Origin of the sequence: Sporosarcina sp. P7, from assembly GCF_002743425.1 — a bacterium.
GTDB lineage: Bacteria > Bacillota > Bacilli > Bacillales_A > Planococcaceae > Sporosarcina.
Genome location: NZ_PDZF01000008.1, coordinates 1 through 115343 on the forward strand (window position 1 = coordinate 1; position 115343 = coordinate 115343).

General features: G+C 40.4%; 122 protein-coding genes and 5 riboswitches (1 of these 127 running past the window's edge). Of the genes, 81 read left to right on the forward strand and 41 right to left on the reverse strand.

Features of this window, described 5'->3' with window-relative positions; all coding sequences use genetic code 11:
* Positions 1–187 precede the first annotated feature (187 nt).
* Genes CSV60_RS09115 through CSV60_RS09125 form a run of 3 tightly spaced genes read left to right on the forward strand, consistent with a single transcriptional unit; the run spans position 188 to position 1793 of the window.
* Positions 188–502 (forward strand): transposase, encoded by a 315-nt coding sequence (locus CSV60_RS09115; protein ID WP_233189588.1) that lies wholly within the window; start codon positions 188–190, stop codon positions 500–502.
* 48 nt (positions 503–550) lie between these two features.
* Positions 551–1018: an NUDIX hydrolase gene (locus tag CSV60_RS09120; protein WP_099636760.1), complete on the forward strand. Its 468-nt coding sequence runs from the start codon at positions 551–553 to the stop codon at positions 1016–1018.
* Positions 1002–1793 (forward strand): alpha/beta hydrolase family protein, encoded by a 792-nt coding sequence (locus CSV60_RS09125; protein ID WP_099636761.1) that lies wholly within the window; start codon positions 1002–1004, stop codon positions 1791–1793. Before CSV60_RS09120 ends, CSV60_RS09125 begins: the two co-directional genes overlap by 17 nt.
* Before the next feature lie 85 nt (positions 1794–1878).
* On the opposite strand, the gene pckA is transcribed toward CSV60_RS09125, so the two are convergent.
* A complete protein-coding gene (pckA, locus tag CSV60_RS09130; RefSeq protein WP_099631373.1) occupies positions 1879–3471 on the reverse strand; it encodes a phosphoenolpyruvate carboxykinase (ATP) in 1593 nt (530 codons plus the stop codon).
* A 177-nt stretch (positions 3472–3648) separates the two neighbouring features.
* Positions 3649–3768: riboswitch (SAM riboswitch) on the forward strand.
* Between the two features lie 176 nt (positions 3769–3944).
* On the opposite strand from pckA, the gene metK reads away from it, so the two are divergent.
* Positions 3945–5156 carry a methionine adenosyltransferase gene (metK, locus tag CSV60_RS09135; RefSeq protein ID WP_099631374.1) on the forward strand — a complete coding sequence of 404 codons (1212 nt, stop codon included), beginning with the start codon at positions 3945–3947 and terminating at the stop codon, positions 5154–5156.
* A gap of 46 nt (positions 5157–5202) precedes the next feature.
* Here metK and CSV60_RS09140 read toward each other — a convergent pair whose 3' ends face one another.
* Positions 5203–5976 carry a DUF3891 family protein gene (locus CSV60_RS09140; protein ID WP_099636762.1) on the reverse strand — a complete coding sequence of 258 codons (774 nt, stop codon included), beginning with the start codon at positions 5974–5976 and terminating at the stop codon, positions 5203–5205.
* A 6-nt stretch (positions 5977–5982) separates the two neighbouring features.
* The gene (locus tag CSV60_RS09145) at positions 5983–6600 is read right to left on the reverse strand and encodes a hypothetical protein (protein ID WP_099631376.1); all 618 of its coding nucleotides are present in this window, start codon (positions 6598–6600) and stop codon (positions 5983–5985) included.
* A 203-nt stretch (positions 6601–6803) separates the two neighbouring features.
* On the opposite strand from CSV60_RS09145, the gene CSV60_RS09150 reads away from it, so the two are divergent.
* Positions 6804–7037: a YkuS family protein gene (locus CSV60_RS09150; RefSeq protein ID WP_099636763.1), complete on the forward strand. Its 234-nt coding sequence runs from the start codon at positions 6804–6806 to the stop codon at positions 7035–7037.
* 358 nt (positions 7038–7395) lie between these two features.
* Here CSV60_RS09150 and CSV60_RS09155 read toward each other — a convergent pair whose 3' ends face one another.
* Positions 7396–7560, reverse strand: a complete 165-nt coding sequence (locus CSV60_RS09155; protein WP_099636764.1) for a Fur-regulated basic protein FbpA — start codon at positions 7558–7560, stop codon at positions 7396–7398.
* Positions 7561–7868: 308 nt separating this feature from the next.
* Between CSV60_RS09155 and CSV60_RS09160 the strand changes: the two genes are divergently transcribed.
* The 4 genes from CSV60_RS09160 (at position 7869) to CSV60_RS09175 (ending at position 12633) form a co-directional block, all read left to right on the forward strand.
* Positions 7869–8726, forward strand: coding sequence for a YitT family protein (locus CSV60_RS09160; RefSeq protein ID WP_099636765.1), 858 nt, complete (start codon positions 7869–7871; stop codon positions 8724–8726).
* A gap of 287 nt (positions 8727–9013) precedes the next feature.
* Positions 9014–10660, forward strand: a complete 1647-nt coding sequence (locus CSV60_RS09165; protein WP_099636766.1) for an ABC transporter permease — start codon at positions 9014–9016, stop codon at positions 10658–10660.
* 5 nt (positions 10661–10665) lie between these two features.
* Positions 10666–11343: an ABC transporter ATP-binding protein gene (locus tag CSV60_RS09170; RefSeq protein WP_099636767.1), complete on the forward strand. Its 678-nt coding sequence runs from the start codon at positions 10666–10668 to the stop codon at positions 11341–11343.
* Positions 11344–11523: 180 nt separating this feature from the next.
* On the forward strand, positions 11524–12633 hold the full coding sequence (locus tag CSV60_RS09175; RefSeq protein ID WP_233189589.1) for a Fe(3+) ABC transporter substrate-binding protein: 1110 nt from the start codon (positions 11524–11526) through the stop codon (positions 12631–12633).
* Positions 12634–12958: 325 nt separating this feature from the next.
* On the opposite strand, the gene CSV60_RS09180 is transcribed toward CSV60_RS09175, so the two are convergent.
* Entirely contained in the window at positions 12959–13477 is a 519-nt protein-coding gene (locus CSV60_RS09180; protein WP_099636768.1) for a gamma carbonic anhydrase, read from the reverse strand.
* Between the two features lie 107 nt (positions 13478–13584).
* Here CSV60_RS09180 and CSV60_RS09185 point away from each other — a divergent pair, with 107 nt between their 5' ends.
* From CSV60_RS09185 to CSV60_RS09200, 4 genes are read left to right on the forward strand one after another with little or no spacing between them, the layout of a single operon-like run.
* Positions 13585–14382, forward strand: a complete 798-nt coding sequence (locus CSV60_RS09185; protein ID WP_099631384.1) for an alpha/beta hydrolase — start codon at positions 13585–13587, stop codon at positions 14380–14382.
* Positions 14383–14399: 17 nt separating this feature from the next.
* Positions 14400–14774, forward strand: a complete 375-nt coding sequence (locus tag CSV60_RS09190; protein ID WP_099636769.1) for a fluoride efflux transporter FluC — start codon at positions 14400–14402, stop codon at positions 14772–14774.
* Positions 14771–15112, forward strand: a complete 342-nt coding sequence (locus CSV60_RS09195; protein WP_099631386.1) for a fluoride efflux transporter FluC — start codon at positions 14771–14773, stop codon at positions 15110–15112. Before CSV60_RS09190 ends, CSV60_RS09195 begins: the two co-directional genes overlap by 4 nt.
* A 13-nt stretch (positions 15113–15125) precedes the next feature.
* Positions 15126–15866, forward strand: coding sequence for a thermonuclease family protein (locus tag CSV60_RS09200; protein ID WP_099631387.1), 741 nt, complete (start codon positions 15126–15128; stop codon positions 15864–15866).
* Between the two features lie 147 nt (positions 15867–16013).
* On the opposite strand, the gene CSV60_RS09205 is transcribed toward CSV60_RS09200, so the two are convergent.
* Both CSV60_RS09205 and CSV60_RS09210 read right to left on the reverse strand, forming a co-directional pair.
* Positions 16014–16541, reverse strand: a complete 528-nt coding sequence (locus CSV60_RS09205; RefSeq protein WP_099636770.1) for an isoprenylcysteine carboxyl methyltransferase family protein — start codon at positions 16539–16541, stop codon at positions 16014–16016.
* Position 16542: 1 nt separating this feature from the next.
* A complete protein-coding gene (locus CSV60_RS09210) occupies positions 16543–17622 on the reverse strand; it encodes a type III polyketide synthase (protein ID WP_099631389.1) in 1080 nt (359 codons plus the stop codon).
* 344 nt (positions 17623–17966) lie between these two features.
* Here CSV60_RS09210 and CSV60_RS09215 point away from each other — a divergent pair, with 344 nt between their 5' ends.
* A complete protein-coding gene (locus CSV60_RS09215; RefSeq protein WP_099636771.1) occupies positions 17967–18266 on the forward strand; it encodes a cupin domain-containing protein in 300 nt (99 codons plus the stop codon).
* A gap of 59 nt (positions 18267–18325) precedes the next feature.
* Here the strand turns inward: CSV60_RS09215 and CSV60_RS09220 are convergent, their stop codons facing one another.
* Complete coding sequence (locus CSV60_RS09220) at positions 18326–18769, reverse strand: YaiI/YqxD family protein (RefSeq protein WP_099636772.1); 444 nt, start codon at positions 18767–18769, stop codon at positions 18326–18328.
* A gap of 88 nt (positions 18770–18857) precedes the next feature.
* On the opposite strand from CSV60_RS09220, the gene CSV60_RS09225 reads away from it, so the two are divergent.
* The 3 genes from CSV60_RS09225 (at position 18858) to CSV60_RS09230 (ending at position 20789) form a co-directional block, all read left to right on the forward strand.
* The gene (locus CSV60_RS09225; protein WP_099636773.1) at positions 18858–19094 is read left to right on the forward strand and encodes a hypothetical protein; all 237 of its coding nucleotides are present in this window, start codon (positions 18858–18860) and stop codon (positions 19092–19094) included.
* Positions 19095–19220: 126 nt separating this feature from the next.
* Positions 19221–19376: a hypothetical protein gene (locus CSV60_RS15960; protein ID WP_169535198.1), complete on the forward strand. Its 156-nt coding sequence runs from the start codon at positions 19221–19223 to the stop codon at positions 19374–19376.
* A 45-nt stretch (positions 19377–19421) separates the two neighbouring features.
* Positions 19422–20789: a leucyl aminopeptidase family protein gene (locus CSV60_RS09230; RefSeq protein WP_099636774.1), complete on the forward strand. Its 1368-nt coding sequence runs from the start codon at positions 19422–19424 to the stop codon at positions 20787–20789.
* 206 nt (positions 20790–20995) lie between these two features.
* On the opposite strand, the gene CSV60_RS09235 is transcribed toward CSV60_RS09230, so the two are convergent.
* The 4 genes from CSV60_RS09235 to CSV60_RS09250 form a co-directional block, all read right to left on the reverse strand.
* Positions 20996–21199, reverse strand: a complete 204-nt coding sequence (locus tag CSV60_RS09235; RefSeq protein ID WP_099636775.1) for a hypothetical protein — start codon at positions 21197–21199, stop codon at positions 20996–20998.
* A gap of 244 nt (positions 21200–21443) precedes the next feature.
* On the reverse strand, positions 21444–22379 hold the full coding sequence (locus tag CSV60_RS09240; RefSeq protein WP_099636776.1) for a TRM11 family SAM-dependent methyltransferase: 936 nt from the start codon (positions 22377–22379) through the stop codon (positions 21444–21446).
* Positions 22379–22831, reverse strand: coding sequence for a protoporphyrinogen oxidase (locus CSV60_RS09245; protein WP_099636777.1), 453 nt, complete (start codon positions 22829–22831; stop codon positions 22379–22381). The genes CSV60_RS09240 and CSV60_RS09245 overlap by 1 nt, the downstream gene beginning before the upstream one ends.
* A gap of 4 nt (positions 22832–22835) precedes the next feature.
* Positions 22836–23768, reverse strand: coding sequence for a cation diffusion facilitator family transporter (locus CSV60_RS09250; RefSeq protein ID WP_099636778.1), 933 nt, complete (start codon positions 23766–23768; stop codon positions 22836–22838).
* 309 nt (positions 23769–24077) lie between these two features.
* On the opposite strand from CSV60_RS09250, the gene argH reads away from it, so the two are divergent.
* The gene (gene argH / locus CSV60_RS09255; RefSeq protein WP_099636779.1) at positions 24078–25400 is read left to right on the forward strand and encodes an argininosuccinate lyase; all 1323 of its coding nucleotides are present in this window, start codon (positions 24078–24080) and stop codon (positions 25398–25400) included.
* Between the two features lie 108 nt (positions 25401–25508).
* Here the strand turns inward: argH and brnQ are convergent, their stop codons facing one another.
* Positions 25509–26828 carry a branched-chain amino acid transport system II carrier protein gene (gene brnQ / locus CSV60_RS09260; protein ID WP_099636780.1) on the reverse strand — a complete coding sequence of 440 codons (1320 nt, stop codon included), beginning with the start codon at positions 26826–26828 and terminating at the stop codon, positions 25509–25511.
* Positions 26829–26939: 111 nt separating this feature from the next.
* Entirely contained in the window at positions 26940–27719 is a 780-nt protein-coding gene (locus CSV60_RS09265; protein ID WP_099636781.1) for an enoyl-ACP reductase FabI, read from the reverse strand.
* Positions 27720–27912: 193 nt separating this feature from the next.
* Here CSV60_RS09265 and argC point away from each other — a divergent pair, with 193 nt between their 5' ends.
* The 6 genes from argC to CSV60_RS09295 all read left to right on the forward strand — a co-directional run bounded on the left by argC (position 27913) and on the right by CSV60_RS09295 (position 35830).
* Positions 27913–28953, forward strand: a complete 1041-nt coding sequence (argC, locus tag CSV60_RS09270; protein ID WP_233189590.1) for an N-acetyl-gamma-glutamyl-phosphate reductase — start codon at positions 27913–27915, stop codon at positions 28951–28953.
* Between the two features lie 39 nt (positions 28954–28992).
* The gene (gene argJ / locus CSV60_RS09275; protein ID WP_199171270.1) at positions 28993–30216 is read left to right on the forward strand and encodes a bifunctional ornithine acetyltransferase/N-acetylglutamate synthase; all 1224 of its coding nucleotides are present in this window, start codon (positions 28993–28995) and stop codon (positions 30214–30216) included.
* Positions 30179–30958, forward strand: coding sequence for an acetylglutamate kinase (argB, locus tag CSV60_RS09280; protein WP_099636782.1), 780 nt, complete (start codon positions 30179–30181; stop codon positions 30956–30958). The genes argJ and argB overlap by 38 nt, the downstream gene beginning before the upstream one ends.
* Entirely contained in the window at positions 30955–32085 is a 1131-nt protein-coding gene (locus tag CSV60_RS09285) for an acetylornithine transaminase (RefSeq protein ID WP_099636783.1), read from the forward strand. Before argB ends, CSV60_RS09285 begins: the two co-directional genes overlap by 4 nt.
* A gap of 320 nt (positions 32086–32405) precedes the next feature.
* A complete protein-coding gene (locus CSV60_RS09290) occupies positions 32406–33947 on the forward strand; it encodes an NlpC/P60 family protein (RefSeq protein ID WP_099636784.1) in 1542 nt (513 codons plus the stop codon).
* 266 nt (positions 33948–34213) lie between these two features.
* A complete protein-coding gene (locus CSV60_RS09295; RefSeq protein ID WP_099636785.1) occupies positions 34214–35830 on the forward strand; it encodes a methyl-accepting chemotaxis protein in 1617 nt (538 codons plus the stop codon).
* 119 nt (positions 35831–35949) lie between these two features.
* On the opposite strand, the gene CSV60_RS09300 is transcribed toward CSV60_RS09295, so the two are convergent.
* Positions 35950–36921 carry a DMT family transporter gene (locus CSV60_RS09300; protein ID WP_099636786.1) on the reverse strand — a complete coding sequence of 324 codons (972 nt, stop codon included), beginning with the start codon at positions 36919–36921 and terminating at the stop codon, positions 35950–35952.
* A 132-nt stretch (positions 36922–37053) separates the two neighbouring features.
* Here CSV60_RS09300 and CSV60_RS09305 point away from each other — a divergent pair, with 132 nt between their 5' ends.
* The 5 genes from CSV60_RS09305 to CSV60_RS09320 all read left to right on the forward strand — a co-directional run bounded on the left by CSV60_RS09305 (position 37054) and on the right by CSV60_RS09320 (position 40069).
* Positions 37054–37944 carry a LysR family transcriptional regulator gene (locus tag CSV60_RS09305; RefSeq protein ID WP_099636787.1) on the forward strand — a complete coding sequence of 297 codons (891 nt, stop codon included), beginning with the start codon at positions 37054–37056 and terminating at the stop codon, positions 37942–37944.
* Between the two features lie 68 nt (positions 37945–38012).
* Positions 38013–38570 (forward strand): DUF420 domain-containing protein, encoded by a 558-nt coding sequence (locus tag CSV60_RS09310; protein WP_099636788.1) that lies wholly within the window; start codon positions 38013–38015, stop codon positions 38568–38570.
* A gap of 110 nt (positions 38571–38680) precedes the next feature.
* A complete protein-coding gene (locus CSV60_RS09315) occupies positions 38681–39679 on the forward strand; it encodes a YcjF family protein (protein ID WP_099636789.1) in 999 nt (332 codons plus the stop codon).
* Between the two features lie 15 nt (positions 39680–39694).
* Entirely contained in the window at positions 39695–39844 is a 150-nt protein-coding gene (locus tag CSV60_RS15840; RefSeq protein ID WP_158231548.1) for a hypothetical protein, read from the forward strand.
* 12 nt (positions 39845–39856) lie between these two features.
* Positions 39857–40069 (forward strand): cysteine-rich CWC family protein, encoded by a 213-nt coding sequence (locus CSV60_RS09320; protein WP_099631410.1) that lies wholly within the window; start codon positions 39857–39859, stop codon positions 40067–40069.
* 12 nt (positions 40070–40081) lie between these two features.
* Here the strand turns inward: CSV60_RS09320 and CSV60_RS09325 are convergent, their stop codons facing one another.
* On the reverse strand, positions 40082–40582 hold the full coding sequence (locus CSV60_RS09325; RefSeq protein ID WP_099636790.1) for a ferritin: 501 nt from the start codon (positions 40580–40582) through the stop codon (positions 40082–40084).
* A gap of 187 nt (positions 40583–40769) precedes the next feature.
* Between CSV60_RS09325 and cobT the strand changes: the two genes are divergently transcribed.
* Positions 40770–41807 (forward strand): nicotinate-nucleotide--dimethylbenzimidazole phosphoribosyltransferase, encoded by a 1038-nt coding sequence (cobT, locus tag CSV60_RS09330; protein ID WP_099636791.1) that lies wholly within the window; start codon positions 40770–40772, stop codon positions 41805–41807.
* A 41-nt stretch (positions 41808–41848) separates the two neighbouring features.
* Here the strand turns inward: cobT and CSV60_RS09335 are convergent, their stop codons facing one another.
* The 3 genes from CSV60_RS09335 to CSV60_RS09345 form a co-directional block, all read right to left on the reverse strand.
* Positions 41849–43096 (reverse strand): quaternary amine ABC transporter ATP-binding protein, encoded by a 1248-nt coding sequence (locus CSV60_RS09335; protein WP_099636792.1) that lies wholly within the window; start codon positions 43094–43096, stop codon positions 41849–41851.
* Positions 43093–43953, reverse strand: coding sequence for an ABC transporter permease (locus CSV60_RS09340; protein ID WP_099636793.1), 861 nt, complete (start codon positions 43951–43953; stop codon positions 43093–43095). Before CSV60_RS09340 ends, CSV60_RS09335 begins: the two co-directional genes overlap by 4 nt.
* A 113-nt stretch (positions 43954–44066) precedes the next feature.
* Positions 44067–45059 (reverse strand): ABC transporter substrate-binding protein, encoded by a 993-nt coding sequence (locus CSV60_RS09345; RefSeq protein ID WP_233189591.1) that lies wholly within the window; start codon positions 45057–45059, stop codon positions 44067–44069.
* 538 nt (positions 45060–45597) lie between these two features.
* Between CSV60_RS09345 and cyoE the strand changes: the two genes are divergently transcribed.
* The 8 genes from cyoE to ribH all read left to right on the forward strand — a co-directional run bounded on the left by cyoE (position 45598) and on the right by ribH (position 53506).
* Positions 45598–46509 (forward strand): heme o synthase, encoded by a 912-nt coding sequence (cyoE, locus tag CSV60_RS09350; protein ID WP_099636795.1) that lies wholly within the window; start codon positions 45598–45600, stop codon positions 46507–46509.
* Positions 46510–46645: 136 nt separating this feature from the next.
* Positions 46646–47773 carry a M20 peptidase aminoacylase family protein gene (locus tag CSV60_RS09355; protein WP_099636796.1) on the forward strand — a complete coding sequence of 376 codons (1128 nt, stop codon included), beginning with the start codon at positions 46646–46648 and terminating at the stop codon, positions 47771–47773.
* A gap of 11 nt (positions 47774–47784) precedes the next feature.
* Complete coding sequence (locus CSV60_RS09360; RefSeq protein WP_099636797.1) at positions 47785–48603, forward strand: GNAT family N-acetyltransferase; 819 nt, start codon at positions 47785–47787, stop codon at positions 48601–48603.
* Between the two features lie 13 nt (positions 48604–48616).
* On the forward strand, positions 48617–49729 hold the full coding sequence (menC, locus tag CSV60_RS09365; RefSeq protein ID WP_099636798.1) for an o-succinylbenzoate synthase: 1113 nt from the start codon (positions 48617–48619) through the stop codon (positions 49727–49729).
* Between the two features lie 57 nt (positions 49730–49786).
* A riboswitch (FMN riboswitch) is annotated at positions 49787–49935 on the forward strand.
* Positions 49936–50080: 145 nt separating this feature from the next.
* Positions 50081–51169 (forward strand): bifunctional diaminohydroxyphosphoribosylaminopyrimidine deaminase/5-amino-6-(5-phosphoribosylamino)uracil reductase RibD, encoded by a 1089-nt coding sequence (gene ribD, locus CSV60_RS09370; protein ID WP_099636799.1) that lies wholly within the window; start codon positions 50081–50083, stop codon positions 51167–51169.
* A gap of 3 nt (positions 51170–51172) precedes the next feature.
* Complete coding sequence (ribE, locus tag CSV60_RS09375; RefSeq protein WP_099636800.1) at positions 51173–51817, forward strand: riboflavin synthase; 645 nt, start codon at positions 51173–51175, stop codon at positions 51815–51817.
* Between the two features lie 14 nt (positions 51818–51831).
* Positions 51832–53025 carry a bifunctional 3,4-dihydroxy-2-butanone-4-phosphate synthase/GTP cyclohydrolase II gene (locus CSV60_RS09380; RefSeq protein WP_099636801.1) on the forward strand — a complete coding sequence of 398 codons (1194 nt, stop codon included), beginning with the start codon at positions 51832–51834 and terminating at the stop codon, positions 53023–53025.
* A gap of 13 nt (positions 53026–53038) precedes the next feature.
* The gene (gene ribH, locus CSV60_RS09385) at positions 53039–53506 is read left to right on the forward strand and encodes a 6,7-dimethyl-8-ribityllumazine synthase (protein WP_099631423.1); all 468 of its coding nucleotides are present in this window, start codon (positions 53039–53041) and stop codon (positions 53504–53506) included.
* Between the two features lie 282 nt (positions 53507–53788).
* On the opposite strand, the gene metE is transcribed toward ribH, so the two are convergent.
* Positions 53789–56083: a 5-methyltetrahydropteroyltriglutamate--homocysteine S-methyltransferase gene (gene metE, locus CSV60_RS09390; RefSeq protein WP_099636802.1), complete on the reverse strand. Its 2295-nt coding sequence runs from the start codon at positions 56081–56083 to the stop codon at positions 53789–53791.
* A gap of 147 nt (positions 56084–56230) precedes the next feature.
* Positions 56231–56363: riboswitch (cobalamin riboswitch) on the reverse strand.
* A 401-nt stretch (positions 56364–56764) separates the two neighbouring features.
* Between metE and CSV60_RS09395 the strand changes: the two genes are divergently transcribed.
* The gene (locus CSV60_RS09395) at positions 56765–58954 is read left to right on the forward strand and encodes a malate synthase G (RefSeq protein ID WP_099636803.1); all 2190 of its coding nucleotides are present in this window, start codon (positions 56765–56767) and stop codon (positions 58952–58954) included.
* 138 nt (positions 58955–59092) lie between these two features.
* Positions 59093–59632 (forward strand): hydrolase, encoded by a 540-nt coding sequence (locus tag CSV60_RS09400; protein WP_099636804.1) that lies wholly within the window; start codon positions 59093–59095, stop codon positions 59630–59632.
* 55 nt (positions 59633–59687) lie between these two features.
* On the opposite strand, the gene CSV60_RS09405 is transcribed toward CSV60_RS09400, so the two are convergent.
* Positions 59688–60245, reverse strand: coding sequence for an SLOG family protein (locus tag CSV60_RS09405; RefSeq protein WP_099636805.1), 558 nt, complete (start codon positions 60243–60245; stop codon positions 59688–59690).
* A complete protein-coding gene (locus tag CSV60_RS09410) occupies positions 60242–61399 on the reverse strand; it encodes an acyl-CoA dehydrogenase family protein (RefSeq protein ID WP_199175265.1) in 1158 nt (385 codons plus the stop codon). Before CSV60_RS09410 ends, CSV60_RS09405 begins: the two co-directional genes overlap by 4 nt.
* A 557-nt stretch (positions 61400–61956) precedes the next feature.
* On the opposite strand from CSV60_RS09410, the gene CSV60_RS09415 reads away from it, so the two are divergent.
* Positions 61957–63645 (forward strand): methyl-accepting chemotaxis protein, encoded by a 1689-nt coding sequence (locus tag CSV60_RS09415; RefSeq protein ID WP_158233168.1) that lies wholly within the window; start codon positions 61957–61959, stop codon positions 63643–63645.
* Positions 63646–63679: 34 nt separating this feature from the next.
* Here CSV60_RS09415 and thpR read toward each other — a convergent pair whose 3' ends face one another.
* Complete coding sequence (gene thpR / locus CSV60_RS09420; protein WP_158231550.1) at positions 63680–64228, reverse strand: RNA 2',3'-cyclic phosphodiesterase; 549 nt, start codon at positions 64226–64228, stop codon at positions 63680–63682.
* A gap of 176 nt (positions 64229–64404) precedes the next feature.
* On the opposite strand from thpR, the gene CSV60_RS09425 reads away from it, so the two are divergent.
* Both CSV60_RS09425 and CSV60_RS09430 read left to right on the forward strand, forming a co-directional pair.
* Positions 64405–65199 (forward strand): HAD family hydrolase, encoded by a 795-nt coding sequence (locus CSV60_RS09425; RefSeq protein ID WP_099636809.1) that lies wholly within the window; start codon positions 64405–64407, stop codon positions 65197–65199.
* 67 nt (positions 65200–65266) lie between these two features.
* Entirely contained in the window at positions 65267–65713 is a 447-nt protein-coding gene (locus CSV60_RS09430; protein WP_099636810.1) for a small multi-drug export protein, read from the forward strand.
* Positions 65714–65757: 44 nt separating this feature from the next.
* Here the strand turns inward: CSV60_RS09430 and serA are convergent, their stop codons facing one another.
* A complete protein-coding gene (gene serA / locus CSV60_RS09435) occupies positions 65758–67344 on the reverse strand; it encodes a phosphoglycerate dehydrogenase (protein ID WP_099636811.1) in 1587 nt (528 codons plus the stop codon).
* A 618-nt stretch (positions 67345–67962) separates the two neighbouring features.
* Between serA and CSV60_RS09440 the strand changes: the two genes are divergently transcribed.
* Positions 67963–68265, forward strand: coding sequence for a thioredoxin family protein (locus CSV60_RS09440; protein ID WP_099636812.1), 303 nt, complete (start codon positions 67963–67965; stop codon positions 68263–68265).
* Positions 68266–68388: 123 nt separating this feature from the next.
* Here CSV60_RS09440 and CSV60_RS09445 read toward each other — a convergent pair whose 3' ends face one another.
* Positions 68389–68658: an AbrB/MazE/SpoVT family DNA-binding domain-containing protein gene (locus tag CSV60_RS09445; protein WP_099636813.1), complete on the reverse strand. Its 270-nt coding sequence runs from the start codon at positions 68656–68658 to the stop codon at positions 68389–68391.
* Between the two features lie 150 nt (positions 68659–68808).
* Positions 68809–68915: riboswitch (SAM riboswitch) on the forward strand.
* Positions 68916–69008: 93 nt separating this feature from the next.
* Between CSV60_RS09445 and metA the strand changes: the two genes are divergently transcribed.
* On the forward strand, positions 69009–69917 hold the full coding sequence (metA, locus tag CSV60_RS09450; protein ID WP_099636814.1) for a homoserine O-acetyltransferase MetA: 909 nt from the start codon (positions 69009–69011) through the stop codon (positions 69915–69917).
* A gap of 66 nt (positions 69918–69983) precedes the next feature.
* The gene (locus CSV60_RS09455; RefSeq protein WP_369823621.1) at positions 69984–70688 is read left to right on the forward strand and encodes a YetF domain-containing protein; all 705 of its coding nucleotides are present in this window, start codon (positions 69984–69986) and stop codon (positions 70686–70688) included.
* A 39-nt stretch (positions 70689–70727) separates the two neighbouring features.
* Here CSV60_RS09455 and CSV60_RS09460 read toward each other — a convergent pair whose 3' ends face one another.
* The gene (locus tag CSV60_RS09460; RefSeq protein WP_099636815.1) at positions 70728–71387 is read right to left on the reverse strand and encodes an HAD family hydrolase; all 660 of its coding nucleotides are present in this window, start codon (positions 71385–71387) and stop codon (positions 70728–70730) included.
* Positions 71388–71487: 100 nt separating this feature from the next.
* Positions 71488–72087 (reverse strand): spore coat protein, encoded by a 600-nt coding sequence (locus tag CSV60_RS09465; RefSeq protein ID WP_099636882.1) that lies wholly within the window; start codon positions 72085–72087, stop codon positions 71488–71490.
* Between the two features lie 183 nt (positions 72088–72270).
* Between CSV60_RS09465 and CSV60_RS09470 the strand changes: the two genes are divergently transcribed.
* Positions 72271–73554, forward strand: a complete 1284-nt coding sequence (locus CSV60_RS09470) for a LysM peptidoglycan-binding domain-containing protein (protein ID WP_099636816.1) — start codon at positions 72271–72273, stop codon at positions 73552–73554.
* A 50-nt stretch (positions 73555–73604) separates the two neighbouring features.
* Here the strand turns inward: CSV60_RS09470 and CSV60_RS15965 are convergent, their stop codons facing one another.
* Positions 73605–73748, reverse strand: a complete 144-nt coding sequence (locus CSV60_RS15965; RefSeq protein ID WP_199171272.1) for a hypothetical protein — start codon at positions 73746–73748, stop codon at positions 73605–73607.
* 381 nt (positions 73749–74129) lie between these two features.
* Here CSV60_RS15965 and gdhA point away from each other — a divergent pair, with 381 nt between their 5' ends.
* From gdhA to CSV60_RS09485, 3 genes are all read left to right on the forward strand, one after another.
* On the forward strand, positions 74130–75512 hold the full coding sequence (gene gdhA, locus CSV60_RS09475) for an NADP-specific glutamate dehydrogenase (RefSeq protein WP_099636817.1): 1383 nt from the start codon (positions 74130–74132) through the stop codon (positions 75510–75512).
* Positions 75513–75654: 142 nt separating this feature from the next.
* A complete protein-coding gene (locus CSV60_RS09480; protein WP_099636818.1) occupies positions 75655–76866 on the forward strand; it encodes an argininosuccinate synthase in 1212 nt (403 codons plus the stop codon).
* Between the two features lie 99 nt (positions 76867–76965).
* Complete coding sequence (locus CSV60_RS09485; protein WP_099636819.1) at positions 76966–77541, forward strand: YdcF family protein; 576 nt, start codon at positions 76966–76968, stop codon at positions 77539–77541.
* A gap of 57 nt (positions 77542–77598) precedes the next feature.
* Here CSV60_RS09485 and CSV60_RS09490 read toward each other — a convergent pair whose 3' ends face one another.
* Positions 77599–78393: a histidinol-phosphatase HisJ family protein gene (locus CSV60_RS09490; protein WP_099636820.1), complete on the reverse strand. Its 795-nt coding sequence runs from the start codon at positions 78391–78393 to the stop codon at positions 77599–77601.
* Positions 78394–78548: 155 nt separating this feature from the next.
* Here CSV60_RS09490 and hisZ point away from each other — a divergent pair, with 155 nt between their 5' ends.
* The 11 genes from hisZ (at position 78549) to rlmN (ending at position 88671) form a co-directional block, all read left to right on the forward strand.
* Positions 78549–79781, forward strand: a complete 1233-nt coding sequence (hisZ, locus tag CSV60_RS09495) for an ATP phosphoribosyltransferase regulatory subunit (protein WP_158233169.1) — start codon at positions 78549–78551, stop codon at positions 79779–79781.
* Entirely contained in the window at positions 79769–80404 is a 636-nt protein-coding gene (gene hisG, locus CSV60_RS09500; RefSeq protein ID WP_099631444.1) for an ATP phosphoribosyltransferase, read from the forward strand. The genes hisZ and hisG overlap by 13 nt, the downstream gene beginning before the upstream one ends.
* Positions 80401–81699: a histidinol dehydrogenase gene (gene hisD, locus CSV60_RS09505; protein WP_099636822.1), complete on the forward strand. Its 1299-nt coding sequence runs from the start codon at positions 80401–80403 to the stop codon at positions 81697–81699. Before hisG ends, hisD begins: the two co-directional genes overlap by 4 nt.
* The gene (gene hisB, locus CSV60_RS09510) at positions 81681–82265 is read left to right on the forward strand and encodes an imidazoleglycerol-phosphate dehydratase HisB (RefSeq protein ID WP_099636823.1); all 585 of its coding nucleotides are present in this window, start codon (positions 81681–81683) and stop codon (positions 82263–82265) included. Before hisD ends, hisB begins: the two co-directional genes overlap by 19 nt.
* 225 nt (positions 82266–82490) lie before the next feature.
* Positions 82491–83216: a 1-(5-phosphoribosyl)-5-[(5-phosphoribosylamino)methylideneamino]imidazole-4-carboxamide isomerase gene (hisA, locus tag CSV60_RS09515; RefSeq protein WP_099631447.1), complete on the forward strand. Its 726-nt coding sequence runs from the start codon at positions 82491–82493 to the stop codon at positions 83214–83216.
* Complete coding sequence (gene hisF / locus CSV60_RS09520) at positions 83203–83967, forward strand: imidazole glycerol phosphate synthase subunit HisF (RefSeq protein ID WP_099636824.1); 765 nt, start codon at positions 83203–83205, stop codon at positions 83965–83967. Before hisA ends, hisF begins: the two co-directional genes overlap by 14 nt.
* The gene (gene hisIE, locus CSV60_RS09525) at positions 83960–84610 is read left to right on the forward strand and encodes a bifunctional phosphoribosyl-AMP cyclohydrolase/phosphoribosyl-ATP diphosphatase HisIE (RefSeq protein ID WP_099636825.1); all 651 of its coding nucleotides are present in this window, start codon (positions 83960–83962) and stop codon (positions 84608–84610) included. Before hisF ends, hisIE begins: the two co-directional genes overlap by 8 nt.
* Positions 84603–85664 (forward strand): histidinol-phosphate transaminase, encoded by a 1062-nt coding sequence (gene hisC, locus CSV60_RS09530; RefSeq protein ID WP_099636826.1) that lies wholly within the window; start codon positions 84603–84605, stop codon positions 85662–85664. The genes hisIE and hisC overlap by 8 nt, the downstream gene beginning before the upstream one ends.
* Positions 85665–85882: 218 nt before the next feature.
* Entirely contained in the window at positions 85883–87235 is a 1353-nt protein-coding gene (locus tag CSV60_RS09535; RefSeq protein ID WP_099636827.1) for a cyclic 2,3-diphosphoglycerate synthase, read from the forward strand.
* A gap of 97 nt (positions 87236–87332) precedes the next feature.
* Positions 87333–87509 (forward strand): hypothetical protein, encoded by a 177-nt coding sequence (locus CSV60_RS15845; RefSeq protein WP_158231552.1) that lies wholly within the window; start codon positions 87333–87335, stop codon positions 87507–87509.
* An 85-nt stretch (positions 87510–87594) separates the two neighbouring features.
* Positions 87595–88671, forward strand: coding sequence for a dual-specificity RNA methyltransferase RlmN (gene rlmN, locus CSV60_RS09540; protein ID WP_099636828.1), 1077 nt, complete (start codon positions 87595–87597; stop codon positions 88669–88671).
* A gap of 15 nt (positions 88672–88686) precedes the next feature.
* Here rlmN and CSV60_RS09545 read toward each other — a convergent pair whose 3' ends face one another.
* The 4 genes from CSV60_RS09545 to CSV60_RS09560 form a co-directional block, all read right to left on the reverse strand.
* The gene (locus tag CSV60_RS09545) at positions 88687–89052 is read right to left on the reverse strand and encodes a hypothetical protein (protein ID WP_099695038.1); all 366 of its coding nucleotides are present in this window, start codon (positions 89050–89052) and stop codon (positions 88687–88689) included.
* Between the two features lie 65 nt (positions 89053–89117).
* Positions 89118–89678: an SCO family protein gene (locus CSV60_RS09550; protein ID WP_099674325.1), complete on the reverse strand. Its 561-nt coding sequence runs from the start codon at positions 89676–89678 to the stop codon at positions 89118–89120.
* Between the two features lie 6 nt (positions 89679–89684).
* Entirely contained in the window at positions 89685–91079 is a 1395-nt protein-coding gene (locus CSV60_RS09555; RefSeq protein ID WP_099636830.1) for a sensor histidine kinase, read from the reverse strand.
* On the reverse strand, positions 91076–91753 hold the full coding sequence (locus CSV60_RS09560) for a response regulator transcription factor (RefSeq protein WP_369823614.1): 678 nt from the start codon (positions 91751–91753) through the stop codon (positions 91076–91078). The genes CSV60_RS09555 and CSV60_RS09560 overlap by 4 nt, the downstream gene beginning before the upstream one ends.
* Positions 91754–91911: 158 nt before the next feature.
* On the opposite strand from CSV60_RS09560, the gene CSV60_RS09565 reads away from it, so the two are divergent.
* From CSV60_RS09565 to CSV60_RS09580, 4 genes are all read left to right on the forward strand, one after another.
* A complete protein-coding gene (locus CSV60_RS09565; protein WP_099636832.1) occupies positions 91912–92661 on the forward strand; it encodes a FixH family protein in 750 nt (249 codons plus the stop codon).
* Between the two features lie 122 nt (positions 92662–92783).
* On the forward strand, positions 92784–93116 hold the full coding sequence (locus tag CSV60_RS09570) for an ASCH domain-containing protein (protein ID WP_099631458.1): 333 nt from the start codon (positions 92784–92786) through the stop codon (positions 93114–93116).
* Between the two features lie 8 nt (positions 93117–93124).
* On the forward strand, positions 93125–93565 hold the full coding sequence (locus CSV60_RS09575) for a hypothetical protein (RefSeq protein WP_099636833.1): 441 nt from the start codon (positions 93125–93127) through the stop codon (positions 93563–93565).
* A 127-nt stretch (positions 93566–93692) separates the two neighbouring features.
* A complete protein-coding gene (locus CSV60_RS09580; RefSeq protein ID WP_099636834.1) occupies positions 93693–94478 on the forward strand; it encodes a MetQ/NlpA family ABC transporter substrate-binding protein in 786 nt (261 codons plus the stop codon).
* Between the two features lie 49 nt (positions 94479–94527).
* Here CSV60_RS09580 and yfkAB read toward each other — a convergent pair whose 3' ends face one another.
* Positions 94528–95631, reverse strand: a complete 1104-nt coding sequence (yfkAB, locus tag CSV60_RS09585) for a radical SAM/CxCxxxxC motif protein YfkAB (RefSeq protein ID WP_099636835.1) — start codon at positions 95629–95631, stop codon at positions 94528–94530.
* Positions 95632–95652: 21 nt separating this feature from the next.
* Positions 95653–96627 (reverse strand): SEC-C metal-binding domain-containing protein, encoded by a 975-nt coding sequence (locus CSV60_RS09590; RefSeq protein WP_099631462.1) that lies wholly within the window; start codon positions 96625–96627, stop codon positions 95653–95655.
* Between the two features lie 256 nt (positions 96628–96883).
* Here CSV60_RS09590 and CSV60_RS09595 point away from each other — a divergent pair, with 256 nt between their 5' ends.
* From CSV60_RS09595 to CSV60_RS09630, 8 genes are all read left to right on the forward strand, one after another.
* Positions 96884–97303 (forward strand): hypothetical protein, encoded by a 420-nt coding sequence (locus tag CSV60_RS09595; protein ID WP_099636836.1) that lies wholly within the window; start codon positions 96884–96886, stop codon positions 97301–97303.
* An 8-nt stretch (positions 97304–97311) separates the two neighbouring features.
* Positions 97312–97773: a hypothetical protein gene (locus tag CSV60_RS09600; protein WP_099636837.1), complete on the forward strand. Its 462-nt coding sequence runs from the start codon at positions 97312–97314 to the stop codon at positions 97771–97773.
* A gap of 30 nt (positions 97774–97803) precedes the next feature.
* Complete coding sequence (locus CSV60_RS09605; protein WP_233189592.1) at positions 97804–98382, forward strand: SCO family protein; 579 nt, start codon at positions 97804–97806, stop codon at positions 98380–98382.
* 111 nt (positions 98383–98493) lie between these two features.
* Positions 98494–99147: a hypothetical protein gene (locus tag CSV60_RS09610; RefSeq protein WP_233189593.1), complete on the forward strand. Its 654-nt coding sequence runs from the start codon at positions 98494–98496 to the stop codon at positions 99145–99147.
* Positions 99137–99427 (forward strand): hypothetical protein, encoded by a 291-nt coding sequence (locus tag CSV60_RS09615; protein WP_099636839.1) that lies wholly within the window; start codon positions 99137–99139, stop codon positions 99425–99427. The genes CSV60_RS09610 and CSV60_RS09615 overlap by 11 nt, the downstream gene beginning before the upstream one ends.
* 15 nt (positions 99428–99442) lie before the next feature.
* Positions 99443–99730, forward strand: coding sequence for a hypothetical protein (locus tag CSV60_RS09620; protein ID WP_099636840.1), 288 nt, complete (start codon positions 99443–99445; stop codon positions 99728–99730).
* A 17-nt stretch (positions 99731–99747) separates the two neighbouring features.
* Entirely contained in the window at positions 99748–103389 is a 3642-nt protein-coding gene (locus CSV60_RS09625) for a cupredoxin domain-containing protein (RefSeq protein ID WP_099636841.1), read from the forward strand.
* A 26-nt stretch (positions 103390–103415) separates the two neighbouring features.
* A complete protein-coding gene (locus tag CSV60_RS09630; protein ID WP_099636842.1) occupies positions 103416–104123 on the forward strand; it encodes a hypothetical protein in 708 nt (235 codons plus the stop codon).
* A 47-nt stretch (positions 104124–104170) separates the two neighbouring features.
* Here CSV60_RS09630 and CSV60_RS09635 read toward each other — a convergent pair whose 3' ends face one another.
* From CSV60_RS09635 to CSV60_RS09645, 3 genes are all read right to left on the reverse strand, one after another.
* A complete protein-coding gene (locus CSV60_RS09635) occupies positions 104171–104584 on the reverse strand; it encodes a hypothetical protein (protein WP_099636843.1) in 414 nt (137 codons plus the stop codon).
* A 283-nt stretch (positions 104585–104867) separates the two neighbouring features.
* On the reverse strand, positions 104868–106583 hold the full coding sequence (gene ptsP / locus CSV60_RS09640; protein ID WP_099636844.1) for a phosphoenolpyruvate--protein phosphotransferase: 1716 nt from the start codon (positions 106581–106583) through the stop codon (positions 104868–104870).
* Entirely contained in the window at positions 106583–106849 is a 267-nt protein-coding gene (locus tag CSV60_RS09645; RefSeq protein ID WP_099636845.1) for an HPr family phosphocarrier protein, read from the reverse strand. The genes ptsP and CSV60_RS09645 overlap by 1 nt, the downstream gene beginning before the upstream one ends.
* A gap of 117 nt (positions 106850–106966) precedes the next feature.
* On the opposite strand from CSV60_RS09645, the gene CSV60_RS09650 reads away from it, so the two are divergent.
* From CSV60_RS09650 to CSV60_RS09665, 4 genes are all read left to right on the forward strand, one after another.
* Complete coding sequence (locus CSV60_RS09650; RefSeq protein WP_099636846.1) at positions 106967–107719, forward strand: DeoR/GlpR family DNA-binding transcription regulator; 753 nt, start codon at positions 106967–106969, stop codon at positions 107717–107719.
* The gene (gene pfkB / locus CSV60_RS09655) at positions 107716–108630 is read left to right on the forward strand and encodes a 1-phosphofructokinase (protein ID WP_099636847.1); all 915 of its coding nucleotides are present in this window, start codon (positions 107716–107718) and stop codon (positions 108628–108630) included. The genes CSV60_RS09650 and pfkB overlap by 4 nt, the downstream gene beginning before the upstream one ends.
* Positions 108631–108646: 16 nt before the next feature.
* Entirely contained in the window at positions 108647–110554 is a 1908-nt protein-coding gene (locus tag CSV60_RS09660) for a PTS fructose transporter subunit IIABC (protein ID WP_099636848.1), read from the forward strand.
* A 224-nt stretch (positions 110555–110778) separates the two neighbouring features.
* Complete coding sequence (locus CSV60_RS09665; RefSeq protein WP_099636849.1) at positions 110779–111156, forward strand: PH domain-containing protein; 378 nt, start codon at positions 110779–110781, stop codon at positions 111154–111156.
* A gap of 56 nt (positions 111157–111212) precedes the next feature.
* On the opposite strand, the gene CSV60_RS16135 is transcribed toward CSV60_RS09665, so the two are convergent.
* Complete coding sequence (locus tag CSV60_RS16135; RefSeq protein WP_255397318.1) at positions 111213–111341, reverse strand: hypothetical protein; 129 nt, start codon at positions 111339–111341, stop codon at positions 111213–111215.
* A gap of 83 nt (positions 111342–111424) precedes the next feature.
* On the opposite strand from CSV60_RS16135, the gene CSV60_RS09670 reads away from it, so the two are divergent.
* Positions 111425–111949, forward strand: coding sequence for a hypothetical protein (locus CSV60_RS09670; RefSeq protein WP_233189594.1), 525 nt, complete (start codon positions 111425–111427; stop codon positions 111947–111949).
* A 15-nt stretch (positions 111950–111964) separates the two neighbouring features.
* On the opposite strand, the gene CSV60_RS09675 is transcribed toward CSV60_RS09670, so the two are convergent.
* Positions 111965–112282 (reverse strand): DUF3784 domain-containing protein, encoded by a 318-nt coding sequence (locus CSV60_RS09675; protein ID WP_233189595.1) that lies wholly within the window; start codon positions 112280–112282, stop codon positions 111965–111967.
* Between the two features lie 64 nt (positions 112283–112346).
* Complete coding sequence (locus CSV60_RS09680; RefSeq protein WP_099636852.1) at positions 112347–113510, reverse strand: MFS transporter; 1164 nt, start codon at positions 113508–113510, stop codon at positions 112347–112349.
* A 51-nt stretch (positions 113511–113561) separates the two neighbouring features.
* Positions 113562–113661: riboswitch (purine riboswitch) on the reverse strand.
* 191 nt (positions 113662–113852) lie between these two features.
* On the opposite strand from CSV60_RS09680, the gene CSV60_RS09685 reads away from it, so the two are divergent.
* The 3 genes from CSV60_RS09685 to CSV60_RS09695 all read left to right on the forward strand — a co-directional run.
* Positions 113853–114074 (forward strand): DUF2829 domain-containing protein, encoded by a 222-nt coding sequence (locus CSV60_RS09685; protein WP_029052786.1) that lies wholly within the window; start codon positions 113853–113855, stop codon positions 114072–114074.
* 55 nt (positions 114075–114129) lie between these two features.
* Positions 114130–114885 carry a 3-oxoacyl-ACP reductase gene (locus CSV60_RS09690; RefSeq protein ID WP_099636853.1) on the forward strand — a complete coding sequence of 252 codons (756 nt, stop codon included), beginning with the start codon at positions 114130–114132 and terminating at the stop codon, positions 114883–114885.
* A 154-nt stretch (positions 114886–115039) separates the two neighbouring features.
* Positions 115040–115343 carry the 5' portion of a QueT transporter family protein gene (locus CSV60_RS09695; protein ID WP_099636854.1) on the forward strand. Its footprint extends 212 nt past the window's final position, so only the first 304 of its 516 coding nucleotides appear in the window; its start codon is at positions 115040–115042; the stop codon falls past the right edge of the window.

The following is a 115343-nucleotide window of genomic DNA, read 5'->3' on the forward strand; positions in this document are numbered from 1 at the left end:
TAAAAGCGGAGCGTTAAGAGCATGTATTTGCACTTAGCGACGAGGAGGCTCAAGCGCGCCCCGCGGAAAGCGTGCCTTTTGTAGCGTAGGGGAACGGACTGTTTTTAAAAATTTTGTCGCAGCCTCTTTGTTGCAGAATATTTTTTCTTTATGAGGCATCCTACGTAAAAAAGAAAGTAGGATGATTATGATAGAAGAAAAATACCCGATGTATATATCACTTAATAACAAATTAGTACTCACAGATCCTCACTCTTCGACATGGGAATACAAAGTAGAAGTAACAAGAGAAGTATATCCTATATTTGAAAAATTATTTTCTCAAATGGAACAACTGGAATTCCAAAACTTTCTTCGCTCACATGTACCGTATGCGCAATATCACTATGATAAAGACAATGATAAATTGGATGTACGATTGAAAAAGGTCTTTGCTTTGATTCATGAATTTACCGATGATGAGTCAAAACGTTTTATCGAGAAACTGCCGCTATTTCGTTGATTCCTCGCTTACCTTTCCGCTACACTAAGGGAAAGGACGTGATTCATATTGCTAAAATTTGAAGATTTACAAGGAGCCCATGTTGAACTGACTTTTGGACCTAATCCACATCATATTGAATCCCGCCATGTGCTCATAATGATTAAGGACGACAATCGTTGGTTATTGACCAAACATAAAATACGTGGAATTGAGTTTCCCGGTGGAAAAGCGGAATCAGGAGAGACAATTGAACAAGCGGCTATTCGTGAAACGATGGAAGAAACAGGAGTCACTTTAGAAAATATTCATTCATTTGCAGAGTATGTTGTCTTTACTGAACCACCTTTTTGCAAGGCCGTTTTCACAGGAGATATAACACATGTAGAAAAAGACTTTACATTAATGGAAACAGAAGGCGCGGTATGGATGACAGACGCTGAACTAGATGCTTGTAATGAACTCAGCTTTCACATGAAAGACCGCGGAATGGGTGAACTTAGGAAGTGGGTAGAAGCGAATGATAGAACAATCTGATGGTAAAATCATACGGAGGAAAGACTATCCCTCCCCAAACCCCCATGTTAGATTGGAAGAAATCACGTATAGTTCTGACGGTTTGTTTGTAAAAGGACTTCTGGCAACACCAAAAGCAAAAGGACGGTATGATGGATTGCTTTATTTACGTGGCGGCATCCAACATGTAGGGATGGTTAGACCAGCGCGTATCGCACAATTCGCATCGCATGGACTGGTAGTATTCGCTCCTTATTACCGTGGCAATCGGGGCGGTGAAGGAAAGGATGAATTTGCTGGAGAGGATCGCAATGACGCAGTTACGGGAGTGGAAGTACTTAAACAGCAAAGTGCAGTCAATTCAGATCGCATTCATCTATTTTCTTTTTCCAGAGGCGGTATTATGGCATTATGGACAGCTATAATGCGCGATGATTTAACTTCTATGGTGACATGGGCTGGAGTTTCAGACGTGGTCTTCACGTACAAAGAGCGACAGGATATGCGGCGTATGATGAAACGTGTCATCGGTGGCACGCCGAATAATCAACCGGATGCGTATCGTGAAAGGTCGGCACTATTCCAGATAGAGAATATCGATATTCCGACACTGATTATCCACGGGACTCTTGACACGAATGTGTCTTTCCAACAGGCGATATTGTTGGAGAATGCATTACGTGATGCGGATAAAGAGTTTGAAACTTGGTACTTGGAAGGCTATACGCATTATATTCCTCCTGAAATGAATCGACAGCTTGTGAAAGAAGCAGTGAATTGGATGAAGCGGCAATGATGAACATTTGCTAGCTTTTATGTGATTACAATAAAAAAGACGCAAAAAGAGGCTGACCAGATTGGTCAGCCTCTTTCGTATGACATTATTTAATGACAGGTGGTCCGCCTTTGATTGCGATGTCTTCGGAAACATGAGAAAACTTCTTGAAGTTTTCACGGAAAGCATCAGCCAAACGGTTTGCTTCTTTATCGTATTCTTGTGGATCTTCCCAAGCATCACGAGGGTGTAGAACATCGCTTGGCACACCTTCGATTTCAAGGGGCATATTTAATCCAAAGATTTCGTTCTTCTTTGTTTCTATATTATCCAACTTACCAGCGATTGCTGCGCGTACCATCGTACGTGTATAGCCTAAGTTCATACGTGAACCTACACCATAGATTCCGCCAGTCCATCCTGTATTCACGAGGAATACTTTTGAACCATGCTCATCTATTTTCTTTCCAAGCATCTCTGCATAGGTTGCTGCAGGGAGTGGAAGGAACGGTGAACCGAAGCAAGTAGAGAATGTTGGTTCAGGAGCAGTGATTCCACGCTCAGTTCCAGCAAGTTTGGAAGTGAAACCGCTCAAGAAGTGATACATTGCCTGTTCTTTTGAAAGAATAGAAATCGGAGGCAATACGCCAGAAGCATCAGCTGTAAGGAAGATGATGTTCTTCGGATGACCAGCAACAGATGGTGTCACGATATTATCAATGTTTTCGATTGGATATGCAGCTCGTGTGTTTTCAGTTAATGATTTATCATCATAATCGGGAATGCGCGTTTCTTCATCTAGTACTACGTTTTCTAAAACAGCACCGAAACGAATGGCTCCGAAAATTTCAGGTTCTTTTTCAGCAGAAAGGTTAATACATTTTGCGTAACATCCACCTTCAATGTTAAACACGCCATTATCAGACCAGCCGTGCTCATCGTCACCAATAAGTTTACGGTCAGCATCTGCCGAAAGCGTAGTTTTACCTGTTCCAGATAGACCAAAGAACAAAGCAACATCGCCTTCTTCTCCAACGTTTGCTGAACAGTGCATGGATAGGATATCCTGCTCGGGTAGTAAGTAGTTCATAACAGAGAAAATAGATTTCTTCATTTCCCCAGCGTACTCTGTTCCACCAATTAAGACAATTCGCTTTTCAAGCGATAAAATGATGAACGTTTCAGAGTTTGTGCCATCCACTTTTGGATCCGCTTTAAATGAAGGGGCTGCCAAAATGGTGAATTGCGATTCATGTGCTTTCAATTCTTCTTCAGTTGGACGGATGAATAGTTGGTGAACAAACTGATTTTGCCAAGCTAATTCATTAATAACCTGGATAGACAATTGGGAGTCTTTATCTGCTCCTGCAAATCCTTTAAAAACAAACAATTCGTCTTTTTTCTTCAAATGTTCGATGACTTTTGTGTATAATGAATCAAAGATCTCCTCTGAAATCGGACTGTTTGTGCTACCCCAATCTACTTTATCCTTAGACACTGCATCTTCAACGATGAATTTGTCCTTAGGTGAGCGTCCTGTATATTTACCTGTACGAGCAGTGATCGCACCGTCAGCAGAAAGTTTAGCTTCGCCTCTTGCCACTGCTTTTTCCGTTAGTTCTGCCACAGACGCTTGGATCGTCACGTTGCTTCCACTAAGAAGACTTTTTAAACTATCATCAATTTTTGCAGATATCATGTTTACATACCGTCCTTTGCGTAGTCGATTTATTTTTATCTTACTGAGAATATCCTAATTCGTAAATAGTATAACACATTAAGAATATTAATCTATACTAATGGAAAACTCAAGTGATTTGGAAGAAATAATTTGACAAAATCCAAACTTTTTAATACGATGTGACATGAACGGATACTCTTATCCCGAGTTGGTGGAGGGTACAGGCCCTGTGAAACCCGGCAACCTGCAATAGACGTAAGTCTAACGCGAAGGTGCCAAACCTGAAGCAAGGTTTAATTCCTTGGACGATAAGAGTGAAAGGTGCTGCGCGTGAAATTTTGCCTTTTACTCATGGATTGAATATGAGTGGAGGGCTTTTTATATTGTCTAGCCCTGAATCCTTATGGTATATGCTTGACGTCTAGGCGTGGAACTTTACCAGGGACTTATGAGAGTACCGTATCATGATGCTTAATATAGGGGGAAATAACATGACAAACCGTCGACTGTTTACATCAGAATCAGTTACAGAAGGCCATCCTGACAAGATGTGCGACCAAATTTCAGATGCAATTTTAGATGCGATCCTAACGGAAGATCCAAATGCGCGTGTGGCATGTGAAACGAGTATAACGACTGGACTCGTATTAGTAATGGGAGAAATCACTACGACAACGTATGTGGATATTCCAAAAGTCGTTCGCGACACTGTTAAAGAAATTGGGTATGTTCGTGCGAAATACGGCTTCGATTACGAAACGTCCGCTGTACTTACTTCCATTGATGAGCAATCACCCGAAATCGCTGCAAGTGTCAATGTGGCACTCGAAGCACGTGAAGGCTCTATGTCTGATGAAGAATTAGAGGCAATCGGTGCAGGAGACCAAGGCCTGATGTTTGGATATGCATGTAATGAAACGCCAGAATTAATGCCTCTGCCAATCAGCCTGTCTCATAAATTGGCACAACGCCTGGCACAAGCTCGTAAAGAAGAACTTATTTCCTATTTACGTCCTGACGGTAAAACACAAGTAACGGTAGAATATGACCAAGATAATAATCCTGTGCGAATTGACACAATCGTTATTTCCACACAACATCACCCTGAAGCAACACTCGAGCAAATCGAGCAGGATATAAAGAATGTTGTTATTGATGCAGTCGTTCCAAAGAACTTATTGGACGAGCATACTAAATACTTCATTAATCCTACTGGCAGCTTTGTCGTTGGTGGCCCTCAAGGAGACTCTGGATTGACTGGACGTAAAATCATCGTTGATACGTATGGTGGATATGCCCGTCATGGTGGCGGGGCATTCTCGGGGAAAGATGCTACGAAAGTGGACCGTTCGGCTTCTTACGCAGCGCGTTATGTGGCAAAGAACATCGTTGCAGCTGGACTGGCTGAGCACTGTGAAGTTCAGTTGGCGTATGCTATTGGAGTAGCTAGCCCGGTTTCTATCTCGATCAATACATTTGATACCGGTATACTATCGGAGACTCAATTAGTAGAGTTCGTACGTGAATTATTTGACCTTCGACCGGCAGGAATTATTAAAATGCTTGACCTACGTCGTCCAATCTACAAACAAACGGCAGCATACGGTCACTTTGGCCGCACTGATATCGAATTGCCATGGGAGCAGACAGATAAAGTGGAAGCGTTGAAAGATCTTGCGAGTACAGTACGTGTGAAGCAATAAAGTAATGAGTGCAGAAAGAGGAATCATTTCCTTTTTTCTGCACTTTTTAATTCTTTGCCGGTGAAATACGAAAAGGAATCATTTCATAGTCTGCCTCTTCATAAGCCCTTTGCAATCCTTTATCCTCTATATCTTTTTTCAAGATTGTCTTCTGTTTTACTTCAATATCAAAAGAATAGCTAAATGGAAAACCCTCCACTTTAATAGTGTGCTGATCTGCAAAGTATATCCCAATTCGTCCTATCGGTAATGAAGGGAAAATACCAGTAGAAGGAATACCATCACGAAAGAATATATGTTCATTCGCTTTGTCGACACCTGGATCATTTACACAACAATATAAGGAAAAGTTGTCTCCAAGCTGAAGCAAAGCAAAATGCATTTCAAAAAGTTCCTTATCAAAACCTTCGACTTCTTTACATAATCGTTCACGACGATTCAGTTCACCCTCGATAAATTGCTTAGCTTCTTTTTTATCGTTACCCTGTATAAACTGTTCATAATGAAAACTACAAAGCATTGCTGCGTAGTGATCAAGCTTTTCTACCTCATCGATTCCTTGGCGATAAAGTACTGTTTTTGGAAGAAGTGGGTAATCTGTGAATCGAAAAGGTGCCGATTTCGCATCATTCCAAAAAGGTTGTTTATCAAAAGGAGCCCAGCCGATGTCGTGGTTACGAATGGCAGTTAATACGGAATGACGCCATTGATCATCAGGAAACATATCCTTTTTCCAGTGTTCCATTAATTCTCCAGCAAGTTGTCCATGATGATGTTGTTGGACGAAGCTGAATGACTTCTCGTGTTCACGTACAATCATTTTACTTCATCCTTTCTTGTCAGGTGAGGAACTATCGTTTTGTATGATTTCTTCTTTAATTTCTTCTTTTACCTTTTCAATTTTATCCATTTCTTCTTGATACATTTCTTCCGCCTCTGTCGTGCCGAGAATAAAGGGGTCTTCATTGAAGTCAATTCGTTTGCCATATCGTAGAAGTTCATAAATAATCATACCGTTATTCGGTTTCCCATTTACGGTTTTCATGGGAATGGAGTCAAATAAAACGAAATAGAAGGCGTAGAATATAAAACGGCTCCAAAATGTTTTGGACTCTTCAAAAAAACCATTTGCAATGAGCGCATTTATTGTGAGCGCCACGACAACGTTAATCAAAATCGGCCCAGCATATATGCATATATAAGCAAAATTACTTTTTCTCTTGACTGAGTCAAAAGTAAACCAGCTATTTATATGATAATATTTACGTATATCAAATACACCGAATTTAAAGAGCCTGGGTCCAGACCCAATGGTCAATCTGGCATTATTTACACCGAAAAGACCACTAATAATAAAATAGCCAGCTTCCCTTATAAATGTAACGACAGGTAAAATGATGAAACAAGAAATTACCAAGCTAAGGAGATCTGCTAAACCGAACATATCACGTCGACTCCTTCTATAAATTCTTCTATGTGTAATAATTCAATAGCTTAAACTGTAAAATACCCATTTACCACAAAAAAAATCGTTTTACTATTACTATTTTATAAACATATCACAAGAAGCCATGTTTAATTTAAGTAAGAGCGGGAAATTATAAAGTATTATCCAAATACATGTAGTATTTTGAGGAGGAATGGAATATGGCGAAAATAGCTGTAGAAGTACCATTTGACGATGTGAAACAAGCACTAGAGGAAAAAGGACATGAAGTGACGATGTTCGCAAGTGATGAACGTCTAAGCGGCTATGACATGGGCGTAATCCGTGCCTTGAGCGACGTCAACATCGACCAATTCGACTTTCCCGTGGTGAGCATTGAAGGCAATTCTGTACAAGACATCGTAGACGATGTGGAAAAAAGATTACATCGCTAATAATTGAATACAATTTATTTAGGACTGAAGAGCAAGCCAATAAAGGGGGTTCTTCAGTTTTTCTATTTGCCAGGTAGTAGTGGCGGGGGGTTACCAATGCAAATGGGATTTTACTAGCTATTCTATTTGTTTAAAGTGTTTCTGTCAGTTAGAAAGCTCCGTTTAATGTGACACATAGCATTAACGAGCAAGAGTGTAGAGAATAGTAAAATACCATTGACTCTTTTTGGATAAGAGATTTTGTTCCTGATGATTAACATTAAACCACTCGGCCCGGTAAATCCTATTCACAATGGTCGTGTGATTGCTTAGCGTAAATGAAAAGGAGACATGCCATATTTGGCACGTCTTCTTTTCATTACATTTGAATGTCAGCTTGACCGAATGCTTCATATTCTTGCATTAATAATTGAAGCGGTAATTCGTACAGTTGTTTCCCATCAATTTTAAATACCCCATTTGAAACGAGCTCTTCAATCATTTTGTCTCGCTTTGATTCACTTACTTTTTTGTTTGTTTTCATCGTGCATTTCCTCCTTGATTCCCCCTCTAAATATAGCCGTTATGATCTCGAATTAAACCGTATAAACCATAGTTGGAACTTTCGGACTGCTCTACTAAATGTGTATATCGTTTTGGCAGTGTAATAGGGACTTATGCTTTATAGTACATTCTTAATAACTTAATAGTGGAATGGCAAAATGAAAAAGTGAATAGTTCTATTCGTAACGGCTTTTTTAAAACCAATGATGCTTAGGGGTACCATTATGAGGTAAGAATAGATATAATCTAGTTCGTGCATTAAATTGTTATTTACCAGAGGAGGTCGCTATGTTTTTCATTGAAGCAAAACGAGTGACGGTAGTTATTTTTGGATCGCTACTTATGGCTCTATCATTAAATTTCTTTCTCATCAATGCAAATGTCTATGCGAGTGGATTTGCGGGTGCAGCCCAGTTAGTATCAAGTGTTTTAAAAGACCACTTAGGCATGACAATTAGTACAGGTATTTTATTATTACTGTTCAACATACCGGTCTTTATTCTGGGTTGGTTTAAAGTAGGAAAAGGTTTCACTATTTATAGTATATTATCCGTTGCGTTCACTACACTATTCCTTGAATTATTGCCACTGCGTTCTATGTCAGAAGATATTATGCTGAATGCGGTATTTGGCGGGGTACTGGCAGGTGTTGGTGTAGGGATATCCCTAAAGCTAGGTGCATCTACTGGCGGAATGGACATCGTGGCGATGATTCTTTCTCGCATGCAGGATAAACCAATCGGTGTATACTTTCTAGTGTTAAACGGTATTCTTATCGTATTCGCTGGGATTCTATATGAACCGGAAAACGCACTTTACACAATGGTTGCGTTATACGTTACTACGTCAGTGATTGACATGATTCATACGCGACATGAAAAAGTAACTGCGATGATTATCACGCACAAAGCAGACGATCTTCAACAAGCAATCCATCGTCAAATGGTGCGTGGAATTACTATACTCCCCGCTAAAGGTGCTTACTCTAAAGAAGATAAGAACATGCTTTATGTCGTGATCACAAGATATGAACTATATGACTTGGAACGGATTATCAATGAGACGGATCCGCAAGCATTTACCAATATCGTACAAACAGTAGGTATTTTCGGTTTCTTTAGAAAGGAAAATGAGAAACTGGCTTAGAACAGAAAATTGATCGTGTATTTTCACAGGAAGACGAACTCCGTTAAAAGAGTTTGTCTTCATTTTTATATACGAAGTCTCACTGTAAACATATTCACTGTGTAATCCTACTCGATAATCATGTATTATTTTGGCGAACGTCAACAGTAAAGATTTGTTGAATTCTTGTGAAAACATTGGAATGTACAGAGAGTTTGTATATACTTGAGTGTGACTTATATTATTTAAGTCATCATGAACGTACACCATAACCGCCATCGTGCGTAGTAAAGTTGGTATTATAGTATATGAAAACATCTATATGGCTAAGAGAGATTCGTCGTCGGGCAAATAGCTGGTTCATCATTACAATGCTTGGTGCACTCGTCATTATTATGCCGGTCGCCTATGTTGTACTGAGTTTCTTCCAGCCGACAGGCGAAAACTGGGAACATATTAAAGAATTTTTGCTTGCTGACTATGTAAAAGGGTCAGTGATTTTAGTTGGATCTGTCGGGTTCCTCTCGACGACCATCGGATTAGTACTGGCCTGGATTGTCGCGGCCTATGAATTTCCATTACGGAAACAGTTTAAATGGCTGTTGATTATACCTTTGGCTATACCGCCTTATATAGCGGCTTATACATACAGTACAATGACAAGCTATACTGGCGTCATTCAATCGTTGTTCCGTAATTATTTTGATTATCAATTCACACCGGGCACGATCGAGATCATGTCATTGCGTGGAGCGGTTTTTGTTCTCACATTATTCCTTTACCCGTATGTGTATATGATTGCGCTCAATTATTTTGAAAAACAAAGCGCATCGTATATTGAGAGTGCTAAAACTCTTGGATTGAATGGTTTCCAAATGTTCTTCCGTTTGGGATTACCTATTGCACGACCTGCCATCATCGCAGGATCGATGCTCGTCATCTTTGAAGTGTTAAGTGATTATGGCGTAGCCAGTTTCTTTGGCGTACGTACGATTTCCACGGCGATTTTCCAGACGTGGTTCGGGATGTATGATATCAATGCGGCTATGCGTTTAGCTGCTTGGTTGCTCGTCATTATATTAGGGATTTTCATGCTCGAACGCTTTTTACGAAAAGGTCGGAAGTATGATACAAACGTGACACAAAGCAGACCACTCGCACGTAAAAAATTACGTGGGTGGACTGCTTGGCTAGCATTCCTTTCTTGTTCTATTGTATTCTTCAGTGCCTTTTTAATTCCTTTTGTTCAACTGATCTATTGGTCACTAAAAACATATGAAAAAGTATGGCGCGCAGACTTCATCACTTTAATAACCAATAGTCTAGTGGCCGCCCTCATCGGTGCATTGATTATAAGCTTCTTTGCGATTTTGGCTGCCCGTACGATTAACTTGTATCCATCCGCTTCGTCAAATTTACTTGCGCGTATTATGACGTCCGGTTATGCGGTGCCAGGAGCAGTCGTCGCAATAGGCGTACTTGCTTTATTTATTACGCTAGATGAGAAACTGGCATTTATTTATCCGAAACTGTTAGGTGTAGAATCGGGCTCACTCGTATTAAGTATGTCGATCGCTATGCTGATCACAGGATACGTTATTCGGTTTATGGCGCAAGGATTCAACTCGGTTGAGTCAGGTTATACAAAAGTACCACCATCTTATCGTGAAGCTTCATTCTTACTAGGACGAAGTATGACATACACATTTTGGAAAGTAGAGTTTCCATTATTACGCGGTTCGATCTTAATTGGATTTGCGTTAGCATTCCTTGAAATTATGAAGGAACTACCGCTGACCTTACTGTTGCGACCTTTTAACTTTGATACGCTCGCGACACGGACCTATCAATATGCAATTGATGAAAGAATATATGAAGCTGCACCATCCTCTCTGTTATTAATTTGTCTAAGCATCTTGTCGGTGATTATAATTTTAAGATTTGAGGAGAAGTGAGAACAATGTTCGTAGACATTCAAAACTTATCATTTCGATATTCAAAAAAACAGCAGCCTGTCATTGATCGCTTTTCATTTACGATTAAAAAAGGGGAAATCGTAGGGATTGTAGGTGCGAGTGGTAGTGGAAAAAGTACTTTGCTACGGTTGCTTGCAGGTTTGGAAGATCCTACGGCAGGCAGTATCGAACTCGATGGCAGATTGATTGTAGGAGATAACACATATATCGAGGCAGAGAAGCGCGGTGTAGGCATGGTGTTTCAGAACTATGCACTATTTCCACATCTGACAGTCAGCGAAAACATTTGCTTTGGCTTACACAAGATGAAGCGTCCTGAGAAAAAGAAGCGTTTGGATGAAATGTTGGAACTTGTTCAATTGCAAGAGTTTGCCAAACGTTACCCCCATGAACTTAGCGGGGGACAACAGCAACGTGTGGCATTGGCAAGGGCTTTGGCGCCTTCACCTTCCATCCTGTTGATGGATGAGCCGTTTAGTAATCTGGATACGAATTTGAAGTCATTGATTCGAATGGAAGTTCGCGATATCTTGCAAAAGGCAAATATTACATGTCTGTTTGTCTCGCATGACCAAGCTGATGTGGACGCAATTTGTGATCGAACGATCTATATTGATTGTGCAACGTATATTGGATCGGACAAAGAATCAATACCTGTTTAACTTTGTACTAGAGAGTATCGGATATATTTCCGATACTCTCCTTTTATTTATAGAAATAAAAGAAAATGAATACTAGACTTATACTCGATATTGTATTACAATTTCTTTAGTACTGAAAATGATTCTCATTACCGTTTGGAGATATGCAACGTATATGAGAAAACAAGGAGAGAAATCAATGTGAAGAAATTTTTATGGGCATTCGCTCTATTAATGCTTGCAGCAGTTCTAGGGGCATGTAACTCAAGTTCCGATAAAGTGGAACAAAAGGACAAACCAGTAAAAGAAGAGACTCCTGCTGAAGATACAACTGATGCAACAGAAGATAAGAAAACGGGTGGAGAAGTAAACGTCTATACGGCTAGACACTATGACGTGGATGCAGTTCTTTATGAAGAGTTCACAGAAAAGACAGGCATTAAAGTAAATGTGATTGAAGCGAAAGCGCCAGAATTAATTGAGCGTCTTAAGCGTGAAGGACAAAATACACCTGCTGATTTATTTATTACGGTTGATGGCGGGATCTTGAACACAGCAAAAGAAGAAGGTCTTTTGCAGCCCATTGAATCTGAAGAAATTGATAAAGCAGTACCAGCAGAGCTTCGCGACACAGACAACGAATGGATTGGATTATCTACTCGTGCGCGTGTGATTGTCTATTCAAAAGATCGCGTGAAGCCTGAAGAATTATCAACTTATGAAGACCTTGCAACAGACAAATGGAAAGATAAATTACTTGTTCGTTCATCTGATAGCTTGTATAACCAGTCATTGATGGCATCATTGATTGCAATTGATGGCGAAGACAAAGCGAAAGAATGGGCTCAAGGTATTGTAAATAACTTGGCGCGCGAACCTGAAGGTGGAGACCGCGACCAAGCGCGTGCAATCGTTGCAGGTGTTGGTGATGTTGCGATTATGAATAGTTACTATGTAGGTCACATGTCTGTTTCAGACGAAGCAGAAGATGTGAAAGTGTTCGACCAGATTGGTGTGTTTTTCCCGAACCAGGAAACTACAGGAACACATATTAATATTAGTGGTGCTGGCTTGATTAAACACAGTAAAAACAAAGAAAATGCAGTAAAATTGATTGAGTACTTAACGACTGTGGAAGCTCAAGAACAATTCACTGCAGAAAACTTTGAGTTCCCAGTTAATAAAGAAGCGAAATTACCAGAAGTGATGGCTGAATGGGGTACATTCAAACCACAAGAAGTGGACTTCGCAGATTACGGTAAGTATAATCCGAAAGCTGTAGAATTAATGAATGAAGTAGGCTGGAAATAAGTTTAACAAAGAGCAGCTCTCGGGCTGCTTTTTTGTTTCTATAAATAAACGCCAACTACCGATTTTATAAGTAGATGAAACATTTCTGGTCTATCATAAGTCATAAGTAGTGTGAAAAATTTTAACTGGTCAGAATAAAGATAGTAAAACTCTTATCCTTTATAAAAACAGTCCAAACGAAAAGACATTCAATTTATGATATGTTAGTGGAGTGTAGAATTTATGTATATAGTGGAGAAGTAGATGTATAAGCAACAACATTCGAAATATCCGCGAAAATTTAGACGATATTAAAATAAGCACCCGCTAATTACGGGTGCTTCAATTAATTCTCTTCTTGCAAGGCTTTATATAATTGACCTTTACGTGCATAATCATTGACGATTCTTGTCATATCTGCGCGATCTTCATCAGTCAACTCACGAACAACACGAGCTGGAGAACCGATTGCTAATGTGTTAGGCGGAATCTTCTTGCCTGGAGTTACCAAGCTGCCAGCACCGATGAATGCCCCTTCACCAACCTCAGCCCCATCGAGAACGGTAGCGCCCATTCCGACAAGTGCACCGGTTTTAATTGTGCAACTATGGAGCATGACTTTGTGACCGATCGTCACATTATCTTCAAGAATTAATGGATACTTTGGGCTTTGATGTAGACAGCAGAAATCCTGTATATTTACTTTTCGTCCTATAATAGTAGGAGATACATCCCCACGTATAACGGTATTGAACCATATAGACGATTCAGGACCTATAGTTACATCTCCTGAAATCGTTACATAGTCCGCAATATAGACGGATGGGTCAATCTCTGGTAATTTACCTTCGTATGGATAAATCAATCAAATCTCCTCATTTCTAAATAATCATGTATAATTTATCGTAACAAACATTTAGTATTTGTGAAACATAAGAATGAAATGGATAGAATAAGCTAGTCAAATAAGGAGTGGTAACTTTGTGGAAGTGGGAAGCAGAAGGTAAGGCAAAAGGTGTTATCGTTCTTGTACATAACGCATATGAACATCATAGAAGATATGTATGGCTCATACAAAAATTTCGAAGTGACGGCTTTCATGTCGTAGCAGGAGATTTACCTGGTCACGGCAAAGAAAATGTTGAAGTGCATGCTGAGGCATTTAGAGACTACCGTAGATTTATCAAAAAAATGATCCGTAGCGGTTTAGATGATAATTTGCCTGTGTTTTTATTTGGACATGGATTGGGTGCTACGTTCTTACTACGTTTATTACAGATGGAACGAATTGATTGTGCAGGAGTCATTTGCACATCGCCTTGGCTACATCTAGAACATCATCCGCCGATCCGTGCGAAAATGTTTACAAAGTGGTCTCAAACGATGACATTGGATCATGAAATCACGCCTGAACTTCTATCACGCAACCCTGAATTCTTGGAGCAATATGCGGAAGATCCAATGTATGTATCCATTGTGACGGGCGGCTGGTACCGCGAGTTACAGACGCTTATGAAATCAGTTATGCAACCTGATCTAATTATCCAGGACGTACCATTATTACTGCATACGGGGGAAGCGGATCAAATCACCAATACCGATTACACACGCAAGTGGGCATTCGCACAAAATCTATCTGAACTGCAATGGAAACGATGGAAAGATGTTGAGCACGATGTCATCCAAGCACCTGAGCAAGAAGGGATCTATTTATATACACTATCATTCATCCATAATGTACTTCACTCGCTAGGATATATTATCGAATGAAATAAGGTCGTGAACATATGAGAGAACGTCTGTACATAGGTGTGGCTGGGGCTTTTGGAGCGAGCACAAGGCTGCTGATCGGTCACCTGTTGATCGTCAGTGCTTCTTTTCCTATCGCTACATTCTTAGTGAATATGATGGGTACGTTTATACTTTGCTACATAGTGGAACGTGCCCGTCTTTTGGGTAGTCTTAGCTCTCTAGCAGTGACAGTGATAACTTCAGGATTCCTTGGTGCATTTACGACGTTTTCAGCGGTCAGTGTAGAAACAGTTGAATTGCTAAGTGATGGATTTTTTGGACTTGCTGTTACCTACGTCTTTAGCAGTTTATTAGGTGGACTAGCTATGGCGGCGCTTGGCTTTTCATTGGCTAGGAGGTTAACGGTATGATCTGGCATTTCATAGCAGTTGGTTGTGGCGGATTTATAGGGGCGCTATTGCGTTTTGAGGTATCTTCTAAGCTCAATCGAAAACGTATGCCATATGGAACGCTACTTGTTAATTCAATTGGAAGCTTCTTCATTGGTTGGATTATAGGTTCAAATCTTTCACTCAGTTGGACGTTGTTCTCTGCAACGGGTGTGGCTGGCGCTTTAACGACCTATTCTACGTTAATGAAAGAGATTTGGACGTTCTGGGCTGGAGGTCAAAAGCTCCAAGCTATTTGTTATACACTTGTAACGTTCATAGTGGGGATAGGCTTGGCCTTTTTAGGTTTTAGCTTATAGAAAAGAGGTTCTGATGAGTAAGAAAACGACATCCAAAGTGAAACAAAATAAACGCAAGAAAATGATTACATCATTCTTGATTGCTTTAGGGGTTGCGATAGTTGCAATATATTTCCCAGAACTATTTGAGGATGAGGAAAAAGAACCGAGTCGTCAAGGTCTTATACCTGTTGAATTAGTCAAAACAATTGACGGTGATACGATCAAGATTATGTATGAAGGTAAAGAAGAAAATGTACGGTATTTATTAATTGATACACCAGAAACGAACCATCCCCGTCTTGGCAAGCAACCTTACGGGCAGCAAGCTAAAGTGCGTAACCAAGAGCTACTGCAAAAAGGACGTCTTGAAATCGAGTTTGATGTAGGCGGAAAATACGATAAATACGGTAGATTGTTAGCGTATATTTACATAGACGGCAAGAGTGTGCAAGAGCAGTTATTGAAAGAGGGATTAGCGAGAGTCGCTTATGTGTATCCACCTAACACACGGCATCTGGATGCATTTGAAAAAGCGGAGCAACAAGCCAAGAAATCTGGCATAGGGATCTGGACGTTGGAAGATTATACAACAGACCGAGGTTTTGATAGTGAGAAATATCCCGCTGATTCTGTGAAGATACCTGTCTATGGTGAAACACAGGATTTCAAGAATTGTACAGAACTGCGTAAGGTATATCCGAAGGGCGTTACGAAAGGACACCCTGCATATAAAGAACATCTAGATGGCAATAGTGACGGACAAGCTTGTTAGAATAGAAATACGAAGTAAGTACGAGGAACGCATTAGCGAACGCTTTCCATTTACGGGTAACGGGCGTAGCATTTTTGTATATAAATGCTAATAAAAAAATGAAGGCAAATCCTGTTTATTAAGGAATTGCCTTCATTCTTTTTTTTATCAAAACACTTCATTATAATTCGTAAACTCCCGCAATGCACGTTCTTCAGCGGGAATACGAACGGACAGCATCCAGATGTTTAGTATTAAAAATAGACCCGCTGTGAAGTATGCACTGAATAGTAAAGGTAAGACAATCAGTTCAGTTGTGACAATGACATAGTTCGGGTGGCGGATCCAGCGGTAAGGTCCTTTTTTCCGTACGTTCGCTCCTGGTAGTATGAGAATTTTAGTGTTCCAAAACTTCCCTAATGATAACAGACACCAGACACGCAGAACTTGCATCAATAGGAAGACTGCAACAAAGGCACCTGAGAATGGTGATAAGGGACGGTTGAATAACAGAACTTCGATTAGCAAGGAAATGAAAAATGCCGTATGCATCAGAACCATCCATTTATAATGGGATGCGCCGATTTCTATTGCGCCTTTACTGCGTATCCACTTTTCGTTACGATTAGCGATGACTAATTCTACTAATCGTTGCATAACGACGATGATAAAAACAAACAGGAAGAGCCTACCCATTTCACTGCCACTCCAACAACAGTAGTTCTCCACAGAAGCCTGGACCCAGTGCTGCCATTAACCCGTATTCCCCTTTAGCAGGCTGCTGCTCGATGAAATCTTTGAGTACGTAGAGCACAGTAGGAGACGACATATTCCCATGATATTGCAATACTTTTTTCGACGTAGCGGTTTGCTCTTGATTCATATCCAAGGCTTTTTGATAAGCATCCAATACTTTTTTACCGCCTGGATGGGCAACGAAATGCTGTACGTCTTCCATTGACAGATCATGATCTTCTACGAATTGATGCACGAAGGGTCCTAACCAACTCTTGATAACGTTTGGAATACTCTTTGAAAAGACCACATGCAAGCCATCATTTTTAATGTCCCAGCCCATCACGTCCTCTGAATTGGGCATGAAACGTGAAGATGTTGCACGGATATGCGGCATCGGACGAGTGCTTTTAACGGTAGACTGTTCTCCAGAAACAAGTGCGCAAGCAACACCATCGGAAAATAATGAAACACCGACCAAGTTACTTTTCGACACATCATCCCGTTGAAACGTTAAGCTGCAAAGTTCTATAGCCAGAACGAGAACATTCGATTCAGGATAAGCTTTACAGTAATCAAAAGCCCGACTCATACCCGAAGCCCCACCTGCGCAACCAAGACCCCAAATAGGGATACGTTTAATATCATGTCGAAATGGTAATTCATTAATAAGACGGGCATCGATACTTGGTGTGGCAATACCACTACTTGAAACAAAGAATATCGCGTCTATTTCAGCAGCATTCACCGGACGTTCAAGCGAAGTCGTATTGTTGAGACATTGTTCGACTGCTCGTTTGCCAAGAGTCACGGCGTGCTGAATGTATAAGTTGTTTTTTGTTTCAAAATCATGTGGCTCCGCATACCATTCCAACGGCATACATACTTGTCGTGAATCAATTTCACCGTTTTGGAACACTTTCAACAAGCGATCAATATCTTTAAATGAATCCGAAAATAAAGAGCGGGCAAATGTCATAGCCTCTTCCTGTGGTAAATCAACAGGCGGCCTAACGGTACTGACAGATTGAATAATTGGCATAGGGTTACCTCCGATAAAATTAATAGCGTGCGCGAGCAGTAAATTATGGCGTAGCTTCTCGTAAACTATATGCAATGGAAGTGAAGGACTTGTCTTAAAGATAGAATTAAGTATAGTAGATTAATTTCCTATTCCATCTTGCAGTACTTCGACCATGCAAAATGGATCGGGCGTTGTCATGCTATCCCACTATTCCCCTTTTAAGGTAGCAGAAAACTATAAAGTGTTAGATGCGTTGTGCAACCACTAAGGAATCATGCCCGTTTCTATTACGTATCACTTTTATGGTAAACAAAAATCGTATAAACTGATTATGCAAGAAATTTTGAAAGGGGAGATAAGTTATGAATGTAATCGATACTAAGAAGCAGCTAACTGAGAAGAAAAAACATATTGAAAAAGTGGCGGATGTCGACAATGCAATCTTGATGAATATTCAATTGCGTGCAGGTGAGGAAGTGGCAGAGCATGATGCGAATAAAGAAGTATTCATCATTGTGCGAAAAGGAAAAGTACGATTCACAGTGGAAGGCGAGCCGATTGATGTAACGCCAGATAATGTCTTGCATATGGTGCCGCTAGAAAGACATAGTTTGCATGCGGTAGAGGATTCAGACGTTTTAGTTATTCAAGTAAAGCCGTGAAGATAATAAACAGAGACCGCAAGTAGTACTTGTAGTCTCTGTTTATTATGTAGACTAATTTAAGGCTGAATTGTTTTACATAATTCACGCAAACTGGAAACGAATCCTTCATTCTGTTCAGCAGTTCGTTTTTTGGGGCCGCGTAAACGACCTCCTGCTCGGCGGATTTTCTGTGCTTTATGACGTGCTGCAAGTAATTGATCAATATTGTCATTTGTAAACCATCTACCGTTCTGATCAAGAGGCAAACCTTGTTTCGCTAACGCCATAGCAGCCAATCCATAGTCTTGAGTGACGACGATATCCCCCTTTTTTATACGGTTCACTAATACAAAATCGACTGCGTCGGCACCTTTGGAAACAGTAATCGTCTCAGCGCCTTCCCGATGCATTTCATGTGCAGTGTCACATATTAATACACAAGGTAGGCCGTATTCTTTCGCAATTCCGATCGTTTCATGAATTACCGGACAGCCATCTGCATCCACTAAAATCGTTGTCACGTTATCCCTCTCCTCCTACTTCTTCTAGTAGGTTTAGTATAGCAAATATCGGGAAAGATAAGTAAAAACATGAGGTTGAGGTGATGAAATGGCTGATTTATCAAAAGAACAACGAACTACTGCAGAACAACGTGAGCAATATGGACGCGAAATAGATGCAAAGAATGCTGCCATGGAGAACGTAGAAGTGCCACTTGAAACCAAAGCATTAGCAGATCACGAAATTCCACCACCGTTGACAGAAGAAGAAGTAAGAGCTAAAGTCGGTAATCAAAACTACCGAAATGCGACTGAGGATAACGCACCTACATCAATAGGTAGCTAATAAAGTCATGCAAAAAAAGGGACATCACGGATGTTCCTTTTTTTTTGCGTTAACCGTTATTAATGAAACCAACCTGTATAGCAAATCGTATGTATACGATACAACTACATAACGGAGTGATGAAAAATGAATGAAGGATATTTCGTGGGATGGGGTACATTAGCTTTAATTAATGCAGTATTGGCACAGGGAAAAAACAGAAGTGGATTGAACTGGTTTATCTTATCTTTGTTTTTAGGACCGCTAGCAACGCTCTTCTTAGCGCTATCAGGTAAAAAGTGATAAACTATTTAGGAAACCGAAATAGTGGAGGGAGCTATTATAACTATGCAAATCAATGTAGAAATTTTATTTTCAACAGATGGACAAATAACGAAGAATCTGTTGGTAAAGCAATTTGTCGACAATCAAGCCGAGGAATTTTCCACGTTTGTACATGAGGGAAAACAGCTAGTCGTTATAAAAAATAAAGAATGGAAAACAGTAGATGCAATTCGCAGTATTGCAGGTGAAATCTCTCGCAAGCTCGCGGCACAAAAGGTACATTCTGCTTCGATTCAAGCAGATCAGCTAGCGCAAAAATGGTCGTCTGTAGACGAAGCAGTCACGGCTTTCGTCGAAGGATGGCACCTTGGCGCCTATAACTTTGACCGCTACCAATCTAAAAAGGCGAATCCTGTCACTACATTAGATGTAAAAGGTGCAGATCAAGCAGCAGTCAAATCAGGAGAAATACGTGCTGCCGCTATGGCGTTTTCTCGGGATTTGATGAATGAACTCTCTGATGTATTGAACCCAGAGACGTATCCAGAAGTATTAAAAGACCATTTCAAAGGAACAAAAGTGAAAATCAATGTACTAGGTAAAAAAGAAATCGAAGAACACGAAATGAACGGCGTATTAACAGTTTGCCGTGGCAGTAAGTATGAGCCCTCATTTGTTGAGATGACTTTGCAGACAGATGCGTCAAAACCACTCGTGGCTCTTGTCGGAAAAGGCGTAACGTACGATTCAGGCGGTATTAGCTTGAAGGGCGGACGCGATGACAGTGACATGCGTATGGATATGGGCGGTTCAGCAGCTGTCAGCGGTGCATTATCACTACTAGCTCATTCAGATGCAAAAGTGAATGTAGTCGTGCTGATTCCAATGGTTGAAAATACACCTGGACCCGACGCTGTAATGCCGGGCGAAGTGATTCAATATAAGAACGGCATCAGTGTACAAGTCGGTAATACAGATGCAGAAGGGCGTTTGATTTTGGCTGATGGATTAATTCGGGCAGGAGAATTAAATGCTGATTACACAGTCGATATCGCTACATTGACCGGCGCGGTTGTAGCTGCTCTAGGTACAGAAGTCGGTGGAGTCTTTGGCGATGAAGAGTTGTGTTATAAACTGAAGAAAATCGGCGATCAAAACGGCGACTTTGTTTGGCCACTTCCACTAGTGGATGAGTATGAGGAATCACTTGACAGCGCCTATGCTGATTGCAATAATATAAGTTCTTTAACTGTGGCAGGTTCGATCACGGCTGGTCTCTTCTTGCGTAAGTTTGCTCCGAAGAATAACTGGTTGCATGTGGACATGGCAGGTGTCATGGATAAGCAGAAATCGAAGGGGTATTACACAAAATCTGCAACAGGTTACGGAGCACGTTTGCTTGCGGATTATGCAGTGTCGTTGACTAAATAATATCAAAAGAATGTCCTAGAAGTAACGATACTTCAACGGACATTCTTTTTTGTATGTTTGATTACAGGGAGTTAGCATTGAAGAGTTACTACTATTTGTAAAGAAATTGATGCTCTAACTGGAGATATTTTCCTGAGGGCGCGGCTTGAGCCTTCTCATCATAAGTGCAACGAAATGCTCTACCGCTTTGACTTCGATTTAATCTCTCATAAAAACAACGAAGGGGAGGCGAGTCCTGCTAGAATGATTAACAAAGATACCGATGCGATAATTGCAGGTTTCATAAATGCTGGTTCTTCCTTCACTAGCTCCTTGATTGCATAAATTATTGATATAACAAAAACGAATGGCCATACGAACCATGTCCATAGATAGAGAATACTTAAAAGCTTCATGATGCTAATAAACATAGATATCACTCCTTACTTAAGAATAATTGTTCACTGGAAAAAACGAATAGTGTAAAAGATAATATGCTCATTACTTCTGTTTCCCCTAATTTACAAAATTCACACTTCTTGTAATGAAACATTTAACAATTATTACGATTTATCAAGTTAACAAATAAAGGGAAGTATGTACTTGTGAATAAAATTGCTGCTGCCCCAAAATGGAAAAAAGATGCGTGAGGAAAAAATCCCCACGCATCTTTCATTATTTACATAGAACTACTTCACGCGAAAAAGTACCTTTGCGAGCAAGACAACGATCTACTATCTCAAATCCAGCATTTTCGAGCATTTCGTCCATATTCTCAATTGTGATGATTAAACAGCTTTTTGAAAAACGACGAGCTTCTTTCAAAATCTCGAGTTGACCTTCTGCAGTAATATGTGTAAATAAATTATACGGCATGTCAATGATCGCCACATCGTATGCTTCGTCGACATCGGCAATTGGACCTATTGTGACATTGCCTTTCAGACCGAAGTAGTCGATATTTTTTCGCGAACCATAGACGACGAGTGGATTAATATCACGACCTTCAATAGGTATCCCCATAGATAGTGCTTCAACAAGGACAGTTCCAATTCCACAGCAAGGATCGATGACGCGTTTCCCTTCAGGGTGTGGCACTGCGATATTGACGGCGGCTCTAGCTAAACGGGTACCCAGCGCAGTAGAGTACATGTGCGGCTTCTGTTGGTGCACATGCCAGTCAGAAGAACTATAAAGTAATTTCCCTGCGTACCAGTGATTATCCAATTTCATAATGCCAATGAACACTTCCGGATGATCGAGTTCTGGTTCACCGTTAATCTGTAATCCTATGGTGCGCTCAATGTCACGACGAGTATCATGACTAATTTTAGCTGTTTCCGCAAGCGTTATATCGTTCAAGCAGACTGTTTTAAATAATTGATCGATCTCCAATTCAGAAGCTTTGTCAGCTAGCAATTCCAAGCTGTCCGCATCCAGTAAGACTTCGAGTCGTGTTTGTATGAACGGACTTCGTGACGGGTCAACCGCAATATCACTTACGATCACGTTATCCTTTACGTCCTGGCCGAAAAAAGCCCGCATTTCCATCCGACATAATTCTTTTTCATCACGGTGTCGAATATACGTGTAGATAAACTGCAATGCCATCAGCTATTTGCTCTCATTTTATGCAAATCATCCAGTACTACATATAGAAGTTGTAATGCATCTTTTATGGACATCGCCTCATCAAATCCATTAAGAGAATCAAACGGAACATTCAATTCCCAGAAACCTTCGTTATCCGAAAACGAAATACTAAAACCATTTAAGTTGTGCTGAAGTTTTTCCTCAATAAATGTACGAATTAGTTCGCCTTCTTTTTTCTTGCCTTGTAAACCAAATAACGCCATATACGTTTTGAAAATATCGTCCACTTCAAGTGCTAGCGAATCAACTTGGATTTCATCAAATTCAGGTGACTCGACAAAAAGAAACTCAGCTATATTAGATTTCAAATACGAGATGGGTTCGTGTGAAAAACGTTCATCCGCAATACGTACTGCTTCTTCTGTTTCTTTTCCACATACTTCTATTGTTTTAATTGTTAATGTCCTCATTTTTTCACTCCTCATTAGTAAGTATACCGGATTGTTTTTCGGGATACCACGGATTTAAGTGAATTAACACTTCGTCGACATCTTCATTTTTTGCCATGATCAAATTACGTAATCTACTCGAAATAACATGACCTTCTTGTATAGTTAAATCACCACTGACACCGATACGAATATCCACCAATACGTAATGACCATGTTCTCTTGCACGCAAGCGATCAATTCGTTTCACTTCTGGAATGGAGTGAATCAATTCTTCAAAAGCGACTAATCGTTCATCGCCTACACTTTTCTCCATTAATATATCAATACTTTCCTTACCGATATCGATAGCAATTTTTAAGACAAGAATCGAGACGATAATACCTGCAATGGGATCACCGTATGTGAGTAGCGGCAATGCGTAAGCATCTCCAACTAAAGCAAGTCCAATTCCTACCACTGCGGCAAGTGAGGCATAGACATCTGCCAAGTGATCATAGGCCGTTGCGATCAGGCCTTTACTGTTCTCTGCGGTACCGATTCGAATGGTGTAGACATAGAGTATATATTTCCAAATTAGAGACACAATCGCAGTGATTAAGGCAATTTTACTCGCTTTAGCAGGATCTTCGAATAAAGCCATTATAGCTTCGAAAGCAATATAGATTGCGGCTAACCCCAAAATAATAGCGACTATGCTTGAACCAATAACTTCCGCTTTGCCGTGTCCATACGGATGATCTTCATCTGCGGGACGTTTTGAAATTTGCATGGATGTCAGTGCAGCGGCAGAAGCTACCACATCACCTGCGTTGTGGAAACCGTCTGCGAGTAAAACAGGACTTCTGAAAACAAATCCGACTACTAGTTTTAATACAGTCAAAATCACATTACTCAATAAACTAATCCAGATAGCTAAAATGGCAGAAGTAGAATGTTCGCGTATATGAATTGTCATAAAAGTTTCCCTCCTCTAAGAGTGTTTCCTACAAGCAACAAAAAAACCTCGCTTAGCTTAGGCGAGGTCATACGTAATTTTAATTGTTGGATTGGGACAAAGTTTCTCATTGTCATCACTCATTCATTTATAGTTCAATTATTATCCCATAAATATACGGTTTATGCAAGCAGACACAACATTACTCAAAGTAGAAAAAATTCGTCCACTGTGTCAAAATAAAAGAATAGATCTGATGCAAGTTGGCAATAGGGATAATCAGTATACAGAAATACGAATAAAAATACACGTTGAGAGGAATGATGAATAATGAAACTTTGGGGCGGTCGTTTTAGTAGCAAAGCAGATAAGATTATGGAGAAATTCAACAGCTCTTTGCCTGTTGATTATCGTCTATTCAGAGAAGACATCGCAGGTAGTATTGCACACGTAACGATGCAAGTACATTCAGATTTACTGTCACCCGAGGAAGGCGAATTACTTGTAAACGGCTTACAGTCGATTTTGGCAGATATCGAATCGGGCGAATTACAAATTGAAGGTAATTATGAAGATATTCATTCATTCGTTGAAATGAATCTAACAGAGCGAGTAGGAGAGACAGGCAAGAAATTACATACAGCGCGTAGTCGAAACGATCAAGTAGCTGTCGATATGAGGCAATATGCGAGAAATCAAACTTCTGTCGTCATAGACGCGCTTCAGGTCCTAATCGATTCACTTGAGTCAAAGGGAAAAGCTAACAACGTTATTATGCCAGGCTATACGCATTTGCAACGCGCACAAGTTGTCACTTTTGGACATCATTTGGGCGCTTATGCACAAATGTTCAAACGCGATAAGAAACGTGTGCAAAATGCTGCCGAGATTTTGAATGAAAATCCACTTGGCTGTGGTGCACTAGCTGGGACGACACATGATATTGATCGTCAAGTGACGACTGCATTACTAGGGTTCGATAAACCGGTTGATAACTTCCTTGACGGGGTCAGTGATCGCGACTACTTAGTAGAATTGATGTCCGATTTCTCCATCATAATGATGCATATGAGCCGTTTAAGTGAAGAACTGATTCTCTGGAGCAGCCAAGAGTTCCGTTTCATCACCATCTCAGATGCCTATTCAACAGGAAGTAGCATCATGCCACAGAAGAAAAATCCGGATGCAGCAGAACTGATCCGTGGAAAAACAGGACGTGTATATGGCTCTCTATTCGCTTTACTCACGACGTTGAAAGGATTGCCATTAACCTATAATAAAGACATGCAAGAAGACAAAGAACAATTCTTTGACGCACTTGATACAGTTCTGGATTGTTTGGAAATCATGTCTAAAATGATCGATACTCTACAGGTAAATGCAGATCAAATGAAAGCAGCGATTAAAGGTGGTTTCCTAAATGCAACAGAAGTGGCAGACTATTTAGTCGCAAAAGGTATGCCATTCCGTGATGCTCATGAAGTGGTCGGAAAAATTATTCTTTATTGTGAACAGGAAAACAAAGCGATTGAAGATCTAACAGTGGGGGAACTCAAAAAGTACAGCGATCATATCGATGAGGATATCTACGAATACATCGATTATGAAGCAATTATTTCAAGAGGTAACAAAGGATTGATGAAAGAACAGTAATTCTAGCAAGGAAGCCATTTTTTTACTGGACACTAGAGAGTACTTCCTAAGTAAAACTAAACATTAATTAGCATGTAAAAAGCCTACGGAATATCCGCAGGCTTTTTATTATTCAACACGGGGCTTACCTTGAGCAGAAGCGACTATAAATCCTACCGCGCCAAACACGATTGCAGGCAAAATCCAGCCAATACCTTGTTCATATAATGGTAGGAATTCCAAAATATATGTAACCGGTACCAGATTGACATTGAATGCACGTAACACATCGAAGAATCCAATAAGACCAGCCGCTAGTAAACCGTAATTATACACTTCATGATAGCCTTTAAATAACGGATGTAACAATCTGAAAGTTATGAGGACAATGGCTAGAGGATACACTCCAACTAGTACAGGAATGGAGACTGCAAGCAATTGCGTGAGGCCGACATTCGCAAGTATCATAGAAAACGAACAAATAATAAACACGAATGCTTGATAGGAAATCCTAGGTACGACTTTGGAGAGGTATGTAGCACTAGCGGTTGTCAATCCAACAGATGTTGTTAAGCAAGCTAGTGTTACTGCAAGTCCAAGTAGGTATAATCCGTTATTACCCATCAAAGCATATGCAAGTTTTGCTAAAATATCTCCACCGTTCGTTGCACCTTCTGCTACAGAGCGGCTCGTCATCCCTAAATATGCTAATCCGGCATAGACAAAACTCAGCCCGAGTACTGCGATGGATCCTGCTTTCATCGTAATGGAAGTGATTGCTTTTCTGTCGGTAATACCTTTTGCCTTCACGGCATTAATTACGATAATAGCGAAGACGAGCGCTGCCATTGCGTCCATTGTTCCGTAACCTTCAATAAATCCTTTGTAAAAGTAATCTTCTACATAAGATCCTTGTGGCGCGCCTGCTTCACCCACTGGGTTGATCATTCCAATCACGACAATAATCGTTACGATAGCTAGCAATATTGGAGTTAAAATACTTCCGAATCGATCGACAATTTTATTCGGCTTACAGGAGAGCCAAATCGTCACTGCAAAAAATAAAATCGAAAATAGCGCCAATGCCAACCTAGAATACGAATCCGGCATAAATGGGGAAACCGCAATTTCAAATGAAACAGTCGCTGTACGAGGAACTCCGAAGAACGGTCCAAGTGCTAAATATATAACGAATGGGAAAATCATGGCGAATAAAGGCGATGCTCTTCTGGCTAAATCATTTAATTGATTGCCACTCATAGTTACTGCAATTATGCCTAGATAGGGAAGACCGACTCCCGTTATTAAAAAACCAGCCAGTGTAATCCAGGTTTGCGTTCCAGCTTGTTGACCAAGTAACGGTGGAAAAATCATATTTCCCGCACCGAAAAAGAGAGCGAACATCGTCAGCCCCAGTTTGAACGTATCGAATTTTGTAAATCTATTCATTTGGAATTCCTCCTGAGGTACTTTGAAAAGTGTATGTATTTCGATTATTAATGGCATTTTAATGAAAGGTGCCCATAAAAAAGGATTCTCCTAAGAGAATCCTTTATAAGATTACCCCATAATGTGGTAGCCAGCATCTACATAGATGACTTCACCTGTCACACCACTCGATAAATTACTTAGCATCGCCACGGTCATATCCGAAACTTCTTCAGGTTTAACGTTACGTTTTAATGGCGCACGTTCCTCAATTTGACTGAGGATTGTATTAAAGGAAGGAACACCTTTTGCGGACAATGTACGAACCGCTCCGGCAGAGATCGCATTTACACGAATGTCTTGTTCACCTAGCTCGGATGCTAAATAGCGTACTGATGCTTCAAGTGCGGCTTTTGCAACACCCATTACATTATAGCCTTCAAGAACGCGTTCTGCGCCTAAATAACTCATCGTAATGATCGCTCCACCTTCTGTCATATAATGACGGGCTTCACGTGCTGTTGCCACCAATGAATAGGCACTGGAATCTTGCGCGAACGCATATCCATCACGGGTCGTTTCCACGAATGGATTATGCAAGTCTTGTTGATGTGCAAATGCAATGGAGTGAACTACCCCGTGGATCACACCAACTTGTTCGCCAATCGTTTTGAAAGCCTGCTCTATACTTTCATCACTATTCACATCACATTGAACAATTTGCGTGGCTGTAAATTCGCTTTTAGCCAATGCTTTTTCTAATTTATCACGAGAGCGATCTTTACGGTATGTGAAAATGACATTCGCACCAACTGAGAATAATGCTTTTGCTACTCCCCAACCAATACTACGTTCATTCGCAACACCCATAATCACAATGTTTTTACCGGATAATTTTAATAAATCTACCATAATAGCCTCCTGAAATCTTATTATTCATTTGATCATATTATACTCTCCATAATAATAACATATAGTGAGGAAGAAGTTATAGATTTTCTAAAAGAAGGGAAATAGAATCGGTAAATTAACTGTTAATAAATAAAAATACAGTTGACTTTATAATTATACATACGTATACTTGTCTGTAATGAATAAAGAGGTGATGACGTTGAAGGTTGGAATCGTAGGAGCGTCTGGATACGGTGGCCTAGAGTTAATACGGTTACTACAAAACCATCCGGAAATTGAACAAATTGATTTATTCACTTCCTCAGAAGTGGGGACAGTCTTTTCCCAAAAATATCCACATCTCGTGAATATTCACGATCAATCGATGAAAGCTATAGAACCTGAACATATTAGCAAGTTAGATACGGTGTTTTTCAGTACACCAGCTGGCGTAACAACTAAGTTACTTCCACCATTGGTGGGTGCAGGTGCTAAATTAATTGACCTATCGGGAGATTTTAGACTGAAAGATCAAGCGGCTTTTGAGCAATGGTATCAAAAAGATGCACCGCCACTTGAACACTTGGAGAAAAGTGTATATGGACTTCCTGAATGGAATAAACATCATATTGCCGATGCGGAAATCATTGCGAATCCAGGGTGCTACCCGACAGCAGTTCTACTATCTTTACTTCCGTTATTGAAAAATAAACTAATTGATGGTAGCCGATTAATAATCGATGCGAAAAGTGGTGTATCTGGTGCGGGGAATAAGCCAAGCCAAGCTACACATTTCAGTGAAACGAATGAAAATTTCTCTATATATAAGATTCATCAGCATCAGCATATACCAGAAATTGAGCAAGCAATGAATACATTTGCTGATCAGCCGGAACCCATTATGTTCACTACGCATCTGGTTCCTATGACAAGAGGTATCATGACGACGAGCTATGCAAAAGTAAATGGACAAGTAACGCAAGAACAGCTTATAAATTGCTTGCAAGAGACATATAAAGATAGTCCGTTTGTTCGGATTTTGACAGATGTGCAAAAGGTTAGCACAAAACAGGTATATGGCTCCAATTATTGCGATATACATGTCAAAGTAGATCCACGCACAAATCAAGCAACGATTATAGCGGTCATTGATAATGTGGTGAAAGGCGCCGCGGGACAAGCTATACAAAATATGAATATCCAATATGGTTTAAATGAAAAAACAGGAATCGATCTCATTCCATTATGGATTTAAACAAGTAATTTGAACACAAGAATTGAGGGGAGCACGATTATGGAAACTATCGAAGGTATGAAGCGCATCTCGCGTAAAAATATTATCTCACCAAAAGGGTTCAAGGCAGTCGGCATTCACTGTGGGCTAAAGCATAAGAAAAATGATTTAGCACTATTAGTCAGCGAAGTGCCAGCGAGTGTTGCGGGTGTCTTCACAACGAATGTAATCCAGGCAGCTCCACTTCAAGTGACAAAGAAAGTTGTCTACGAAACTCAAAAAATGCAAGCGATTGTTATTAATTCTGGTAACGCAAATGCATGTACTGGAAAGCAAGGCATGCGAGACGCAGTGAGTATGCAACGTAAAACTGCAGATCACCTAGGTATTGACCAAAATCTTGTAGGGATTGCGTCAACAGGTGTTATAGGTGAACAAATGAATATGGCGCCTTTACTCTCTGGTATTGAAAAACTTCAACCGTTGGATACATTAGAAGGTTCCATTCAATTTTCCCAAGCAATTTTAACTACAGATACCGTAACGAAAAACACTGCATATGCAACGGTGATTGATGATCGTGAAGTAGTAGTTGCGGGTGTTGCAAAAGGTTCGGGAATGATTGAACCGAATATGGCGACGATGCTAGGTTTCATTACAACCGATGCCCATATCGAGTCAGAACATTTACAAACAGCATTAAAAGAAATTACGGATGTAACTTTCAACTCCATTACAGTAGACGGTGATACATCAACGAATGATATGGTACTCGTTATGGCAAACGGACTTGCGGGTAATCATTCATTAACTCCAGATCATCCCGAATGGCAATCTTTCGTCGATGCATTGCATGCCGTATCACGTGATTTGGCAAAAATGATTGCTAAAGATGGAGAAGGTGCTACCAAATTAATCGAAGCAAAAGTGACGGGTGCAGTTTCCGATGAACAAGCGCGTCAAATTGCAAAATCTGTTGTAGGCTCACCACTTGTCAAGACGGCAGTATTTGGCTGTGACGCCAACTGGGGGAGAATCATTGCGGCAGTCGGATATAGCGGTGCGACAATAGATCCTGAAGATATCAAAATCTATATCGGTGACACTGTAGTAGTAGAAAGCGGGGAACCTATTCCGTTTTCAGAAGAAGAACTGTTGATTTATCTTAAACAACACGAAGTAAAATTTGCAATAGAACTAAACCAGGGAGCTGGTCAGGGAATGGCATGGGGGTGCGATCTTACTTATGACTACGTCCAAATTAACGCAACATACCGCACGTAAACGACAGGTTATTAAACTAGGTGGCAGTATGCTAGACGAGTTAAGTGACGATTTTTTTCAGGGTGTGAAAAAATTACAGCAAGATGGTGTTCAAGTGATTATTGTTCATGGTGGAGGACCGAATATTAATCAAGAGCTTGAAAATCGTGGAGTCACTTCGACTGTAGTTAAAGGATTCCGCGTTACGTCTGCTGAAGCGATTGGTATCGTCCAGTCAATCATGATAGGTCAAGTAAATCCAGCGCTCGTACACCGCTTCAATCACGCAGGAATCAATGCGATTGGATTAAGCGGGTTCGATGCGAACTTATTTACATGTGATGTCCTGGATTTTGAAACGTATGGTTATGTGGGAGAAATAAAAACAGTTGAAACAGAAGTCTTGGATGCGCTACTAGATGCAGAAATTATTCCTGTTATTTCTTGTATCGGTGCAACCATTTCTGGAGAACCATTGAATGTTAATGCGGATACAGTCGCGAGTCGAATTGCATTAGCTGTCGAGGCAGAAAGTTTATTATTAGTTACGGATACATCGGGAATCCGTATTCAAGATCATCCTCAGGCAGAAGTAGGACCTCAAGCTATTTATGACTGGATCCAAACGGAAGATATCTACGGAGGAATGATCCCGAAAGTTATGGCGGCTATCGATTGTCTAGAAGCGGGTATTCCATCTGTACAAATTGTCTGTCAAAAATTAAAAGGCACGGTCATTACCAATGAGGAGGCAATCGTGTGACGTATTTATTCAATAACTATGCAAGACGCGCGGTACATCTCGTAAAAGGAAATGGTACCGTAGTAACAGACGATAAAGGGAAAGATTATTTAGACTTTACTAGCGGGATCGCAGTCGTCAGTTTAGGTCATGCTCATCCTGCGATTGTTAAAGCATTACAAGAACAAAGTGAAAAGCTTTGGCATATTTCCAATTTATTCGAAAGTCCAGAGCAAGAAAAACTTGCTGAATCATTGACAAGAAATACAGATCTGTCATATGCATTATTTTGTAACAGTGGGGCCGAAGCGAATGAAGCTGCGATTAAACTAGCACGCAAACATACAGGCAAGCATCATATCTTATCGTTCAAACAGTCTTTCCACGGGAGAACATTTGGGGCAATGGCGGCTACCGGTCAAGATAAAATCCAAAAAGGATTCGGTCCGATGCTTGAAAGTTTTGAAGCATTGCCGTTTAATGACCGCGAGGCTTTGAAACAAGCGACGAACGATAACGTGGCTGCCATTATGCTAGAAGTCATCCAAGCGGAAGGTGGAGTGAACTCTATCGAACCGGCTTTCGCTGAAGCGATTATGGCTGCTTGTAAAGAACATCATATTCTACTCATTATCGATGAAGTGCAGACAGGAATTGGACGCACAGGAACTCGCTATGCTTATGAGCAAACTGCATTAAAACCTAATATTGTGTCACTTGCTAAAGGTCTTGGTGGCGGGTTCCCTATTGGTGCAATGCTAGCTAGTGAAGAGCTGTTCCATACATTCGGACCTGGCACACATGGTACAACCTTTGGGGGTAATCCATTAGCGATCTCAGTTGCCCAAACAGTAGTCGATCATGTATTTGATTCAGCATTCTTAAAGGATGTTCAAGAAAAGTCTGCATATCTGAAGCAACAACTCCAATCAGAACTACCAAATGATAAATATTCGATTCGTGGTAATGGCTTATTAGTTGGAATTCATTCAAATAATGAAATCGGTTCATACATCCAAGAAGCCGAAAAACAAGGCTTGCTCCTTGTACCTGCTGGAACGAATGTCATTCGTCTATTACCACCACTGACGGTTTCAAAAGAAGAAATCGACCAGGCAGTGGCGATATTAAAGAATATATTAATTTAATAAATATTTGAATTAAAGTAGTCTGTGAACTGCTATTCAGTTAACAAAAGATCTCCCTTGAAGTCTAAATGCTTCAAGAGAGATCTTTTTTGCGTGGGTGTAAGTTCAGGTCGGATGTAAACTAATTACAATTCAAACATCGATGAATAGCAACCAGTAATAACTACGTCCTTGCTGACTATACTACTCCATTACACTTATTCCTTTAAAAGTTTTTCGAAAGAAAATCATATCCATTTTTCGAATTCTTTCTATACAAAGAATTATTGCTCAGGTATAGTTAAGGCAAAACTACCTAAGAGAATGGAAGTGTCCTAGAATTGAAAAAGATAAGTGCAATAGTGCTAACGATGATGCTAGTCCTATTGACAATCCCAACGAACCCACTTGCCACCGTCTTCCAAGACGTACATCCTCAGCACTCAGCAGCTGAAGAAATACAATACCTAGTTGAAAATGATATTATCATAGAAAAACCGAACACCAAATACCGTGTAAACGAACCCATCACACGTCTCGAAGCCTCAGGAATGATCCGACGCGCACTAAAAATCTCTGTAGATAATAGACCTGAAGTAAAACTGTCAGACGTAAAGCAGTCTCACCCACATTACGCACTGATCGCCACAATGGTCGATGAAGGTATTTTTATGGGTAACGAGAAAAATGAATTTCAACCGTATGGCAATTTGAAACGTGGACAGATGGCAGCGATATTCGTTCGGGCATTCAACTTGACGGGTAATTCGACATATCGATTCCGTGATGTACCTGCAACATACTGGGGGTTATCCGATATACAAAAATTATCTGTAAATGCCATTACGACAGGCTATTTAGATAACACTTTTAAGCCGAATCAAACATTAACACGTGGGCACTTTGCAGTATTTCTTGCGCGAATTCTTGAGCCAGACTTCAGAGAACAATCTGCTTGTTATAAGCCGAGTAATACGCCAGTGCAAACAGTAAATGTTCCTGTTACAACACTGTGGAAAGAGCCAGGAAAATCGCGAACAGTGGATGCTTACGCAATAAATAAATCGCCTGATATCACGAAATGGGTTGCCCAGATGAGTGTGCGCGAAAAACAATGGCTAGTAGGTAAATTAGAAACTCAAGCACTATATGGTCAAACAGTAAAAGTCCTGCAGACAAAAGGTGACTGGGTTCAAGTGGTAGTAGTAGACCAAAAGTCTCCTAAAAACGCAGCGGGTTATCCGGGGTGGATGCTGAAAAATCATTTGACAACAGTATATCCTAACTATGCAACATGCGACACAGCCATGGTGACAACTAAATCAACCACACTTACAATGAATGAAAATAGTCAGCAGCCTTTTCGTTCAATTAGCTTCAATACAACATTGCCTATAGTAAACGTCCTGGATAATAAACTTGCTGTTCAGACACCTGCTGACGGAGTGAAGTATATTGATAGAAGTGCGGTGAAGATCATAGGAGCGGATGGTGTCATGCCAAAGCCAACAACACAGCAAATCATGGAAACAGCCAAGCTTTTTGACGGATTAACGTATCTATGGGCAGGAACTTCGGGATTTGGTTTGGATTGCTCTGGATTCACGTACTCTGTCTATCGGCAGCATGGTATTGATATACCACGTGATGCATCCGTGCAAGCACTGAATGGAACGTTGGTACAGAAGAAAGATTTACAACCCGGTGACCTACTGTTCTTTGCCTATAATAAAGGAAAAGGAATCATTCATCATGTAGGGATGTACGCGGGGAACGGACAAATGATCCATGCTCCAAATCCCAAACGGACTGTAGAGATCATTCCAATGACTGCGGAACCGTATAAATCAGAATATGTTTCAGCTAGAAGATATGTAAAATGAGGAAAACGTACAGACAATGATGTCTGTACGTTTTTAGTGTCTCGTACTTTAATGAAAGGCATATACACGAAAAGCTAATGTAAAAATAGAATGAGTAAAGTAGTACATCCATGAGGAAGTAATATGTTACCAAACAAGATAGGATATACTTTTTGATATCCAAATATTACGAATGATCACATTTCAAAAAAGAATCATTAAGACCTTTCTCATAATTTATGATATAGTAATTATATAGTATAAAAGGACCTAAAGAGGTGACGTGATTGGAAAAGCTTTTAAGAACATCTTCTGCACGTAATGCGCTTAAAAAAGTAGAACGGGTCACAAAACGCATTCAGCCATTAATAGAAAACGAACAATCATTTACTTTGAATTATCAAGTACTTCATCAATTATTGGATGAACAGCTGGAAGAAGATGAATACTTTGTCATTGTGGATGAAATGGGTCGAAGCTATATTCATACTAATCGGTTATGGGAAGGTACAGTATTTTCCGATGCCATTGGCTTGCGTGCTGCAAATACAACCAAGCCGTTACTGCAAGTGTATGATAGAAAATCCGGTGAGCGACTTATCGATGCGGCTATGCCGATTATTCAAGTAGGAAACAGGCAATTCACACTGCGATTAGGCAGAATAAATCATCAGAGATTTATTCTATATGGAGCGACTTTAGCTGTTGTATTGCCGGCTTTAGCCATGGGGACACTTGCGAATATATTTAATCTATCTATCCTACAGGTCATTGCATTTGTTAGTATGTCTTTACTTCTTTCGGGCATTTTCACATCTGTTCTCTATATGATGGTCATGAAAGGTGTACGGTCTTGGCGTAAAGTCACAAGAAAAATCTCATCTGGTGATCTAACAGCCGAAGTGACTGAAAGATCTCGATCTGAATTTAATCAAATTGGTTTTGAAATTAATAAAATTGTTATCGGTACAAAAAATATCGTCACAGAACTTGATCGCTCTTCTGAAATAGTAGATCGAATTAGTGAAGTGCAGGCTTCTGAAGCGGGTCGATTATCAAATGTCTTCACTTCATATGGTGAAACTATGCAACATTTCCAAGGGGGAACAGAGCAACAACTATCTTCACTGCAATCTGCCAATGCAATGGTTCAAACGATGATGGCAGGAATTCGAGAAATGGAATTGCGCATACAGCAAACACTTTCCAAGTCCGAAAATGCGTCGATTGCTGCAACAGAAGGTAGTCAAGCAATTGAAGAAACAGAGGAAAAGATGCGGCAAATCAATGAAGCCGTTCACGTATCTTCACGAAAAATTATGCAGGTCGCTGAGGATATCAATCAAGTCATTCAAAAAGTTTCTCTTATTACGAAAATCGCTGAACAAACGAACTTATTAGCACTCAATGCCTCCATTGAAGCAGCAAGAGCCGGAGAAGCGGGGAGTGGATTCTCAGTCGTGGCAAACGAAGTTCGTAAACTGGCAGAAGAAACGAATGCATTCGCAAACGATGTTGTGCGAACGTTAGAACAAACAAATAACGAAGTGAAAATCGCCGTTCAACATGTTGAATCGAATGCGGATACTATTGAGGAAGGTGTCGAAATCGTCAAAGTAGCCGGTCAATCCATCCACTTGATGAATGACGCCGTGATAGATACTAAATCAGCTGTCACAAGCAATAGCCTTCACGCGGAAGAATTAATTAAAGACGGTGAGCAAATCGAAAAAATCATTGAGCAAATTACTAAGATCTCTGAACAATTCACGGAAAGTGTCATTCAAACAGTAGCGGGTATGGATGAACAAGTAGAGGGAATCCAGCAGTTGGCAAGTGATGCCGGCAAACTAACAGACGAAGCAACAGCGTTAAGTCGTATCGTCCACCGCTTCACGTTTTAATCTTTCATCTATAGTGCAAATGGAAAATCAGCAAATTAAAAACAAAGACCCAATCCAAGAATTTGGAATGTGTCTTTGTTTTTTGGTTCAATTAATTATAGTAGATCTCTCACTTTGAATTAAACACTAGGCTGCATACTATGTTTTTTATATTGACGCGCCTCATCTTTGCGCTTCTGCTGTATACGGAGGAATATATTATTTCCTAACAGCGCTGCAATAATACATACCGTACCAATGTAATCGAAAATAGTTAACTGATAGCCTTGTATATATGAAATGACCAGCGTGGTCACCGGCACAAAATTAATAAACAATAATCCATTCAATGGAGACAAGATGCGTACTCCAACATTCCAACCTACTAATGCAATAACACCTGGAAATACAATCATAAACAACATATGTGGTGTTACCACTTGCAATGTTTCCACAGTGGGGACAGAAATATAACCTGTCAACGTTACGAAGAATACCACTATACAAGCAGTTACTGTACCAAGTAAACAGCTTAACGTAGAATAACGTAATGCGGACCATTCACTAAATCGATTTCCACCCATCGTATAAATCACCCAGCCGATTACCGCGATGAAGATTAGCAATGAAGGCACAATGTCATCTGTTGCTGTCAAAAACGTACGTAAGTCACCTTTTGTGATGACAAGCATGACACCGACAAATGCAGTAAACACACAAGTGAGCGTGAAGCCATGTGGTTTATGTCTACTAATTACCCATACATTGACAATAGAAATCATTGGCATCATGGCCTCTGAAATAGAAGCCACCATAGTCCCGGGTTGTCCCATTAGATCTTGTCCCCAGAAAATAAAGAGGTTATAGACAACGAATGCCATCGTGCCGAAGAACCAAAGGGATAATCCCCTCTTTTCAAAGCGGAAAGCTTGTGTTCCTTCTCTAAACCAGAGTATTACGACAAGCAAGAATGTTACTGAAATATAACGAATTAATGTGAAATAAAACGGGTCGATATTTTTGAATGCACTATTGGCAACTGGGAACATTGCTCCCCAGGACACACTGGCTATAAAGCACAGAAACGCTCCCCAGATAATTTTGTTTTTCAACTGCTTAACCTCCTTGAAGTACTACCTCTAGTAAACACTATATTAGACATCACGTAAAACGAATAATATTGATGACTACTATCAATTTTATTGATATCATATGAATAAGAGAATGTTACTAGGAGGGTATCTATGGAATTTAAAGACTTGGAGATATTTCAGATGGTCGCAGAAAAAGGAACAATCACAGCGGCTGCTAAAGAATTACGTTATGTACAGTCAAATATTACGTCCCGAATACAAAAACTCGAAGCAGAATTAAAGACCCCATTATTTAACCGACACAACCGAGGAATGATCTTGACGCCTGAGGGGAAACGACTTCTCATTTATAGCGAGAAAATATTATCACTGACCAATGAAATGAGAAAAGTCGTGCAAAATGACAAAGAGCCCTCAGGAAAGCTTGAGCTGGGATCGGTAGAAACTGTCATAAAATTACCAATTATTTTATCGAGATATAATAAAATGTATAACCAAGTCGATATTTCACTATTGACAGGTGTAACAGAAGGATTGCAGTATAAAGTTCTAAACCATCAACTTGACGGAGCTTTTATTTCGGAAGGAACGACGCATCCCGACCTAGCTGTACACGATGTTCTTGAAGAAGAACTCGTGTTACTTTCGAGTAAACCGTTTCAATCCATAGAAGATATTAAAGATGAGCCGATACTTTGTTTTGGAAAGGGTTGTGGTTATCGGGCGCGTCTAGAGTTGTGGCTTGAAGATGAGCGGTTTAAGCCAACGAAAATGATGGAGTTCGGAACACTGGAGACGATTCTCGGAAGTGTGGCAGCAGGATTAGGTGTAACATTCGTGCCGAAATCAACTGTTTCTCATCTTCTAGATCAAGGCTCAGTCTATTGTTATCATCTGCCACCAAAATACAGCCAAATTAAAACAGTTTTTGTACGACGTGCTGATTCCTATTTGACACCGACTATTGCTAAGTTTATAAAAGTTATTGATGAATTCAGAGAAAAGTCAGATGAGCAATTTCAAAAGTCGACACAAATTTGACCTGCATAGCGTGTTACGTATGGTAGGATATAGGGTAGTTATGAATATAGAATTAGGGGTGTCACTAGATGGACTATACGAATCAAAAAACACCGCACGCAAATTTTAAAAAACGGAATTACCGTCCGGCAATTATTATTATCTCGGTCATTCTTATCGGTGCGATTGGCATCTTAGCAGGTATGCCAGGTGTAGAGAATTTCACAGCATTCGATATTACGATTTTACCTTTATTGAATGCCATATTTAACAGTTTCACTTTTATGTTTCTCGTATGTGCATTAGTTGCGATCTTGAAGAAAAATGTCAAACTGCATGAACGCTTTATCTATGCAGCATTTGGCACAACCGCTTTATTTTTAGTAACGTATGTCGCATATCATTTTTTATCGGAGTCTACACCATTTGGCGGCAGTGGTTTCTTGGCTGGGTTCTATTACTTCATCCTGTTTTCACACATCGTGTTAGCTGCTGCAATCGTTCCGTTAGCACTAACAAGTGTAGCAAGAGCATGGAATATGGAGATCCCACGTCACCGCAAAATTGCACGTTGGACGATGCCTATTTGGTTATATGTTAGTTTCACCGGGGTACTTGTGTATATCTTGATTTCACCTTATTATTAAGTAACCAGATAAATAGCGTAGGGCATCAGTCAAAAGTGGATGAATGACTGATGCTCTTTTTTACAATAGGATAATCTGAATAATCAAATTAAGTGAAGGGACGTGCTGTAATGAAAACTCCAAATTTTATGTCAGATGAATCATTTGATGAAGTGTTTAAACAAGAATCTGATCTTATCAATGAGCAATTAAATAAAGAAATTCTACTAGCAATGGTGGGCGACGTTAATGCAGGAAAGTCATCTACACTAAATCGTCTAATGCAAAAAGATGTTGCGGAAGTGGGTGCGCAACCCGGTGAAACGAAGGAAGTTAAAAAGTTTTATTACACGGACAATATACTATTTGTTGATACACCCGGTCTTGATGATATCTATCAAGAACATTCAAATGAGACGCTGAAATTTTATAATCAAGCAGATGTGATTTTATTCTTCTTGAATGCAGCAGGTACTGTATTGTCAGATACGGAACTAAAGTCATTAAATAAGATTGCTACACTCAACAAGAAAATCATTCTCGTGCTCAATAAAATAGATGCAGCTGATGATATTCCGAGTTTAGTGAACTATGTTTTGGAGCATACTGGGTTTGCTTATCCGGTTATTCCAATCTCTTCGAAGACAGGAGAGCAAATGGAGTTCCTACAAAAAGAGATCCTTCAGCAATTAAAAGATGCAAATAAAGATCTATTACTCGCGGCAAACATGGCGGATAAGTCATCGATTGCCAAACGATGGATTCTCGCAGCCGGTGCATCAGCGGCTACGATTGGAGCAGTACCCATTCCAGGAGCTGACTTTATCCCATTGACGACATTGCAAGTGGGCCTCATGTTGAAGCTGTCGACATTGTATGGAAAACCGATTACGAAAGACCATGCGAAAGAGTTGATCATTGCAACGATTGTAGGAAATATCGGGAAAACAGCATTCCGACAAATTGTTAAAGTGATTCCCGGCGCAGGAATGGTCGTTGCTGCGAGTGTTGCAGGTTCTATGACAGTTGCGCTAGGATATGCAGTGAAATACATGTATGAAAATAATATGGAACTCACACCAGACACATTGAAAAAAGTATATGAACTATTTTTGAAAAAACAAAAGTAAAAAGGGGCGGGATGTATGGAGTGGTTTAACTACGCAACATTTGTGGTCGCTTTACTAGCTGGTTTGTATTCGATGGAAAGTATGAAAAGAAATAAGGAATTGGAAGATCGGGTAGAAGAGTTAGAGAAGAAAAATACAGCTGAGCTGGACAAGCATCGGTTATAGGAAGAGGATTATATGAAAAATGAATGTCCGATTTGCCTGGGGAATAATTTATGTGGTACTTCAACCGAGAGTAATGAGCACTGCTGGTGTACAAAGAAGATTTTCCCGGAAGAAGTGTTTCGGCAAATACCAGAAGAACATCTTTATAAACAGTGTATATGTGAAATGTGTTTGATCCGTATTACTAAAATAGAACAGGCAAGCAAAAGGTCTATGAACCTCTAGCTTGCCTGTTTTTTATTCGGCTTCAAACGAACGTGTGGAAAGCTCCTTCTCGTAAATGAACAATGCGTTCTTATCTTCACGGATACGTTTCAGATACTCGATATGTCTATCGAAGGTTGCTTCTTCTTCGACTTGCTCGTCTAGGAACCAATTCAGGAAAGAAATCGTTGCGTGCTCTTTTTCTTCCCAGGCTATATCCATGATTTGATAGAATGATTTTGTTACTTCTTTTTCTTGTATTAATGCCACTTCAAACGTGTGTACCAAGTTATCAAAAGAAGTAGCTGGTGCAGGTGTTTCTGTAATAATCGCTCGGATCCCACGATCATTTAAATAAGAATAGATTTTCATTGCGTGATGTCGCTCTTCTTCTACTTGTTGTAGAAAGAAGTGAGCAAATCCGCTGTAATTTCGATATTCACAGTAAGATGCCATGGATAAGTAAGTTTGTGCTGCGGCGAATTCATTATTCATTTGTTCATTCAAAGCTTGTGCTAATTTTTCGCTAATCATGTGGATCGCCCCTTTTCTGATGGTAACGTAACTAGCGTAATGTATGACATGTCCGCTGTTTACAGTATACCTTTAAACGACATAATTGCATGCCAGATATTAAATTGGATACTTATAATGATCAACTGATATACTTATAAGAGAAACTAGATGAGTACTTATACATAATGAGAAGGAAGGTCATCACTTGAAACAGTATACGATACCTGCATTGGATGTATCTGCAGGAGCGGAAGCGAAGGCGTATGTAGACACATTGACGAAGCCTATCGGAAGTTTAGGAAAGCTTGAAGAAATCGTGGTCACATTAGCCGAGATACAAGGTCGAAAACTACCTAGCATAAACCAACTAGGTGTACTGGTATTTGCAGCAGATCATGGAATTGTGGAAGAGGGGATTTCGGCATTTCCTCAACTGGTTACACGTCAAATGGTACAAAATATGGTAGTAGGTGGTGCGGCAATCAATGTATTCAGCAGACAGCAGCAAGCAGAATTTTCATTGGTTGATGTGGGTGTAATAGGAGATGTATTTCCGGAACCCGTGAAAGACCGGAAGATTCGACAAGGGTCGGAGAACTTTCTACATACCGAGGCAATGACTCAAGAAGAAGTAGAAAAAGCACTGGAGATTGGTTATGAAGAAGCGATTGCACTATTTGAAAAAGGTGTGGATTTCCTAGTAGTAGGGGAAGTTGGAATCGGTAATACTACGACAAGCAGTGCTGTAGTGGCGGCTATTACAGGGCTAGATCCGGCAGAGTTGGTTGGTTACGGAACCGGAATATCATCTGATCAACATCTTCATAAAATTAAAGTAGTACGGGACGCACTAGCTCTTCATCAGCCTAATCCTTCAGATGGCTTTGACGTGCTACGTAAGGTGGGTGGTCTAGAATTGGCCGCGATGGTAGGCGCAATGCTTGCGGCAGCTTCTAAACGCATCCCGATTATCTTAGATGGCTTTATCTCGACTGCGGCAGCTTGCGTAGCGGAGAGCATAAGCAAAGGCGCAGCTGGATATATGTTGCTTGGTCATCAATCGATGGAACCAGGGCATCAAAAGGCGTATCAATACTTAGAAAAAGAACCTATTTTGTCCTTGTCCATGCGATTAGGGGAAGGTACAGGCGCAGCAGTTGCATGTAGTATCATTCAATCGGCTGTTTTGATGGTCAATGAAATGGCTACATTTGAAAGTGCCGGTGTTTCGGGGAAAAGTTAATAAAAGGGAAGAGTGAGCAACTATGCTCATTCTTCCCTTTTTTATTCGCTTACTCCAACTGTTTCAACGGATGGACCGAGTGTTTCCTCGCCTTCCTCTTCATCATCAGCGGGGTTGCTAATGATGCTGGAAAGTACATGAACTCGTAAAATTATCCCTTCAATTCGGTTCGTTTCATCTACGACAACAAGTGGATATTTAGAAACTAGTACACGCGGAATAATATCTTGAACATATTCCTCCGGATTTGCTGTCAAGACATCGGTTGTCATAACTTCCTCTAACGTTTTCTTCTTTTTCACGCCTTCGATCGCGCCATCTATTGTTACCAATCCAAGCAACTGTCGTTCTCGATTCGTAATGAAGACACTGGAAATACCGTGCTCCTCCATATTCTTAATCGCCACATGCAAGCCATCTTTGCCGTTCATGACACTTAATGGTTTAGACATGATATTCATTGCTTGTAACACTTTTGAGCGATCAATTTCACGGGTGAAGTCAATGATATAATCGTTTGCGGGTGTTTCCAATAACTCTTCCGGTGTACCAATTTGCTCTACGTGACCATCTTTCATAACTGCCACACGATCACCGATACGGAATGCTTCGTTGACATCATGCGTGATAAAGATAATCGTTTTTTGAAGACGTGTCTGGATATCTAGAAGTTCCATTTGCATCTCTCTTCGTATGAGTGGGTCAAGAGCACTGAACGGCTCATCCATCAACAGAATATCCGGATCATTCGTCAAGGCGCGGGCAATACCCACACGTTGACGCATCCCACCTGATAATTCATCAGGATATTGATTTTCATACCCTTTCAGGCCAACCGTATTGATATGCTTTTGTGCGATATCGCGACGCTCGCTTTTCGATAAACCGCGAATTTCCAGACCGTATTCAATGTTCTCAATAACCGTTCTATGACTAAATAAACCAAAGTGCTGGAAGACCATTGCGATTTTCTTCTGACGGAAAAATTTTAACTGCTCTTTATTATAATTGACAATATTCTCACCATCTACATAAATCGCACCTGAAGTAGGTTTGTTCAATAAATTGAAGCAACGGATAAGTGTTGATTTACCACTGCCGGATAGCCCCATAATTACGAAGGTTTCACCTTCCATGATTTCCATGTTGGCGTTATAGACACCTACTGTATGTCCAGTCTTTTCGAGGATATCGCGCTTAGAAGCTCCTTTTTCAATCATTGGAATAACTTTTTTAGGGCGAGGACCAAAGATCTTGGTGACATTTTCTACTTTAATTTTAACGGTCATGCTGATCTCCTCCCTGTACTTTGTAGGCGGTCTGCTACTCCATTGGTTAAACGGTCAATAATAATCGCTAAGAACACGATACTGATACCTGCTTCAAATCCTAATGATATATTGATTTGATTGATCGAGAATAGTACACGTTCACCTAATCCGTGAGCACCAACCATTGAACCAACAACAGCCATTGATAAAGCCATCATCGTAGTTTGGTTGATACCTGCCATCATAGTAGGCAATGCTTGAGGTAATTGTACTTTCACTAACATTTGGTTTCGAGAAGATCCGAATGATTCCGCTGACTCAATCACTTCAGAATCAACGTTTCGGATGCCGAGTTCTGTTAGACGAATAACTGGTGGTAATGCGTAAATGATGGTCGCAATAATTGCGGGAACATTCCCAAGAGGGAAGAAGAATATTACAGGTATTAAGTAGACAAATGTAGGCATTGTCTGCATAGCATCTAATAGAGGACGAATGATGACGGAAAATGTTTTGCTAAAAGCCATCAAGATGCCGACTGGAATGCCGATCGCCAGGGATAGTACAACAGATATGACAATAATAGCGACTGTTGTCATCGTATCTTCCCATAAATTGAAGGAACCAATCAAAAAGATAAAGGCGGCAAACATTATGCCGTTCAAAATGGAATTTAAATACCAACCAAGCAGGAATACCACAATCATGATAGCCCACCAAGGTGTAGCGAGTAGTGCTGTTTCAATAGTTCGGATTGTAGTGGAGGCAATCGTGAAGATAAAATCAAATAGCCAGCCAAAATTCATTGCAAGAAAATCGATAAACTTTTCGACATAATCTCCTATAGGTATTCTGACGTTAGGGAATTCATTCATAGGCAGTAAGCTAGGACGTACTAGCTTGTCCCTCTCTTTCTCTATGTTTAGTAATAATACAAAAGAAAAGGGGTGGAGCGGAAAGCGCCCACCCCGGCAAATCCAAAAATGTATTACAGTGCTGCTTTAACTTTCTCAGCAATATCTTCGGGTACCCATGAAGTCCAAAGATCTTCATGTTCTTTCATAAACCATTTTGCGGTATCTTCTGGACTCGCTTCATTTTCACCCATATACTCTAACGCTTCTTCTGTTAGTGCACTGCTAGTTTCGTAATGGCTCAAGAACTCTACTACTTCAGGAGCTTGTGTTTTCAAATCTTTATGCACACTGACGTAGACATCATTAGGAGGAAATTCACCAGACTTATCTTTATCCCAAGCCTCTTGATCAAAAGGCTCGTCCTCTAATAGTGTTAAGTCATATGTTGCAGTCACCCAAGTAGGAGACCAGTAATAACCAACCCATGGCTCACCTTTTTTATATGCACTAGCTAAGTCAGCTACGATGGATGAGTCAGAGCCAGGTGCTAAGTACGTATACTTTTCATCTAAACCATACGTAGTTAATTTTTCATCCAAGTGTTTACTGACCAACCAGCTAGATGGTGCACCGATGATTCGTCCCTTATCCTTGTTTTCGGGATCTCGGAATAATTCAGGATACTTTTCTAAGTCTTTTATTGTTTTCAAATCAGGAGCTACCGCTTCGATGTTACGCTCTGGATCGCCTTTAATTACGTATGTAGGAACATACAGGCCTTGAGAGTTATCGTCGAAGTTTGTTGAAACTGTTTCGATGTCTCCGCTGTCGACTGCCTTTGTATACGCCTCACCCAAGTTATCAGACCAAACTTCTGTATAAACTTGTAGATCACCTTGTTGTAACGCTTGCAGTGTTGCAGGAGAAGTACCGTTTATGACTTCCGTATCATAGCCATAGCCTTCTTCTAAAATAATCTGTGCAATGCTGTTGTGGATTCGAATACTATCCCATCCTGCATCTGCCAGTTTAATCGTACTTATTGAATCCTTACTATCACTGTTACCGCACGCTGTTAAAAGTACTACTGTTAGAGTGGATAAAAACAACATAAACTTTCTCAAAAAATCAAATCCTTTCTCTTTATAATTTTTTCATTACGGAATGCTGTTTTTTGCTTGAATCTCTTAAAAGCAACTAAGAGAAAAAATACGTAGGTAGTTGAAGAAATCAAGGAAAAATCATCATTTTTTCGCGATACTATTACACGAGTTTACAGGATAATCAAATTAATATCAATTTAATTATTTAGATAACTGGCAACTTTATGCGGTTTTAAATAGACTATTAGAGGTTTTTGTTATGAAAAAAGTAAATGCTGTTAGATTGGTCGTGGTGAGTAAACTTAGGTGATAACCTATAAGGGGTATAGGCTCATGCTTTGTCGAATAGTAGGAGAAATTGATACTATATGGTATGCTGATTACATATAACAAAAGTGTTTTATCGTACGCGAGGTTTATTTATGCACTTCGGACAAATCTTTGTAACAGTTTCTAAGGAATTGTCATGATTTTTTGATTTTACTTTTAAGAAAATGATATAGTTATATATACGAATGGAAAGATATTTAAATGTAACGTAAAAGGAGAACGGACCCATATGACGAAAGAAGCCCATGTTGTTTCGAGTACTACTCAAAGCCGCTCAGCGTCTACCTTCTTCTCGGATATTAAATCATTAGTTAAAGGACCTGTACTCATCGCGAATATATTTCCGGTATTTACGGGGTTTTGGTTGGCACTATATTTTTCTGGCATGACACTCACGGGCAACTGGAGTGTGTTCCTGCTAACCATGATAGGTAGCACCTTGCTTGTCGCAGGTGCGCTTGTAATGAATAACTGGTTTGATTCTGATATTGATACGGTTATGGAAAGAACAAAAAATCGTCCGACTGTGACAGGCCATTTTGCTTTGAAAACTGTATTAAATATTGGTTTGATATTATCGGGAATTGGAATGTTATTATTATTATTCACTACAGTAGAAGCGGCGATTTATGCATTTATCGGATGGTTTACGTATGTAATACCCTATACCATGTGGTCTAAACGTAAATACACATTGAATACAGTGATTGGCAGTGTGTCGGGAGCGGTTACCCCCCTCATAGGATGGGCGGCTATTATGCCAGCAGATCATATCGTACCGATAGTTTTGGTCGTTATACTATTTATTTGGCAAATGCCTCATACATTTGCGATTGCTATGAAGAAATATAAAGATTATAGTGCGGCTAACGTAGCGATGTTGCCTGTCGTTTATGGATTTAACATCACAAAACGTCAGATGCTAGTATATGTATTATGTTTATTGCCGTTACCGTTTTTATTAACGATGTTTGGCACTACATTCATTATAATCGCGACATTGATGAACCTTGGATATATTGCGGCTAGTATATACGGATTCTATGCAAAAGATGATTATAAATGGGCTAACTTGATGTTCTTGTACTCAGTCAATTACATGACGCTATTATTCGGCATGATGATTCTTTGGACTTTTTAATCAATACGAAAAAGACTTCCCTTCACGCGATGTGATAGAGAAGTCTTTTTTGTGCTAGAATTATTGAGGAGTTTGACAATTTAGGAATAAACAGTTCGTAATATACAGTGAAAGATGGATTTTAGGAGGCGTATGAATGAAGGAGCAAGTACAATTATTGAAGCAGAAACTAGATGAAGTGTTTGCGCATTTGCACAGTCATCCGGAAGTCAGTTGGAAGGAAACAAAAACCACAACTTACTTAAAAGAGTTTCTTCAGCGTGAAGGATTTAATGTAAAGTTATTCGACGGTATAACAGGTTTATCCGTTACGATCGGTGAAGGTAAGCCGGTAGTCGGGTTACGTGTAGATATAGATGCATTGTGGCAAGAAGTGGATGGTGTGTACCAAGCGAATCATTCATGCGGACATGATGGGCATATGACAATGGGAATTGGCGCATTGCTTATGGCGAAAGAACGCGGAATTCCCGAGGAAGGAACATTAAAAGTATTCTTCCAGCCTGCGGAAGAGAAGGGGAAAGGTGCGCTAGCTGTTCTGGAGCAGGGATTGATCGATGATATCGATTACTTATACGGCGTTCATGTAAGGGCAGCGGATGAAATGGCTGACGGTTACTCCTCGGCCTCATTACGTCACGGTGCGGCGAAAATGATTAGTGGAACGATAAAGGGAACAGAAGCACATGGTGCAAGACCGCATCAAGGAAAGAATGCCATTGAGGTCGGGGCTACTTTGGTAGCAGGTTTACAGTCCATTCATTGTAATCCAATGGTTTCACATACAGCGAAGATGACGATGTTCCAAGCGGGAGGAGAATCTGCCAATATCATTCCCGGCAATGCTAAATTCAGTTTGGATTTACGGGCCCAGGAAAATGTGGTGATGGATGAATTATATGAACAGGTGGAACGTGTGATTCAAGCAGTAGAAAGACAATACGATGTAGAAATTAACTATGAAGTTATGGCAGAAATGGTCGCAGCGGAAGTAAATGTTGAAGCAGAAGATCTAATGTATCAAGCGATTGCTAAAGTGATCGGTAAAGAGAAGACTACACGTACTGTTGTCACACCAGGCGGGGAAGATTTTCATTTCTATTCCGTAAAACGACCAACTGTCAAAAGTACAATGCTCGGATTGGGATGCGGCTTAACGCCAGGGCTTCACCATCCACAAATGACATTTAATCAAGACGCGTTGGCAACAGGAGTCGAAATTTTAACTACTGCTATCGAATTAACATTCCAAACTAAAAAATAGAAGGTGACAGTATGAGGAAAGATATAGAAGTCAGAAAAGTGACGACTATCGAAGACATTCATTCCATGCAAAAGCTTGAGAAGGGAATTTGGGGAATGGAACCAATCCCTGTCCATCAGACCATTACGGCAGTCAAAAATGGTGGGTTGATTGTTGGAGCGTTTCTAGAGGAGCGTATGGTCGGCTATTCCTATAGTTTCGCAGGCTATTCAGATGACCAAATATACCTATGCTCTCATATGCTTGCGGTAGATGAAGAGTTTCAAACGAGAGGCATTGGCATGTTGCTAAAAGAAGAACAACAACGTCTTGCCCGAGAAATGGGCTATCGATTAATAGTTTGGACATTTGACCCTCTTGAAAGTCGCAACGCCTATTTAAATACTTCAAAGTTATACGGTGTCTGTTACGACTATATAGTGGATTGTTATGGAAAGATGAACGATGGGTTAAACAAAGGGTTACCGACTGATCGTTTTCAAGTCGCATGGTGGATTGATAGTCCGCGTGTAGTGGAGAAATGGCAACCTAATTTGCTATATAGCCGGCCCTTTACAATTCGCTTGAGTGATGATCTATACCCAGCTATACTATTGCCGGAAACGAATGAATGGATACAGGCGGAAGCGATAGAAGTGCCTGTACCCAAATATATTCAATTGATCAAGCAACACAACTCGCAATTGGCTTATGAATGGCGAATGAATACGAGGAAAATATTTCAGCAACTGAGTGAGGCAGGATTCGCTTTAATCGATGTGTGCAGAACAGAAGAGTCTGTACAGTACTATCGATTCTGCAAGCGATCCATCATTCCGTTGCAAAATTAAAGGAGCTTATTCAATGAAAATCGACTCAATTACACTTCGTAGAATGAATATGACGATGAAACATCCGTTTACTACAAGCTTTGGAACGATTCAGCAAAAAGACTTTCTTTTGGCAACTGTCACAGACGAGGACGGTCATGAGGGATGGGGGGAATCTGTTGCTTTTACTGCGCCTTGGTATAGTGAAGAAACGACAGAGACGACAATTCACATGCTTCGTGATTTCCTGATTCCCGCAGTACTTGGCAAATCTATTACACACCCCGATGAGGTAAGTGACTTATTTGGACATATCCGCAAAAATAATATGGCGAAAGCGACGCTTGAAGGAGCGATATGGGATGTATATGCAAAGCATCACCATATGACGCTTGCTGAAGCACTTGGAGGGAAACGGCAACGAATTGAAGTGGGTATTAGTATTGGAATCGAAGAAAATATTGAAGACTTATTGGCGAATATTAAAGGTTTTATAGATGAAGGATATAAGCGCATCAAAGTGAAAATCAAACCTGGTTATGACGTGGAAGTGATTCGCGTCATTCGAGAAGCCTACCCTCATGTACCGTTAATGGCGGATGCTAACTCATCTTATACGTTAGACGATATAGAGTTGTTGAAAGAACTAGACCAGTTTAATTTGATGATGATTGAGCAACCGCTTGCTTCCGATGATATTATCGATCATGCTAAATTGCAAAAACACATTCAGACACCGATCTGTCTAGATGAAAGCGTTCATTCGTTGGAAGATACGCGTAAAGCTATCGAACTTGGTAGTTGTAAAATAATTAACGTAAAAATTGGTAGAGTAGGTGGTCTGACAGAGGCGAAGAAAATTCATGACTATTGTGCAGCGAAAGGCATCGATGTCTGGTGTGGCGGCATGCTAGAATCGGGTATAGGCCGAGCGCATAACGTAGCGTTGACAACTTTACCTAATTTCACGCTCCCGGGCGATACAGCCGGGTCTTCACGCTACTGGGAACATGACATCATTACACCAGAAGTTGTGGCGCATGAAGGTTATATTACAGTCCCGTCAGAAGATGGAATTGGGTACATTCCCAATATGGAAGCATTGGACCGATTTACAGTGGACAAATGGGTGTTTTCGTCAGAATAAATATTCAACTATTGTTATTTAGTCATCATATGTGCTAGACTTTTAGTTAATCGAATATGTTTCCTTCGGGGCAGGGTGTAATTCCCTACCGACGGTGATGAGCTAGCAAGCTCTTAGTCCGTGACCCGGATGCTTTAAATAAGCGGAAGGTGGATTTGGTGAAACTCCAAAGCCGACAGTTAAAGTCTGGATGAGAGAAGGAACAGTGCGTATATACTACATGTAATGATTTTTTCATTACTGTTTATAACGTTTATTTAGTCATGGTTACAAGCCCCGCATAATCTTTTGCGGGGCTTTTTGTATGTAGAAATGTCACTAGAGGAATACCGTAAGCTGGAGTGTTGCTCAATGAATCAGAATTATATGGAAATGGCTTTGCAACTCGCAGAAAATGTGGCAGGTCAAACCTCTCCCAATCCACCAGTAGGTGCGGTCGTAGTAAAGGCAAACCGAATCATTGGAATGGGCGCACATTTACAAGCGGGAGAGCGCCATGCGGAACGAGTCGCACTTGATATGGCGGGAGCGAGTGCAAGGGATGCTGATTTGTATGTAACGCTTGAACCTTGTTCTCACACTGGTAAAACTTCACCCTGTGCTGATGCCATCATTCAAGCGGGTATCAAGCATGTCTATGTTGCGACAACAGATCCCAATCCACTTGTAGCGGGTAAAGGTATTGCGAAACTTCGTGGAGCAGGAGTGGAAGTAACCGAATCTGTTTCAGTTGAACGCGCTAAAAAACTTTATCAACCATTTTTTCATTTTATTAAAACCAAAACACCTCATGTGACAATGAAAACAGCTATGACGATAGACGGTAAAATTGCGACTTCCAAAGGAGATAGCAAGTGGGTGACTAGTGAGCAAGCACGACTCGATGTCCATCAGCTTCGCCATACACAGGATGCAATTTTAGTAGGTGTACAAACACTTCTTCACGATAATCCTCTTCTCACCACCAGACTGCCCCTAGGTGGACGACATCCTATTCGAGTTATTTTAGATACATCATTACGAACACCGGAATCTAGTCAAGTCATTCAAAATGTAGAAGCGCCGACGTGGATTTTTTGCGGGAAATACGCGGAATTAACACGTGAAAAGTTACTTGAGAAACCGCATGTCCAGATCATCCGAATGCAAAAAGCCCAGTTGATTGTAGAAGATATTCTACTAGAACTAGGAAGACGTGGTGTTATGACATTGCTTGTTGAAGGTGGAGCAGCTATTAATGCTTCATTTGTGAAAGCGCGCGCAGTGCAGAAAGTCATTTGCTATGTAGCACCCAAATTGCTTGGAGGGATTGGATCTTTGACACCAATTGGCGGACTGGATCCACGATTGATGAATGAAGCGTTTCCCTTAACCTTTGAAAGTGTAGAGATGATTGGTCCAGACATTAAAATCATAGCCGTACCGAAAGAGAGTGATTGAATCATGTTTACAGGAATAATTGAAGAGATTGGTTCAGTTAAGCAAATACAACCAGGCGCTCAATCTATGACGGTTACGATAGCTGCATCCCTTGTTTTGACAGATGTGAGAGTAGGGGATAGCATCGCAGTCAATGGTGTCTGTTTGACGGTAAAGAGTTTTACAAAAGATCAATTTGCTGCGGACGTCATGCCTGAAACCATTTCCTCTACTTCACTACGACAATTGGCGACGGGAAGTCCTGTGAATTTGGAGCGGGCACTCGCGGCAAATGGTAGGTTTGGCGGACATTTTGTCACAGGGCACGTAGACGGAATAGCTACAATTCGTGACAAGCGAACAGTTGATAATGCATTATATATACGCTTGTCATTACCTCAAGGATATGACTCCTATCTGTTGCATAAAGGCTCTATCGCATTGGATGGTACTTCATTGACGATCTTCGAAGTGAAAGATACGGATATTACGATTTCGTTGATTCCACATTCACAGGAAATGACAGTCATCGCGAAAAAGCATGTAGGAGATATTGTCAACTTCGAATGCGATATGCTCGCTAAGTATGTTGAGAATATGTTGCGAAAAAGACCAGATACAGGTCAAACGATGTCAAAAGACTTTTTACAACAACATGGATTTATGTGAAGGAGTGAATGAAGATGTTCCATACAATCGAAGAAGCATTAGAAGATTTACAACAAGGTAAAGTTGTCATCGTAGTCGATGATGAAGACCGAGAGAATGAAGGCGATTTTGTGGCACTAGCCGACCAAATTACGCCTGAAATCATCAACTTCATGGCAACGAAAGGTCGAGGCTTGATTTGTGTGCCAATAACAGAACAAAAAGCCGCCCAACTAGGATTACAGATGATGACCGATAATAATACGGATTCACATGGCACCGCGTTTACGATTAGTGTCGATCATCGCTCTACACATACTGGGATCAGTGCATTTGAACGTGCTGATACAATCGTTAAAATGATGGACCCAAGTGCTACTGCGGGTGAATTCAAACGTCCTGGACATATATTTCCACTTGTAGCGAAGTCAGGAGGTGTACTAGAACGTACGGGACATACTGAAGCTGCGGTCGATTTAGCGCGACTGGCAGGCAGTGCTTCGGCAGGCGTAATTTGTGAAATCATGAGTGAAGACGGAACGATGGCGCGTGTGCCGGAATTACGTCAGATGGCTGAAGAACTAGATCTGAAACTCATCACCATTCAAGACCTGATTCATTATCGTCTACAACGAGAGAAATTAGTCATACGTGAAGCAGAGATTAAGCTACCGACAGATTATGGCGAGTTCCGCATGATTGGCTATACTGAAACGATGACAGGAAAAGAACATGTTGCACTGGTAAAAGGTGACGTTACAACGGAAGAGCCGGTCTTAGTAAGAGTTCATTCGGAATGCTTGACAGGCGACGTCTTTGGATCGTGCCGTTGTGACTGTGGTCCGCAATTGCAAGCTGCTCTCTCTCAAATTGAAGAAGAAGGGCGCGGTGTATTGTTGTATATGCGTCAAGAGGGCAGGGGAATAGGCCTAATCAATAAACTGAAAGCCTATGAACTGCAAGAACAAGGTTATGACACCGTAGAAGCAAATGAAAAACTCGGATTTGCAGCTGATTTACGTGATTATGGTATCGGTGCACAAATTCTCCGGAATCTTGGTATTACGCAAATGCGTTTGCTGACGAATAATCCAAAGAAAATTGCTGGCTTAAAGGGCTATGAATTGGAAGTGGTTGAACGCGTTGCGATTCAGCTACCATTCAATGAAGCGAACGAAAAGTACCTACACACAAAGGCAGAAAAACTTGGACATTTATTAACTTTATGAGGAGAGATGAAACATGGGTAATTTATTTGAAGGGCATTTAGTAGGCACGGGGTTAAAGGTAGGTATCGTCGTTGGACGATTCAACGAATTTATCACAGGGAAGTTACTGTCAGGTGCACAAGATGCGTTCAAACGTCACGGTGTAGATGAAGCCGATGTAGATATAGCGTGGGTACCAGGTGCATTCGAAATTTCGTTAATTGCAAAGAAAATGGCAGATTCAAAAAAATATGATGCAGTCATTACATTAGGCACGGTCATCCGTGGAGCAACTCCTCATTTTGACTTTGTTTGTAATGAAGTGGCAAAAGGTGTTTCACAAGCTAGCATGCAATCAGGTATCCCAGTAATATTTGGTGTACTAACTACGGATACGATTGAGCAATCGATCGAGCGTGCAGGGACTAAAGCAGGGAACAAAGGCTGGGACGCAGCAGTGTCTGCTATTGAGATGGCGAACCTAACGAAGCAGTTCGACTAATTAGTAATGGAGTTAAAAGAGGATGTCCCCGAAGTTACTTTACTTCATGGGACGTCCTCTTTTGTAATGTGTAATTCAAATTCAGGTGCAATGAAAGTGCATGCTCGTAACACTTTGTTTGTTCTTGCAAAGGATGCATAAAAGGGGAGACTTCGTGTGGCTATGTTCCCTCTGAAATGTAAATCCTCCTTCTACCACCATGCAAACTACTCAATTCTACACTCTATGAATAAAAAAACTGTCTTAGAAACCGAATTGATTTCTAAGACAGTCCTACATTCATTATTTTACCGCTACTATGCCTAACTTTTCGCGTGCCTGTACAGTTGCAACCACCATATTTTTCAACGCTGCAACTGTTTCTTCACGCTTTCTCGTCTTCAAACCACAATCAGGATTAATCCAGAATTGAGAAGGCTCGAGCACTTCAAGACCTTTGTTAATAATCTCTGTCATCTCTTCTACTGCAGGAACGCGTGGGCTATGAATGTCATAGACACCTAGACCGATTCCTTTGTCATAATGATATTCATTGAAAGCCTCGACTAAGTCGCCGTGACTACGTGACGTTTCAATGGAGATTACGTCTGCATCCAGCGCGCTAATCGCTTCAATAAAGTCATTGAAATCACAATAGCACATATGCGTATGAATCTGCGTTGTATCTTCGACTGATGCAGTAGATACGCGGAATGCATTAACGGCCCAGTCCAGATAGTGTTTCCATTCAGTTCTTTTCAATGGAAGACCTTCACGAAGTGCCGGCTCGTCCACTTGGATCATATGAATACCGGCTGCTTCAAGCGCTTCGATCTCCTTACGCAAAGCCAATGCAATTTGGTTTGTCACTTCTTCTCTAGACAAGTCATCACGGACGAATGACCAGTTTAAAATGGTTACAGGGCCCGTGAGCATTCCTTTTACTTCATGATCTGTAAGAGATTTTGCATAAACAGATTCTTCCACAGTCATTGGTTTAATAAACGCAACGTCTCCAAAGATAATTGGCGGCTTAACACAACGTGAGCCGTAGGATTGTACCCATGCTTTTTCAGTAAAGACAAATCCGTCAAGCTTTTCCCCGAAATACTCCACCATGTCTGTACGTTCGAATTCGCCATGTACCAATACATCAAGTCCCAAGTCTTCTTGAATATCGATCCATTCTTTAATTTCAGCTTGAACGAAATCTTTATATTGCTGATTTGTAATTTCGCCTTTTCTCCATTTATTGCGTGTAGCCCGTACTTCCGGTGTTTGTGGGAAGCTACCGATGGTGGTAGTCGGAAGTAGTGGTAATTGGAATTTTTCCTGTTGGTTCACTTTGCGTTTTGCAAATGGAAGATTCCGCTTACTGTCTGATAGTAGACTTCCCGAAGTCGCTTCACGTACTTCTTTATTATTGCGAGCAGGAAGTGAATTAAATGCAGTCAATGCTGCTTCACTGTCATCCAATGCCTTAGAAACTTGTTCATATCCATGTTGTACTGCTAGTTGAATAGCTTTAATTTCTTCAATCTTCTCGTCGGCAAATGCTAACGCGTTCAAAATGGTTTTATCTAGTTTCTGTTCCGAGCGAGTCGTAACAGGTGAGTGGAGCAGGCTACATGAAGGTTGAATCCATAAATTATCAGCTGTAACATGCTGTTGAATTTTTTCAGTCAATGTAAGTTTTTCACGTAAATTGGAACGCCATACGTTGCGACCGTCTACAATTCCTGCCGCAAGTATTTTATCTTCTGGGAAACCATATTGCTTCAAGTTCTCTAGATTTCTTTCGCGTCCGTGGACGAAATCTAGTCCGATAGCGGCAACAGGTAACGCGATCGTTTCTCTATAATGTTCAACTGAATCGAAATATGTCTGTAGAAGAATATTCAGTCCGCTCAGATTTTTCGTTAGTTGTGAATAAATTTCTGTAACAGTCTTCATTTCATCTGAACTTATTGATGTACATAGAATAGGCTCGTCGATTTGGATCCATTGTACACCTTCATCTTGTAATTCTTGTAATACCTTTTGATAGAGGGGTATCAGTTGCAGGATAATGGATGGTACATCTTTATCCTCGTACCCTTTAGATAATTTTAGTAATGTATAGGGGCCTAGTAGAACAGGTTTACCTTCAATACCCAGTTCGCTCTTGGCTTCACGATAAGCAGCTAGAGGTTTGTTTTCCGTTAGTTCAAAACGCCGGCCTTCGTATTCAGGCACGATATAGTGATAGTTTGTATTGAACCATTTTGTCATTTCGGAGGCAACCGCCTCATCATTACCGCGGGCCATCGAAAAGTATGTGGAAGTGGAAACTTGTCCACCTTTCCAGTTATAGCGTGAAGGAATGATTCCGAACATGGCTGACGTATCCAGTACGCGATCATACAATGTGAAGTCGCCCACAGCAATCCAATCAACCCCAGCATCTTGCTGTTTCTTCAAGTTTGCCAAGCGAATCTCTTTCGTTGTTTGAAGAAGCTCATCTTCCGAGATCTTCTTTGACCAAAATGCTTCAAGTACACGTTTCCACTCACGATTTTCACCTATTACGGGATAGCCCGTTATACTGCTTTTTACCATAGATAATTTCCCCCTTGATTTTTTTCAATAAAAAAAACATCTCTAGGGGAAATGTTAGAAATGCGAGTACGTATAAAATAACATGCTATTTGTAAGCATGCGATTATACACTGCGTCTGTCTAACACTTCCCTATTCACCGTAGGATTAGCGTCATGAAAAATAGGCAGGTGTCTGGCTGGACGCATTAACGTCTTCACAGTGGCGGGACCGCTCCAAGAAAAGGATTCCCTTTTAAGAAATGAAAGTATTTTCATTCCACCTACTTTTCAAACTATTCAATTCAGATGATTGTCTCTAAAGCTATCACATGCAAAATAGTGTGTCAACTCGCTGTTAGAATTTAATGATAAATGCTAAAAAACAACTAACGATATGGAAGTATAATACGAAATGATAAAACAACATATTACGCCGACTGTTATATAACTGTTACGAATAGGTTGTCTCGAAGGCGTATAACTATGATGTGAAAATTTTCACAATTCAGTTGAAAGTAAACTAGACTTTAGGTATGATATGTACTAACACGTCTTCATGTGAAGAGATCATTTGTCTTTATTGTGTCGGTTTTTGATCGACGGGCTATGGGGTATTGCCGGATAATGGATAATGATGGGTGTTCATCGCTATATGTTATACAACAGTGTAGCGGAAAAATTTTAAGGGGTGGCTTTTATCCATGACAAACTATGAACAAGTAGGTAAATTGCAAGTCGCAACAGAACTATATAACTTCGTAAAAGAAGAAGTTCTTCCGGGCTTAGAAATTCAAAATGATCAATTTTGGACAAACTTCGATTCGCTCATTCATGAACTTGCTCCCGAAAACAAAGCACTATTAGAAAAACGTGATGAATTACAAAAGACCATTAGCGAATGGCATCAAAATAATAAAGGCGAAATTGATTTCGTTAAATATAAAGAGTTTTTACAAGAAATTGGCTACTTAGAGCCAGTTCCCGAAGATTTCAAAGTGACAACAGCTAATGTTGATCATGAAATCGCAAACCAAGCCGGTTCACAATTGGTAGTGCCAATCGATAATGCTCGTTATGCATTAAATGCAGCGAATGCACGATGGGGAAGTTTATACGATGCCCTATACGGATCTGATGTTATCAGTAATGAAGCGGGTGCTGAAGCTGGTGTTGAATACAATCCGATTCGTGGACAGAAAGTAATTGATTTCGCGAAAAACTTGCTAGATCAAGCGGCGCCTTTAGCTGAAGGTTCACATGCAGATGTAACTGCTTATAAAATTGTAGAAGGCAAACTTGAAGTAACGCTTGAGAGCGGTAACACGACTCAATTGCAAGATGAGTCCAAGTTCGTTGGATATAATGGTTCCAAAGATGCACCGACTGCAGTATTGTTGGTGAATAATGGATTGCATATCGAAATCGCTATTGACAAGAACAACCCAATTGGTAAAAGCGATAAGGCGGGTGTGAAAGATCTTGTAATTGAAGCAGCACTCTCTACGTTAATGGACTGTGAAGACTCTATTGCCGCAGTTGATGCTGAAGATAAAGTGGGCGTATACCGTAACTGGCTTGGTTTAATGAAGGGTGACTTGGAATCTACATTCAAACGAGGTAGTAAAACAGTTACTAGAAAATTGAATGCTGACCGTACGTATATAGGTGTAGACGGCAAAGAGTTGACACTGCGTGGTCGTTCATTAATGTTCGTACGTAACGTAGGTCATTTAATGACGAATAATGCAATTCTCGATGAAAATGGCAATGAAGTACCTGAAGGAATCTTGGACGGTGTTCTTACATCTTTAATTGCTACGCATAACTTTAAAGAAAATGTAGCGTTTAAAAACTCGCTTCATAATTCTATTTATATCGTAAAGCCGAAAATGCATAGTCCAGAAGAGGCGGCATTTGCGAACAAATTATTTAATCGTATTGAAGATCTGCTAGGTGTTGAGCGCCATACAATTAAAATCGGTGTAATGGACGAAGAGCGTAGAATGTCACTGAATCTGAAATCCGCAATCAATGAAGTGAAAGAACGTATTGCATTCATCAATACAGGATTCCTTGACCGTACAGGTGACGAAATCCATACGTCTATGGAAGCTGGTCCGGTCATTAGAAAAGCTGATATGAAGGCGTCCGAATGGCTATCTTCTTATGAAGCTGCAAACGTTGCAGTGGGAATCCGGGCGGGTCTACCTGGACATGCGCAAATTGGTAAAGGAATGTGGGCTATGCCTGACTTAATGGCTGCAATGCTTGAACAGAAAATTGCACATCCAAAAGCAGGAGCGAGCACTGCGTGGGTTCCATCTCCAACAGCTGCAATTTTACATGCATTGCACTACCATGAAGTAAATGTTAAAGAAGTACAGGCTGGAATTGACAGTTCGATCGATTATCGTGATGGTATCCTTACTGTTCCATTGGCACCTAATACGGATTGGTCTGCTGAAGAAGTACAATCGGAGCTGGATAACAATGCACAAGGGATCCTGGGCTATGTTGTTCGCTGGATTGACCAAGGTGTAGGATGTTCAACGGTTCCCGATATTAATGATGTCGGATTAATGGAAGATCGTGCAACATTGCGTATTTCCAGCCAGCACATTGCCAACTGGTTACGTCATGGTGTTTGTACGAAAGAGCAAGTACAAGAAACTTTGGAGCGTATGGCAATAGTAGTGGATCAGCAGAACGCTGATGACGAGTTATATCAGCCGATGGCACCGAACTATGATGATTCCATCGCATTCCAAGCAGCTTCTGACCTTATCTTTAAAGGGGCGGAACAGCCAAGCGGATATACAGAGCCAATTTTGCATGCTCGTCGTATTGAAGCAAAAGCGAAAGCAAAACAAAAAGCAGCAGTTCAAAACTAATAACCATTCCAAACCGTCTCTCTTTCATTGATGAAAGGGAGACGGTTTTTTACTTAATAATCAGAAATAGATATTTTTCTAATAAATCGGTTAATATGCTATGCTTACAGGAATGTTGGAAAAGGGGATGACTATATTATGTTGCAAACCGATCAAACAGTTTTTGTTTTAGTAGATGTACAAGGAAAACTCGCACAAATCGTCAATGAAAGCCAGGAACTACATGATAACTTGGAGAAGTTGATTAAAGGATTACAAGTATTGGATATTCCTATTCTATGGCTCGAACAATACCCAGATGGTCTAGGGCCGACTTCTGAATCGTTATCGAACTTGCTTGAAGGACAACATCCCATTTCAAAAATGACATTCAGTGCAATGGGCAACGAAGAATTTGTTAAACAACTCAATGAGTTGGGTAGGAAGCAAGTGTTGATTGCAGGAATTGAAACGCATATTTGCGTCTATATGACAGCGGCTGATCTTGTGAAGCAAGGTTACGAAGTAGAAGTGGTAGTGGATGCAGTTACTTCCAGAACAGAAGCTAATAAAATGATCGGCTTACAAAAGATGAAACATCTTGGAGTCTCAGGCACTTGTGTAGAAACAGCGTTATATGAGTTGTTAGGTGAGGCAGGGACTGATGAATTTAAGCAGGTTTTAAAAGTAATTAAGTAGAACATTCATCAAATAGAAAAAGCGAAATGCCTGAGATTTGGCATTTCGCTTTTTCTTACTCCCATTGTTCTCGCTGTAAATCTTCCGCAATGAGTTGTAGATCATCCGCGGTAATCGATAATAATTCATAGCCGGTATTTTCAGCTAGTTGCACTGCCATTTTTTTAAGAAACTTCGGTGACCCTTCATTTTCTTCATCATATAGAAGTAACAAAGCATCCGAATTTCGAAGTAGAAACTTATTCTTCTCTACAAATTGCCAAGGTGCTTCATAAGGTTTGTTTGTCAAACTCACTGTGTAATCCGCAAGTGATATGATTTGTTCATATGTCTCTTGTTTTATTTCATTCCAGTTCGATTGTTGATCGAGAAATGGTGTAATGACCGCGTATTGTAAATTTGGATAATCTTCTTGCAAATCCCACACGCATTCAATAACCCACGTTTCAACTCCAAGCTGTCCACTGACTATAACCCATTCGAGTCCTTGATCTAGGAGAACTAGCAATTGATCTGTCAATGCCTTCTTGATGATAGGTATGCCTTTATGGTCTTCATTAAAGATTCCTAATTCATGGGCTTTATACCCGCTCACGAGTAAACGTTTAATCATTGTTGTCCACTAATTGCGGCTTGTGCAAGCTTTGTAATTGTCATGTCATCCATCGGTGGATTGTGAAGTCCGGCCCGCACATCGCGATAATATCGCTGGAGGGGATTCGACAATTCCAAACTTTTAGCGCCTACAATGCGCATGGCTAAGTTAACAATTTCTATCGCACTATTCGTTACAATCGATTTCGCTACCCCGAGTTCATTTTGTAAATGAACTCGACGTGCACGGTCATCGTAAATTCTCGCGATATCATAAAGTAAGTGGCGTGCTTTAATCAACTCTAAATCCATCTTCCCGATTTGTGTTTGGATACTGAAAAGGGAAGCAATGGGTTCATTAAGGCTATTTGGCTGATAGGTGGCTGCAAAGTGCACCGCGTAATCACGTGCCGCTTGGGCAATTCCCATGTAACATGCGGGAATATGAAGAAGCCAGCCGTTTTGGTTGTTACCACGTGGTGCCTCATTCACTTCTACCAACTGATCATCCGTTGCTTCCACTTGATTTAGCACAAGTGTCTGGCTTTCCGTACCGCGCATGGAAATCATATGCCAAGTATCTCTGATGGAAAGACCGGCCGTGTCACTTGGCAACAAGAAAAAACCTGTTTTTTGTTTTTCTTCAATCCAAACAGATACGAGAATATGGGTAAGGGCAGGCGCCATAGTCGTAAATGTCTTTTCACCTGAAATCACCCAACCATTCTCTGTGCGGACAGCAGTTGTTTGTGGTCGGCCGCCACGTGTAGGGCTACCGGTCTGTGCTTCGGTAACGGAACGATTCACAAGGGCACCTTGTTGGATCGCTTCACTAAACTGGGCTAACTGTTCTTCCGTCCATTTCCGGCTCTCATACAGTTCACCAACGACTCCTTGATGCCAGCCAATAGCTAGAGCGGTAGCACTATCAAAACGAGCGATGGTCTCCTGAAAGAGCACCATGTCAGTCACTGTGATACCCGCACCTCCTAATTCTTTAGGTAAGGTTAGCGTCGTATAGCCCATTTTCACGAGTTTTTCTATATTCTCTTTTGGAAACTTTGAGAGCTCATCAGATTGTTCTGAAAAGCTGCTGAAAAACGGACCTGCCTCAGTCAATTGATTGACCCATCGGCGTTGAAAGTCCGTTGTGATAAAAAGTTCTGTTGACACGAGTAACACATCCTAACCACTTCATTCTTGTACTGCTATTCACTGCTGGCTTAATGTCAAATTTATATACAAACGCAAAATTGCCTTGAGTACTTCTCTCAAGGGTCATGAAATTCTAGTATACTAGAAAAACGAAATAAATACCATTCTGACGAAAGAAAAAAATACATGTCAAACTCTGTAAGATTTCACAATATAACTAAGAGAATAGTATAACTATTCGCAGTCACAATAGGAATTTCAAGTTTAGTCGAAACTCCTATGTGTGATTTTTTCGTAAAAAAACTCCATTTTATAAATTAAGGACCTTGGAATCAATTGTTGTCCGATTGTAAAAGTATAAAGACACATTGATAATTGTTTTTATAGTAGTGAAATGTATATAAATAACTAGAAAATATAAAATAGATGAAAACAAACGATACTACATGCTATATTTTTAAATTTGGCAGAAACTTTAAATTACTCTATGCGAATATGAATATTGTAGGGTATAATTGGCATTGCATACCAAATGTATACGAAGGTTGAAAATTGAATAGGGGAGAATGTTGAAGATGAAATTCACAGTTGGAAAAAAGTTATGGATTGGATTTATGAGTCTAGTCATCATTATCATTATTATTGGATTAATAGGGTTCTTAGCACTGAAGAATATTAACGAAAAGTATTCATTTTTAATTAACGATCGGATGCATAAGGTCATTTTGTTAGAGCGACAGCAAAACGATCAAAATAACTTAACTAAAAATATTAGGGGATATATGTTATATGGCTCGGAAACTTACATAAAAGAATTAGAAGAAACCCAATCTCGTATTGAAAATAACTTAACTGAATTGGAGAAAATTCTGAAGAATAACACTATGCGGAATGCATTGGTATCCATTCGGGAAGCTAGCAAAGAATACGATAAGGTACTACTATCCATTATAGAAGAGAAACGTGCAGGAAATGATGAACAAGCGCTTGTTATTGGAACGAATGGAGTAGGTTTTCAAATAACGATTTCCGATACTATCAATCAAATGATTGATTACCAAAGACAACAACAAGAACAGTTGGAAAAGGAAGTGGCGAGTTTTACAAATAGCGCTATTTCATTGATGACAATCTTAATTGCACTAGGGATCATAGGCAGTGTAGTGGTCACGATGATTATCACTCGTTTGATAAGCCGCCCGGTTGGCACAATGACAACTGCACTAGCTGAAGTATCGGCAGGGAACTTTGCCATAGAAGAAGTGAAGATAAAAAATAATGACGAAATTGGCGATATGGCTATTACGCTAAATGAAATGGTTGCTGATTTACGTGGTATTATTGATCGAGCGAAAAATTCCGCTTTGCATTTAGCAGCACAATCAGAAGAATTGTCTGCAAGTGCAGAAGAGAGTTTGGCCGCTTCTGAAATGGTAGCAGAAATTTCGGAAAAGAACTTACAGACGAGTGAGATGCAAACGACTATTGTCAATCAATCTACTATCTCAATGGAGGAAATGTTAACCGCCATTGATGTCATTACACAAGATAATGAGGACATGTTGAATTCATCAGATGATGTAGCGCAATTGGTAAAGCAAGGCTCTGCTTTAATGGGAGAAACGACCGATCAGATGACGAACATTAGTAAGACCATTGGCGATTCCATGGAAACGATTAATAAAATGTCCGAACACACTGAAAGCATTCGTGGCGTCACATCGATGATAGCGGCAATTGCCGAACAAACTAATTTACTTGCACTTAATGCGGCTATTGAAGCGGCGCGTGCAGGAGAACACGGTAAAGGCTTTGCTGTCGTAGCGGAAGAAGTGCGAAATTTGGCGGAACAATCCAAGCAATCTACGCAAGAAATTGGTCGAATGATAGATACGATCATTCATGATGTAGAAACAGTGGTGACGAGCACGAATGAAGGTAGAAAACGTGTGGCTGAAGGATTATTGTCAACAGAGAAAACAAATGCCGTCTTCTTGGACATCGAGCATGCAACATCAGACGTTAGTGAAAAAGTTTCTACAGTATCATCAGCAATCGAAGAAATTCGTGCGATGACAGATGAAGTAACAGAAGGAGCTAAACGAGTAGAAGAATTGGCGGTTCAAGCAGCGGCAGAAGCGGAATCCACTAGTGCTGCAACAGAAGAACAGTTAGCAGCCAATCAGGAAATCACATCTAGTTCACAAACATTGGCCGAACTTGCAGAACAACTTCAAAATGATATGTCACGATTTAAAGTGTAGAAAATCCAAAAAGAGTTGATTGCGCAGTTGGCAATCAACTCTTTTTTAATGGAAAATGCGCGATGGCCTCATAGGAGGGAGTTGCTTTAGGGTGAATCTTAAATAGGGTAAAACCCTCTATTATGATGGGAACGGGTTCAATAGACTTTTTTTCTAATTGCATTTTATCTGTAGTCTTGCGTTTTTTAGCTATCGTGATGTGTGGAACGAAGCGAGTATCTCTTTCCAAGTCAAGTATATCCTCTGTACGTCTAGTGATTTGCTTTTGTAGTTCGCGTAAAGACTCGGAATCCTGAACTGCTAGAAAAACTACACGTGGTCCACTTGCAGATCCGAAAAATGATAGACCTTTTACGTACACCGTGAATTCAGTATGCGATTTGGCGATTTTTTGTAGACAGGATTTCAGCCAGGGGAGTTTGGTGTCATCAAGCTCTCCAATATAGCGAAGGGTCAAATGCAAATCCTTATCATGTGGAATTACTTTGTACTTCTCGTTCAATTGATATTCTGTGCGAAATTGTTGTGCTATATCATCGACAGGATGAGCAATAGAGATGCCGATAAAATAATGTTGTACCAATTCCAGCTCACCTCCTATTCAATAGGTTCCCTCACTCCCTGAAATATATGCATACTAGCATAAAAAATCTGCGTATGGCTTGTAGTTTAGGGAACCCACTAACAAAACACATAAGTAATGTGTATAATAAGAGGGAGATATAACTGAATTAATACAATTGCAAAGGGGATGTCACGATGATTAAAACGTTGATTTTTGATCTGGATGATACATTGATATGGGATGCCAAGAGTATTTCCAGGGCTTTTCAAAAAACTTGTGAGTATGCAACAAAGAAAACAGGGGTCAATCCAGTAGAACTTGAGCATGCAGTGCGCCAGGAAGCAAGAGATTTGTATGCTACATATGAAACATTTCCACATACTCAAAATATCGGAATTAATCCTTTTGAAGGATTATGGGGTGTCTTTGACGACGAAGGGGAAGAGTTTCAGAAAATGAAAGAGGTTATTCCAGGTTACCAAAAGGAAGCGTGGGTTAAAGGGTTGAAGAAACTAGGGATTGATGATGAAGCATTTGGTAGGGAATTAGCTGATGTATTTCCAAGAGAGCGTAAGAATCATCCGTATATATATGAAGAGACGTTTGAAGTGTTAGATAAATTGAAGGACAACTATCAGTTAATCCTTTTGACAAACGGTTCACCAAGTTTACAACAGATTAAACTGACGATCTCACCCGAGATACCTGATTACTTTGATCATATTATCGTTTCTGGTGCATTTGGTAAAGGAAAGCCTGATGCTTCTATATTCAAGCATGTTCTTGAGTTAAGTGGGGTTCAAGCAGATGAAGCGTTGATGATTGGTGATAACTTGATGACGGACATTTTGGGTTCAAGTCGTGTCGGTATGCGTAATGTATGGATTAATCGTGAAAATAAGTTACCGAATGAAGAAGTGAAACCAACGTATGAAATTGATAATTTACATGGTCTTTTTCCTATACTGGCCACATTAGAAAACCGATGAGTTGATCTCATCGGTTTTGATCCTTGTCCACTCATGTTTCACTGTTTGTACAGCAAGGAGGTATATCATGCTGGAATATATCATGGTGTTTTTGGGAGCGGCCATTCCATGGATCGAAATTATGATTGTCGTTCCGTTAGGTATTATTCGGGGTCTATCGCCTATATGGGTGATAGTTCTTTCATTTGCTGGCAATATGGCAACAGTTCTTCTATTGATTGTTGGTTTCCAAAATATTAAAGAATGGATAGCACGTAGAAAGCGAAAGAAGGGGAATAGCGGGTCGAAACGCCAACGACGTGCAGAAAAAATTATGAATACATACGGATTGCCGGTTTTAGCACTTGCTGGTCCAATATTGATTGGAACCCATATCGCGGCCTTTATCGGCCTCGTATTAGGCGCCAAGAAAGTGAATACGGCAATTTGGTCGGCGGTCAGTATTGCGCTATGGTGTGTAGTGTTCGGAATGCTAACGGTTATGGGATTTGATTTTTTTGTCGATCGTACATAAAAAAATCCAGCTGGAATTTACTTCTCAGCTGGATTTTCATATTTTTATAAATCGATTGCTTTTGCATCGTTTATATTTTGAACTTCTTTGATACGTTTGATAGAAGCTGACTCGACGTGGTTGTCAACAGCTAACATCATAATAGCATATCCGCCTTCAGTGGAACGTCCTACTTGCATCGCTGCAATATTGATATTCTCTTCTGCTAGAAGTGTACCTACGCGACCGATTGCACCAGGCTGGTCCATGTGTCGGATAAATAGTAAGTGACCGCTTGGAATCACATCTACTACATAATCGTCCACTTTTACAATGCGTGCTCCAAGGCCGTTTAGAAGTGTACCTGCAACTTTGCGAATACCTTTTTCAGTAACGATTTCTACTGAGATTAAGTTCAAGAAGCCTTTACCAGTAGTTGTTTTTTGCTCATTCACTTTGATGCCATAACGATCAGCCAATAACTTCGCGTTTACATCATTAACTGTTTCTCCGAGATTACGCTTCAAAATACCTTTGACTGTGTTACGTGTTAATGCGCGCACATCGTAGTTTGCCAATTCACCAGCATATTGAATATTGATTTCATGGATAACCGAGTTCTGAATTTGGGATAAGAACATACCCAACTTCTCTGTAAGATCGAAGAATGGTTCGATTTTTGCCAATACATCACGGGAAACAGATGGCAAGTTTACTGGGTTACGAACCGAACCAATTGTCAAGAAGTTTACTACGTCACGGCTTACGTCAACTGCAACCGATTCTTGTGCTTCGAATGTACTTGCACCCAAGTGTGGAGTTGCTATTACTTCAGGTAATGTCAATAATTTGTGGTCAAGGAATGGTTCTTCTTCGAACACATCCAGTGCCGCGCCCGCCACTTTACCAGCAACAATTGCATCGTATAAAGCATCTTCATCAATAATTCCACCGCGTGCACAGTTGATAATTTGTACGCCGTCTTTCATTTTCTCGAATGCTTCTTTGTTGATCATTCTACGTGTTTCTTTAAGTAAAGGCGTATGAACTGTAATGAAATCAGCTACTTCAAGCACTTCATCTACAGTTCCAATTTCTATGCCCAATTTTTTCGCGATGTCTTCCGTTAAGTAGGGGTCATACGCCACTACATTCATACGTTGTCCTCTTGCACGTCTTGCAACTTCAGCCCCGATGCGGCCGAGTCCAATAATTCCCAAAGTTTTGTCTTTCAATTCCACGCCAAGGAATGATTTTCTATCCCATTTATTGTTTTTCAACGAGTTGAAAGCTTGAGGGATTTTGCGTGCCATGGACATCATCATTGCAACTGTGTGCTCGGCTGCAGAGTTTGTATTGCCATCCGGCGCATTCACAACGATAATTCCTTTTTCGGTAGCTGCGTCCAAATCGATATTATCGACTCCTACACCTGCACGACCAATGATCTTTAATTGATCAGCTGCTTCCAACAATTCTTTTGTAACTGTTGTCTGACTGCGTACTAGTAATGCATCGAAATCTTTAATACGTTCTTTCAGCTGATCTGGTGTCAGGTCCGTCTCCATTACTATTTCAAAACCTTCTGCCTGTCGTAATGGGAAAATTCCGTCTTCGCTAAGTGGATCACTAATAAGTATTTTAAAAGCCATGATATTCATTCTCTCCTTCAATTGTTTGTAGTGGATTTTTTTGTTGGAAAAGCTAAGTATAATTGATCGTCTATGTAAGTTGCGCGCTACCCCCCTTATAGGTAAAATAAAAAAGCCTTTCATCCCTTACATATAAGTAAGGGGCGAAAAGCTCAATAAACTAACGCGGTACCACCCTTGTTTTGCTGCAATTGCAGCCTTCATTCAGCATGCGTAACGTGCATGTGACGGATCAGCCTACTAAAATGTTCAGCGAATCAATTCGGAAGTGCCCCCAACCTCGGAATTTGCTAACTTTCACCACTGTGTCAGCTCTCTGGAAAATTCTTTTCAGGAAGGTATGTCTTCGTCAAAATTGTTTAGCAACTATTAATTTAGAATTAATCATAACACGTCAAAAACTATTGTCAATTGCTTTTCCAGAAAAAACGAAAAACTGTTAAACGCGAACGGTATTATTGAATTATTTGTGAACGTTCGTGTTTTGGGAGTTAATTATAAAAAAACATCTTGAATTTAACCAAGTGAAAGGAAATAGCATAAGTCGTCTGAAAGGAAGAAATGCAGGTATAAGTGTTATAGTGTGCGTATACTATTCATTTAGAGGAGTGTTGGAAATTGAAAAAGTTAGAATCTCTTGAGCAATTTGAGCAACTTAAACAAGAGGAAAAGGTGATTTTCTTATTCACTGCAGATTGCAGAGTAATTGAACCATTCTTGCCGACATTGGAAACAGAATTTGCAGAGTATGAATTTGTTACAATTGATCGTGATGAATTTATAGATTTATGCAGTCAGTTGGATATATTCGGTATTCCTAGCTTCGTAGCATTCAGCAAAGGAACGGAGACAGGTCGTTTTGTCAGTAAGAATCGTAAAACTAAGGAAGAGATCGAAGAGTTTATTAATAGCTTAACGTAATGAAATGGTTGCCAGCGGGAAGATATGTGGCAATTAAACAAAAGGACTGAAGACAACTGCAGAAGTTGTTTTCGGTCCTTTTTATATAAGAAAATTAGCTACAAGAAGCTTTTATGTCGTGTATTACGTGAAATCTTTTAGTTGTTCCATAAGGATTTTAGCGCCTTGTGGACTGATATATATTCCGTTTGACAATAGTTTGTTTTCATCCATCACATCACCCGTGATAAAACATGCCCTGTTGATCTGATATTTTCTCAAAATGATTCTATCGTATTCTACGAAAATTTCAATCGGGTCGCCCTTATCGATCGACAAAGAATTTCGAAGTTCTTTTGGAATAACAATTCTACCGAGATGATCCACTTTACGAACAATACCTAAAGACTTCATAAGCTCCTCCTCGAAGAAAAGTAGTGGGTAATTTCTATTATACACCAAAACATATCATCTACAATTTACAAAACTTAAATGCGCAGAACAATTTGATAATTCTGCTATACAATTAATTTATTAATGCTATAATAGTCAGTAATTAAATATTTCTTATCAAGAGAAGCTGAGGGATTTGGCCTGATGAAGCTTCAGCAACCTCTGTACATACAGGAAGGTGCTACCTCCAACAAGATTGTTGTCTTGAGAGATAAGAACGGTGAACGGTCAACCCTCCTTTTCTTATCTAAGAGAAATGAGGGTTTTTTTGTATAGAAATTGTAATAAATGAAAGTCAAGGGGGAAATAGAATGCCGATTAATATACCAAAACATTTACCTGCAGTAGAATTATTGAAAGAAGAAAAAATCTTTATAATGGATGAAGAACGTGCGACAACACAGGATATCCGCCCAATCAATATTTTAATTTTGAACTTGATGCCTGAAAAAGAGAAGACGGAGTTACAATTGCTCCGATTACTTGGTAATACACCTTTACAAGTGAATGTCACATTTCTTAATACAGCTAGCTATGTTTCGAAAAACGTCAGTCAGAATCATTTAGAAACGTTCTATACCACTTTTGAACATGTGAAAAATCGCCGTTTTGATGGCATGATTATCACGGGTGCTCCAATCGAACTTCTACAATTTGAAGATGTAGTCTATTGGAGGGAGTTGGAAGAAATCATGGAATGGACAAAAACGAATGTTACATCTGTCCTCCATATTTGCTGGGGTGCTCAAGCGGCTCTTTATCATCACTACGGAATTGAAAAGTTCGAGTTGCCAAAGAAATGTTTTGGAGTATTCTCACATGATATTACCGATCCGACAGTAAACTTGGCACGTGGATTCAATGATGTATATGTAGCGCCACACTCACGCCATACCGGAGTTTCATTAGAAGAGATAAAGAATCATCCCGATTTGACTCTACTTTCTGCTTCTGAAGAGGCTGGTGCATTCATTGTGATCTCAAATGATGCAAAACATATTATGGTAACTGGACATTTAGAGTATGATGCACACACATTAGGAGATGAATATGCCCGCGATTTAGAAAAAGGTGCGGACATTGATATGCCTGTAAATTATTATCCGAACGATGATCCATCCAAAGAACCTATAAATACTTGGCGTTCCCACACGCATTTATTATTCTCCAATTGGCTCAATTACTATGTCTACCAGAAAACTCCTTATAACTGGAATTAAAGTAATTAGTGTATAAACTTCTATAGTTTGCACATACTCCGACTACTGGAGGTGTATGCAGTGAACATAGATGAATTTTGGCAATTATCCTTTTGGGAAATGACTATGCGAACGGTGATCTCATTTGTTGTGCTGTTGATTTTGGCGCGTTTTATGGGGAAAAAACAAGTGTCCCAATTGACTTTCTTTCATTATGTGACAGGTATAACAATCGGTTCAATTGCGGCAAATTTGGCGGGAGAGTCTGAAACGCCATTCTTGAACGGCTTATATGGAATGGTTTTGTGGGCAACGTTGACAATTGTTGCTAATTTTTTATCATTCAAATCCATTAAACTCCGCGTATTACTCGATGATAAACCGATGATTGTCATTCAAAATGGAAAGATTTTGGAAGGTTCCATGCGTAAATTACGGTTGAGTTTCAATGATATAAATATGATGCTACGGGAGCAGTCGGTATTTTCGATGAAAGATGTCAATTACGCGATATTCGAAACGAATGGTAATTTAAGTGTCATGCTGAATGCAAGCGAGAAATATGCTACAAAGAAAGATGTCAAAGCACCAGCACCACCGCCAAAATATATTCCGACTGAAATTATTACTAACGGGATAGTAGAAGAGAAAAATATGAGAGAACTTCAATTAACCGACACGTGGCTAACTGAACAGCTAAAAAAACAAGGGATTTCCAAGCCAGAGCATGTTCTCTATGCAGAAATTCAGACAGATGGTAGTTTATATATTAATACATTAAAATCGACTTGACGTGAAGAGCCCTGATTTAATCAGGACTTTTCACGTTTTTTATAAGATTTCCCAATTTCTTTTTTTTGCTACAACGGTAAGTTTTTCATCTGGACGAACTGCTACTGGGCACCCAACCTTCTCTAAGACTGGAAGGTCGGAAATGCTGTCTCCATATGCGAAGCTATTGTCCCAGTCAACAGTTACTCCTTGTAGCGCTTGAGAAATTTGTTCATTTTTACGCGTACCTTGAATATGTAGGAATGGCCGATCCATTGCAATCTTTTCACCAATAGAAGGGATGTCTGTACCAATAACTTGATCAAATGTCAGGTGACTAGTGACTGCTTTTAAAAAAGGAGTATAAGCACCAGAAACGAGTAGGACATGGTAACCTTCCTTTCGATGTTCTGTCAGTCGATTAATGACTAGTTCATTGAAGTCAGGCATCATTTTATTATGCATACTTTTGAAAAACTCAAGTAGTTCTGTCATCGTCAATGAATCCAGGGCTTGTAGATAAAGGCGCATTGAGCGCTCTTTCATAATAGATTCGGGTAGTAATTTTAATTTATAGCGAATATATAGTGGTAATATCGAACGGTAAAAATTTTTATAATACTGCTTGTACGTAGGATGATTCTTTAAATGCTCCATCAGTAATTTAAAGGTTTCTTTAGTGTACAACGTACCATCAAAATCAAAGATCGCAACCCTCATATTAACACTCCTCCATTCTGTTCTTCTTCATAGTATACAAATATAACGAGTGTAAAAGCAAAAAGCAGATGGAGAAAACTCCATCTGCTTGATTTATTACTTATTGTAGGTTGTTGGGCGTACCCGGTTGACCTTGTGAAGGCGCAAAAGAATTAAGCAACATATTCATATCCTGATCATTTAATTGTGGAACTTGATAATAGTGATGTTTGTTTTGGTAAATGGACAACTCGTATGCCATTTCTATACAGTTGGGTACGGAATCTGCAAGCACACGGCGAACGACTGGATTACATACTTCTAATGAAGCAGCCGTTTTGCCTGTAGCGCCTTCTTTTGTAGCGCCCAACAAAAAGCCGGAGATGATTTCATCATTGATTTCACCTGTAGATTGAATCGGCTTAGTAGGTGCCTTTTCTTTCATACCATAAATGAAGTCGCTGCCTGCCTTCATTTGATAGCGTTGTGTAGGATGTGAGGGATCTTTGCCTGTCTTGAAACTTTCGACAAGGATATTATACTCATCCAGCATGAATCGGTATTGTCGATCGAGAATATCCAAAAGTTCCGGATCCTGGACATGTGGACGTAAAATCATCGCTTGGTTCAATGCTCCGACTGACGCGCTTAAAACCTCTTTAACATCAAATAACTCATGTCCACCGTGATTCATCGATGGGGGAACTTGTCCGCCTTGCATGTGTTGAGACGTTTCGAATTGATTTGTCAAATGTTTTTCCTCCTTCAATAGTCATGTACATCGAGATTAGTATGTGAAGTGATCGAAATCTTATGCACATGAAATTGTATTGATGACCCATGCATAGTTCGCAACGCGCCATCATATCATAAGGATAGAACTCAGGAAGGGTAGTGGAGATACATGCAGATTCATGTAGTTTCGCAAGGGGAGAGTTTATATAAAATTGGTAAAATATATGGTGTGCCATACGAGCAAATAGCAGAAGTTAATGAATTAGAAAGCGATATACGATTGGCTGTAGGACAAGCGCTTGTCATTCCGATAATAGGTTCGTATTACTGGGTGCGACCCGGTGATAGTCTCTATACAATTGCACAAAGGTCTGGTCTAACAGTTGCGCGATTGGCAGAAATTAATGCAATCAACCCGACGAGACCGTTAATGATTGGTCAGCGTCTATATATACCACAAGAAGTGAAAACGATGATTGATTCATTATTATATGTAGAACCGCGTAATCCAGTCAGTCAAGATATGCTCTCGGAAGTTCGAGAACGTGTGGATGGTCTTACGTATCTCGCGATGTTCAGTTATGAAGTACAACGTGACGGATCACTCAAAGCACCAGCTCTAGCAGATATTCCTACTATCGCAAAAAACGCAGATGTTGTAAATTTGCTAGTTCTGACGAATTTAGAAGACTTTACATTCAGTGCGGAATTAGCGCATGTTATTTTTACAGATCAGGCAGTGCAAAACCGAATGATTCAAAGTGCGATTGATATAGCAAAAGAGATCGGGTATGGCGATATTCACTTCGATTTTGAGTTATTATTCCCGGAAGATCGGGAATTATATAATCAATTATTACGCAATGCACGCGATCAAATCCATAAAGCAGGCCTTACGATTTCCACAGCACTTGCACCAAAAGCCGGGGAAGTCACGACAGGTATTTATGGCGCTCATGATTATAAAGTGCATGGAGAAATTGTAGATTTCGTTGTATTGATGACCTATGAATGGGGATATACGTATAGTGCACCACAGGCTGTTAGCCCAATTGGTCCGGTCACAAGAGTAGTAGAATATGCAGTTAGTCAAATCCCGAATGAAAAAATTTTTTTAGGTCAGAATTTATACGGCTATGATTGGACAGCCCCATTTGGTCAATCGGACAGTAAAGCTGCCAGAGCATTAAGCCCGCGTGCCGCTACTAATCTGGCAATTGAGCAGAATGTTGCAATTGAATACGACGCCCTAGCTCAAGCGCCGCATTATACGTATTACGATGAACAAGGAACCGAACATGAGGTGTGGTTTGAAGATGCACGAAGCATCAACGAGAAGTTTAACTTGCTGAAGAGATTCAAGTTGCGGGGAATCATGTATTGGAAACTTGGCTTAGCATTCCCACAAAACTGGCTATTATTAGACGATCGATTTACAATTCGTAAGCGATAAATATAAGAGCCTTTCCTTAAGAAAAAGGAAAGGCTCTGTCATATGAGTTCTCACTCGTTAGTTAACAATTTCATTGCGCTTTGGAACATCTCCATATCTGGATTTACGAGTAAAGCAGGTAGGAAAGCAAAAGTCATGATCAGGAGTAGGTTCGCTCCCAAGATTGATCGAATTGTACTTGTTTTCTTTGTCATAACGCTTCGCCTCTTTCTTTTCGTATTGTTCTCACTAGTATGTGTATGCGCTTACATTTATAACCCCACATAGTTTGTTTGAATAGTTTAATAATACTCCGAACTCACGCGATTGTAAATGATAAAGTTAAAGATAGTACATAAAATTGACACAAAAGTTAAGTCAAAACACAGATATTATAAAAAAATCTTGTAACTTACTATCTTTTCAGTGATAATATTGGAATACAAAGAAATATTTAGAACAATTAAAATTCAATTTATCTAATAGAATTTACTCTTTAATCATATAAGTATATTAAATTATAGCCACTGAGTAAATGAGTGACTGGTCAGTCGACAGTTTTTTTAATTAATACCTAGGGAAAGGGATGATCGCAAATGACAAAGATTGATGAGGTAGAATATAATAATCGCAAACGAGCAAATGATTACGTTCATAATGTATATGAATTGGTGAAGAAAAGGAATCCGGATGAAAAGGAATTTCTACAAGCGACAAGAGAGATTTTTGATTCTCTTCGTCCTGTCTTTGCTAAGCATCCCGAATTTATGGAAAACGGAATACTAGAACGCATCACAGAGCCGGAAAGAATCATTTCCTTCCGTGTAGCGTGGGAAGACGATAAGGGCAAGGTGCAAGTAAATAGAGGTTTCCGCGTTCAGTTTAATAGTGACCTCGGACCTTATAAGGGCGGACTTCGTTTCCACCCATCTGTTAATAATAGTATTATGAAATTCCTCGCTTTCGAACAGATTTTCAAAAATGCCTTGACAGGTCAACCAATCGGAGCGGGTAAAGGTGGCTCTGATTTCGATCCGAAGGGTAAATCTGATCGTGAAGTCATGCGCTTTACACAAAGTTTCATGACAGAACTTAGCAGACATATTGGACCGGACATTGACGTGCCAGCAGGCGATATTGGTGTAGGTAAACGTGAAATCGGCTATCTGTTTGGTCAATACAATCGGATTAAAGGTGGCTATGAAGCAGGTATTTTAACTGGGAAAAATCCTGATCATGGTGGAAGTCTTGGTCGGAAAGAAGCAACTGGTTATGGTACAGTATACTTTGTAGATGAAATGCTAAAAGAAAATAATCTTTCATTGGAAGGTCAGACTGTTGTAGTTTCAGGTTCAGGTAATGTTTCGACATATGCAATGGAAAAAGCAATGCAGCTCGGAGCGAAAGTTGTGGCATGTAGTGATTCTGATGGCTATATCTATGACAAGAACGGAATTGATCTTGACTTGGTGAAGGAGCTAAAAGAGTACGGCAATAAACGTATTTGGGAATATACGAAAGAACATATTGATGCCGAGTATCATGCTGATTGCACAGAAATTTGGTCTATTCCATGTGATATTGCATTACCGTGTGCCACACAGAATGAAATCGATGAAATTGCAGCACATATGCTGATCGCAAATGGTGTAAAAGCGGTCGGTGAAGGCGCAAATATGCCTTGTACAATTGAAGCGATTGAAATTTTTCAAGAGCATAATGTATTATTCGCACCAGCGAAAGCTGCCAATGCTGGCGGTGTAGCCGTGTCTGCTATGGAAATGTCTCAGAACAGTCAACGCCTATCATGGTCAGAAGAACAAGTAGATATGCACTTGAAAGAAGTAATGCAGAACATCTATAAAGACTGTAGTACTGCAGCAGTGGACTATGGTAAACCAGGCAATCTAGTAATGGGCGCCAACGTAGCAGGCTTCCTAAGAGTAGCCGATGCAATGGTTGCGCACGGAATTCGATAAGTAATATAAAACAGACACATTTTTTTACATAATGTGTCTGTTTTTTTATACTTATCTATTGCGTTTCAAATGACATATGTTATTATAAAAATACATTAGGTTGAATAAACATACAGCGGCTTGAATGAAAGGGGATTTACCCATGGAAAAGAAGAAAGTAATTTTAGCCTACTCAGGCGGTTTAGACACATCAGTTGCAATTCAATGGTTAACGGATCAAGGATATAGCGTAATAGCGGTTTGCTTAGACGTTGGTGAAGGGAAAGATCTAACTTTCATTAAGGAAAAAGCTCTTACAGTTGGCGCGGTTAGTAGCTATATAATTGATGCACGTGAAGAATTTGCACAGGATTTCGTCCTTCTTTCATTACAAGCTCAAACATATTATGAGAATAAATATCCACTTGTCTCTGCCTTATCCCGTCCGCTCATTTCCAAAAAGTTAGTGGAAATTGCACATCAAGAACAAGCGACGGCAGTAGCTCATGGATGCACCGGAAAAGGAAATGACCAAGTACGTTTTGAAGTAGCGATCAAGTCGCTAGATCCAACGCTTGAAGTCGTAGCGCCTGTACGTTCATGGAGCTGGTCACGTGAAGAAGAAATTCATTATGCGCAAGAACATCATATTCCGATTCCGATTGACCTGGATAATCCATACTCAGTGGACCAAAACTTATGGGGACGTGCAAATGAATGTGGAATTTTAGAAGACCCATGGGCAACACCTCCAGAGGACGCATTTGGTTTAACGGTTTCCATTGAAAATGCACCCGATACTGCTGATATTATCGAGATTGGCTTTGAACAAGGTGTTCCGGTTACGATTGATGGGGAAAAGTATATATTAAGTGAATTGATTACAAAGTTGAATGAAGTGGCTGGCAAACATGGGGTGGGTCGTATCGATCATGTAGAAAATCGTTTAGTCGGTATCAAATCCCGTGAAGTATATGAAGCTCCAGGAGCTATTACGTTGTTGAAAGCACATAAGGAACTTGAAGATTTAACGCTTGTGAAAGAATTAGCACACTTCAAACCCATCATTTCACAAAAACTTGGTGAGTTGATTTACAACGGTCTTTGGTTCTCTCCTTTACGTAATGCACTAGAGGCGTTCATTAAAGAGACACAGCAATACGTCAACGGTGTAGTTCGTGTGAAGTTGTTTAAAGGTCATGTAATAGTAGAGGGTCGTAAATCTCCTAATTCCCTATATAATGAGAAATTAGCGACTTATACATCTGATGATGAATTTGATCAAGCCGCAGCGGTCGGTTTCATTAAGCTATGGGGATTACCTACTGAGGTGCATAGTATGGTCAATAAAAAGCAAATCGTGAAGAAGCTTTAAAATAGATAGTGAGAGCAGCGTGGCCAAAAGGTTCGCTGCTCTTTTTTGGAACTACTTTATATTCATCTCCGTCTTATGAATATAGCAGGGGGTGAACGAATGAAGAAATTATGGAGGATCATCGTACTGGCAGTTTTAATCATTGCGGGACTGGGGATGTTTTGGATGTTACCAGGAGAAAGAATAAAACAAGCACAACAGATGAAAGCGAATGGAAAATATGACTATGCAATTATTCTAGGGGCCAAAGTGAACGGAGAAGTTCCTTCGCTGTCATTGCGTTACCGATTGGAGAGCGCTGTGGAGTATGCTACGCAATTCCCGCATGTACAGTTGGTTCTTGCAGGCGGACAAGGAAAAGACGAAGACATTAGCGAAGCTGAGGCAATGTATCGCTTTTTACAACAACATGGAATTGCGAAAGAACGCTTAGTTATGGAAGATCAATCTACCTCCACAAATGAGAATCTTCAATTCAGTCAGAATGTCATACCTGAAGTGGCGGGAGTGACTATCATCAGCAGTGACTATCACTTGGCTAGAGCGAGGTTTCTTGCAAGACAGATAGGATGGGAGTCTGATGTTGTTGCAGCAAAGACGCCTGAATCCATAAAAGCAAAAGTATTAATTCGAGAGCGTTTGGCTTTGTTAAAAACATGGCTATTCAGACAATAGTGATATTCCAAAATAAAAAGTGACGAAACTCCAAAGAAGTTCTCGTCACTTTTCCTCTTACAAGGAAGAAATTTTATGGAATTCTGGCTGGCCTTCTGTAAATGTAGCCAAATAGTTAAAACCAATGGACTGAAATAACTCTAAAGATTCCTTAAACTCATGTGCAATTTCTGTTGTTCTATGCGCATCGGAACCAAGTGTAATGATTTCACCTCCACATTGTTTATATAAACGCAATATATCTTCACTTGGCATATTATGCGGCAATCCGTAGCGAGTTCCCGAAGTATTCAGTTCGATCCCTTTACCTTCTGGTATAATAGTATTGAAGATCTTTTCTAAATAGTCATGAAATAAATGAGCTGGCGGCTGATCGGTATAGCGTTTAATTAAATCTGCGTGTCCAAGCACGCTGTAACGCTTATAATGCTGAACACAATATAATAGTTCTTTATAATACGTCTCAAAAGCTGCCTCTGTCGAACGATCTTCAAATAACTCGCGATAGTGTAAGGACTTATTTTCGACTGTGTGTAGTGAACAAATGACGAAATCAAATTCATGCCCGTCCATCAGTTCTTCGTAAAGATGTAATAGATCAGGCTGCAAGCCGATTTCAACACCTTTTTTAATCTTCAGTTGGCCATTGAATTGTTCATTTAATTGAAGAATCTTTTGTGCATAGTCGAGTTTGTCAAAATCGAAATGAATGGTTTCATCCGGATATTCATAATCAATGTGATCGGTGAAACAGATTTCAGTAAGGCCTTTAGCTATAGAAGCTTTGGCCATCTCTTCCATGGGGATTTCACAATCCGCTGAAAATGCGCTGTGCATATGGTAATCAAACATAGTTTCCAGTCTCCTTTTCTATAGTACATATTGTAGCAGATGAACGCTGCTTCTAACAGTTGACAACGCTCTACAAAACCATTATAGTAATAATTAACTTTAGCATGGTAAAGCAGTGAAGTATATTTTACTCATGGAAGGCGGTAGAAGATATCTTGTATTCTGAAATTCTTGGAAACGAACATGAAAAGCATGAAAAGATCATCGGCATATTAGGAAAACGATTCACTACATATGGCTATAAACGCATTAAAACATCCGCATTTGAACAATATGATCTGTATTCCAATGTACGTACCTCAATTAATCAAAATGAAATGATCAAAGTAATTGACTATACCGGTGAAGTACTCGTTTTACGACCGGACGTTACGATACCATTGACACAGCAACTCGTTCAGTTGCATGATAATTTACCTGAAGAAATGCGTTATTATTATGTGCAGGAAGTCTTTAGACAGACATTCCAGGAAAGTGAACGAATCGGTAAAACGCAGGCAGGGGTCGAGTTCTATTGCAAGAGTTCACCGGCATCGGATGCTGAAACGATCATGCTTGCATGTCACGCATTACGAGACGTAGGTTTTACAGATGTGAAAATTGAAATTGGTTATGCAGGATTCTTCAATGAATTGATCGCGGATTCCAATATCACAGCAGAACAAACAGCTGAACTCAAGACGTTGATTCAAGCAAAAAACGTCGTAGAAATAGGTCCATTCCTACAGCGGTTGTCAATTGATCCTTCCGTTAAAGAAGTACTCGAGCAATTACCTCTATTATACGGTGCACCTGAAGTAGTGTTTGAAAAACTACAAAACTTACAGGTTAGTGAATCGGCGCAAGAGGCAATCAACTATTTACAAAAAACGTGCGATATCGTCGAATTATATGGATTGAAGAAGCATATCGTCATCGATCTTGGCTTGATCAATCATATGGGGTATTACTCAGGCATCATTTTCCAAGGCTATGTAGAGAATTTTGGCAAGCCGGTATTAATGGGTGGACGCTATGATGCATTAAGTGAAGAGTTTGGCATGAAATTACCGGCAATTGGTTTTGCATGTGAAATCGAATCATTAGTCAAAGCTTCATCCAATAAAGGTCAGAAGGAACGATATAGCATCGACGTGACTGTATTATATGAAGAAAGCCGTATTAAATACGCAATCGATATAACGAATGAGTTAAGAGAGCGTGACTATCGTGTCATTTCTAAATCTATAATTGATGCAAAACACCAGTCAGACAGTCTCTACACGATTCAATTAACAGAACAGCAAAATAAACTAGTAGATCAAGAAGAGACAAAAGAGTTCATCGATTTCAAACAATTGCTTGATTTTATCGCAAGCAAGAAAGGGGTACCTGAATGGATTATCTAACAGTGGCGATGGCAAAAGGACGAACGGCAGAACGTGCGATGAAGTTTCTTGAGAAATCAGATGTACATTTTTCAGAATTCACTGATGAAAGTCGGAAGCTCGTCATTTATGACGACAAGCAAAAGATTAAACTCATTTTTGTCAAAGCAGTAGACGTTCCAGTGTACGTTGAAAAAGGCGCAGCTGACGTAGGGATTGTTGGAAAAGATGTCATGATGGAAGATCCACGTGATGTCTATGAATTACTGGATTTAGGAATTGGACGTTGTAAGCTTGCGGTAGCGGGATATCCCGATACACCAATTGAAAACATACCATTTCTAACAGTTGCTTCAAAATATCCATTAGTTGCGAAAGAGTTTTTCGACAAAAAAGGTATTCGTACTGAAATGATCAAATTAAATGGATCGATTGAACTCGCACCATTGATTGGCATGTCAGATGTCATTGTCGATATTGTCGAAACGGGTACAACATTAAAAGAAAATGGCCTCGTTGTCTTGCAGGAGATGGCGGATGTCAGTGCACGATTAATAGTCAACAAGGCAAGTTATGCTACGAAAACTGAAGATATCCAGCAATTCATCAAAGACATGAAGGAAGGTTTGGAGGTGCGTTCATGAAGATCATTCGTGGGGCTGAATTCATAGAAGAACTACTAGAACGAGATGACTCTAATCAAACGGATTTGGAGTTTGATCGCAATGTCTTATCCATCATTGACAAAGTTCGTTCTGAAGGCGACGAAGCATTACTGGATTTCACTGAACGTTTTGACGGAGTGAAGCTTGACCGCTTGATCGTCACAGAAGAAGAAATCACTGAAGCAGAACAAGCAGTTACAGAAGATTTCTACCGCGCATTGCGTGCAGCAAAAGAGCGAATCACGACTTATCACGAAGCACAAAAAGAGCAATCATGGTTTTTAAATCCGAATGAAGGCATCATGCTCGGTCAGAAAGTAACACCAATCGACAGTGTTGGATTGTACGTCCCGGGCGGAAAAGCCGCCTATCCGTCGACGGTCTTAATGAATGCATTACCGGCTAAAATTGCGGGAGTCGGACGAATTTCCATGGTGACACCCCCACAACGTGACGGCAAGATTAATCCTCACGTTTTAGTAGCAGCGAAAGAAGCGGGAGTCGATCGAATTTTTAAAGTAGGTGGAGCACAAGCAATAGCTGCCCTAGCGTACGGAACAGAGACAATTGAAAAGGTCGTCAAAATCACTGGACCTGGAAATGCATACGTTGCGAGAGCGAAAAAGTGGGTGTTCGGTGATGTAGCAATCGATATGATTGCTGGACCAAGTGAAATTTGTGTCGTAGCCGATGCCAATACAAATCCTGTTTATGCAGCAGCAGATTTACTATCTCAAGCAGAGCACGATGAGCGTGCGGCGGCAGTATGTATCACGACGAGCGAAGCATTTGCGACCGAGCTTTCCAAGGAAGTTGAACGTCAGCTAGCTGAACTCGACCGCAAGGAAATTGCAGCACAATCTATAGAACACTTTGGACGTATCATTGTAGTCGATTCACTACAAGAAGCATTTGATACGGTGAACCGTTTAGCACCAGAACATTTGGAGCTAATGATCGATCATCCTATGGAGCACTTGGCTGCTATACGAAACGCTGGAGCTATTTTCCTAGGCCAGCACTCCCCTGAAGCATTGGGTGATTATATGGCTGGACCAAATCACACATTACCGACGAGTGGAACAGCAGCGTTTTCTTCTCCATTAGGCGTATATGATTTCATGAAAAAGTCGAGTATTATCTACTATTCCGAGAACGCTTTGTTAGAAGTGGCAGATGACATCATTACATTAGCAAATGCCGAACAATTAACAGGACATGCTAACTCGATTAACGTACGAAAGGCAGGATACGAATGCGAAAACAACAATTAACACGTAAGACAGGCGAAACATCTATTGAAATGGAATTTTCGTTAGACGGTACGGGAAAGACGAATATCAACACGGGTGTGGGATTTTTCGACCATATGCTGACGGCATTCGCAAAACACGGACGCTTTGATTTATCCGTAACATGTGATGGCGATATTGAAGTGGACCAACACCATTCCGTAGAAGACGTTGGTATTGTTCTAGGCCAATTATTCAACCAATGCATCGGCACAAAAGAAGGAATAGAACGCTTTGCGTTAGTTTCCACACCAATGGACGAAGCACTATCCACAGCATCTATCGACATCAGTGGCCGTTCATTCCTTGTATTTAACGTAGACGGAATGAAAGACAAAGTAGGGGAATTCGACACAGAACTAGTCGAAGAATTCTTCCTAGCATTTACAAACAACGCCAAAATCACATTACACATCAACTTGAACTACGGAAAAAATACACACCACATTATAGAATCCGTATTCAAAAGCTTCGGCCGCGCCCTTCGCGTAGCCAGCACAATCAACCCAGACGTAAAAGGCATACCTTCTACTAAAGGGTCATTGTAATTAAAGTTTTCGGTTTTGATTCTTGAAAAATATACTGTGTATAAGAATATACTAGTTGATCGGAACGGAGGGCGGCGACTCCCGCGGGATAAGCATGAGTCTTGAGACCCCGCAGCGAAGCGAGGAGGCTCAAGCCATGCCCGCAGGAAAGCGTCCGCCCGCAGTGCAGATCAACGGCGCCAATGCTTTTTTTATGCTTATTTCATTTATTAGGAGGACTAGTTGATGATTTTATTCCCAGCAATCGACATAAGAGATGGCAAATGTGTACGCCTCATTCAAGGTGACTACGCACAAGAAATAATCTATAACGACTCACCAACAAACATGGCACAAGAGTGGCAGAACCAAGGAGCCGAATACATCCATGTCGTAGACTTAGACGGCGCAAAAACAGGAAACTCCGCCAACAAAAAAGCCATCGAAGCCATCGCAAAAGCAGTCAGTATCCCTGTTCAAGTAGGCGGCGGAATTCGCAATATGGACATTGTCGACTCACATATCGAAAACGGCGTTGCACGTGTCATTATCGGCACGGCAGCTATCCAAGATCCTGAATTCTTGAAAAAGGCCGTTGAAAAGTACGGTGACAAAATTGCTGTCTCCATCGACGCACGTAACGGCTTAGTCGCAACAGACGGTTGGACGGAAACAAGTGACGTCAAAGCAGTTGATTTATTACAGGACTTGGCGGAGATAGGCGTCAGAACAGTTGTCTATACAGATATTATGAAAGATGGCATGCTTCAGGGACCAAACTTTGAAGAACTGAAAATTATGGATGATGCATCTTCAATCGATATTATCGCATCAGGTGGTGTATCTACAGAAGAGGACATTAAGAAACTCGCAGCTGAAGACATGTACGGTGCTATTATCGGGAAAGCATTATACGAAGGCAATTTATCCTTAAAAAAACTATTGGAGGACGACAGTCATGTCAACAACTAAAAAGATCATTCCGTGTTTGGACGTAGATAATCGTAAAGTTGTAAAAGGAAAGAAATTTTTAGACGTTCAGGAAGTGGCAGATCCTCTTACATTAGCAAAAAAGTATGTTGCAGACGGCGCTGATGAACTTGTATTCTATGACATTTCTGCATCGACGAAAAACCGTGGTATGTTCCTTGATTTAATTGAGGAAATTGCAAAAGAAGTGCCGATCCCATTCATCGTAGGCGGGGGAATTCGTACGCTTGAAGATGTGGACAAAGTATTTGAACTTGGTGGTAATAAAATATCTATCAATAGTGCAGCTTTGACGAATCCGGAACTAATCAAAGAAGTAGCGGATAAGTACGGATCGAAGCGTGTGATGTTATCGATGGATGTTCGTCAAGAAGGCGAAAACAAGTGGTCCGTTTATGCAAAAGGCGGTATGGAAGAAACAGGGATCGATGCAATTGAATGGGCGAAGAAAATGGAAGCACTTGGCGCTGGTGAGCTGGTCGTCAATAGCGTGGACCAAGATGGAGTCAAAGACGGGTATGATCTAGCACTCAACCGGGCTATGGCTGAAGCTGTTACTATTCCAATCATCGCAAGTGGTGGTGCTGGAAAACCTGAACACTTTAAAGATGTACTTACAGAAGGGCAAGCAGATGCAGCCCTAGCCGCATCCGTATTCCACTTCAATGAAATCAATATTCGAGACTTGAAAAATTACTTAGCAGAAGAAAATATCGCAGTTAGGAATGACTAAAATGACACTAGACATCCATGCATTAAAATTTGACGACAAAGGTCTAATCCCAACGATTGTACAAGACGATCGCACAGGGGAAGTCCTAATGCTTGCTTATATGAACAAGGATTCAATTGAAAAGACTATAGAAACAAATGAAACTTGGTTTTATAGTCGTTCGAGACAGGAACTTTGGAATAAAGGCGCAACATCCGGAAATACACAGCAAGTGCAACGTATTTCTGTAGATTGCGATCAAGATACCTTACTGATCCAAGTTACTCCACAAGGTCCTGCTTGTCACACGGGCGAAAAAACATGCTTCTTCACAACAGCAATGGAAAAAGAAGAATCATTACGTGAAGTCGTCTATGAGGTAATTGACGAAATCGCAGATCGCAAAGCCAATCCGATAGACGGCTCGTATACGACGTATTTATTCAATGAAGGTATCGACAAAGTGTTGAAAAAAGTCGGAGAGGAATCTACGGAAGTCGTAATCGGCGCAAAAAATGCAGATAAAGAAGAAGTATCCAATGAAATTGCAGATCTGGTCTACCATACACTTGTATTGATGAATATTCTTGACGTTGATCTAACGGATGTTCAACAAGTGTTACGTGAAAGAAGACCGAAAAAGGAAGTGCCACGCAATGAGTAGATTTCTGAGCACAGTTGCACGCCGTACAGAACCTTATGTTCCGGGTGAGCAGTTGAATCAGCCAGATATCATAAAATTAAATACGAATGAAAACCCGTATCCACCAAGCCCAAAAGTATTAGAGGCGATTCAAGAGGAGTTAAACGGCAACACATTGCAACGCTATCCTTCACCAACAGTAGATCCTTTACGTCACGCGATAGCGGAGACATATGGACTGACAAAAGACCATGTCTTTGTAGGTAATGGCTCTGACGAAGTACTGGCATTTTCATTCATGGCATTTTTCGAGCCAGGAAAACCAATTAGGTTTCCGGAAATTAGCTATAGTTTTTATCCGGTCTATTCCAAGCTATTTAATATATCATTCGAAAAAGTTCCATTAAATGCTGATTTCACATTACCCAAAAAGCAGTTCTATAATTCACCAGGCGGCGTCATTCTACCAAACCCCAATGCGCCGACAAGTATTTATGCTGGGTTGGATGTAATCGAAGATATTTTGCAAAACAATCAAGATCAAGTAGTCATTATTGATGAAGCATATATTGATTTTGCAGGTCCGTCTGCGATGAAACTGATTGATCGTTATCCAAATTTACTTGTGATTCAAACCACATCTAAATCTCGTGCACTAGCAGGATTGCGTGTCGGATTCGCACTTGGACAACCCGAATTGATAGCAGGATTGACGCGAATTAAAGATTCCTTCAACTCATACACAATTGATCGCTTAGCTATGGCGGGGGCTACCGCTGCATTTGTTGATCATGCATACTTTTCGGAAAGTACAAATAAAATCATTCGCACACGTGAATCTACAGTCCATACTTTAAAAGAGTTAGGCTTTGAAGTTCTCCCATCCGATGCAAACTTCGTCTTTGTTAAGCCTTTACACAATGACGCAAAAGTATTGTATCAACAATTAAAAGATCGTGGAATTTTAGTCCGTCACTTCGACCAAGCGGATATTCGTGATTATTTACGTATTTCGATCGGTACAGACGATCAGATGAATACACTGTTTGAAGTGCTTAAGCAACTTACTAGATGAATAAATTGATCAAAAGCCATTCGATACTGAATGGCTTTTTCTTGTCGTAAATGTATAGAAAGATGCATAGATGGTTGCTATAGTAGCTTTTGCGACAATATATGACAAATAAAAGATGTATATGTATACAAATACATGTATTTTTAATATTTTCTATTGTATTTTTATACATGTTGACTTATAATAATAAAAAGAAGCTTGATTGGAGAGATAAATTTATGAAAACTAAAAATATAATCATTATTGGTGCGGCAGGAAGAGACTTCCACAATTTTAATACATACTACCGTGGTAAAGAAGAATACAATGTCGTGGCATTTACAGCTACGCAAATCCCGGATATCGATGGACGTAAATATCCAACTGAATTAGCTGGTGAATTGTATCCTGAAGGAATTCCTATTTATTCACAAGATCAGCTACCTGAGTTGATCAAAGAACTAGAAGTAGATGAATGTGTTTTCTCATATAGTGACTTAAGCTACGAAAAGGTTATGGGAATTGGTGCAATTGTGAACTCGGCAGGTGCTAATTTTACACTCCTTGGATCAAAAGCAACGATGATTAAAAGTAATAAACCAGTTATTTCTGTTTGTGCGGTTAGAACGGGAACAGGGAAGAGCCAAACATCCCGTAAAATTATTGAAACATTGCTTGAGCATGATTTGAAAGTAGTAGCTGTTCGTCATCCAATGCCTTATGGCGACTTGGCTGAACAACGTGTGCAGCGTTATGCAACGGTAGAAGATTTCAAAAAACATAAATGTACGATTGAAGAAATGGAAGAATATGAGCCGCACGTTGACCGTGGAAATATCATCTATGCAGGCGTAGATTACCAGGATATTCTGAATGCTGCTGAAAATGATCCAGACGGCTGTGACGTAATCCTTTGGGATGGCGGGAACAATGACTTTTCATTCTACGAGCCAGACTTGGCGATCACAGTTCTCGATCCACACCGTCCAGGCCATGAATTGAAATACTACCCAGGTGAAGTATGCTTGCGTACAACAGATGTGTCCATTATCAACAAAATTGATAGTGCATCGGAAGAAGCAATTCAAACGGTTGAAAACAATATTAAATTTGCAGCACCAAACAGTACAATTATTAAAGCGGAATCAAAGATTTCTGTTGATAATCCTGAAATCATCAAAGGCAAGCGCGTGCTAATTGTTGAAGATGGTCCGACATTGACTCACGGTGAAATGAAGCTTGGTGCAGGTGTAATTGCAGCACAGCGTCTTGGTGCAGCTGAAATTGTTGACCCGCGTCCATTTGCAGTAGGAAGCTTAATCACAACTTTTGATAAGTATCAGCACATCGAAAATATTTTACCAGCAATGGGCTACGGTGAAGAACAGTTAAAAGATTTGGAAGCGACGATCAATGCAGCTGATGTAGATGCAGTCATTATTGGTACACCTATGGATCTGTCACGAGTCATTAATATAAACAAGCCATGCACACGTGTCTATTATGATTTGGATGAAATCGGAACCCCAAATCTTGAAACAGTACTAACAGACTTCATCAAAAAACATAAACTTACTACGACAAATGTGTAAGAAAAGATAGCTTATCGAGCACTTGCACCGGATGGAAATTCGGTTGCAGGTGCTTTTTTCTGCTATACTACGAATAGGACAGTAAGGGGGTAGGAACTTGTTTAATTCAAAAATTATTGATCTTGTCATTGGCGTGGTGATGGCATATTTTGCATATGATCGAATCGCTACAGGACATACCGGTATGGGGATCTTTTTTGTCGTACTCGCAGCATTGAACCTATTATCATTTTTCATGAAGCTTAGAACGGACAAAGACGTTCAGCAAAAATGATTATAAATCTAATCAGTTGTTCCTTTTACTGCAAACTTGTAGTATAATAATAAGATTGCAATTTTGAAATGAGGCTAGAAATCACATGAAAAAATCCATATATGGTTTGACAATTGAACAATTGACAAACTTCTTCATAGAAAACGGACAACAGAAATTCCGAGCAGCCCAAGTATGGGACTGGCTCTACAAGAAACGTGTACTTTCCTTTGATGAAATGAAAAACATCAATCAAGAAGCGCGAGACTTGTTGGATGAGAATTTCTCGATCCAAACACTCGAACAAAATGTCAAGCAAGTCTCACAAGACGGTACAGTGAAGTTTCTCTTTAAAATGGAAGATGGCAACTTGATTGAAACGGTTTTAATGAAATTCCCTTATGGCTATTCTGTGTGTGTGACGACACAGGTAGGCTGTAATATCGGATGCAGTTTCTGCGCAAGTGGTTTATTGCGTAAAAATCGTGATTTAAATGCTGGGGAAATTGTTGGTCAAATCATGAAAGTTCAAGAGCATCTGGACGGCAAAGGTGAAGACGAGCGTGTCAGTCATATCGTTGTCATGGGAATCGGCGAACCATTCGATAACTATGCGAATTTGATGAATTTCTTGCATATTGTCAACGATCAAAAAGGTCTCTCTATTGGTGCGCGTCATATCACCGTTTCCACAAGTGGTTTGACTGAGAAAATTAAAGACTTTGCGGATGAAAACATTCAGATTAATTTAGCTGTTTCATTACACGCACCTAATAATGAGTTACGCTCATCTATCATGAAAATTAACAAAGCATTCCCGATAGAGAAACTAATGGATTCCATTAACTATTATTTAGAAACTACTAATCGTCGAATCACATTCGAATACATTTTACTGCGCGATGTAAATGATCATGTGAAAGAGGCGGAAGAACTAGGCAGGCTGTTGGCTGATAAACGTCACTTGTCGTATGTCAATTTGATTCCTTATAATCCGGTAGACGAGCACGGTCAGTATCAACGCAGTGAACCCGAGGCCATTAAATCGTTTTACGAAGCACTTAAACGTAAAGGCATCAATTGTGGAGTACGTCTTGAGAACGGTACGGATATCGATGCAGCATGTGGTCAATTGAGAAGTAAACAAATCAAGAAAGTAAAAAAACAACCGGTCGGAGATTAATTCTCCGACCGGTTTTTAGTTTTTGCGAGCTAATTTTACAATAAACTGTACAATAATGGAGATTGCTAGTCCGAAAGATGAAATAATGAACAAAGATAAAATTCCGATTGCTTCTGAGTATTCATTATCCATCATCAGGAAGCTGCGGAACATTTCGGCAAATGCTAGAACGAGAACGACCATGAACATTTTAAATGCAATGGATAGCTCATAGAATAGTAAGAGGGAGCTGACAATGCCGACTATGAGACCGAACACTGCAAACGTCAAATAATTATTGACGACTAGATCATGTCCAAGTACTGTCCGTACGCCTAAAATGAGTAGAACAAATGAAATCAATGCAGTAAAAAAACCGGCTTTCCAATAACGAGGATCCAACACGTACACCTGCTTTCCTATCCTAGTATAGCGGATTCGACGAAATACGTCACGCCCTCCGACTATTATTTCATACGTTTTAAATCAGCCAATAATTCTTCTTTATAAGATTCATTTGAGAAATTATATTCCTTCATCATATAGCCTTCTGAATCCATTAGATAAAAATTTGTGCCATGGACAACTTGAGTGGAAGATTCATGTTTCAGCACAAAAGTCTGGAACTCTTCACGTGCAAATGCTTCAAATTCTAGTTGTGTGTAGCCTGTCAGCAAATGCCAGTTGGATTCATCATCCGTGAAGTTTGCGATATAGTCTTTCAATACTGCAGGTGTATCGGTATTAGGGTCGACAGAAAACGAAATGAAGTTCATTTCGATGTTCCGATCTTTCAATTCAGCTTGTAGCTCCGCCATCTCACTCGTTAATGTCGGACATACTGTTGTACAATTCGTGAAGATAAAGTCTGCAATCCAGGGCAAACCAGAAAGTTCCTTGGAATTAAATGGTTGATTATGTTGATCCGTAAAGGTGAATTCACGAACTTGTTTCCCACGCTCAAGTGGTTCACTGCAACCACTGACGAATACTATGAGCATCAACATAAAAGGAATCAAACGTTTCAACTGCTTTCACTCCTTTCGTATTTGCTCAGGCAATTCGATCACCACAATAGTTTCTGTTGTTTCATTGGAAATCGTGAATGTTCCTTCGTGTAACCTTATAATTTCTTTGACGATCGAAAGGCCAAGTCCAGTACCGCCTGTCGTGCGAGTTCGTGCTTTATCGGTACGGAAAAAACGTTCTCCGATATGATCTATGTCTTCATCCCCGATTGTCACGCCGTCATTTGCGATGCGGTATTGTACACCGTGTTTACTGGCCGTAAGATGAATAGAAATGGATTGCGCAGCATATTTTACTGCATTATCAATCGTATTATAAAAAACTTGTTGCAATCGTTTAGGATCTCCTTCTAAAATCAATTCCTCATCAATTGATGTGCGCAACTGAATATCTTTTTCCTCTAACCGAATTACGAATAATTCCAATGTATCTAACAGTAATTGCGCTATCGCAATTGGTTCGTTTACTAATGAATAAACATCCTGCTCTAAATGATTTAGCTCGACTAAATCATGTATGAGCTTTTTCAGGCGTTCAGTTTCTTTCTCGATGGTTGATAAGTATTGTTTTACATCATCAGGAGACGAATCAATTTTATCGCGCGAAAGTTGCGCATAGCCGCTAATATACGTCAAAGGTGTCCTAAGCTCATGTACAATATTTGACGTGAAATCTTTCTTGCGCTGATCTTGTTCTTCAAGAGAACGACTCATTGAATCAAATGCAGTCGAAAGCTTACCTATTTCATCTGTCCGTACCGTATTGAGTCGATTGGAATAATCACCTTTAGATACTTCTTCCGAATAGATCTGCAATGTTTGCAGTGGCTCGAACAACGAACGCCATACACGTTGCAAAATCAAAAATAGAATAAGAAAGAAAATACTGCCTACAAGTACCATGAGCGGAAGACTATCATGGAACACATCTTGGATTGCGGCGAGCGGAACATAAATATAAATAAAACCGATTAGTCCATTTTCTCCTTTAATAGGAAAAATTCCACCGAAGATTTCCCGTTTTAGTTCATCCACATAGCCTTCTTTCATAACAGGCTTACCCGTTTCTAGTATCTTCTCGTCGTTTTCATTGATCAGTGATTGATAATTGATCTGATAAGGGAAATGGGACGTTAAATCATCCAGACGGTCTACAACGATGATTTCATACTCGGAGACAATGTTATACCATTGAATCTTTTCAATGATCGAATCACTTAGCTCGCCGTAATGATAATGAGAAGCCGTTCGATTTCCTTGATACATGATGGACTCTTTAATCTGTTCTTTATATAAATCCGTATACAAGTAATGAATGAAGAAGAATGAAAATAAAATGGTGCAAATGATGCTGCCCAAAAACACAATCAACATCTTTTTGCTTAGATTCAAATTATTCATTCAGGGTCCTCTAACTTGTAGCCGATTCCCCATACTGTTTCAATCATTTTACCTGCATCCCCTAGTTTTAGACGAAGAGTCTTGATATGTGTATCGATTGTACGCTCACTGCTCTGGTGATCATCGCCCCAGACCAATTCAAGTAATTGTTCACGGGAGTATGCGCGCCCTTTATGTTTGACTAGCAACAATAGCAAGCCAAATTCCTTCAAAGTTAGACTTAAGGCTTCTCCATTAAGCTGTGCGGTATACGAGTCCTCATTGATAGTAAGTGGACCTGCATGTAATACGAGTGGGGCGGGATTGTGGCGGTATGTTCTGCGTAAGACCGCTTCGATCCGCGCCACAAGTTCTCCTGGTAAGAAGGGCTTGACGATATAATCATCACCACCAAGCTTCAACCCTTGTACTTTATCCCATTCTTCGCCTCGTGCAGATAGGAAAATCAAAGGAATCGAAGAAGTGCGTTTCATCTCCTCTGCAAATGTGAACCCATCCATATAAGGCATCATCACATCGACTATGCATAAATCTATAGTATGTTGCTTAACGGCCGACAAAGCCTGCAAACCGTCACTGGCTTCTATTACGGTATATCCCGCATCTTCGAGAATGACACGAATTAAATCCCGCATTTGCGGTTCATCATCAATGATCAATAATTGGTAACCCAATTCAATACGCCTCATTTCATAAAATCTCTGCACGCTAATTTTCCGGAAAACATGTGAAATCCACATGAAGTTTCAAAAAGTTGTCGAAACTTCATTGAAATTTCGTAATCATATTTTATAATCATAACAGCTAAACGAATAGATAGGAGAATGAAAAGATGAAACGTTTTGGAATGTTTGTCATGAGTACGGCAATGATTGGTATTCTTGCTGGTTGTGGTCAAGATGAAGAGGTACCGACGGAAGCTGTTTTACCTGAACCAATTGAAGTAGAACTTACAGTACCTGAACAAGGAAATGTCAATGAACCGGTATTCATTACTACACACGTTACACAAGGTGAAGAAAATGTAGATGATGCATCAGAAGTGGAGTATGAAATCTGGGAAGAAGGCAAGAAAGAAGACAGTATTCACGTAGAATCAACCCATGATAAAGACGGTATTTATTCAGCAGAAAATACATTTGAGACAGATGGTATGTATCATGTACAGGTTCATGTTACTGCGCGGGGGATGCATGTCATGCCAAAAAAGCAAATCCAAATCGGAGATGCGAGTCATCAATCGGATGAACATGAAAGTGCACAAGACGATCAACATCATGAACATGGCGATGGAGTGGAAGGATTATCTCTTCATTTCATGCAACCTGAGTCAGCAAAAGCAGCGACAGATACAGTGTTGATGACACATGCACAGCTTGACGGTGAAGCATTAAAGGCACAAGTCCGCTATGAAATCATCTCGGCAGATAAAGAAACCACATGGGTAGATACGGATGAAGCGAAACCGGGTGAATATACAGCCAACTATCAATTTCCTAAAGCGGGCAGCTATCAAGTGATTATCCACATTGAAAATGAAGAGATACACGAGCACGAAGAACATACTGTAGAAGTAAAATAAATATCATCCCTCGTCACTCCGGTGGGGAGGGCATTTTATTGGGAAGCAAAAGCTGTAATTCATTGATGAAAAAGGGTACACTAGTATACGTGAAAGATTAACCAACAAAGAGGAGTGTTAGCATGACAAACTATCCAGAGAAAACATGTTCCATCGAAAGACTTGTAACAATTCCAGAAGATGTACAAAAAGTACTTAACGGTGAAAAATGGGCGACTAGACGTAATGGTGTGTATGCATACCCTGGCGAAATTATGACGTTAGAAGGCAAAGAGTACAAAATTGAGAAATTGTATGAACAAACACTCGGTGAACTAACGGATGAAGATGCCAAATCTGAAGGTCATGAAACAGTTGAAGAATATAAACAGGTGATGTTGTCGATCCACGACAAAATGCCTTGGCTTCCTAAAATGAAAGTTTGGGTGCACGAATATAGCCCAGCTCAGAAATAATCTCTTAAATGAACTATTATTACGGAGCGATTGTCTATGCGCACGTAGTATCGGCTGTAATTTCAGTAGGCCCATTATTTCTCCTACTGCCATTAATACGTCGGCTACGTACTGCTAAAGCAGAAGCGGAAGACATCTATCTTGCGTTTATCCGGATCATTATACGACTCGTTATGCACTCAGGCCATGTGCTTGTTGTGACCGGTATCTTATTAATTTTATTTGGTCCATGGCCATGGAACACCTCGTGGGTTATTCTCACAATAGGCGTCATGTTGCTGTCCGGATTCTTCTTGGCAACTGGTTTCTCCTCTGTATTGAAAAGATTCCATGAACCAAGCATTGATAGGGAAGCAGTGGTCAATAAGTTGCAACGCACTGCCTGGATCTATATTGGACTGCTGATGGTGATGCTTTGGCTGATGGTACAAAAACCGGCAGTCTGGTAAAATTACATAGCGAGCAAAAAGATGTGTACATTGTTGCACATCTTTTTTATTGTAGGATTTGGTTTGACAGTAAAAATTACAGCGAATATGATGAAGATAGCAGTTTTTTGAAAGGAACGATTTGAAGATGAAAATGAAAGTACTCGGTCTACTGACGATCTTTGGGTTGCTATTGACGGCATGCAGTCCAACCGGTAGCAATGAAACAATAAAAATAGGCACGACGGCAGGAATTTATGCAAAAGTCATCGATCAGGCATTAAAACCGGCACTTGAAGAGCTAGGTTACACAGTTGAAATCGAATCGTACGTAGATTTAATCGAACCAAATAAAGCGTTGGCTGATGGCGAAATAGACGCCAACATCAACCAACAACAAATCAATCTTCAGCAGTTTAACGAACAATATGATTTGCCGATAGTGGCTTTAACGGAAGTTCCGAGTGTGGGTCTTGGCTTGTACTCCAACTCGTTGACATCGATGGACGATATACCAAATGGTTCATGGGTTACTATTCCGAATGATGAACTAGGCACGGCAAGAGCCCTACGTTTCCTTGAACAGCAGGGGTTAATTTCAATAGATCCAAAAGCACCAACTTATGCGGTTACAGAAAAACAAATTGAGAGTAATCCGAAAAACCTAAACATCCAGCCCATCTTGATTGCTCAGCTGATTCCATCTATGGCAAGCGGTGATTTGGCAATTATTCCAGACAATTATATTATGGTCAATGAAATGGAATTGGACGATGCTCTGGCGCACGAACAGCTAGATGAAGAGTTGCAATATATTGTTGCAGTTAGAGAAGAAGATCGTAAGAAGGATTTTGCACTTGCGATAAAAAAAGCAGTAGCATCGAAAACATTCCAAGAAGCTATTGATGAACATTTCCAAGGCTTCGGAAAATAAAAACCACGTATGGACTCAACTCGAGCCATACGTGGTTTTTTCGTCTAACTTATCTTTGTTGTCGCTTCAAAAAGTCTATATCTGGGTAATAGGCATCTTTTACGAGTAAGTTCGGCCCAAGACAACGCACAGCAGGACAGTGACAGCTAACGCTTTTCGCTAATGGATGCTGTTGCCAGTTATCGTATAGATCGGTTAAATGATCGGTTTGAATATTTCCAAGTGCCGGAACATCTCCGAAATCTGTCACGATCACATCTCCGGTAAACATATTGACATTCAACCGGGAACGACCATCTGGATCATTTCGTACAGTGACGTTTTCACTTGCTGCAAGTTTCGTAAATAATTCTTGATCTCTCGCGTCGTGACTGCAATTATAAAATGGCAATGTTCCAAATAGCATCCAAGTTTGCGGATCACGGTAGGACAGCAAATCGAGCATGGCGATACGTGTTTCGTCCAAAGTGAGCACATCCAATGACGAAGCGAAATCGCTAGGATACATGGGATGTATTTCATGGCGTCCACATTTCATTTCATGGACGATTTGTTCATGAATCGTCTGTAAATGAGGCAATGTTCGGCGATTCAGCATAGTTTCCGCTGACACCATTACACCCATTTCAGACAATGCTTGACTGTTTTCAATCATGCGTACGAATTGTGCTGCACGACGTTCACGTGGCGGTTTGCGTTCCATACGAGCGAATCCACCATCGATGAAATCATCGACCGTACCCCAGTTATGTGAAATATGCAGTACATCCAAATAGGGTGCAATTAATTCATAACGTTCTATAGGCATAGTAAGGTTTGAATTCACCTGCGTCTTAATCCCGCGCGCATGTGCATACTGCAATAGCGGTACGACATACTGCTCGACGGACTTCTTCGAAAACATCGGTTCGCCACCTGTTAAGCTAATCGTTCGCAAGTGGGGGATTTCATCCAATTTCTGCAACAGCAATTCGATGGGTAATGCTTGTGGATCTTTCGGTTGTAGCATATATCCAACGGCACAGTGTTCACAACGCATATTGCATAAGTATGTCGTCGTGAATTCTATACTTGATAGAACTTGTTTACCGTGCAACTCTACATCTTGATACGCTTCCCATGCATCTAGTAGACGGGAATGTGAAAGTACCATGTACGTAACTCCTTATACCAATTAATTTTTATCGCTAGCATATTCCGCCAAATCCTTCGCGTATTTACTCATCGAAGAAGTAGAAACATCGAATGCTTCCGCGATTTCTTTTAGTGTCATATCGAGTGGTTCAAAATAATTATTGTCTTGTCCATAACGGATTGCGCCCGCTGCAATCGCTAGTTTTTTACGTGCTTTTGGCTGCTTATCTACTAAGAAGTCTTCAAGCACTTCAAGCAATGCCTCCGATTCTCGGTCATGTTGCTGTAAAAAATCATCAGCCGACTCTATAACGCCTGCTTCAAATTCAGTAAACTCATCTCCGGTATAGCCGCTTTCACCAAGCGCTATCCAGAACTTCATGATGGATTCTTTTAGCGAAGGATTTTCAGTATCCGCAAGTGTTTTGGCAAATTGTTTGATTGCTTCCGAATGATCAGTCGGGAAGAAGATTAAACTGGAGACTGCTAGATAATTACCTTCAGACGTACCATCAGAAAGTATGAAGCAATAAAAGTGCACACCAACAGGAATAGGCTTATCGCTTTCTTTCCACAATTCAATCGTTTCATCACCAAGAATACTTGTAGCTGTTAAATAAGTATTCCCGACAGCAGTTACTTCACCGATAAATACACGCGGCTCTGACCATCTATCCAATAATTCTAGAATAGATGGTCGAATATGTTTTTTCTTCTGCTTTGCCACATAGTCGTCCCAAATATCTCTTCGTTTATGGAAGAAAAATTCGTCAAGCGCAATCGTTTCGATCATTTCTTGTGGTAAATAACTATTCAATGAAGATTTCCATGTATTAGCAAATTCCACGAACGCCGGTATATCTGGTCGCTGGGGATGAATATCATAAAATGTTTGCAATAAGTGCTCCATTTCATCTGTCAACAAATCCTCAACTGTCACCGCATCTTTTCGTTCGCAGCACTTTTTATATTTCTTTCCACTGCCACATGGGCATGGATCATTACGTCCAACCATTAAAACACTTCCCTTATTAAAATTACTACATATCTAAGTGTACCAAACGCGAGGCGAGTTCGCATGATATTTGTGTGTTGATTAAACGGCAGTGAAATCTTCACCTATTGTGTACTATATAACAGAACTGAAGAGTACTTAAATATGTGGGAGAAGGGATAGTATGCAGTATAAATTTTACTTTATATCTGGTGAAATATTGGATAAATAGGTTACTATTCTGTCTCTTCTTCCATATGCTATTTCGAGGTGACCTATGGAGCAGTCTATCTTGCTATTTTTATTGTATGCAGACATCTGTCTAATCACTGGCTTTTATATGTACATTAGAAAAGTGAGGAAATTGGTAGGTTTCCATTTAGGTATGAATATGAGCATGGTTATGGGCGGGATGGCCGCTTTGTTGTTTGGGATCATGCTTATCACACATTTGCCGTTTCACTTTACGTATATTACATTACTCTCGGCGATTATTGGAGGAGTAGTAGGAGCTTGGTTTGGTATGCTGATTGATTATCAGACGTTTGTGACTGGTTTGACGAATGGTCTGATTGTCGGGCTAATGGCACCGATGATTGGCACTGTTATAGAGATGCAAATGCTATTTATCTGGTTTCTACATGCATTCTTCATCGGTTGCTTAGGTATTTTATTCATTTCTATTAAAAGGGCGTGAAGGGGGTTATGCTACTTCTACTCTTGCTGTTCATGTGGTGTGTTGGTGAAATACTAGCCAACTATCGAATAGTAAAGAAGAAAGGATTGTTGTTTGACGACCGATTCACAAAAACAATTTGTATGGCGATTGCGTCCATCTCTTCTTTTTCCACAGCATTGTACTTAGAATTATTGTTGCCAGATATTCAAATGGCTACGTATTTATTGCCAATATTTCTTGGCGTGTGTATAGGTTGGCGATTCGGTTCACTTATTCAAGCACCTGCTTCATTAAATGGTCTTTATAACGGCGTGATAGGGGGAGTAATGGGCATGATGCTTGGTGCAGTGTTGAAAAATCCCGCGCTTTGCAATATCCCCCTTGATTCTAATTCATTGATTGAGAGTAATCTTTTTATCCTAACTATATTTATTGCCTTTTCCCATTCGTTGGTTTGTTTCTTCATCCGCTATTCGATGAGAGGGTGAAGATAGTTTGGGCATGAGAGGAGAAAAATAGTGAAAAAATCCATCATCCTATTAATGCTACCTATCGTTTTTTTGGTTTTATATGCGATGTGGTCGAAAGCGGTGGAACTACCCCAAATTGGAAAAGTAGCTGAATGGCCTTTTACAGAGGTGGGCGAGAACAAGACAAACTTCCAGGGGAAACCAAAGCTTGTCACATTTTTCTTCACAAAGTGTCCCGATGTTTGTCCCACTACTATGTTGGATCTGACAGCTTTGCAAGAGGTAATGGAAGATAGGGGAATCTCTCAGGATAAATACTTTATCATAGCTATCACCGTGGATCCTGAATATGATACGGAAGATAAAATAGTGCAATATAAAAAACTATTTAATATTGAAGACCCTAACTGGTTGTTTTTTAGGGGCACAGAAGAATCGACTAAAGCGTTTTCAAACTATCTGAATTTCTATTACGACAAAAATGAAGATGGATTCGTTACCCATTCAACTTCTATGTATATTGTCGACGATAAAGATTCGATACGAGCACAACATAATATGGCAACACGGAAAAATAAAGTAGCAATCGAAGAAATCGCTAATCATCTACAACAACTAATCAAATAGTTATAGCAGTACTTTTGAATTAGGGATAGGGAGGCGAACTTTATAAAGAAATCAAGTAGAAATCCTGAATTTTCCTCACCAACGAGTAATGGACCGGATGAACAAACGAGAGTGTTGACAGATTATATCGGCCAGAAAAATTTATTTAAAATAGCCGGAATTCATGAACCACTTAGGAAATCATTGACACTCAAAAAGTTCTTCAAAAGCAAACGAAATCAGCAAGTTGTCATTTCATCATCCGGGGAGATTGACAGCTGTTTGGAAACAGAAGGTAAAGTCGCAGCAATCGGCAGAGATTTTATTATGCTAACGAATCTACAGAAACGAATTTGGATCCCCTACACGTATATTGAAACAGCAAATATCCCCTTTGGTTTTCCCTCTTATTCGAATACGTATCAGCATCATTTATATGATAATGAATTGCAAAAAAAGCTTACACTCCGATTTGGTGAGACCGTCAACAAAAGGGAAGCACTCGTCCAACAATTTTTCGAGGAGTCTTTTCGGACCAACCTTCTTTCATGGAAAGGAACAAGAGTGGAAGTCGTCTTACACGAAGAAACGGTCAGCGGAAAAATCGTGAATACGACAAAGAGCGATTTGGAGCTCATGAGCTTTGGCGTAGTGCGCAAAATTCCTTTAGATAAGATTCGCTTTGCATCTACTCTTTCCCTATTTTCATTTTTGAAAAAAGAGATGTGGACGCTGATCCGATCATTAGATAAAAAGGTAAAAGGAGGAATGGACAATGAAAAATAAAAAATGTATTCAATCCCGGGATTTCTCGGGTTTATTAAATACAGAAGTACTCATTATCACTCACGCGATGCAGCTAAATCTATTAGGTCAAGTATTCAGACCGGTTTTTTGCGGTACTGTTTCGGAAGTGGGGGCAGGGCATCTTACCTTAACGCCTGTTACTGTCAAAATGGTGAATGCCCCTTTTTATAAGTTTCCGACACCGATCAGTATCCCCCTGGAGAACATTGTTTCATTCTCGACAGAAGTGCCTTGTGATTTAGTCTTTCCGTTAACTTAAAAAGGAGATGGATACATGACACAACCAACTGAATGTCAGCCGATTAATATAATTCGTAAAGAAGGGATTAGTACTCACTTTAGTCAGAACATAAGCCAGAAAGTTTTAATTCTGACTGAAGCGTTTCCGTTTATGTTTATAGGAGAAATTATTAGTGTGGTAGATGATTTTGTGGAAATAAAAGTTCAAATAACGTCTATCCCTGCATTGGAAGGAAAAACATGGTTTGTGCATATCGACTCAATTGAAGTCTTCTATATCGAAACAGAAACAGGAATTAAAATCCCTGAATTAAAAGAGTAGAAAATGAGGTGAAGTGAGTGAAGAGACGCTACCATGTAGTAGCCATCCCCATACGGATTGTCTTGAACACGTTTGGTGACCACAATCCGAATGGCATGATGTATGTGCTCAAGGAAAATGAAGAAAAAGTGAAGCGGCTCGTAAAGAAAAATCCTTTCATGCCTGTTGATCTCGTTCAGCCGCTCTTTATCCGGGCGAATGAAGGAGATACCGTGGAAATTCTCTTTGAAAACAAACTTCCTTTCCATGCGGGTATGCATTTTCAGGAAGCAGAATACGATGTTTGCCAATCGGACGGAGCGAATGTTGGCTTCAATAAAGATACAACTATAGCTCCATGTGAAAAAATTCTATATAAGCTGCACTTAATGAAAGAAGGGAACTATTTCTTTTCCGATCTTGGAAATGTCTCGAGTGATCAGAATGGTTCCAACTCAAATGGCCTGGTAGGAGGCTTATGTGTACAAAGCCGTTTCTCTTGGTGGACTGATCCAGAAACAGGCAAGCCGATGAACAGTGGCCAATATGCAGATGTCCATCATCCTTTACTACCTTCCTTCCGAGAGTATGTGTGGATGTTTACAGATGAAATGGAAGTGAATGATTTAACAGGTAACAGGCCAATTAATCATTTCTCCAATCAAGAGGAAGAGTCATTCCACGGCGCTAATTACCGTTATGAACCGGAAAATAGACGTGAACAATTAGTTGCGGAAGGGGTTGTCTGTCCGAACTGCGAAGGTGAGGAAGTACACCATGATTCATGGGTATTCGGTGACCCGTCCACGCCGATTTTGCGAGGTTATGTCGGTGACCCTGCAAAAATACGGCTTTTCCATGGCGGAGTAAAGGAAACACATGTATTCCATTATCACGTTAACCAATGGTTCAGCGATCCAAGTGATTTGGCGTCAGAAATTTTGGATGCGCAAGCCATTAGTCCACAAGGCCATTATACAATCCAGCCTCTTTACGGTCTTGGCAGCTTGCAAGGTTCTTTCGGTGATGCAGTTATCCACTGTCATCTATATCCGCATTTCGTCGCGGGGATGTGGGGGATGAACCGAGTCTTCAATACTCTTCAAGATGGCAGTCAGTGCTATCCAAACGGGGTTCCAATCAAGTCACTTAAGCCTCTTCCCGACAGACCGGCACCGCCTAAACCAACCAAAATGAAACCTGGTTTCCCGAATTTCATTCCAGGAAAAGTCGGTATGAAAGCACCTCGTCCACCAATGGGGATTGTCGGAGGTAGAGGGCTGACTGAACTGGAGAAGAACGCAGCAATCGCAAATCCCCGACCGGGTGCTGTTTTTACAGATCCGTGTCCTGAAGGGGCACCTGTGAAGGAGTTCAATATCTCTTTGATTGAGATTCCTCTTATGTATAACCGTGAAGGTTGGCATGATCCGACTGGACGGATTTACGTGCTAGATGAAGATCTGGACGATATTTGCTCGGGTAAAAAAGCACCCGAACCGCTCGTTATCCATGCATCGAGTCATACGCGCTATCAAATTAATTTCACCAACCGATTGCCGCATATCTTGGATGGCGATGCCTTCCAACTCGTTACGCGAACTTACGAAGCCGGTATGCATATCCATTTTGTAAAGTTTGATGTGCTTGTAAATGATGGTGCGAATGTCGGTTGGAATTATGATTCTTCCGTTTTATCAGGTGAAACAATTCAATACTCTTATTATGCAGATACAGAGCTAAAAGCATGGTTCTTCCATGACCATTTATTCCCTGGTTCCCATCAGCAACATGGCGTCTTTGGAACAGGGGTCGTGCATCCGCGTTTTTCTAATTATCTGGATTCATCGACTGGCGAAGAATCATATCAAGGAACAGAAATCACTTGTATCAACCCACTGATTCCCGATTACAGAGACTTTGCGATATTTGCACAAGACTTCACACACTTATTCAATAAAGACGGTAAACCATTAGCACCTCCGCCATTCCCAGGTTCTGCCGATGATCCAGGACTGTTTGGAGTGAACTATAAAAATGAACCATTGCAATTTCGCTTAGGCAAAGACTGCGATCCGGCTTATACTTTCAGCTCATATGTAAAAGGAGATCCAATCACCCCGATTTTTAAAGCCTACAAGGGAGATTCGATACGGATTCGACTACTGCAAGGGGCACAGGAAGAATCTCATAGCTTTAATGTGCATGGTTTACGTTGGTTGCATGAGCGTGGAGATCTATATTCCCGATTGGAAAACCAGCAGCATATAGGCATATCCGAATCATTCACATTGGAGACCCATGTGCCACGATCGGGTGATTATTTATGGACATTTGAAACCGAAGAGGATTTATGGAATGGTCTATGGGGTCTGATTCGCGCGTTCGATGAAAAAGTTCCTGAACTAATCAAACTGCCAGATCGGCCCGAACCGGAAGAGCGTTCAAAACCTGTGCCGGAATGTACAGGTAACAAACCGCCATCAGCAGCAGATCCAACTGTAGATATAGTGGAAGGGCCCCTGCGAAAATATGATGTCGTAGCTTTTCAAACTTCGATTAAGTATAACTCGTTCGGTGATCATGATCCGAATGGCATTATTTTTGCATTGCGTGAGAATATGGAAGCGATACGGGAAGGTAAAATGGAACCGGTACCTCTCATTTTACGTGGCAACGTTGGGGATACAGTCGATGTTACGTTAACTAGCTATCTGAAATCAGAGCTGTTCCCGTTCAAAGACGGAATCTTTCCATATCCGATTGTGAAGGAGCAAGCATTTTATCCGCCATCTCTACGTATTTCCCTTCATGCCCAATTACTTGATTATGATGTGAAGACATCTGCCGGAGAGACGGTAGGATTTAATGGAGATCAAACTGTTGGTCCGGGTGAATCTAGAACCTATCGTTGGTATGTCGATTCCGCTGTTGGTGCGTGTGGCATGTGGGATATGGCAGATATTCGCAATCACCGTTCGCAAGGCGCGTTCGGAGCGTTTATTGCTGAGCCTAGGGGAACGGAATATTTGGATCCATATACATTGCAGCCAGTGTCAACAGGAGCGAATGTAATCCTGCGGAATCCGTACTTACCAGATACAAGGGAGTTCGTAATTGTGATGCATGACGGTGTAAGGCTGCTAGATAAAAATAACCAAGTCATTTTTGATCCTGTGGACGGTATTTTGCTTGCTCCGCCTGAGATAGACGGAGATTTGCTCGATACGTATGATCAAGGATCACGCGGCTTTAACTACCGAAGCGAACGGTTGATTAATCGTTATCGGCAGCATGCAAAAATTCATGATGTATTTAGCTCAAACGTTTTTGGTGATCCTTCTACTCCTGTATTCGAAAGCTATGTGGGAGATCCAGTCACTATTCGATTAGTTACACCTGCTGAAAGACGAAGAGCTCATACATTCCACCTCCACGGTCACCGTTGGAAATTTGATTCGAAAAATATTCATTCACGGACAGAATCCTATGTCGGATTTAACGTTGCAGGCGCTAAGAGAAATCTACAGCTTCTTGGCGGTGCAGGAGCTTATAGAGGATTCTGCGGTGATTTCATGTATCGGTCAGGCAACATTCGCTGGGATATCGAGCAAGGAATGTGGGGGATCATGAGAGTATTTGAAGAGCTTAAAAAGCATCTTCCAAAACTAGATCAATAGTTTGGTAAAGAACGGGAGGTGTGAAAATGGGAAACAAGAGAATACAGAAAAAACAGAAGAAAAAGAAAATGCAAAAGTCTGACTTCTTCATACCTAAAAAATGCTGTCCTAGACGGGCAGGAAGTCCAGAATTGCCATCTCCAGAAAGCTGTCTTCCTCTTGAAAAACGTGAGGAAGTAGACGAGAAAATTGCAGAAACCAATCGGTTATTACTGGATTTAGCACTTGACGATAACCGGTCCATTCAAGAAACGTTTCAACGGGCTTTTGACGGGCTGATTGGTCTAGAAGTAGAAATAATAAATCCTTTAAATGAAACCATTTCCGGAGTAGTGATGAGGGCGGCATATGATTTCATCCTACTAAGCCGAGAAGATTATAAAATCATCGTACCATACGAGCAGATTGAATCGGTCAAATCCTCGGGCTACTATTCTGAACAATTGCCAAAGGCCAATTTAAAGAATATCGACCCACATTTACGTAGGAAGCTAACATTTCAGTTTGGAAAAGTCGTTGCCTCTTCTCCAGAACTTATTCAGCTATTCTTCAAAATTCCATTAGCGGTCTATTTGCTGTTGTTTGAAGGGCAGACGATAAAAGTTAGGGTAGGTACATTACTGATCGAAGGTGTACTTGTGAATTTGAATAAAGAGTCGATTGTATTGAAGTTGGCTAATGAAACAAGGATCATTTCAATCCGAAATATTGGTCATATCCTAATTAGTAAATAAACAATCAGTCCCTGTAAACTCGGGGACTGGTTGTTTGATTTTTTATATTACTTGGTAGGGTTTTTAGAAGGGCAACCCCCTAGTGTCTTTACAGATGAAATTTTGTCGATTGGAAATAGCAATGTTTCCCCGATAGGATGTCCTCTTTTCATTCCTTTTAACTCATCAGTACGATTAGAGTCTGTAGGCAAATCTTCCACTTTCCCATTTACAAATATCTCGACAAAATTGGAGCCAACAAAAACGATAGTACCCTTAACGATTTCATCATTGTTTAACTGGAACTCTGCTTCACAACAAACCATTTGGCGCAAACGAAAGTTAAGACCGTTTTGCAGACCGCCTAAACGAATCATAAAGCACGGACAGCATAAGTCTTTTCTACAACGGGTGCAGTATTTTTTACAGTGATTCTGACAGTAATTCTTCTTATCCCATTTACAATTAACTGGCTTTCTCAAAGCATTCACCTCCCACTGTTCTTTGTAGGATATGAATATCTGGCACTTGTGAGATAATGTAACAACCTAAGAAAGTTATAGAGTCTAGGGATTCATTTTTAAAAATAAATAGTGAATGTATTTCAATCAACTATCCAGACACTTACTTTTTCATAATATTTATATGACGTAGTGTACAAACGAAGAGGCGAGTTCGCATGTTATACATAACGAAATGACGTTGGGAAAATTAAAAAGCACTCTTCGAATCATGTAGATTCAAAGAGTGCTCCTTTACATAGTATTAGTTATCTAAACTCTTGATGAATTGTAAGACCTCGTCCGCGGTAGACAGGGAAAGAATATGATCTATTTGACTTTCCAAAGCGGTCTTAGACAGGTTCTGAATTTGTGAACGTGCACGAAGGATTGAAGATGCACTCATGGAAAATTCATCTAATCCCATCCCGAGCAATATAGGAATTGCCGTTTCGTCACGTGCCATTTCTCCACACATGCCTACTGCTTTACCTTCTTTATGAGCCGCGTCAATAATCAATTTAATAAAGCGCAAAATTGACGGATTATATGGTTGGTAAAGGTAAGATACGTTTTCATTCATCCGATCAGCGGCCATCGTATACTGAATTAAATCATTTGAACCAATTGAGAAGAAATCTACTTCCTTGGCAAAGACATCAGCCAATATAGCCACAGCCGGCGTTTCAACCATAATACCGAGTTGAATCGTTTCGTTTACCTCGACTTTATCACTGATGAGTTGTTGTTTGACGTCTAAGAATATTTCTTTTGCTTGTCTGAATTCATCAATCGTTGTGATCATGGGAAACATGATCCGCAAGTTTCCATGTATACTAGCACGCAATAACGCCCGTAACTGTGTTCTGAACATCTCTTCATTATCGAGACATAGGCGAATTGCTCGTAAACCTAAGAATGGATTGGCTTCATGCGGTATTTGTAAATAAGATAATTCTTTATCTCCACCAATGTCCAGAGTTCGAACAACGGTAGCGCTTCCGTTCATTTGTTTTAACACACTTTTATAAGCTTCGAACTGTTCATCTTCGGTCGGAAATTGTTCTTTTTCCATGTAAAGAAACTCCGTGCGAAATAAACCAATTGTTTCCCCGCCATTTTTTAAGACACTTTCAACATCGTCAGGAGTTCCAATATTTCCTGCTAATTCAACGCGATGACCATCAAGCGTGATAGTAGGTTCATGCGCAAGCAATTGCCATTCTGCCTTTTGCTTAGCAAATGCTTGTTGCTTTTTTTGATAAGCGACTAAAGTTTCTGCGTGAGGGTTCACAATGATTTTCCCGGCTTCCCCGTCAACAATAATAATTTCGCCGTTTTGAATCGTAGCCATTGCCATTTTACTTCCGACAACGGCCGGAATCTCCAATGTTCTCGCTAAAATTGCAGAGTGAGAAGTAGGCCCCCCAATATCCGTCACAAATCCTTTAATGAGTTCAGGGTTCAGTTGAACAGTATGAGAAGGCGTCAAGTCTTCCGCAATGATAACGACCTCTTGTGTAATATCTTCGGGTGTTTGAATGCTTACGCCAAGCAAATGGGAAAGGATTCGTTTCGTCACATCCCGAATATCAGCGGCACGTTCTCTCATATATGGATCGTCCATCGCTTCGAAAATGGACACGTATAAGTTTGCCGCTTCTTGTACCGCATATTCGGCGTTCACGTGTTGCGTTTGAATCATATCTGTAATAGCAGCGTGTAATTCTGGATCGTCGAGAACAAGTAAATGTGCACTGAAAATAGCTGCTTCCTGATCACTGAACTTTTCCTGTGTCTGTTTCTGAATAGTCGTCAATTCTGATCGGGAATGGGAAAGTGCGATTTGCAGACGATCTATCTCTGCTGACACGTCTGAAATGGATTCCTTCAGTACAGTCAACTCAGCATTTTCTAGACGAAAGGCCTTGGCGATAGAAATACCATTGGAGGCTGCGATGCCCTGAAGGATTTTTTCCATTAGTCTTCTGCGCCTTCAGAACGTAATAATTCCTCCAACTTATTCATTGCTTCTTTTTCATCATCACCATCTGCAATTAACGTAATGGTAGATCCTGCAGCGACACCAAGTGACATCACACCAAGAATTGATTTTAGATTTACCTTCTTTTCTTTATATTCAAGTGAAAGTTCTGATTTGAAAGGAGTAGCGGCAGCGACCAATTGGGCAGCTGGACGTGCGTGAAGCCCTTCACCATTGCGAAATACGAATTGTTTTTTTATCATTACGATAACCTCCTATGAATTGTTTTGAATGTTTTTGACTGCTTATGAATGATTATGATAGATTTTATTGAAAAATTCAAGTAATATGTTGTTATTGATAGAAAAGGTGGGTTGCGCATGCTGACAAATGAACGATATGAATTAATCTTAAAAAAATTGGCTACTTATAAAACGGTGAAGATTACGGAATTAGTAGAGGCAACCGGCGCATCTGAATCTACCATTCGAAGAGATTTAACTGAACTCGAAACGCTCAATAAACTTCAACGTATTCATGGTGGGGCCACAATGCCAGATCGAGATATGCAAGAGCTAAGCATTTCAGCCAAGTCGGAAAAATATTTCTCAGAAAAAGTAAAAGTCGCATCCTTGGCAGCTAGTATCGTCAAAGAAGGGGATTTCATTTATCTTGATGCGGGGACAACTACGTTTCACATGATACCTTTTCTAAAAGATCGTAATATAACGGTGGTAACAAATGGGCTGACACATGTGGAATCACTAACTGAGTATGGCATTTCCACTTATTTAATTGGAGGCCATGTCAAAGCTACGACAGGTGCGCTCGTTGGGCAACAAGCTAGGAACTCGTTGAAACAATATCATTTCAATAAATGTTTTTTGGGTACGAATGGGGTTGATCCTGTTCACGGATATTCGACGCCAGATCCTGATGAGGTCACTGTGAAAAGTTTGGCAGCAGAGCAATCAAGAACTACTTATATAGTGGCGGATCATTCCAAAGTGAATAGAAACAGTTTCATTAAATTTTTATCTATAGAAGAAGCAGTGTTGCTTATTGACGAAATACCACAAGATATTCTAAATGAACTGGAAGAGAAAACATTAGTAAAGGTGGTTCAGAAATGATTTTCACATGTACATTCATGCCGACAGTAGACTATACTGCTTACTTATCTAATTTTGAGCGTGGAGAACTGAATCGTACAAATGAAGTGTATTACTATCCCGGTGGAAAAGGCATTAACGTATCACGGGTAGTTCACAGACTGGGTGTAGATACGGTAGCATGCGGTTTCATTGGAGGCTTCACAGGCGACTATATTGAGGAATTTTTACAAAAAGAAGGTATAAGAACTGATTTTATTCGCACAGCAGATATTACCCGAATCAATGTGAAAATTAAATCCACCGATGAAACGGAGCTAAATGGGCCTGGACCAAGTTTACATGAAAAAAATATTCAAGATCTTCTTGAGCGTATTGGACGATTAACTGATAATGACTGGTTAGTGATTGCAGGAAGAATTCCAGAATCTCTACCTTCGTCATTCTTATCTGAACTTGCCGCACTTTGTGAAAAAAATAAAGTCAAGCTTGTAGTGGATACATCAGGACCTGCTTTGAAACAGATCATGGAAGTAACTAAGCCATTCTTGATCAAGCCGAATGAACAGGAACTTGGGGAATTGGTTGGTAAGCCCATTCATAGTAAACAGGAAGCAGTTGGTTATGCCAAAAAACTAGTAAGTGAAGGTGTTCAACATGTGGTGATATCGATGGGTAAAGAAGGAGCGCTCTATGTATCAGCTAACGAAACATTGGCAGCCGCTGCACCAAAAGGTAAGCTCGTCAATTCGGTAGGTGCGGGAGATTCACTAGTATCAGGTTTTATCGCATCCTACTCCAAAGAAGGACATGCGGGAAACGCTTTTAGATATGGAGTTGCGAGCGGAAGTGCCACCGCTTTCCAGTCCGATTTATGTGAAAAGGAAGACGTTGAGTCGTTATTGAGTCAAGTGATCATTACGAAACTATAGGAAGAGGTGCTATTCTATGAAAATCACACAGTTATTGACAGAGGATACAATCAACCTTCATTTACAATCTGAATCGAAGGAAACGGTTTTATCCGAACTGATTCAGCAGTTACATGACGCAGGGAAATTACGTGACAAAGACCAGTTCACGAAGGATATTATGCATCGCGAAAGTCAGAGCACAACGGGTATTGGTGAAGGAATCGCTATTCCACACGCGAAGTCAGCTGCTGTTCAGACGCCTGCTATCGCATTTGGCCGTTCTTTAGAAGGTGTGGACTTTGATTCGCTCGATAGCCAACCGGCACATTTGTTTTTCATGATTGCAGCGAGTGAAGGGGCGAACGACGACCATTTAGATGCACTGTCTAGATTAGCGACATTTTTGATGGATACTTCATTTCGCGATAAAATCTTGTCTGCACAAACAGCAGCGGACGTATTGCAAGCGGTTAATGATAAAGAGTCGGAGTTAGATGAAGAGGTAACAGAAGAAGTACAAACCAAGCAAGAAGAGAAATCAGCGGTACGTTTGCTAGCGGTTACGGCTTGTCCGACTGGAATTGCGCATACGTATATGGCTGCCGAAAAATTGAATGAAAGGGCAAAAGAACGTGGTCTTTCATTAAAGGTAGAAACAAACGGTTCATCGGGTGTGAAGAATAGATTAACGGATGCAGAAATAGCAGAAGCGGATGCCATTATTGTGGCAGCAGATACGAAAGTGGAGATGGCACGATTCGCTGGAAAACATGTGATCCAGACGAAAGTTGGAGATGCTATCTATGAAACGGATACATTACTGGACAGGGCGATTGAAAAAGATGCACCGATTTATCAGTTAGAAAAAGGTCAGGAAGACACATCATCGAGTGATAAGAAAAGTGGATTTTATAAGCATTTGATGAACGGTGTATCAAATATGCTTCCGTTCGTCGTTGGTGGAGGAATTTTGATAGCGCTCTCTTTCTTCTGGGGAATCGAATCTTCTAATCCAGACAGTCCAGAATACAATGCCTTTGCTGCTATGCTTAATACTATTGGTGGCGGAAAAGCATTCTTCCTAATGGTCCCTGTATTGGCTGGCTTCATAGCCTCAAGCATAGCCGATCGTCCTGGTTTTGCTCCCGGTATGATTGGGGGTCTGATTGCCATCACCGTTTCAGGCGTAGATGGAGTAGGCGGTGGTTCAGGATTTTTAGGTGGTCTTATTGCAGGGTTTTTAGCAGGGTATATTACTTTACTCGTTAAGAAACTATTTGCTCGTTTACCTAATTCACTAGAGGGATTAAAACCCGTGCTATTTTATCCCGTTTTTAGTATTGCGGCGACAGGATTAATTATGTTGCTTATCAATCCACAATTGGCCAAGCTATACACAGGATTCTCCGCTTTCCTTGAAGGCATGGGCGGTACGAATCAAATTTTGGTAGGGTTAGTCATCGGAGGAATGATGGCTGTCGATATGGGAGGTCCGGTCAATAAAGCGGCATACACATTTGGTATTGCCATGCTTGACGCACAGAACTTCCAATTTATCGCTGCAGTAATGGCTGGCGGAATGGTGCCACCGCTTGGTATGGCGATCGCGACTACATTATTTAAAAATCGCTATACAAAGACTGAGCGTGAAGCAGGGAAAACGGCGTATGTGCTCGGGGCATGCTTCATAACGGAAGGTGTCATTCCGTTTGCCGCTGCTGATCCATTGCGAGTTATTCCGGCTTCGGTAGTTGGGGCTGCGACTGCAGGTGCATTAACGATGGCATTTGATATCGCTTTACGTGCACCTCACGGAGGAATCTTTGTCATGGGACTCGTTGAAGGTGGAATCAGTAAGATTCTACTGTATGCATCCGCAATAATTATTGGTTCGGTCATTACAGGCCTAATTGCCGGCTTGTTACGAAAGAAGCCTGTTTGATATCAAATGATATAACTAGTAACGGCTGGCCGCGCTATGTCATTAGTTGACATAGCGTGGCCAGCTTTTTACTCTTTATATCCAATCTTACCGCAACATGGTAAACTATGTAAGATGCATATATTTGTATGGGTCGGGGAAATTTTACAATATAAAGTATGAAGGAATTTTTAACTATGTGGGAACGTTGAGGACAAAACACTATCGAAAAGGGGAATAGCTACATGGGATTGTTTGATGGACTCTTAGGGAATGCTTCTGTCGTAAACAATGAAGAAGTGGAGAAAGAACTGGAATTGATCCTGGCGGAAGGTGAAGAAGTGGAAGCTGCGTTTAAGATAGTGCGCGATTTAATTGTATTTACGAAAACGCGATTAATACTAGTTGATAAGCAAGGAATCACAGGAAAGAAAGTGGAATACCATTCGGTGCCATTTAAAAGCATCTCCCATTATAGTGTAGAAACTGCGGGTACATTTGATATGGATGCAGAATTGAAAATCTGGATATCAAGCTCACTGACTCCACATATTGAAAAGCAGTTTAGAAAAGATAAAGCTATTTATGATATTCAAAAAATATTAGCAACGGTTTGTGTTTAAACTACATTACACTTAATGAAGCGGTACTTTCTGTAATAGAAAGTGCCACTTCATCCTTACTTCATTTTTGGTGATGTAACGTTTTCATACGCAATAAGTGTCACACCTAATTTATCTTCCAAGCGATTCAGCGCATGTAAATCATCGGTGCTCAATTCCGCAAGCGTCGCATCTTTATTTGTCATCTACATACCTTCCTTTCCTAGTTTACATCTATAGTGGCTAAATCGTTTCAACCTATACATACGAGAAATTAGGAGGCCATGACATGTACGATCCAACCGTATTTGAAAACTTAAAAGTTGCATTTGAGAATCATCTGTATGACTTGGACAACTTGGAACAAGCAGTCCATATTTTACATCGTAGTGATCAATTGGATTTAGCGATGATGGCTAGGGAGTGTACCATTCGTTTTTCAAAAGTAGGCTTTCCGACTGTCCTCGTCGATCTTACGTTACATTCCTCACTCAAGGATTTGGCGGATGAAATACTTGAAATTAAAGGCACGGATCCAGGCTGCCTGCTTACATTGCTCGTCCGAACATGTATTCAAGATGTAGATAAAGAATGTGAAGAGATTGCGTGTATTCTTCGTACCGTATGGGAAAACGATGTCAGTTACACACAAACGCTCAGCTTCCGCCATGAACAAACAGAGCCAGGGTTCATGAACCGGATCAACATTCATTTCAAACCAAAATTAACTGAAGAACATATGGGTGAAATCGACGCATTCCTAAAAAGTGTACTGGACATGATGGAGCAAATTGGTGAGGTGTCAAAACGTTAGAAAAAGCGCTTCATTTTATTTTTTAAATCGATTTCCAGTGTTCACATAAATCAATGCAAAGCCGAGTACTGCCACAAAAAGTGATAGCCCCACTATGAAATATATATCATTCTTCAGCAGTTCACTAACTGCGAACAAACCGACACAAAAACTTAAAGAGAACATAATCTTCGCCATGAATTTGCATAACGCACGTTCATTGATCTGCATCTTTTTCTCCATGGGCATCGTATTGTAGCCCGAAAGCAGTGATGCACCTTTCCCTTGCCAAAGTGCGATACCGTACACAATAAATGCAAGTAGAATGACGATATCCAGTAGCAAGCCGACCATAATCATCCCTCGTTTCATAAAAAATAGAGTGAACTCTGTAACGAGTTCACTCTATTCTACCTGATTAACCGGTAGCCTGACGAGTCTTTCTAGTCATCGATAACGAGATAGCCGCACAAATGAATGCGATGATGACAAGTATACCGCCGACAGCGGGCATATTCGTCACAGTGTCCGTCTGGCTATACACGATGCCACCGACACCAGAACCAAGCGCGATTCCGACTTGCAAGGCCGAGTTATTGAAACTCTGGTGCACATCGGATGTGACCGGATCACTTTGAATAATGTAATCCTGTTGTGCTGGTGCCAACGCCCAGCTCAATCCGCCCCAAACCATCATGAAGATGATGAATAGTGGAATCGAGAATGTAGAGTAAGGCAGGATGAATAAACTAATCGCAAATGCACCAAGAATGAGTAAAATACTTTTCTTGGAACCAAGACGGGTTGCCAGTCCGCCGCCAAATGCTCCACCTGCTACAGCCGCTAGTCCAAATAAGAAGTAGAATACACTAATCCAATATGGACTCAATTGCATCGTGGTCTCTAGGAACGGTGTAAAATATGCATACACGGTGTAATGACCTGCGAGCATGAACATCGTTGCCATATGAGCAAAGAAAATCTTTTTATTCGCCAATGCTTTAATTTGAACGGAAAGCGGCTGTACTTCGCCAGTAGGAATCTTCTCTAGAAACTTGGAAATCAATACAATTGAACCGACTGTCAAAAGTGAAATGCCTAGGAATACAGTTCGCCATCCAAAAGCATTTGTTATAACAATCCCAATCGGTACACCGAGCACAAGTGAAGAACTGATTCCCATATAAATATAGCCAAGTGACTTTGCTCGGACTCTAGGCTCCACCATACGTGCTGTAATCGTTAGCGACAGCACAATGACGAGTGCCGCACTTGCAGCTGTCAAAACACGGGCTGCCATCATTAAACCGAATGTTGGACTAAAATATGTCAGAATGTTTCCTAATAAAAATACAAAAAGCGTGAGTAAATATAATTTCTTGCGCTCTACTTTCGCGGTTAGTGATAATAACACAGGTCCTGCTACCGCGTACACGAGAGCGAATACTGTAATTAGTTGTCCGGCTGTTGCAATTGAAACATTTAAATCATCAGCAATGACGGGCAAAATCCCACCGACCACCAATTCTACTAGCCCAACAGTAATAGCGGACACGGCCAATAATAAAACACGTAAATCCAAAACAATTCCTCCTACTAGTGTCTCTACACAGTTTTTTGAATAGAAAAATCCCGATTACAAAAATGATTTTGTAATCAGGATTTAACGGTTCCTGGTAGAGACCCTCGAACCATATTATCGAGGTTATACATGTTGATTCCGTAATGAAATTTTCTATTGTTCAATTTATCATGGAATGTGAGATATGGCAAGTTGGACAGTTAGTAATCTAAAGTAAAAGGTACATTCATTCTGCTCAATAGGATGGTTGCAATGGTCTCAAGTTGTAAAAATGATTATAATCAAGTATACTTTTCCCGATAAACTTGTCCGAATTATTACAGTGATAAAGGATGGATATACATGACATTTGAAGAAATATTGCCACGTTTGAAAGCTGGAGAGAAAGTAATCCGTAGCAACTGGGGTGGAGCAGAGTTATATGTGAAACTAGTAGGAGAGAGCGAACAGGACGGCAAGAAGTTAAATCCTTATTTCGTGATTGACGTAACGGGTGAAGGATACACCATGTTCACACCAACTGTCTGTGACTTACTTGCAGAGGACTGGGTAATCGTAGAATAATACAATGAATCGAAGCTCATGAGCCATCATGGGCTTTTTTCTTTAGGAGGATATTATGAAATTTGAAGAATATATAGGGAAGACGGTTCTAGTGACTGGTGCAGCTTCAGGTATTGGACAAGCACAAGCTAGAGCATTTTTGGAAAACGGAGCAAATGTTTTTGCGTTTGATATAAACGAAGGAGGTCTGTCGGAATTACAACAAGAGTATCCATCGCAGTTTGCCTATACGATAGGCAGTGTCAGTGTAAAGAATGACGTAGCACACGCGGTGAAGGAAGCATGTAAAGTATTTGATAAAATAGACATTTTATTAAACACAGCTGGTGTACTGGACGGTTTTGCGAAAACTTTGGATACTGATGAAGCATTATGGGATAAAATCATGGATACGAATGTTAAAGGTACCTATTTTATGACGAATGAAATATTGCCACATATGATCGCGCGCAAGTCAGGTATCATTGTCAATATGGCATCCATTGCAGGTCTTGTAGCCGGTGGTGGCGGGGCAGCCTATACGGCATCAAAACATGCCATTATCGGTTATACAAAGCAATTGGACATGGATTACTGCCGTGAGGGAATTCGTGCGAACGCGATTGCACCGGGCGCAATTCAGACGCCGATGAACCAAGCGGATTTCGCAGGAGACGGTAAAATGGCAAAGTGGGTAGCAGAAGAAACACCTGCGGGGCGCTGGGCACAGCCGAGTGAGGTCGCGAGCTTAACCTTATACTTAGCTAGTTCAGCGGCTGATTATATTCATGGGACGGTTGTTCCGATTGATGGAGGATGGACAGCAAAATAAAGCTTTTGTATTATAGGGAACTCTGTTATAATACCGAAGCAAGCAAATTCTGTTTGCACTACGACACTTTTGATCGAGCGATAGGCTCTTTCTTCCTTTGGTCGTAGTTATTACTGGAATAGCAACTTAGCTGTTTCATAAAGGAGAAAATAAAATGAGTATGTCTTATGTAAAAGATTCACCTAAGAGTAAGAGTACGGTGAATGAACTGACCAAAACAGCTCTTGTCGCAGCCTTGTATGTGGCGGTGACATTTGTGTTTGCGGTTATCAGTTTTGGCGCAATCCAACTGCGTTTGTCAGAGATGTTCAATTATCTGGCTTTGTATAATAAACGATACGTGATCGGTGTCACGCTAGGTGTCATGTTCGCAAACTTTATGTCACCCACATGGATATTGGATGTACCGATTGGCTCTATGGCTACGTTAGTCGCATTATTAATATGTCGTGCGCTGA

Bases quoted from the DNA above. Each gene is read 5' to 3' on its own strand.
- CSV60_RS09230 (WP_099636774.1), top strand. From the start codon at position 19,422: ATGCAAATCAATGTAGAAATTTTATTTTCAACAGATGGACAAATAACG.
- rlmN (WP_099636828.1), top strand. From the start codon at position 87,595: ATGAAAAAATCCATATATGGTTTGACAATTGAACAATTGACAAACTTC.
- brnQ (WP_099636780.1), bottom strand. From the start codon at position 26,828: ATGAATAGATTTACAAAATTCGATACGTTCAAACTGGGGCTGACGATG.
- hisA (WP_099631447.1), top strand. From the start codon at position 82,491: ATGATTTTATTCCCAGCAATCGACATAAGAGATGGCAAATGTGTACGC.
- CSV60_RS09340 (WP_099636793.1), bottom strand. From the start codon at position 43,953: ATGAATGAATTCCCTAACGTCAGAATACCTATAGGAGATTATGTCGAA.
- CSV60_RS09325 (WP_099636790.1), bottom strand. From the start codon at position 40,582: ATGATTAGCGAAAAATTAGCACAAGCTTTGAATGAACAAATGAATAAT.
- CSV60_RS09565 (WP_099636832.1), top strand. From the start codon at position 91,912: ATGAAACGTTTTGGAATGTTTGTCATGAGTACGGCAATGATTGGTATT.
- CSV60_RS09355 (WP_099636796.1), top strand. From the start codon at position 46,646: ATGAAGGAGCAAGTACAATTATTGAAGCAGAAACTAGATGAAGTGTTT.
- yfkAB (WP_099636835.1), bottom strand. From the start codon at position 95,631: ATGGTACTTTCACATTCCCGTCTACTAGATGCATGGGAAGCGTATCAA.
- CSV60_RS09395 (WP_099636803.1), top strand. From the start codon at position 56,765: ATGACAAACTATGAACAAGTAGGTAAATTGCAAGTCGCAACAGAACTA.
- CSV60_RS09650 (WP_099636846.1), top strand. From the start codon at position 106,967: ATGCTGACAAATGAACGATATGAATTAATCTTAAAAAAATTGGCTACT.
- CSV60_RS09430 (WP_099636810.1), top strand. From the start codon at position 65,267: ATGCTGGAATATATCATGGTGTTTTTGGGAGCGGCCATTCCATGGATC.
- CSV60_RS09335 (WP_099636792.1), bottom strand. From the start codon at position 43,096: ATGACCGTTAAAATTAAAGTAGAAAATGTCACCAAGATCTTTGGTCCT.
- CSV60_RS09195 (WP_099631386.1), top strand. From the start codon at position 14,771: ATGATCTGGCATTTCATAGCAGTTGGTTGTGGCGGATTTATAGGGGCG.
- CSV60_RS09250 (WP_099636778.1), bottom strand. From the start codon at position 23,768: ATGACAATTCATATACGCGAACATTCTACTTCTGCCATTTTAGCTATC.
- argC (WP_233189590.1), top strand. From the start codon at position 27,913: ATGACGTTGAAGGTTGGAATCGTAGGAGCGTCTGGATACGGTGGCCTA.
- gdhA (WP_099636817.1), top strand. From the start codon at position 74,130: ATGACAAAGATTGATGAGGTAGAATATAATAATCGCAAACGAGCAAAT.
- CSV60_RS09305 (WP_099636787.1), top strand. From the start codon at position 37,054: ATGGAATTTAAAGACTTGGAGATATTTCAGATGGTCGCAGAAAAAGGA.
- hisF (WP_099636824.1), top strand. From the start codon at position 83,203: ATGTCAACAACTAAAAAGATCATTCCGTGTTTGGACGTAGATAATCGT.
- CSV60_RS09470 (WP_099636816.1), top strand. From the start codon at position 72,271: ATGCAGATTCATGTAGTTTCGCAAGGGGAGAGTTTATATAAAATTGGT.
- CSV60_RS09140 (WP_099636762.1), bottom strand. From the start codon at position 5,976: ATGATTGTACGTGAACACGAGAAGTCATTCAGCTTCGTCCAACAACAT.
- CSV60_RS09670 (WP_233189594.1), top strand. From the start codon at position 111,425: ATGTACGATCCAACCGTATTTGAAAACTTAAAAGTTGCATTTGAGAAT.
- metE (WP_099636802.1), bottom strand. From the start codon at position 56,083: ATGGTAAAAAGCAGTATAACGGGCTATCCCGTAATAGGTGAAAATCGT.
- CSV60_RS09115 (WP_233189588.1), top strand. From the start codon at position 188: ATGATAGAAGAAAAATACCCGATGTATATATCACTTAATAACAAATTA.
- CSV60_RS09485 (WP_099636819.1), top strand. From the start codon at position 76,966: ATGAAGAAATTATGGAGGATCATCGTACTGGCAGTTTTAATCATTGCG.
- CSV60_RS09460 (WP_099636815.1), bottom strand. From the start codon at position 71,387: ATGAGGGTTGCGATCTTTGATTTTGATGGTACGTTGTACACTAAAGAA.
- pfkB (WP_099636847.1), top strand. From the start codon at position 107,716: ATGATTTTCACATGTACATTCATGCCGACAGTAGACTATACTGCTTAC.
- hisG (WP_099631444.1), top strand. From the start codon at position 79,769: ATGGATTATCTAACAGTGGCGATGGCAAAAGGACGAACGGCAGAACGT.
- CSV60_RS09630 (WP_099636842.1), top strand. From the start codon at position 103,416: ATGGGAAACAAGAGAATACAGAAAAAACAGAAGAAAAAGAAAATGCAA.
- CSV60_RS09150 (WP_099636763.1), top strand. From the start codon at position 6,804: ATGGCGAAAATAGCTGTAGAAGTACCATTTGACGATGTGAAACAAGCA.
- CSV60_RS15840 (WP_158231548.1), top strand. From the start codon at position 39,695: ATGGAGTGGTTTAACTACGCAACATTTGTGGTCGCTTTACTAGCTGGT.
- CSV60_RS09190 (WP_099636769.1), top strand. From the start codon at position 14,400: ATGAGAGAACGTCTGTACATAGGTGTGGCTGGGGCTTTTGGAGCGAGC.
- hisIE (WP_099636825.1), top strand. From the start codon at position 83,960: ATGACTAAAATGACACTAGACATCCATGCATTAAAATTTGACGACAAA.
- CSV60_RS09380 (WP_099636801.1), top strand. From the start codon at position 51,832: ATGTTCCATACAATCGAAGAAGCATTAGAAGATTTACAACAAGGTAAA.
- CSV60_RS09210 (WP_099631389.1), bottom strand. From the start codon at position 17,622: ATGCCAATTATTCAATCTGTCAGTACCGTTAGGCCGCCTGTTGATTTA.
- CSV60_RS09170 (WP_099636767.1), top strand. From the start codon at position 10,666: ATGTTCGTAGACATTCAAAACTTATCATTTCGATATTCAAAAAAACAG.
- CSV60_RS09575 (WP_099636833.1), top strand. From the start codon at position 93,125: ATGAACTATTATTACGGAGCGATTGTCTATGCGCACGTAGTATCGGCT.
- argB (WP_099636782.1), top strand. From the start codon at position 30,179: ATGACTACGTCCAAATTAACGCAACATACCGCACGTAAACGACAGGTT.
- CSV60_RS09215 (WP_099636771.1), top strand. From the start codon at position 17,967: ATGAATGTAATCGATACTAAGAAGCAGCTAACTGAGAAGAAAAAACAT.
- ptsP (WP_099636844.1), bottom strand. From the start codon at position 106,583: ATGGAAAAAATCCTTCAGGGCATCGCAGCCTCCAATGGTATTTCTATC.
- CSV60_RS09580 (WP_099636834.1), top strand. From the start codon at position 93,693: ATGAAAATGAAAGTACTCGGTCTACTGACGATCTTTGGGTTGCTATTG.
- hisB (WP_099636823.1), top strand. From the start codon at position 81,681: ATGCGAAAACAACAATTAACACGTAAGACAGGCGAAACATCTATTGAA.
- CSV60_RS09400 (WP_099636804.1), top strand. From the start codon at position 59,093: ATGTTGCAAACCGATCAAACAGTTTTTGTTTTAGTAGATGTACAAGGA.
- CSV60_RS09425 (WP_099636809.1), top strand. From the start codon at position 64,405: ATGATTAAAACGTTGATTTTTGATCTGGATGATACATTGATATGGGAT.
- CSV60_RS09570 (WP_099631458.1), top strand. From the start codon at position 92,784: ATGACAAACTATCCAGAGAAAACATGTTCCATCGAAAGACTTGTAACA.
- CSV60_RS09445 (WP_099636813.1), bottom strand. From the start codon at position 68,658: ATGAAGTCTTTAGGTATTGTTCGTAAAGTGGATCATCTCGGTAGAATT.
- CSV60_RS09225 (WP_099636773.1), top strand. From the start codon at position 18,858: ATGGCTGATTTATCAAAAGAACAACGAACTACTGCAGAACAACGTGAG.
- CSV60_RS09465 (WP_099636882.1), bottom strand. From the start codon at position 72,087: ATGCAAGGCGGACAAGTTCCCCCATCGATGAATCACGGTGGACATGAG.
- CSV60_RS09645 (WP_099636845.1), bottom strand. From the start codon at position 106,849: ATGATAAAAAAACAATTCGTATTTCGCAATGGTGAAGGGCTTCACGCA.
- CSV60_RS09165 (WP_099636766.1), top strand. From the start codon at position 9,014: ATGAAAACATCTATATGGCTAAGAGAGATTCGTCGTCGGGCAAATAGC.
- CSV60_RS15965 (WP_199171272.1), bottom strand. From the start codon at position 73,748: ATGACAAAGAAAACAAGTACAATTCGATCAATCTTGGGAGCGAACCTA.
- CSV60_RS09360 (WP_099636797.1), top strand. From the start codon at position 47,785: ATGAGGAAAGATATAGAAGTCAGAAAAGTGACGACTATCGAAGACATT.
- CSV60_RS09125 (WP_099636761.1), top strand. From the start codon at position 1,002: ATGATAGAACAATCTGATGGTAAAATCATACGGAGGAAAGACTATCCC.
- cyoE (WP_099636795.1), top strand. From the start codon at position 45,598: ATGACGAAAGAAGCCCATGTTGTTTCGAGTACTACTCAAAGCCGCTCA.
- CSV60_RS09315 (WP_099636789.1), top strand. From the start codon at position 38,681: ATGAAAACTCCAAATTTTATGTCAGATGAATCATTTGATGAAGTGTTT.
- CSV60_RS09145 (WP_099631376.1), bottom strand. From the start codon at position 6,600: ATGTTCGGTTTAGCAGATCTCCTTAGCTTGGTAATTTCTTGTTTCATC.
- hisC (WP_099636826.1), top strand. From the start codon at position 84,603: ATGAGTAGATTTCTGAGCACAGTTGCACGCCGTACAGAACCTTATGTT.
- hisD (WP_099636822.1), top strand. From the start codon at position 80,401: ATGAAGATCATTCGTGGGGCTGAATTCATAGAAGAACTACTAGAACGA.
- CSV60_RS09620 (WP_099636840.1), top strand. From the start codon at position 99,443: ATGACACAACCAACTGAATGTCAGCCGATTAATATAATTCGTAAAGAA.
- menC (WP_099636798.1), top strand. From the start codon at position 48,617: ATGAAAATCGACTCAATTACACTTCGTAGAATGAATATGACGATGAAA.
- CSV60_RS09590 (WP_099631462.1), bottom strand. From the start codon at position 96,627: ATGGTTGGACGTAATGATCCATGCCCATGTGGCAGTGGAAAGAAATAT.
- CSV60_RS09595 (WP_099636836.1), top strand. From the start codon at position 96,884: ATGGAGCAGTCTATCTTGCTATTTTTATTGTATGCAGACATCTGTCTA.
- ribH (WP_099631423.1), top strand. From the start codon at position 53,039: ATGGGTAATTTATTTGAAGGGCATTTAGTAGGCACGGGGTTAAAGGTA.
- CSV60_RS09160 (WP_099636765.1), top strand. From the start codon at position 7,869: ATGTTTTTCATTGAAGCAAAACGAGTGACGGTAGTTATTTTTGGATCG.
- CSV60_RS09690 (WP_099636853.1), top strand. From the start codon at position 114,130: ATGAAATTTGAAGAATATATAGGGAAGACGGTTCTAGTGACTGGTGCA.
- metA (WP_099636814.1), top strand. From the start codon at position 69,009: ATGCCGATTAATATACCAAAACATTTACCTGCAGTAGAATTATTGAAA.
- ribE (WP_099636800.1), top strand. From the start codon at position 51,173: ATGTTTACAGGAATAATTGAAGAGATTGGTTCAGTTAAGCAAATACAA.
- CSV60_RS09235 (WP_099636775.1), bottom strand. From the start codon at position 21,199: ATGTTTATTAGCATCATGAAGCTTTTAAGTATTCTCTATCTATGGACA.
- CSV60_RS09265 (WP_099636781.1), bottom strand. From the start codon at position 27,719: ATGGTAGATTTATTAAAATTATCCGGTAAAAACATTGTGATTATGGGT.
- CSV60_RS15960 (WP_169535198.1), top strand. From the start codon at position 19,221: ATGAATGAAGGATATTTCGTGGGATGGGGTACATTAGCTTTAATTAAT.
- CSV60_RS09685 (WP_029052786.1), top strand. From the start codon at position 113,853: ATGACATTTGAAGAAATATTGCCACGTTTGAAAGCTGGAGAGAAAGTA.
- serA (WP_099636811.1), bottom strand. From the start codon at position 67,344: ATGGCTTTTAAAATACTTATTAGTGATCCACTTAGCGAAGACGGAATT.
- CSV60_RS09490 (WP_099636820.1), bottom strand. From the start codon at position 78,393: ATGTTTGATTACCATATGCACAGCGCATTTTCAGCGGATTGTGAAATC.
- CSV60_RS09310 (WP_099636788.1), top strand. From the start codon at position 38,013: ATGGACTATACGAATCAAAAAACACCGCACGCAAATTTTAAAAAACGG.
- CSV60_RS09480 (WP_099636818.1), top strand. From the start codon at position 75,655: ATGGAAAAGAAGAAAGTAATTTTAGCCTACTCAGGCGGTTTAGACACA.
- argJ (WP_199171270.1), top strand. From the start codon at position 28,993: ATGGAAACTATCGAAGGTATGAAGCGCATCTCGCGTAAAAATATTATC.
- CSV60_RS09205 (WP_099636770.1), bottom strand. From the start codon at position 16,541: ATGGGTAGGCTCTTCCTGTTTGTTTTTATCATCGTCGTTATGCAACGA.
- metK (WP_099631374.1), top strand. From the start codon at position 3,945: ATGACAAACCGTCGACTGTTTACATCAGAATCAGTTACAGAAGGCCAT.
- CSV60_RS09245 (WP_099636777.1), bottom strand. From the start codon at position 22,831: ATGAGGACATTAACAATTAAAACAATAGAAGTATGTGGAAAAGAAACA.
- argH (WP_099636779.1), top strand. From the start codon at position 24,078: ATGAAACTTTGGGGCGGTCGTTTTAGTAGCAAAGCAGATAAGATTATG.
- CSV60_RS09415 (WP_158233168.1), top strand. From the start codon at position 61,957: ATGAAATTCACAGTTGGAAAAAAGTTATGGATTGGATTTATGAGTCTA.
- CSV60_RS09665 (WP_099636849.1), top strand. From the start codon at position 110,779: ATGGGATTGTTTGATGGACTCTTAGGGAATGCTTCTGTCGTAAACAAT.
- CSV60_RS09615 (WP_099636839.1), top strand. From the start codon at position 99,137: ATGAAAAATAAAAAATGTATTCAATCCCGGGATTTCTCGGGTTTATTA.
- CSV60_RS09535 (WP_099636827.1), top strand. From the start codon at position 85,883: ATGAAAACTAAAAATATAATCATTATTGGTGCGGCAGGAAGAGACTTC.
- CSV60_RS09555 (WP_099636830.1), bottom strand. From the start codon at position 91,079: ATGAATAATTTGAATCTAAGCAAAAAGATGTTGATTGTGTTTTTGGGC.
- CSV60_RS09660 (WP_099636848.1), top strand. From the start codon at position 108,647: ATGAAAATCACACAGTTATTGACAGAGGATACAATCAACCTTCATTTA.
- CSV60_RS09600 (WP_099636837.1), top strand. From the start codon at position 97,312: ATGCTACTTCTACTCTTGCTGTTCATGTGGTGTGTTGGTGAAATACTA.
- CSV60_RS09240 (WP_099636776.1), bottom strand. From the start codon at position 22,379: ATGGCATTGCAGTTTATCTACACGTATATTCGACACCGTGATGAAAAA.
- pckA (WP_099631373.1), bottom strand. From the start codon at position 3,471: ATGATATCTGCAAAAATTGATGATAGTTTAAAAAGTCTTCTTAGTGGA.
- CSV60_RS09155 (WP_099636764.1), bottom strand. From the start codon at position 7,560: ATGAAAACAAACAAAAAAGTAAGTGAATCAAAGCGAGACAAAATGATT.
- CSV60_RS09320 (WP_099631410.1), top strand. From the start codon at position 39,857: ATGAAAAATGAATGTCCGATTTGCCTGGGGAATAATTTATGTGGTACT.
- CSV60_RS09200 (WP_099631387.1), top strand. From the start codon at position 15,126: ATGAGTAAGAAAACGACATCCAAAGTGAAACAAAATAAACGCAAGAAA.
- CSV60_RS16135 (WP_255397318.1), bottom strand. From the start codon at position 111,341: ATGACAAATAAAGATGCGACGCTTGCGGAATTGAGCACCGATGATTTA.
- CSV60_RS09405 (WP_099636805.1), bottom strand. From the start codon at position 60,245: ATGATTAAACGTTTACTCGTGAGCGGGTATAAAGCCCATGAATTAGGA.
- CSV60_RS09675 (WP_233189595.1), bottom strand. From the start codon at position 112,282: ATGGTCGGCTTGCTACTGGATATCGTCATTCTACTTGCATTTATTGTG.
- ribD (WP_099636799.1), top strand. From the start codon at position 50,081: ATGAATCAGAATTATATGGAAATGGCTTTGCAACTCGCAGAAAATGTG.